Source organism: Streptomyces sp. NPDC050439 (assembly GCF_040655335.1).
In the GTDB taxonomy this organism is placed as follows: domain Bacteria; phylum Actinomycetota; class Actinomycetes; order Streptomycetales; family Streptomycetaceae; genus Streptomyces.
This window is the reverse complement of sequence record NZ_JBFAJT010000012.1, coordinates 1-112233: the sequence shown is the minus strand read 5'-3', so window position 1 is coordinate 112233 and position 112233 is coordinate 1. Positions and strand designations below refer to the sequence as shown.

Below are 112233 nucleotides of genomic sequence, written 5' to 3'. Positions count from 1 at the left end.
GACTCGCCGCCGCGCGCGGCCGGGCCGGTGTGCTGACCGGTGGGCGCCTCACCGTGGAGGACGCGTACGCGTACAGCAAGTACGCGCGCGTGGCGCTCGACACGAACGACATCGACTTCCGCGCGCGCGTGCACAGCAGCGAGGAAGCCGACTTCCTGGCCGCCCGCGTCGCGGGCCGTGGCCGGGACCTGGACGGCGCCGGCGTCACGTACGCGGAAGTGGAGAAGGCGCCCGCGGTCCTGCTCGTCGGCTTCGAGGCCGAGGAGGAGGCGCCCGGGGTCTTCCTGCGCCTTCGCAAGGCCTGGCGCAAGCACGGCCAGCGGACGTTCTCCCTCGCCACGCACCAGACCCGGGGTCTGGAGAAGGCGGGCGGCACGCTGTTGCCCGCCGCTCCCGGCACCGAGACGGAGTGGCTCGACGCTCTCTCCGGAGAGGCCGGACTTGAGGGCGACGGTGCCAGGGCGGCCGAGGCGCTGCGCGCTCCGGGTGCGGTGATCGTGGTCGGCGAGCGTCTCGCGGCCGTGCCGGGCGGGCTCACCGCCGCCGTACGGGCCGCTTCCGCGACCGGTGCGCGGCTGGTGTGGATTCCGCGCCGGGCGGGGGAACGCGGCGCCATCGAGGCCGGTGCGCTGCCCTCGCTGCTCCCCGGCGGGCGTCCGTCCACCGACCCGCGCGCGCGGGACGAGGTCGCGGCCGTATGGCGCGTGGCCGAACTCCCGCACCGCTACGGCCGCGACACCGGCCAGATCATCGAGGCGGCGGCGACCGGCGAACTGGGCGCGCTCCTGGTGTCGGGTGTGGAGGTCGCCGACCTTCCCGACCCGGCACGCGCGCGTGAAGCACTCTCCGAGGTCGGGTTCCTGGTCTCGCTCGAGCTGCGGCCCAGTGAGGTCACCGCGCACGCCGACGTCGTACTGCCCGTGGCCGCGGTCGCTGAGAAGCCCGGCACCTTCCTCAACTGGGAGGGCAGGGCGCGCATGTTCGAGGCCTCGCTCAAGCCCGACCAGATGACGCGCACGCTGGCCCCGACGGACGCGCGCGTGCTGCACATGCTGGCCGACGCCGGGGACGTACACCTGGGCCTTCCCGACCTGGCGTCCGCCCGTCGCGAGCTGGACCGGCTCGGCGGCTGGGACGGCACGCATGCCGCGGAGCCCCTGGAGACGGGTGCTCAGCCGCCGCGGCCCGCCTCCGGAGAGGCCGTTCTCGCGGGGCACCGGCTGCTGCTCGACCAGGGCCGCCTCCAGGAGGGCGACGAGGCGCTTGCCGGCACACGGCACGCGGCGGTCGCCCGGCTCTCCCCGGCCACTGCGGCCGAGGCGGGCGTCAAGGACGGCGACGTCCTGGCCGTCTCCGGACCGGCGGGGGCGACCGAACTGCCGCTCCTGGTGACCGAGATGCCCGACCGCGTGGTGTGGCTGCCGCTGAACTCGACCGGGGGAGGCGTCACTTCCGACACCGGTGCGCGCCCCGGCGACCTCGTCCGCATCGGCCCGGCGCTCCTGCCGGAGCCCTCTGAGGCCCCGGAGGTGACGTCGTGATGCACCACATGGTGCCGCTTGCGGCGGAAGACCTGTCCATGTTCGGCCGTGACCCGTGGTGGCTCGTCGCGATCAAAGCGGTGTTCTGCTTCGCGTTCCTGATGGTGACGGTGCTCTTCTCCATCGTGTGGGAGCGCAAGGTCGTCGCCTGGATGCAGCTGCGCATCGGGCCCAACCGGCACGGCCCCTGGGGCATGCTGCAGTCCCTCGCGGACGGCATCAAGCTGATGCTCAAGGAAGACCTGATCGTCAAGCGCGCGGACAAGGTGGTCTACATCCTCGCGCCGATCGTCGCGGCCATCCCGGCCTTCATGGCGATCGCGGTGATTCCCTTCGGTCCCGCGGGCAACGAGATCTCGATCTTCGGCCAGCGCACGACGATGCAGCTCACCGACCTGCCGATCGCGATGCTCTACATCCTCGCGGTCGCGTCGGTCGGCATCTACGGCATCGTGCTTGCGGGCTGGAGCTCCGGTTCCACGTATCCGCTCCTCGGCGGTCTGCGCTCCTGCGCGCAGATGATCTCGTACGAGATCGCGATGGGCGCCGCGTTCGCCTCGGTGTTCCTCTACTCCGGGTCGATGTCGACCTCGGCGATCGTTGAGGCGCAGGCGGACCGCTGGTACGTCCTGCTGCTGCCGGTGTCGTTCCTGATCTACATCGTGACGATGATCGGCGAGACCAACCGCGCCCCGTTCGACATGCCCGAGTCCGAGGGCGACCTCGTCGGTGGCTTCAACACCGAGTACTCGTCGATCAAGTTCGCGCTGTTCATGCTCGCCGAGTACGTCAACATGGTCACCGTCTCGGCGGTCTCGGTCACGCTCTTCCTGGGCGGCTGGCGGGCCCCGTACCCGATCAGCACCTTCTGGGAGGGCGCGAACCACGGCTGGTGGCCGATGCTCTGGTTCGTGATCAAGGTCCAGCTGCTGCTGTTCTTCTTCATCTGGCTGCGCGGCACGCTGCCACGCGTCCGTTACGACCAGCTGATGAAGCTCGGCTGGAAGGTCCTGATCCCGGTCTCGGTCGTCTGGCTGATGCTCGTGGCGACGGTCAGGGCAATGCGGAACGAGGAGTACGACTTCACCTCGATCGCGCTCTATGTGGGCGGCGGAGTCATCGCGCTCCTGTTGCTCTCCGTCGTCGTCGACATCTTCCGCGACAAGCGCGAGAAGGAAGCGGCGGCCGAGGAGGAGCCCGTCGCCTTCGACCCGATGGCCGGCGGATTCCCCGTCCCGCCGCTGCCCGGACAGAGCCTGCCGCCCGTACCGCGACGACGCCCGCGCCACGAGCGCGAGTTGATTGTCAGTGGTGGGCCGGATACTCAAAGTGACGGAACGCGAAGTGACGGAAAGGAGGCGTCCGATGGCTGAGTCGAAGAACGAGCCGAACCAGTCGCAGCACGAGTCGAACCAATCGAAGCAGGGGTTCCAGAACCCCGTCGCGGGCTTCGGCGTGACCTTCAAGGCCATGTTCAAGAAGCGGCTGACCGAGCAGTATCCGGAGCAGGAGAAGGTCACCGCTCCCCGCTTCCACGGCAGGCACCAGCTCAACCGCCATCCGGACGGCCTGGAGAAGTGCGTCGGCTGTGAGCTCTGCGCGTGGGCCTGCCCCGCGGACGCGATCTATGTGGAGGGCGCGGACAACACCGAGGAGGAGCGCTACTCCCCGGGCGAGCGGTACGGCCGCGTCTACCAGATCAACTACGCCCGCTGCATCCTGTGCGGTCTGTGCATCGAGGCGTGCCCCACGCGCGCGTTGACGATGACGAACGAGTTCGAGCTGGCCGACAGCAGCCGCGAGAAGCTCATCTTCACCAAGGAGCAGCTTCTCGCCGGCCTGGAGGAAGGCATGGTCGACTCACCGCACTCGATCTTCCCCGGCACCGACGAGCAGGACTACTACCGCGGTCTGGTGACCGAGGCCGCTCCGGGCACGGTGCCCCAAGTGGCCCTCTCCAAGGGGGAGACGCCCCAGGAGGCCGCTTCCACCTTCGGGGACTCCGAACCCGCGTCGGGGGAGGTGATCAACCGATGACGCAGCTCGCCGCCTACACCACATCCACCGGTGAGGCCGTCCAGTTCTGGGTGCTCGGCACGGTCGCCGTGATCGGCGCCCTGTGCACGATCCTCATGAAGAAGGCCGTGCACAGCGCGCTCTGCCTCGCCGGGACCATGATCATCCTCGCGGTCTTCTACCTCGCCAACGGGGCCTACTTCCTGGGCATCGTCCAGGTCGTCGTCTACACCGGCGCGATCATGATGCTCTTCCTCTTCGTGGTCATGCTCGTCGGTGTCACCGCCGCCGACTCCCTGAAGGAGACCATCAAGGGGCAGCGCTGGCTGGCCGGGCTCTGCGGCTTCGGCTTCGCCGTCCTGCTCTTCGCCGGCATCGGGAACGCCTCGGTGAACGAGTTCGCGGGCATGGGCAAGGCGAACGCGGGCGGCAACGTGGAGGGTCTCGCCGAGAGCATCTTCACGAAGTACGTCTTCGCCTTCGAGATCACGGGCGCACTGCTCATCACCGCCACCGTCGGCGCGATGGTGCTCACGCACCGCGAGCGCACGGAGCGCGCCAAGACGCAGCGCGAGATGTCCGAGGAGCGCGTGCGCTCGAACCACCTGCCGCCGCTGCCCGCCCCGGGTGTCTACGCCCGGCACAACGCCGTGGACGTCGCGGGTCTCCTCCCCGACGGCACCCCCTCCGAGCTCACGGTCAACAAGACGCTGCGTGAGCGCGGCCAGATCCGCGACGTGTCGGACGAGGCACTGGACGATCTGCGGGCCCTCGAACAGCGCTCCACGGAGCGTCTGGAGCGTTCGACCAAGAGCGAGGAGGCGTCGAAGTGAATCCGGTCAACTACCTGTATCTCGCGGCGCTGTTGTTCTCGATCGGCGCCACCGGCGTGCTGATCAGGCGGAACGCGATCGTGGTGTTCATGTGTATCGAGCTGATGCTCAACGCGTGCAACCTCGCCTTCGTGGCCTTCTCCCGGCTGCACGGCAATCTCGACGGCCAGATCATCGCCTTCTTCACGATGGTCGTCGCCGCGGCGGAAGTCGTGGTCGGCCTCGCGATCATCGTGTCGCTGTTCCGCTCCCGTCACTCGGCCTCGGTCGACGACGCCAGCCTGATGAAGCTGTAAGGGGTCGCTGAAAAGTGGAGAACCTGATCGCGCTGCTCGTAGCGGCGCCTCTGCTCGGAGCGGCCGTACTGCTGTGCGGCGGGCGGCGGTTGGACCGTGTCGGCCACTGGCTCGGCACGCTGCTCGCGGCCGCCTCCTTCGTCATCGGTGTGATGCTCTTCGCCGACATGCTGGGCAAGGGCGCGGAGGAGCGCTCCCTGTCGCAGCACGTGTTCAGCTGGATTCCCGTGGAGGGTTTCCAGGCGGACGTCGCCTTCCAGCTCGACCAGCTGTCGATGACGTTCGTCCTGCTGATCACCGGTGTGGGCACCCTGATCCACATCTACTCCATCGGGTACATGGAGCACGACGAGCGGCGCCGCCGCTTCTTCGGCTATCTGAACCTGTTCCTCGCGGCGATGCTCATCCTCGTCCTCGCCGACAACTACCTGCTCCTGTACGTCGGATGGGAGGGCGTCGGCCTCGCCTCGTACCTCCTGATCGGCTTCTGGCAGCACAAGCCCAGCGCGGCCACCGCCGCGAAGAAGGCCTTCCTGGTCAACAGGGTCGGCGACATGGGCCTCTCGATCGCCATCATGCTGATGTTCACCACCTTCGGGACGTTCGCCTTCGGGCCGGTTCTGGAGGCCACGGGTGAGACGTCGGAGGGCAAGCTGACGGCCATCGGCCTGATGCTGCTGCTCGCGGCGTGCGGCAAGTCGGCCCAGGTGCCGCTGCAGTCCTGGCTCGGCGACGCGATGGAGGGCCCGACCCCGGTCTCGGCCCTCATCCACGCGGCGACGATGGTCACCGCCGGCGTGTACTTGATCGTCCGCTCCGGCGCGATCTTCAACGGCGCTCCGGACGCGCAGCTCGTCGTCACCGTCGTGGGCGCGGTCACGCTCCTCTTCGGTGCGATCGTCGGTTGCGCGAAGGACGACATCAAGAAGGCCCTCGCCGGGTCGACGATGTCCCAGATCGGGTACATGATCCTGGCCGCGGGCCTCGGCCCCATCGGCTACGTCTTCGCGATCATGCACCTGGTGACGCACGGCTTCTTCAAGGCCGGGCTCTTCCTCGGAGCCGGTTCGGTCATGCACGGCATGAACGACGAGGTCGACATGAGGAAGTACGGCGGCCTGCGGAAGTACATGCCGGTCACCTTCGTCACCTTCGGCCTCGGCTATCTGGCGATCATCGGCTTCCCCGGTCTGTCCGGCTTCTTCTCCAAGGACAAGATCATCGAGGCGGCGTTCGCCAAGGGCGGCACAGAGGGCTGGATCCTCGGCTCGGTCGCGCTGCTCGGCGCCGCGATCACCGCGTTCTACATGACGCGCGTGATGATCATGACGTTCTTCGGTGAGAAGCGCTGGCAGCCGGACGCGGAAGGCAACGCACCGCACCCGCACGAGTCGCCCAGGTCCATGACGATCCCGATGATCGTGCTGGCCTTCGGTTCGGTCTTCGCGGGCGGGTTCTTCAGCATCGGCGACCGCTTCATGCACTGGCTGGAGCCGGTCACCCAGCACGACCACGGCCACTCGCCGCTGAGCGCCGCCACGGTCACGGGCGCCACCATGGTGGTCCTGCTCATCGGTGTGGCCCTCGCCTACGTCCAGTACGGCCGCCGTCCCGTCCCGGTCACCGCCCCGCGCGGTTCGGTGCTCACCCGGGCGGCCCGGCGCGACCTCCTCCAGGACGACTTCAACCACGTCGTCCTGGTCCGCGGCGGAGAGCACCTCACCCGCTCCCTGGTCTACGTCGACCACACCCTGGTCGACGGAGTCGTCAACGGCACGGCGGCCTCGGTCGGCGGGCTCTCCGGACGGCTGCGCAAGATGCAGAACGGCTATGCCCGCTCCTACGCGGTCTCGATGTTCGGCGGCGTTGCGGTACTCATCGCCGCGACCCTGCTGATGAGGGCGGTCTGATACCGATGTCCTTTCCCCTCCTGACAGCGACGGCGGCCCTGCCCGCGGTAGGCGCGATCGCCGTGGCGGCCGTACCGGCCGCCCGGCGTACCGCCGCCAAGTGGCTCGCGCTGCTCGTGTCGCTCGCCACGCTCGCGCTCGCCGTGACCGTGCTCGTGCGATTCGACCCCGACGGGGCCCGCTATCAACTGACCGAGTCGCGCGCTTGGATCGCGGAATTCGGAGTGCGGTACGAGCTCGGGGTGGACGGCATCGGTGTCGCTCTCCTCGCGCTCACGGCGCTTCTGATGCCCTTCATCATCCTGGCCGGCTGGCACGACGCGGATCCCCTCGAAACCAAGTCCTCGCGCTGGCGGCCGACCCAGGGCTTCTTCGCCCTGATCCTCGCCGTCGAGGCGATGGTGATCATCTCCTTCGTGGCCACCGACGTCTTCCTCTTCTACATCTTCTTCGAAGCCATGCTCATCCCGATGTACTTCCTCATCGGCGGCTTCGGGGACCGTGCCCACGCGGGCAGCGACGAGAAGGCGTCGGCGCAACGCTCGTACGCGGCCGTGAAGTTCCTCCTCTACAACCTCGCCGGTGGCCTCATCATGCTGGCCGCCGTGATCGGGCTCTACGCGGTGGCGGGGAACTTCTCGCTCCAGGAGATCACCGAGGCGCGGGCCAACGGCACCCTCGACATGGCGACCAGCACCGAGCGGTGGCTGTTCCTCGGCTTCTTCTTCGCCTTCGCGGTGAAGGCGCCGCTGTGGCCGCTGCACACCTGGCTGCCGAACGCGATGGGCGAGGCCACGGCCCCGGTCGCCGTACTGATCACGGCAGTGGTCGACAAGGTCGGCACGTTCGCGATGCTGCGCTTCTGCCTCGGGCTCTTCCCCGAGGCGAGCAAGTGGGCGACACCGGTCGTCCTCGTGCTCGCGCTGGTCAGCATCATCTACGGCGCGCTGCTCGCCGTCGGCCAGCGCGACATCAAGCGCCTGGTGGCGTACGCGTCGATCTCGCACTTCGGGTTCATCATTCTCGGCATCTTCGCGATGACCTCGCAGGGACAGTCCGGCGCGACGCTCTACATGGTCAACCACGGGATCTCGACCGCCGCCCTGATGCTGGTGGCCGGCTTCCTGATCTCGCGGCGCGGCTCACGGCTCATCGCGGACTACGGAGGAGTGCAGAAGGTCGCACCGGTACTCGCCGGAACCTTCCTGATCGGTGGTCTCGCGACGCTCTCGCTGCCGGGGCTCGCGCCCTTCGTGAGTGAATTCCTGGTCCTGGTCGGCGCGTTCGCGCGCTATCCGGTGGTCGGGATCATCGCCACCATCGGCATCGTGCTCGCCGCGCTCTACACCCTCGTCCTCTACCAGCGGACGATGACGGGCCCGGTGAAGCCGGAGGTCTCGGCCATGCCGGACCTGCGGGTGCGTGAACTCCTGGTCGTCACACCGCTGATCGCGCTCCTGATCGGCCTCGGCGTCTACCCGAAGCCGCTCACCGACCTGGTCAACCCGGCGGTCAAGCACACCATGTCCGACGTACAGCAGAAGGACCCGAAGCCCGACGTGGAGGCGGCCAAGTGAGCGCATCGGCTGTCCACAGCCTGTGGACAATGGCGTCGGCCGCGGCGCCCCAGGATCAGATCGACAAGATCGACACTCCCACGATCGAGTACGGGCAGCTGTCACCGACGTTGATCGTCATCGGCGCGGCCGTCCTCGGGATTCTCATCGAGGCCTTCGTGCCGCGGAAATCCCGGTACTACGCGCAGGTGTTCGTGGCGGTCGTCGCCCTCACCGCGGCCTTCGCCGCGGTCGTCGGGCTCGCGGCCACCGGGTACGGCACGACGAAGGCGCACATCGCGGCCATGGGCGCCATCGCGGTCGACGGACCGGCGCTCTTCCTGCAGGGCACGATCCTCCTCGCGGGACTCGTCGCGATCTTCACCTTCGCCGAGCGTCGGCTCGACCCGGTGGCGCACGGGAAGCGCGTGGACTCGTTCGCCGCGCAGGCCGGTTCCGTGCCGGGCAGCGAGGGCGAACAGGCCGCCACGAAGGCCGGGTTCACCACCACCGAGGTGTTCCCGCTCGCGCTGTTCGCGATCGGCGGGATGCTCGTCTTCCCGTCGGCGAACGACCTCCTGACGCTCTTCATCGCCCTTGAGGTCTTCTCGCTGCCGCTCTACCTGCTGTGCGCGCTCGCCCGCCGCAAGCGCCTGATGTCGCAGGAAGCCGCCGTCAAGTACTTCCTGCTCGGCTCGTTCTCCTCGGCGTTCCTGCTCTTCGGGATCGCCCTGCTCTACGGGTACGCGGGCTCGGTGTCGTACGGCACGATCGCCAAGGTCATCGACGGCAGCATCCAGGAGGTCAACCCCGCGCTCGCCGACACCATGGGCAACGACGCGCTGCTCCTGATCGGCGCCGCGATGATCGTCATGGGTCTGCTCTTCAAGGTCGGCGCGGTGCCGTTCCACATGTGGACCCCGGATGTGTACGAGGGCGCGCCCACCCCGGTCACCGGCTTCATGGCCGCCGCGACGAAGGTGGCCGCCTTCGGTGCGCTGCTCCGGCTCCTGTACGTGGTGCTGCCGGGCCTTCGCTGGGACTGGCGGCCCGTGATGTGGGGCGTCGTGATCCTCACGATGCTGGCCGGCGCGATCGTCGCGATCACCCAGACCGACATCAAGCGGCTGCTCGCGTACTCCTCGATCGCCCACGCGGGCTTCATCCTCGCCGGTGTCATCGCCATGACGCCGGACGGCATCTCGTCGGTCCTCTTCTACCTGGGGGCCTACTCCTTCGTGACGATCGGTGCGTTCGCGGTGGTCACGCTGGTGCGGGACGCGGGCGGCGAGGCCACGCACCTGTCGAAGTGGGCGGGGCTCGGCCGACGCTCGCCGCTGGTCGCCGCGGTCTTCGCGGTGTTCCTGCTTGCCTTCGCCGGCATTCCGCTGACCTCCGGGTTCTCCGGGAAGTTCGCGGTGTTCAAGGCGGCGGCCGAGGGTGGCGCGGGCGCGCTCGTCGTGGTCGGTGTGATCTCGTCCGCGATCGCGGCGTTCTTCTACATCCGCGTGATCGTGCTCATGTTCTTCAGCGAGCCGAAGGCGGACGGCCCGACGGTCGCCGTGCCCTCGCCGCTGACCATGACGGCGATCGGCGTGGGTGTCGCGGTGACGCTGGTCCTGGGCGTAGCCCCGCAGTACTTCCTGGAGCTGGCGAACCAGGCGGGGGTCTTCGTCCGGTAGCTCACCTGTTCCATCCGCCGCTGCCCGGCACCCCGTCCGACAGGGGTGCCGGGCAGCGGCCTGTGGATAACTTCCTGAGGTGTCGGTCCGGAGCCCTATCGTGGAGTCTGTGGTCGAAGCGCGACGTACGGGGGCAGGGCGATGGATGGGAACGATGGCATGGGTGAGGTGACCGTAGCGAGCGCGGTGACGGAGAACGGCGCGGTGGCGGAGAGTGACGCGCTGCGGACGCTGCACCGCGTCTTCGGGTACGACGCGTTCCGCGGCGAGCAGGAAGCGATCATCGACCACGTGGTCGCGGGCGGGGACTCCGTCGTGCTGATGCCCACCGGCGGCGGCAAGTCGCTCTGCTATCAGATCCCGGCCCTGGTGCGGCCCGGCACGGGCGTCGTCATCTCGCCCCTCATCGCGCTCATGCAGGACCAGGTGGACGCGCTGCGGGCACTCGGCGTGCGGGCCGGGTTCATCAACTCCACGCAGGACTTCGACGAGCGGCGCGTGATGGAGGCGGAGTTCCTCGCGGGGGAGCTCGACGTGCTGTATCTGGCGCCGGAGCGGCTGCGCCTGGAGGGGACGCTCGATCTGCTGTCCCGTGCCAAGATCTCCGTCTTCGCGATCGACGAGGCGCACTGCGTCGCGCAGTGGGGCCACGACTTCCGCCCGGACTATCTGGCGCTGTCCCTCCTCGGCGAGCGCTGGCCGGACGTGCCGCGGATCGCTCTTACGGCGACGGCGACGCACGCCACGCACCGGGAGATCACCGAGCGGCTCGGCATGCCGGACGCCAAGCACTTCGTGGCGAGCTTCGACCGGCCCAACATCCAGTACCGCATCGTGCCGAAGGCCGAGCCGAAGAAGCAGCTCCTGGCCTTCCTCAAGGAGGAGCACGCGGGCGACGCGGGCATCGTCTACTGCCTCTCGCGCAATTCGGTGGAGAAGACCGCCGAGTTCCTGTGCAAGAACGGCATCGAGGCCGTTCCGTACCACGCGGGTCTCGACGGCCGGATGCGCGCCGCCCACCAGTCCCGCTTCCTGCGCGAGGAGGGCCTGGTCGTCTGCGCCACGATCGCCTTCGGCATGGGCATCGACAAGCCGGACGTCCGCTTCGTCGCCCACCTCGACCTGCCGAAGTCGGTCGAGGGGTACTACCAGGAGACGGGCCGCGCGGGCCGCGACGGACTCCCCTCCACGGCCTGGATGGCGTACGGCCTGCAGGACGTCGTCCAGCAGCGGAAGATGATCCAGGGCAGCGAGGGCGACGAGGCGTTCCGCCGCCGGGCGGCCTCGCATCTGGACTCGATGCTGGCCCTGTGCGAGACGGCCCAGTGCCGCAGGGCCCAACTCCTCACGTACTTCGGCCAGGACGCGGACGCACCGTCCTGCGGCAACTGCGACACGTGCCTGACGCCCCCGGAGACCTGGGACGGCACGGTCCCGGCCCAGAAGGTCCTCTCCACGATCGTGCGGCTCCAGCGCGAGCGCGGCCAGAAGTTCGGCGCGGGCCAGATCATCGACATCCTGCTCGGCAAGAAGACCGCCAAGGTCATCCAGTTCGACCACGACCAGCTCTCGGTCTTCGGCATCGGCGAGGAGCTAGCGGAGGCCGAATGGCGGGGCGTGGTGCGGCAGTTGCTGGCCCAGGGACTGCTCGCGGTCGAGGGGGAGTACGGCACGCTGGTCCTGACCGAGGAGAGCGGTTCAGTCCTCGGCCGGGAGCGGGAGGTGCGGTTGCGCAAGGAGCCGAAGCGGCCGGCCGCGGCGAAGGCCGCGAAGGGGGAGCGCAAGGCGAAGTCCGCGGCGGCGGTCGCCGAGCTGCCTCAGGAAGCGGTGCCGGTGTTCGAGGCGCTGCGGGCGTGGCGCGGTGCGCAGGCCAAGGAGCTGGGCCTGCCCGCGTACGTGATCTTCCACGACGCCACCCTGCGCGAGATCGCCACGCTGCGTCCGTCGTCCCTGGCGGAACTCGGCGGCATCAGCGGCCTCGGCGAGAAGAAGCTGGCGACGTACGGGGAGGGGGTGCTGGAGGTCCTGGCGGAGCTGGACGGCACGGCCGCTCCGGGGGCTCCGCAGACTACAGAGCCCCCGGAGCCCCCGGAGGAGGACTGGCCGGAGCCCCCGGAGGACTTCTGAGCAGCCGAGCAGGGAGCGCCCCGCAGGGGCGCGGGGAACGGCGCGCCCAGCCACGACGGCGCAGCAGGTGACTTAACGGGCCGAGGCGACCCTGCCAGAAACTTCGCCGAGGCCCACCCGCGTGCCGTCAGGCCCCGGGGCCCACGCCGTCAGCGTGACCTCGTCGCCGTCCTCCAGGAACGTCCGCTTCCCGTCCGGGAGGACAAGAGCGTCGCGGCCGTTCCAGGTGATCTCGATGAGGGAGCCGTACTGCCCCTCGGAGGGACCGCTCACGGTGCCCGAGCCGTACAGGTCACCCGTGCGCAGGGACGCGCCGTTCGCCGTCATGTGGGCCAGCTGCTGGGCGGCCGTCCAGTAGACGGTGGAGAAGGGCGGCTCGGAGATGACGTGGCCGTTCAGGGCCACGGTGATGCGCAGGTCGTAGCCGCCGGGTTCGTCGGCGACGGACTCCGCCGAGTCGTCCAGGTAGGGCAGGAGTTCGTGCGTGCGCTCCGGAGGGGCGACCCGCGCCGCGTCCAGGGCCTCAAGGGGGGTGATCCACGCCGAGACCGAGGTGGCGAAGGACTTGCCGAGGAACGGCCCGAGCGGGACGTACTCCCATGCCTGGATGTCGCGCGCCGACCAGTCGTTGAGGAGGGTCAGCCCGAAGACGTGCTCCCGGAAGTCCGCGAGCGGCACCGGCGTGCCCAGCTCCGACGGCGTACCCACGACGAAGCCGACCTCGGCCTCGATGTCGAGGCGGACGGAGGGCCCGAAGACCGGGGCCGTCTCCGTGGGCGCCTTGCGCTGCCCCGAGGGGCGTACCACCTCGGTGCCGGAGACCACAACGGTGCCGGACCGGCCGTGGTAACCGATGGGGAGGTGCTTCCAGTTGGGGGTCAGCGGGGACGGTGCGTCCGGACGGAAGATCTGCCCCAGGTGTGACGCGTGGTGTTCCGAGGCGTAGAAATCCACGTAGTCGGCGACCTCGAAGGGGAGGTGCAGCGTGACCTCGGACAGGGGGTACATGAGGGGGCGCACGACTTCGCGGTGCGCCGGGATCGTGACCCAGGCCGTGATCGCGCGCCGCACGTCCGACCAGGCCGTGCGGCCCGCCGCGAGCAGCGGGTTGAGCGTGGGCCGGGCGAGCAGCGAGACATAGGGCGAGCCGAGCGCCGCGGCCGCCGCACCCGCGTCCAGGACGTGATCGCCGAGCCGTACGCCGACGCGGCGCTCACCGGCTCCGGACGCGCCCTCGGGGCCCGTGGCCAGGGAGAACACGCCGTACGGGAGATTGTGCGGCCCGAAGGGATCACCCTCCGCGAGAGCGAAGGGATCGCTTACGGAGCGGACGGAAGGGTCGCTCCCGGCCGGATCGAGCGGGGTGTGCTCGGACATGCGTACCTGCCTCGCTTTCCATATGGGTGTGCCACACGTTACGTGGGAACCCTCGGTTGGGGCAGTGTCTAAAGAGTTCGCAATGTCCGAATAAATCTTGCTGGAGTGGTCAGTTCCGGCTTAGCGTCCTTTGGGGGGACGCGGACGGGGTGGGTCCGGGTCATACGGAGGGACACGTGGGGGGACCCGTGGCCATGAGGAACGACAGCCTGCCCTTCGCGGTGGACCGTGAGGTGCCCGGCCTGATCGTGAAGTTCGGAAACTATCCGCTGCACCACGGCGGCGTGGGCGCGATCCGCAGCCTCGGACGGCTCGGCGTGCCCATGTACGCGATCACGGAGGACCGTTACACGCCGGCGGCGGCCTCCCGCCATCTGACCGGCGCGTTTCCCTGGCCGACCACCGGGGTGGAGGAGCCGCGGCGGCTCGTCGAGGGGATGCTGCGCATCGCGCGCCGGATCGGCAGACCCACGGTCCTGATCCCGACCGACGAGGAAGCGGCCGTCCTCATCGCCGAGCACCAGGAGCCGTTGGCCGCGGCGGGGTTCCTCTTCCCGCGCGTGGAGCCGCAGTTGCCCCGCCGGCTCGCCAGCAAGCAGGGCCTGCACGAGCTGTGCGTGGAGCACGGCATCGCCTCGCCCGCCGCGTCCTTCCCCGATAGTTACGGGGACGTGGCGGAGTTCGCCGCCGGGGCGACGTTCCCGGTGGTCGCCAAGAACCGCGAGGCGTTCACGCGCCGTTCCAGACCCGCGGTGAGCGGGACGACCCGCATCGAGACCCCGGAGCGGCTGCTCTGCCTCGCCCGTGGCTGGGGCGAGCGGCCCGGGGTGATCCTCCAGGAGTATCTGCCGCGGGAGCAGGCCGAGGACTGGATCGTGCACGCGTACTTCGACGCGGACTCGGCGCCGCGCGCGATGTTCACGGGCGTCAAGGTGCGCTCCTGGCCGCCGCACGCGGGGATGACGGCGAACGCGTACGTCGTCGACAATCCGGAACTCGCGGACCTCGCCGCTCGTTTCATCAAACAGATCGGCTTCACCGGCGTCATCGACCTCGACCTCCGCTTCGACCGGCGGGACGGTCAGTACAAGCTGCTCGACTTCAACCCCCGTATGGGTGCGCAATTCCGGCTCTTCGAGAGCGAGTCCGGGATCGATGTGGTTCGCGCCATGCATCTGCACCTGACGGGGCGCCCGGTTCCCAAAGGGGAACAGCGCGCCGGGCACCGGTATGTCGTGGAGAACATCGACCTGCCCGCGCTCCTCGCCTACCGCCGCAGCGGCTATACGACGCCGCACGCGCCCCCACACGCGAGTAGTACGGAGCTGGCGTGGCTGGCGGCGGACGACATGAAGCCGTTCTTCACGATGCTCGCGCGTTTCGTGCGGCCCGGGGCGAAGCATCTCTATCAACTGTGGCGGAGCAACCGCCGCGGCAGCAGTTCATCACCCACGAAGTAGGCACACGGCACACGCGGCAAGTGACGTCCTGGGGAGGGACTTCGTGATCCATCCGGTAGCAGTGATCGGGGCGGGGCCGTTCGGCCTGTCCACCGCGGCCCATCTGCGGGCCCGCGGGATTCCGGTGCGGGTCTTCGGTGACCCGATGGTGAGCTGGCGGGCGCACATGCCCGCGGGCATGCTCCTGAAATCGACCCCCGTCGCCTCGAACATCGACGCGCCGCAGCGCGGCCACAACCTCGTTGACTACTGCGACGCGGCGGGCATCCGGCGGCTGATCACGGACGAGGACATCGTCCCGATCGAGACCTTCGTCGCCTACGGGGAGTGGTTCAGGGAGAGACTCGTGCCCGACCTGGAGCAGGTGCGGGTGGTGTCGGTGGACCGCAAGGGCACGGCGGGGTTCGACCTGAAGCTGGACTCCGGCGAGCAGTTCACGGCCCGCGCGGTCGTGGTCGCGAGCGGGCTCTCGGGGCTCGCGCAACTGCCGCCGGCGCTCGCCGCCGCGGTGCCGGACGGCCCGTCTCCCACCGGGCCCGTGTCACACAGCTCGCAGCACAGCGATCTGTCGCGGTTCGCGGGGCGTGAGCTGCTCGTGGTCGGCGCGGGGCAGTCGGCCCTGGAGACGGCCGCGCTCGCCGCCGAGGCGGGCGCGAGCGTGAAGGTGGTGGCGCGCGGCAGGGGGTCGGTGGCCTTCGGGGCGCCTCCGTGGGAGCAGCCGAAGCTGCGCCCCCAGTCGCCGTTCGGCCGCGCCTGGTCGCTGTACGCGATCAGCTACTACCCCCACCCCTACCGCTACCTGCCCCCGCAGGCCCGCCACTACCTGGTCCGCCGCATTCTCGGACCGCTGGGCGCGTGGTGGCTGCGCGAGCGCTTCGAGGGCAAGGTCGAGAAGCGCGAGGTCCGCCGCGTCATGGCGGCGGACGTCCGGGACGGCAGCCCCGTCCTGCGGGTGGAGACCCTGGGCGGCCGTGTCCGCGAACTCTCCGCCGACCACGTCATCGCGGCGACGGGCTACCGCGTGGACATCGCCGCGATGGACTTCCTGGGCCCCGCACTCCGCGCCCGCCTCACCACAAGCCGAGGCACCCCGAAGTTGGGCGCGGGCTACGCCTCATCGGTCCCGGGCCTGTACTTCACCGGCCTCCCGGCAGCGGCGTCGTACGGCCCGGTGATGCGCTTCGTATGCGGAACGGAGTTCGCCTCACCTCGGCTGGTGGGGCACTTGGCACGGGCACACGGCTGAGCTGACCGGGGGAGAACGGGGGTGCCGGCTGGCGGCGGGCCCCCTACTCGGATCAGGTACTGGCCGTTTCGCCGGGGCCCGACCCGAACGACTCGACGAAGTCACGAAGAACGCGCGCCGAGAAGGGATCCGTCGCCGGATCGTCCGGCGTGATGAGACTGACGGCGAAGTACTCGCCCAGGAGCAGCCCGGCACCTTCGACGGCGGCCACGGCCTCGGGGTCCGCACCCTGGACCCCTGTCACCCGGGCGGCGCGCAGTGGTTGTGGACGGAGGCTGTAGAAGACCGAGAAGGGGCCTTCGCCGTCGCTGTTGAGGGCGTAGCCGTTCTCCTCCCAGAAGTCCTCCATCTCCTGGCCGGCCGAGAAGGTGACGATGCCCGAGTACTCGTCGTCGGCGTCGACTTCCGGGAGATCCCACGCGGCCAGGGATTCCGCGGAGACCGGCTCTCCGTACAGGAAAATGCCGGGCCAGTGCCGGTGCCTGCGCATGACGAACTGCTTCATCGCCGTGGGGAGGCTGGCGTCGACGACGAAGTCGCTCGAGTGGCCGGTGATTTCCATGTGTTCCTTGCCTTGCTGTGCGCTTCGGTGTCGATCAGGCCTTCCAGCCCGAGGTGGGCCCGTGGTACCTGATCGCGTCGCGGGGAATGCTGACGTCCTTGTTGGAGAACCAGACGTGGCTGCGGGTGCCGGGAAGACGGCCGGAGAAGAGCTTCTTCTCGACTTCGAACTCGATCATGTACTCGCTCTTCTCCCGGGTCAGGCCGAGGTAGGACTTGAATCCACCGGGCTTCTTCGCGACGTCGGCGGGGCTCATCGGCGAGACGTAGACCGCGGAGGCGTTCTTTCCCTTTGAACTCTTGGGGACCTTGAGAGTGATCCCCTCCTTGCTTCCGCCGCTCATGATCTTCTGGTAGCCACCCTTGTCCGTGTAGTGCCGGATAACGGCTTTGCAGGACGGGGCAAGACCCAGTGGGTCAATCCAAGTAAGCGGATTGATCACGTAGTTGTGGTGATGCGGCGCCGGATCGAGACCGAGTGGGTCAGGGCTGTGATAGCGCGCGGTGCTGGGGTCGTAATAACGGTGATGGTTGTAGTGGAGGCCGGTCTCGGCATCGTAATACTGACCGGGGAATCGGAGAGGACAGCCGACTTCCCCAGGCGCGTCCTGGAGAGGAAGTCCCCACAGCGAAGTCCTGGAGCGCCAGGCGACGGCGCCGTCCTCGTCGACGAGTTCGGTCGGGGTGCCGACGAGGTCGGTCACGATGGAGTAGAACCGCTCGTCCACCAGACCCTGATCGTCGGGCGTGCTTCCAGAGCGGCTTCGCTGTGCGATCGGACGGTCGCCGCCCGGCTGCCAGTCCCAGGTGGTGATGCGGCCGCTGTCGCCCTCACCGGGAATCGTGCGACTCTCCTCCGCCAGACGCGTGCCGTCCCAGACGAAGTCGGTGCGCTCGACCACCGATTCGCCGCTCGCGGAGAGCAGCTCCTTGGCCGTGCGCCTGCCGAGCGGGTCGTACCGGTAGCGCCAGCGCCGCCCGTCCGGGGTGGTGACCTCCCGCAGGCGGTCCTCCGCGTCCCAGTCGAAGAGCCAGGTGCGGGACCCTCCGGACAGCAGCGCACGGGTGTGGCGAACCACGCGGCCCTGCCCGTCGTGCTCGTAGCGCGCCCTGCCCGCGGTTCGCACCAGGGTGCCGGAGTAGGTGAGGGACCCTTGGACATCCGTCCCACGACCGTCTGTTGACGCCGAGTGGACGAGGTTTCCGAGCTTGTCGTAGGCGTACGTCTCGCTGCGGTCCGCGGAGGCCACTGCAGTGACCCTGCCGTTCACGTCGAGCTCGTACGCCGACGTGCCCGACGTGGCATCGGTGACGGACCGGAGCAGCCCGTCGGCCCGGTAGGAATAACTGCGATCGACGGCGGGGGCCGTCGCTCGGGGAGCGCGGACCGCCTGGGACGTCAGGCGGTGGCCGGCGCTCCACCCGTGGACGAGGGAGGCGCCGGACGGGAGCTCACGGACGGTCTCATTCCCGGCCGGGTCGTAGTCGAAGCGGACGCTGCGGCCGGAGCCGTGGAGTTCGACCGGCTGGTGCTCGGAGTCGTACTTCCACTCGCTCAGGACGCCGGCGGGAGTCCGGCGGCTCAGACGACGGCCCGCGGTGTCATAAGTGTTGGTCAGCACGCGGCCGTTGCAGCTTTCGGACAGCACACGGCCGTGAATGTCGTACGTGAAGGTCAGCTCGGCGTCCCGGTTGGCGGCCCGGACGATCGCTCCGCCCTGGTCGTACTCGAACCGGGTGAGGTTGCCGTCGGAGTCGCGCTGTTCGACGACCCTGTCGAGGAGGTCCCGGACGTATCCGATGCTCTGGCCTGCCCCGTTGGTCCGTTCCGCGATGTGACCGACGGCGTCGTGGCGATAGGAGATCGTTCGGCCGTTGAAGTCGGTCTCACGGACGATGTTGCCCACGCAGTCGTATGCGTAGGTCCAGGTCTGTCCTTCGGCGTTCGTCACGACCACCGGCCTGAGCTCGGTGTCGTAGGTGAACTCGACACGTGCTCCGTCCTGCGTCGTCCGGGCGCGGCTCCGGTCGAACGGAGCTGTCTCGAACCGCGTCACGGCGCCGTTCGCATCAGTGTGGGCCAGAATGTTGCCCTCGGGGTCGTACACCCAGCTCTCGGCCGTGCCGTCGGGGAATTCACGGTGAGCCGGGAGCCCTTCGGCGGTCCACGTGGCCTTGGTGACCGACGCGTCGGGTTCCTGGACCCGGCTGATGCGGCCGAACGCGTCGTGCTCGAATCGGGTTATGGCGCCGAGCGGGGTACACACGGCTGTGGCAAGGCCGGCCGGGGAGCTCTCGACCCGGCTCACCTCACCGAGATGATCGGTGACGGAGGCGACGGCGCCAGTGTCGTCATATGTGTACGTGGTGCCGGCGCCGACGGGGTCCGTGATCGAGACGATGTTCCCGCGGGAGTCGTGCGCGTACCGCCATCGGGCGCCGTCCTGCTCGGTCGCCGTGACCAGAGCCCCGGAACTGTCGTACTCGTACTGGGCGCCACTGCCGTCCGGGTGGACTACACCGGTGCTGTTGCCGCTCTCGTCGTAGGTGTACGTCGTGGTGCGACCGAGAGCGTCGGTCAGGGACTCGAGGTTGTCGTAGCGGTCCCAGGTGCGGGTGGTGGTGTGGCCCAAGGGGTCGGTCTCGGCGACGAGTTGATAGGCGTCGTTGAACTCGTAGGTCGTGGTGTGCCCGAGGGAGTTGGTCGCCAGAGACCTGCGGCCCTCGGCGTCGTACGTGTAGGTGTAGTCGAGGATGCCGTCGGTGCCGTTGGTGCGGACGCAGCGGTCTTCGGTGTCGTACACATAGCGGTACCACGTGCCGTTGCGGTCCTCCCAGCCCGTGATACGGCGCTTGCCGTCGTAACTGAGCTTCAGGGGCAGGCCGGACGAGTTGTAGATCTCCGTGAGATTGCCGGCGTCGTCGTAGCCGTAACGCAGAAGGACGGGGCGTTCGGGGTCGTTGAGCAGGGTGAGGGCGGTGATGCGGCCCTCGTCCGTGGTCATCCCGATGCGGTAGCCGCCGGTGTGCGTCAGCTCATGGGGCGCGCCGTCCGCGCCGTACTCCAGCCGGATCGCGTTCCCGTTGCGGTCGGTGATGGCCGCGAGGGGGAGTTCGGCAAGGGGGCGGCCGGGGAGGGCCCGGAATCGGAGAGTGAGGCCGGACTCGGGCAGTCGCACGGCCATGGTGTCTCCCTGGGCGTCCCACTCCAGCGGCCAGCGCGGCCCCTCGACCGGGAGCACGGGGGCGTCCGGGTCCGGCACGGGGTAGTGAAGGACCATGCCGTCGGCCGTCGTGAAACGGACTCCGCCTGCGTCGAGTATGAGGCGCTGATCCAGTGTCGAGCCCCAGCTGGGCCCGAACCAGCGCCCCGACCGCAGCCCGGTGCGGTGATGGCGTTCGAGCTCCAGGGGGAGGACTCCCGGGAGGTCCACATCGGTCTCGGACATCACCATGTCGCCGGTGGCCATGTCGATCGGATCGCCGCAGGTGAAGAGCTTCTTCATGGGGCGCGCCATCGCGCGCGCCCCCTTCCCCAGGCCCTTGACGCCGAGTGACAGGCCCTTCATCCCGGCCTTGAGGCCCTTCATGCCCTTGGCGAGGCCGCGCAGGCTGGTGAGGCCCTTCATGCCGGGGATGCAGTCCAGGGCGGCAAAGGCTACGTCGAGGAGGCCTGCTTCCCCGTTGGCGTATTTATGGAGGGTGTCGGCCAGGACGACCAGGGCGGCGATGAGGACGATGGCGCCCAGGATCGGGCCGCCGATGATCATCGCGATGACGCCGAGTACGGCGACGACGACCTTGCAGACGGCGACGATGGTGTCCCAGTTGTCGGTGACCCAGTCGCCGACCTCCTCCCACCACTTGCGGTTCTGGATGCCCGCGTCGGAGGCCTCTTCGAGCTTCTTCTTCGCTGTCCCGGCCGCGCTCTCGCGCATCTTGCGCGCGTCCTCGGCCATCTTCTTCGCCGCGTCCAGGCTGGACTGGGCGGCGGTTACGTCCGACTTGGCAGCCGTCTGGGCCTTTTCGGCTGAGTTGGCGTTGCGGGTGGCGGCCTTGACCTTGTCCGGGTCGGGTTTGGGGACGTCCTTGGACGCGCCGGAGTCCTTGTCGTCTTTGTACTTGTCGGCTTCCTTGCCTGCCCGATCCACCCAGGAGTCGGCTGAGGTCAAGCGGGACTGGGCTGCGCTCAGGCTGGTCTGGGCCTCGCGGCCCTTCGCCAGGGCCTTGTCCGCCAGGGCCTGGGAGCGTTCCAGTTCCGGCCAGTACGTGGACAGGGCGTCGCCCGCCATCTCGTAGCTCTTTTTGAGCTTCTTCAGCTTGCCCGGCGCCGACTCGAATTCCGAGGTGAACGATTCGGCGGTCTTGCCCGCCCAGGTGAGGATGGCGTCCTCGCCCGCCATTCCCTTGATGTCCCGCAGCACCTTCGAGACGTCGTCGGCGAAGTCGTGCAGGTTCTTCGCCAGGTTGCGAACCCGGTCCGGATCACCGGGCGTGGGGTCCTTGTCCAGGTCCAGGACATGCCAATCCGCCGGACGATTCCCCGCCATGCCGCAACCCCCGTCACGCGTTTGCCGGCCAACACTTGATGCGGGGTGCAAAGTTACTAGGTTTGCTGGTGTGGAGGAGGGGAGGGGGGAGGGGACCGTTTCGTATGGACCCGTCCCGGTGAATCCTGTGAGCCTGGCTTGAGCGCCGGTTGTGCGACCAGCGCACTTTTGGCGTCACAGCTCTTGTGACGTTGCTATCGGCGGCGCCCGGGATCCGTATTCTCTGGATCATGGCTGCACCCCTCGCATATTCACTCATCGCCACTGACCTGGACGGGACGCTGCTGCGCGGCGACGACACCGTCTCCGACCGGTCGTTGGCCGCGCTGTCGGCGATCACTGAGGCGGGGGCGCACCACCTGGTGGTGACCGGGCGGCCCGCGCCCCGGGTGAAGCCGCTGTTCGACGATCTGGGGGGCGGTGGCCTCGCCGTCTGCGGGCAGGGGGCCCAGTTGTACGACGCCGGGGCCGACCGCATGATCTGGTCCGTGACGCTCGACCGCGATCTTGCCGAGGCCGCGCTCGGGAAGATCGAGGCGGAGGTCGGGCAGGTCTACGCCGCCGTCGACCAGGACGGCGTGGACGGGCTCACCCTCATCGAGCCGGGGTATCTGATGCCGCACCCCACCTTGCCCGCCGTACGTGTCCACAAGCGGGACGCGCTCTGGGCCGAGCCCATCAGCAAGGTGCTCCTGCGCCATCCCGAGCTGACCGACGACGAGTTGGCCGCCGTCGCCCGCGATGCCGTCGGGCCCCTCGCCACCGTCACCATGTCAGGGCCCGGCACGGTCGAGCTGCAGCCGCGCGGGGTGACCAAGGCGACCGGCCTCGCCCTCGCCGCCGAGCGGCTCGGGATGACCGCCGAGGACACCATCGCCTTCGGGGACATGCCCAACGATGTGCCGATGTTCGTCTGGGCGGCCCGTGGCATCGCCATGGCCAACGCCCACGCCGACCTCAAGTCGGCTGCCGATGAAGTGACTTCGTCCAATGAGGATGACGGGGTGGCCGTCGTGCTCGAGCGGTTGCTCGACTCTCGGGAGTAGGGCTCTAGCCCGCCGTCCTCGGGATCCGCTTCTCCCACGTGCGGTGGAAGATCACCTCGTCCCCCTCCTTGCACACCACCTCGTTCGACGTGATGAAGTCCGCCGCGTCGCACGTGATCTCGGAGCGGGAGGTGATCGACACGTCCCAGGCCAGCTCGGGGCGGTGCAGCCGGATGAACCAGTCGGAGCGGGTGCGCGCGGAGAGCGGGTCGGACTCGTCGATCGTGTACGCCTCCACCGCGTCCTCGGTGAATTCGAGTCCGTCCGGGTAGACCCGCGTACCGCCGTAGCGCGGGTCCACCTCCAGGCGCCACTCGCCCTTCGCCACATCGCGTACGACCAGGCGCTCGGGGCGCGGCTCGTCGAGTGTCGCCGGGTACACCACCCCGAGGGGCTCCGACTGCTCCGGAGGTGAGAACACAATGGAGGGGTCCAAGTCGCCCTGCCGGACAGGGAGTTCCAGGGCGCTGCCCGCCGGGTCCAGGACGAAGCCCGCCGAGTCCGCCTGCGGCCAGATCCACGGCCAGTACGCGGACGACACCGCGAGCCTGATCTTGTGGCCGGGCGGGAACGTGTGGCCGATCGCGTTCAGTTCGAAGGTGACGTCTTCCGTCCCGCCCACCGGCCAGGGGTCCACCCGGTCCCGGCCGTTGCGGGACGACAGGTTCAGGACGCCTCGCGTGACCAGCGTCGACGAGCCGTCCGGCGCCACGTCGCACACCCGCGCGATCGCCTGCCCGGACGGGGTGTTCATCGTCAGGCGAAGCTTCACCTGGGGGCGGCCCAGGATGCGTACGGCCGAGGGGACCTCGAACTCGAAGCACGCCGACTTCGCGTCCTCGTCCCGCTGGTCCGGCGGCAGGTCCGCGTCGTTCCCGAAGGGGAAGTAGCGGCCCGCGTCCAGGCCCGTGTGCTGGGGGGAGTCGACGGTCATCGGGGCGCCCTGGAGGGCGTACGGGGTCGGGGTGACGTTCGGCGACGGCCAGGAGGGATCGCCGACCCAGCCGCCCGGCAGCTCGGCGTACACCGTCGCCGGCGGGTGCGAGTCGCTGATCCAGGAGCGCAGCTTCGGCTCCGCCATGACGCCCGTGTCGATGCCCTTGAGGTGGTGGTCCCACCAGCGCAGCGTCTCCTGGAGGAAGCCGATCGCCGGGCCGGGAGGGAGTCCTCGGTCCGGGTACTGGTGCGACCACGGGCCGATCAAGCCCCGTACATCACCCGGCAGATGCTCGACCAGACGCAGGACCGTGTCCCGGTAGGGGTCGTGGAAGCCGCCCACCGCGAGCACGGCGGCGCCGATCGCGGAGTAGTCCTCGCAGACGCTGCCGTGCTGCCAGTAGGCGTCCCGGGTCTGGTGGTCGAGCCAGGTGTGGATGAAGGGGTCCACGGCTTCGAGGCGGCTCAGCCACATCTCCCGCCAGCGGTCGCCGACGAACAGCGGGTCCGGGGGACGGGAGACGAAGGCGAGCATCGTCGCCGCCCACGCGTGCATGTCCACCGCGAGGACGGAACCACCCATGTAGTGCACGTCGTTGTCATAACGGTCGTCCGCGGAGCAGACCGTGACGACTGCCTTGAGCGGCTCGGGCGCGAGGGCCGCGATCTGGAGGGAGTTGAAGCCGCCCCAGGAGATGCCGAACATGCCGACCTTGCCGGAACACCAGGGCTGCTCGGCGAGCCAGTCGACGACCGCCACCCCGTCGGCCAGCTCGACCGGGGAGTACTCGTCGGTCGGCATGCCCTCCGAGTTGCCGTGCCCGCGCACGTCCACGCGCACGGAGGCGTAGCCATGGCCCGCGTACCAGGGGTGGCGCTGGAAGTCGCGCGGCGCCGTCCAGTCGCTCAGCCGGTAGGGGAGGTACTCCAGGAGCGCGGGGACGGGTTCGTCCGTCACCGGGCGCCAGATGCGCGCGTACAGCTTGGTCCCGTCCGGGAGGGGTACCTGGACGTCCTCGCGAGTGGTCTCGTACGGGAAGGAAGTGCGAATCTGCATGGGGGGAACCTCGGGGTCCTCAGTGGACGGGGTGCATGGTGCGGCGCAGCCATGGCGCGAGCAGGATGACGGCCACACCGGCGACCACCGCGATCGCGCCGTTCACGCCGAAGTACGCCGGGTTGGAGACCTCGCCGTACAACTTCACGACCTGCGCCTGGATGCCGTTGGCGAGGGCGAGCGAGAGGAACCAGAGGGCCATGGTCTGGCTGGCGAAGGCCTTGGGGGCGAGCTTCGTCGTGGCCGACATGCCGGAGGTCTCCACGAGGATGTCGCCGAGGCCGAGCAGCAGGTACGACCCGACGATCCACCAGACCGCCATCTTGTACGTGTCGTCGCCGTGCCCGGAGGTGGGGAGCACCATCAGCAGGAACGACAGGCCGCCCAGGATCACGCCGAACGCGATCTTGTTCGAGGCGTGCGGCTGGCGGTGACCCATCCGGGCCCAGACGGTGGCGACGACGGGGGCGAGCGCGACCTCGAAGGCGCCGAGCGCGGAGGCGTACCAGCTGGCGGGGAAGGTGAAGCCGAAGATCGAGGTCTCGGCGTTCGTCGACGCGAGCAGGATCATCGTCGAGTAGGCCTGGAAGAGGATGAAGTTGAAGACGACCGACGCGAGGAAGAGCACCACGTACGGCCTGAGGCGCCCGCGCTCCTCGGACGTCACCCGTGGGCTGCGGAACATGACCGCGAAGTAGACGATCGGCGCGATCACCGAGACGACGGTGAGCAGGTCGACGAAGCGGTCCATCGTCAGCCAGCCGACGGCGGCGAGCACCCCCGCGAGGGCGGCGAAGACGAGGACGCCCACGACGATCAGGACGACCGCGCGGCGCATCGCGTCCCTGGGGAGCGCGAATTCCGCCGACGCCTTGCGTCCGGCGAGGTGGCGGCGCCCGAGCACGTACTGGATCAGGCCGAACGTCATGCCGATCGCGGCCGCCGAGAACCCCCAGTGCCAGCCCTTGTGGTCGCCGAGCCAGCCGGTGATCAGGGGGCCCGCGAAGGCGCCGATGTTGATGCCCATGTAGTACAGCGCGAAGCCCGCGTCGCGCCGGTCGTCGTCGGTGCGGTAGAGCTTGCCGACCATCGAGGCGACGTTCGGCTTGAGCAGGCCGGTGCCCGCGCTGATCAGGCCGAGTCCGACCCACGTCATCGTCGCAGTCGGCACGGCCATCGAGTAGTGGCCGCAGGCGATGAGGATGCCGCCCCACAGGACCGCGCGGTACGAGCCGAGGATGCGGTCGGCGAGCCAGCCGCCGGCCACCGAGACGAGATAGACGAGTGTTCCGTACGCCGCCGACACCGAGGCGGCCGTTCCGGGATCCATGCCCATTCCGTCGTTCGCGACGGAGTCCGCGAAGTACAGGACGAGGATGGCCTGCATGCCGAGGAACGAGAAACGCTCCCAGACCTCGAGACCCGAGAGGGTGAGAAGTCCGCGCGGCTGCCCGAAGAAGGCGTGGTCGTCGCCGGGCGGCGGCTCCGTCGGCGGTTCCGCGGGCGGTTCGGTGTCGGGCTCAGTGCGGGACAAAGGTTCTGCTCCCGTTGGTTCTGGGGCGTATCAGCTGATCAAGAACATACCGGTGCTGATCACACGCCGCCTGGGCGGCATTGCACAGGCGGGTGCCCACTGTGATCGAAAGGCGACCGGATACGCTGACTTGTGTGATGGCAGCGACACATCGACAAACCGTGTCATCGACGCGATCATCACGCAAAGACCGACCGAGTGATGATCGACCGAGTGACCGACTTGTGATCGTCAGCAGACAGGAGAACCCCTCGTGACCGTCGTCGGGCCCTTCGGCCTCAGCGTGCGGGACCAGGCTCTCGAAGCCGATGTCCAGGCCGGATTGGCGGCCGTCGAGGAAGGTCTGCTCGACGCCACCAAAAGCGGGGTCCCCTTCATCACGGAGGCCGCGCAGCATCTGGTGCGCGCGGGCGGCAAGCGGTTCAGGCCGCTCCTCGTGATGCTCGCCTCGCAGTTCGGCGATCCGTACGCGCCGGGCGTCGTGCCCTCCGCCGTCGTCGTCGAGCTCACTCACCTCGCGACGCTCTACCACGACGACGTGATGGACGAGGCGGACGTGCGCCGCGGCGTCGAGAGCGCCAACCAGCGCTGGGGCAACTCCGTGGCCGTCCTCACGGGTGATTTCCTCTTCGCGCGCGCCTCGTACATCCTGGCCGACCTCGGCCCGGACGCCGTCCGCATCCAGGCGGAGGCGTTCGAACGCCTGGTCACCGGCCAGATCCTGGAGACGGCGGGGCCCACCGAGGGCCGCGACCCGGTCGACCACTACCTCGACGTGCTCGGCGGCAAGACCGGCTCGCTCGTCGCCGTGGCGTGCCGTTTCGGCGCCATGATGTCCGGTGCCGACGAGACCGTCGTGGACGTCCTGACCCAGTACGGGGAGCGGCTCGGCGTCGCCTTCCAGCTCGCCGACGACGTCCTGGACATCGCCTCCGACTCGCACGAGTCCGGCAAGACTCCCGGCACGGATCTGCGCGAGGGCATCCCCACCCTTCCGGTCCTGCGCCTGCGCGAGCGGGTGGAGAAGCTCGGGCTCCCCGAGGACATCGCCCTGGCGGAGCTCCTGGACTCGGACCTGACGGACGACGCGCGGCACGCCGAGGCGCTGGCCCGGCTGCGGGTCCACCCGGCCCTGGAGCAGGCGCGCAAGGACACCGTGCGGTATGCGGAGGAGGCGCGGGACACCCTCGCGCCGCTGCGGGACTGCGACGCGAAGGCGGCGCTCGTCGAGCTCTGCGATCTGGTGGTGCACCGGGCGGGCTGAGCCGCCGCCCGGCGCTGCGCGCGTGACCTAGGTCACATTCTTGGGCCGGTCCTGGATTGAGTCCAGGATCGGATCCAATCCGTACCTATGCCCGGAAGCCGACGCAGTGGGGCGTCGGCTCAGGTACGGGGAGATTTCTGACCATGGGTACTTTTGGTACTTCCGGCATGTTCGCTCGTCGCCGCCGGGCGCTGCTCGCCGCAGGTGTGGCCGTCGCCGCCGCGGGTGGCGTGGCGGTCGCGGCACCGTCCGCGGCGGCGCACGACGGCGGCCACGGCCACGCCGGCAGCGGCACCAGCACCAGTACCGGCAGCGGGGGAGCCGTCTTCGCGGCGAGCTTGAACGGCGCGAACGAGGTGCCGGTGCAGGGCGGCCCCGCGGTGGGCGACAAGGACGGCCGGGCGCTCGAATTCGTCCAGGTCAAGGGCGACAGGGTGTCCGTCAGCGTCAAGTGGCGTGGCACCGGCAAGCCGACCGCCCTGCACATCCACCAGGGCGCCAAGGGCACCAACGGCGGCGTCAAGATCGACTTCACCGGGCTGCTCGGCAAGAGCAAGGGCCATCGCGTGACGGGCACGGTCAAGGTCCACGACGCGGCGCTGCTGCAGCAGTTGAAGGCCGACCCGAACAGCTTCTACGCCAACCTGCACACCGCCGAGTTCCCCGGCGGCGCGGTCCGCGGACAGCTCCACAAGGTGACCACGGACGTCGACTTCCGTGACGTGGCCGCCAACTTCCAGGCCTCGGTGCTCAAGGGCAAGCAGATCTACGAGTGCAAGAAGGCCGAGGACGGCTCCGGCAAGTTCGCCTTCGCGCAGCGTGACGTGCGCGCGCGGCTCGGCGGCGGCATCGCGCACGACTTCGTCGCCCCCAACTCGGGCACCCCGCGATGGACCGCCCCCGACCGCAGCCAGGTCACCGCGAAGCTGATCTCCAGGACCCCGAACGGGGAGAAGAACATCCCCGAACTCGACCTGGCGGCCACCCAGACGGGCAAGCCGCACGGGCTCCTCGCCGGCACCGCGGAGATCCTGCGCCTGAACACGGTGGGCGGGGGCGCGCCCGCGGGTGACTGCGAGCAGGGGGCCATCGCGGAGGTCCCGTACAAGGCGGATTACGTCTTCGTGCAGCGCTGACCCCTGAGTGCGCGGCGGCGCTTCCCCTACTGGTCGGGGGAGGCGCCGCCTCTTTTTGTCATCCCACAGCAGTACGTGGAGTTGCTCCCGGGGTCTGACGCTTCTCGCTGGCCGATTTGGTCGTATGGAGACAAGCAAGGTCCGGCAAGAACAACCACTCCTGACCTGTTCGGGTGAGAATGGCGGCGAGGAGTGGACGCACGCACGTACTGGGAAGGCCGCCGCCGACCACGGAGGTAGGGCACACAATGGCACCGTACGAACCGGAGCAGAACACCAGCGAGAGCGGGGAGCTGCGCGCGGGCCGTCGCAAGGCGGCGCGTTACGTGGTCCCCGTCGCGGTGGCGGGGGTGGCGGCGGCGACCATCGGGCTCGTCCCGGCGCTCGCCACGTCGGGCGACCCCAAGCTGCCCGACGTCACCGCCCAGGAACTCATCGAGAAGATCGCCGCGTCGGACACGGAGCAGCTCTCGGGCACCGTGAAGATCAGCACCGACCTCGGCCTCCCGTCCTTCGGCGGCGACATGGCCGGCGGCTTCGCGCCGGGCGGCGGCTCGGGCGGCGGAGAGGGCGGGGACGGCGAGGGCTCGGCCGCGGACCCGCAGGCGAAGCTGATGGAACTGGCGACCGGCACGCACACGCTGCGCGTCGCCGCCGACGGCCCCGACAAGCAGAAGCTGTCGATACTGGACGACGCCGCCGAATACAGCCTGATCCACAACGGCGACGACGTGTGGGCGTACGACAGCAAGTCGAACGAGGCGTACCACTCCAAGTCGGCGGGCAAGGGGCACGCCGACGAGAAGGGCGCTCCCGAGGACCTCCCCAAGGACGTCCCCTCCACGCCCAAGGAGCTGGCCGAGGAAGCGCTGAAGGCGGCCGACGACACGACGTCGGTGAAGGTCGACGGCACCGCGCAGGTGGCCGGCCGCGACGCCTACCGCCTGGTCATCAAGCCCAAGCAGTCCGGCTCGACGATCGGCCAGATCACGGTCGCCGTGGACTCCGAGACGGGCACGCCGCTGAAGTTCACCCTCACCCCGTCCGGCGGTGGCAGCGCGGTCGTCGACGCGGGCTTCACCAAGGTCGACTTCGGCAAGCCGGCCGCCTCGACCTTCGACTTCACGCCGCCCAAGGGCGCGAAGGTCACCGAGGGCGACGACGCCGAGGCGGGGGCCGAGAAGCACGGCTTCAAGGACGGCGGCAAGGAGTTCAAGGGCGACCAGGGCATGGAGGGCCTGAACGGCCTGAACGTCATCGGCAAGGGCTGGAACTCCATCGCCGAGCTCGAACTGCCGGGCGGCCAGGGCCTCCCGACGGGCGCCTCGGGCGATGTCCCGCCGGACGCGCAGAACTTCCTCGACTCGCTCGGCGACAAGGTGTCGGGCGACTTCGGTTCGGGCACGGTCTTCAAGACGCGTCTGATCAACGCCCTCATCACCGAGGACGGCAAGGTCTACGCCGGCGCGGTCACCAAGGAAGCGCTGGTGAAGGCGGCGAACGCGGCGAAGTAGCGTGCTGCGGCAAGGCGATTGAGCGGCGGGTCCGAGGTGCCGGACAGGTGCCTCGGATCCGCCGTCACGACTTCGAGCGGGGGAGGGCAAGGTGCCGGGCAGCAGCGGCAGTGCGGCGGAGAGCGTCATCGAGACGTCCGGGCTGACCAAGCGCTACGGCAAGCAGCTGGCCGTGGACCGGCTGAGCCTCACTGTCCCCGCGGGCAGCGTCTTCGGGTTCCTCGGGCCGAACGGCTCGGGCAAGACGACCACCATCCGGATGCTCATGGGCCTCATCGAGCCGACTTCCGGCCGGGCCAGGGTCCTTGGCCGCCCGATGCCGCGCGAGACGCGCGCCGTGCTCCCGCACGTGGGCGCGCTCATCGAGGGCCCCGCGCTCTACGGCTTCCTCTCCGGCCGCGACAACCTCCTGCGGTACGACGCCGCCGACCCGACCGCCGATCCGCGCACCCGCCGTGCCCGCGCGGACTCCGCCCTGGACCGGGTGGGGCTGACGGCTGCCGCGGGCAAGAAGGCGAAGGCGTACTCCCTCGGGATGAAGCAGCGCCTCGGGCTCGCTGCCGCGCTGCTCCAGCCGCGCAGGCTCCTCGTGCTCGACGAGCCGACCAACGGCCTCGATCCGCAGGGCATGCGCGAGATCCGGGCGCTGGTGCGGGAGCTGGCGTCGGAGGGCACGACCGTGTTCCTCTCCTCGCACCTCCTGGACGAGGTCGAACAGGTCTGCACTCATGCCGCCGTGATGGCCCAGGGCCGTCTGATCACCCAGGGCCCGGTCGCCGAACTCGCCGCGGGCGCGCGCGGGCGCCTGGTCGTCACGACGCCGGACACGGGTGACGCGGCACGCGTCCTGAAGGAACTCGGCGTGACGGATCTCGTCGTGACGGAGGACCGCGTGACGGGCGAACCGCCGGGCGCGGAGAGCGGCACGGACCTCGCCGAGCTGAACGCGGCCCTGGTCGGTGCGGGCATACGAGTGCGGGGATTCGGCGTCGAACGGGCCTCGCTGGAGGACGCGTTCGTGGCGCTGACGGGGGAGGGCTTCGATGTCGCGGGCTGAGATCGACGGCGTACGGGGCGACGTGCGGGACGGCGTACAGGGCGACGCATCAGTGGTGATGGGCCCACCGAAGGTGCGGTGGATCTGGACCTTCGGGATCTTCCGCAGCGAGCTCGGCATCACCTTCCGCCGCTGGCGGACCCTCGCGCTGCTCGGCGTGCTCGCCGCCGTGCCGATCCTCGTGGGCGTCGCCGTCAAGATCGAGACCAACGACGGCTCGACGCTCGGCGGGGGCGGCGGAGAGGCGGGGGGCCCGGCGTTCATCGCGCAGGTCACCAACAACGGCCTGTTCCTGGTCTTCACCGCGCTCGCCGCGACCCTCCCGTTCTTCCTGCCCATGGCGGTCGGTGTCGTCGCGGGTGACTCCATCGCGGGCGAGTCCAGCGCGGGGACGCTGCGCTATCTGCTCGTCGCCCCCGCGGGACGCACGCGCCTGCTGCTCGCCAAGTACGCGACAGCGATGACGTTCTGCCTGGTCGCGACCCTCGTCGTGGCCCTCTCCGCGCTCGCCGTCGGGGCGCTGCTCTTCCCGGTCGGCGAGGTCACCACGATCTCCGGCACCCGGATCGGCTTCGGCGAAGGGCTGCTGCGTGCCCTGCTCATCGCCCTGGTGGTCGCCGCGTCGCTGATCGGGGTGGCGGCGCTCGGCCTCTTCGTGTCGACGCTGACCAGCAGCGGCATCGCGGCGATGGCGACGACCGTCGGTCTGCTCATCACCATTCAGATCCTCGACCAGATCCCCCAACTGCACGCCATCCAGCCGTACTTCTTCTCGCACTACTGGCTGTCCTTCGCGGACCTGATGCGCGAGCCCGTCTACTGGGACGAGCTGGTCAAGAACCTCGGCCTCCAGGGCCTGTACGCGGCCCTGTTCGGCTCGGCGGCGTGGGCGAGGTTCGGGGCGAAGGACATCACGGCGTAGGGGCGCCGGCAGTTCGAGACATCAGCTCTCGTACGGGTAGCGGGCGAGCGGCGGTTCCTGCGCGAAGAACGTCTTGGCGCGGGCGAGGGCCTCGGTGTCGTCGAGCACGTTGCCCGGCCTCGACCCGTTGCCGAGCAGGACGCCTCCGAAATGCAGCGGGAAGAAGGCGGCCACGTGATTCAGCGTGCCGATCAGCGGCTCCGCGACCTCCTCCTCGCTGTGGGCGAGCGCCGTCACGCCCCACAGGGTGCGGCCCTTCATGGTGGCCTTGAAGTCGACCTCCGGGACCTCGAGCCACGCGTCCCAATAGTCGAGGTAGCGCTTGGTGGTGGCCGAGAGGGAGTACCAGTACAGGGGCGAGACGATGACGATGTCCGTGGCGTCGAGGGTGGCGTCCAGGAGGAGCGCCTCGTTGTCGCCGGAGGGCCGGGGGCGGGCCCGCGGGCGTGTGCCGTCGTGGCGCAGGTCCTCGAAGTCGGGCAGCGGGTGGTCGGCGAGGTTGAGCCAGCGCTGCTCCACGTCGGGCGGGAGCTGTTCGGCGGCCTTGCGGGCCAGCGTCTCCGTGTTGCCGTCGGGGCGGGCGCTGCCGAGGACGAAGAGGAACTTGCGGGTCATGGTGGGCCCCCTGGTGTGTGGCGTGGCGGCGCACGGTCGCCGGGACCGTGCAATTACCTGCGCTTGCACTATATGCACGCGCAGGTAATTGCGTCCAGGGGTGCTCGGCCCGGCCTGGGAGGTCAGGGCCTGGGTGTGGGGCTAGGCCTGGGGCCGGGCCTGCGGCCTTGGCCCGGGGTCAGGCGGAGAGCCCCCACACCGCGTACGCCACCGCGTCGCTGTTGTGGTCGAGGGCGGTCCCGTCGATGTTCGACTCCGTGTCGCAGGCGGAGTGGTAGCACTTGTCGAACGGCTCACCGGCCGTGCCGCCCCAGTTCTCGGCCTGCTCGGCGGTCTTCTTGTAGTCGGCGCCGCTGAACAGTCCGCCGACCGGGACGCCCGCGTCCTTGAACGGCGCGTGGTCGGAGCGGCCGTCGCCCTCCTCGTCGGGTTCCGTGGCGAGGTCGAGGCCGCCGTAGAAGTCCTTGAAGGTCTTCTCGATGGTGGGATCGTCGTCGTAGACGAAGTAGCCCGGGTTCGGGGAGCCGATCATGTCGAAGTTCAGATAGCCCTTGATCTTCGAGCGCTCGCCCGCGGGCAGCTTGTCGACGTAGTGCGAGGAGCCGACGAGCCCCAGCTCCTCGGCGCCCCACCAGGCGAACCGCAGGTGCTTGGCCGGCTTGTACTGCTCGCGCGCCACGGTGAGCGCGGTCTCCAGGATCGCGGCCGAACCGGAGCCGTTGTCGTTGATGCCGGGGCCCGAGTCGACGCTGTCGAGGTGCGAGCCCGCCATGACGACCTGGTCGGCGTCCCCGCCGGGCCAGTCCGCGACCAGGTTGTAGCCGGTCTTGCCGTTGGAGGTGAACTCCTGGACCGAGGTGGTGAATCCGGCCTCGTCCAGCTTGCCCTTCACGTAGTCGATCGAGGCCTTGTAGCCCGCGCTGCCGTGGGCGCGGTTGCCGCCGTTGGACGAGGCGATGTTCTGGAGCTGCGAGAGATGGCCCTGGACGTTGGCCACGGATATGTCGGGGGCGGCCGCTGTGGGGGCGGGGGCCGCGGAGGACATCGCGTTGGTGGTGAGGAGTCCGGTGACGGCTATGACGGCGGCTGCCGCGGCGCGTCCGGGAACGGAGAGCTTCATGTGGGGGGCTCCGTGTTCTGTTGATTTGTCACGTGGGGGGGTGCTCGGTACTACGTGAGACGCGCCAATTCCGTTCGCCGATCACGGAATTGGCGTGCCTGATGGTGCGGGTGAGCTTGACCGTGCGTCAAGAGCGCATATCGGTCGCCGTGTTCCGCATGACGGTCGCCCCGGGGGTTCACGCTGAGCCCGGCGCCTCCGATTCGGCCCGAGCGTCGTAGGCCGACCGCGCTGCGGCGACCTCGCCCTGGTGCTGCTCCGTCCAGGTCACCAGGGACTGGATGGTGGCGTGCAAGGTGCCGCCCAAGGGCGTGAGTTCGTACTCGACGCGCGGCGGCACGACCGGGTAAACCGTGCGCTTGACCAGGCCGTCGCGCTCCAGCTGGCGCAGCGTCACCGTCAGCATGCGCTGGCTGATGCCGTCGATCTCCCGGCGCAACTCGGTGAAGCGGAGCTTGCGGTGCTCAAGGAGGGCGATGGTGAGCAGCGACCATTTGTCGGCGACGCGGTCCAGGATCTGCCGGACCTGGCAGTCCTCGCGGGCATCCCACTGAAAGGGATCGGCGTCGCCGTAATCCACACCGGCACCAACGCTCGTGCCTGCGCCCGAATTTGCTACTTCGTCTGCGCCTGCGCCCACGGTGCCCTCGCGGTTACTCGGTGACTTTGAAGTGCCTTCTTCCATGCCTGCCGATGGTGCCGCAGGCTTCCAGTGGTTACAAGAGGGAACCGACCCCCGTACGAGTAACCGCAGTTACTCGCCCCTTACGCCCCTTATAACCCTTCGCTCCTAAGGAGTCTCGCCATGGGTGCAAGAGCCTGGGCCCTGCTGCTCGTCCTCTGCGGGACGATCTTTCTGGAGGGCATCGATGTCGCCATGCTGGCGATCGCGATTCCGGCGATCCGAGCGGACCTCGGTCTCTCGACCGGCACCGCGGCGTGGGTCATGAGCGCCTACGTCCTCGGGTACGCGGGCTTCACTCTCCTCGGCGGCCGGGCGGCCGATCTGCTGGGCAGGCGGCGGATGTTCCTCCTCTGGCTCGGCGTCTTCCTGGCCTTCTCCGGGCTCGGCGCCCTCGCCACCGAAGGCTGGATGCTGATAGTCGCCCGCTTCATGACCGGACTCTCCGCGGCCTTCATGACGCCTGCCGCGATGTCGATCATCACCACCTCGTACGCGGAAGGCCCCGAGCGCAACAAGGCGCTGCTCGTCTTCGCCGGCACCTCCGCGGGCGGGTTCTCGCTCGGGCTGGTCGTCGGCGGACTGCTCACCGAGCTCGACTGGCGCTGGGTGTTCTTCGCGCCGGTGATCCTCGCCGCCGGGATTCTCGCGGCGGCGGTCCGCATCATCCCGGCGGAGCCGGCGCGCGTACGGCGCCCTCATGGGCTCAGCGGCTTCGACCTGCCGGGGGCGGCGGCTGCGGCGGGGGCGATGCTGCTGCTCGCGTACGGCGTTGTGCGGCTCGAACACGGCTTCTCGGGCTGGCCGTTGACGGCTGGTGCGGCGGCGGCCGGGGTGCTGCTCGGCATCGCGTTCGTGGGGATCGAGCGGCGGACCCGGGTACCGCTGGTGCGGCTCGGGATCTTCCGTACGGGAAGCGTGGTGCGGGCGGCGCTCGGGGCGCTGCTTTTCGTCGGGGCGTACATGGGCTTCCAGTTCGTCCTGACGCTGTACCTCCAGGAACTTCGCGGCTGGTCGTCCCTGCAGACCGCCCTCGCCCTGGTGGTCATGGGCATCGACGTGATCCTGGCGCCGACGCTGACTCCGGTGCTCGTCGCGCGGTACGGCCACGCCCGGGTGATCCTCGGCGGGTTCCTGCTGGCGTCCGTGGCGTACGTGCTGTTCCTGCCGGTCGGCATGGACTGGACGTACGCGGCGATGTTCCCGACCTTCCTCCTCGCGGGCACCGCCTTCGCGCTCGCCCTGGGCCCGCTGATGATCGCGGCGACGGACGGCGTGGCCGAGGGGGAGCAGGGCCTGGCGGGCGGAGTGCTCCAGACGGGCCTGCAGTTCGGCGCGGCGATCGGCATCTCGGGCGTGACGGCGGTACACGGCCTCGCCCTGTCCGGCACCGACCCGACCTCAGCCCTCTCGGCCTTCCGCACGGCCCTCGCGGTCCCGGTGACGATGGCGCTCCTGGGCGCGTTCATCGCGGCGTACGGCTTACGAGGCCGCAGGGCCGGCCCGGTGGCGAGCGGCGGGAGCCGACCCACCGCGGGGAGCGGGCGGGAGTCTGCTCGGGCGGTGGCTCGGGAGGGGCGGTAGGGGGCGTGGTGCTGTGGGCGGCGGGCGGTCATGAGGAAGCGGGGCCCGTACGGGCGGTGGTCAGGGGGGGCGTTGGGCGTGAGGGCATGGTGCTGTGGCCAGGCGGTGGCCGTGAGCGGGCGGGGGGCGTTCGGGTGGTGGCCGGGAGGGGCGGTAAGGGGTGGGGTGCGGTGCCGTGGGTCAGGCTGTGGCTGTGCGGGGGTGGGGCGCTTCGAGCGGTGGTCGCGCGGGAGGGGCGGTAGGGGGCGGGGCGCGGTGGCGTGGGTCAGCCTGTGGCCTGGAGTGGGCGGGGGGCGTTCGGGCGGTGGCCGGGAGGGGCGGTGGGGTGGGGTGCGGTGCCGTGGACCAAGCCGCCGCAGCCGGCGTACGCCGCTTTGTGGTCCTGTCGGGGCGGGGCGTCGAGGTGTTCGGCGACTCCTTCGAGCCGTCCATGGCGGAGGCCGAGCGCGTGGTGCGTGCGGCGGGCGTGGACTGGACGGTGATCCGCCCGAACAACTTCTCGCAGAACTTCGACGAGGACCTCTTCGGCGCGGCGCTGCGCGAAGGTGGCCGCCTCGCGCTGCCGGTGGGCGAGGCGCCGGAGCCGTTCATCGACGTGGAGGACATCGCGGAGGTGGTGGCGGCACTGCTCACCGAGGACGGGCACACAGGGCGTACGTACGAACTGTCGGGCCCCAGGGCGCTGACCTTCACGGAGGCGGTCGCCGAGCTGGCGGAGGCGTGGGAGCGGCCGCTGCGCTTCGAGCACATCACGGCGGACGCGTACGTGACGGAGCTGGCCGGTCAGGGAGTCCCCGAGGAAATCGCCCGCCCCCTCGCCGACGTACTCGCCTGGCTCCCCGAGGGCCACAACGCCAAGCCGACACCGGACGTACAGACCATCCTCGGCCGAGCTCCGCGCGATTTCACGACATACGCAAGGACGACGAGGGCGCCCCGTTAGGGGCAACGGCCAACGGCCAGGCTCAGACCGCGGACCCCTCCCGCCCGGCAGCGGGAGCAGCGGGAGCAACGGGACTCATCGGCTCAGTCTCCCGCCCCGCGACGGGAGCCGCAGGCGCAGGACCAGCGGCAGTTTCCCGCCGAGCCGCAGCAAGCCGCACCGCATTACGCCGCGCGGAGCGAACCGCGTCCCAGGTCAGCAACGTCAACGCCAGCCACACAAGCCCGAACCCGGCCCACCGCTCCGGCGGCATCGCCTCGTGGAAGTACAGGATGCCGAGCAGGAACTGGAAGACGGGCGCGAGGTACTGCAGCATCCCCAGCGTCGCCAGCGGCACCCGGATCGCCGCGGCCCCGAAGCAGACCAGGGGAATGGCGGTGACCAGGCCGGTCGCCGCGAGAAGCGCCGCGTGCCCGAAGCCCTCCGTGCCGAACGTCGCGTCACCCCGCGCCCCGAGCCACACGAGGAACCCGACCGCGGGCAGGAACTGGATCGCGGTCTCGGCGGTCAGCGACTCCAGACCGCTGAGCCCGACCTTCTTCTTCGCCAGGCCGTACGTGGCGAAGGAGAAGGCGAGGCAGAGCGAGATCCACGGCGGCTGCCCGTACCCGAAGGCGAGCACGAGGACCGCCGCGAGACCGACGGCGACGGCCGCCCACTGCACGGGCCGCAGCCGCTCGCCGAGGAGCAGGACGCCCATCGCGATGGTGACCAGGGGGTTGATGAAGTAGCCGAGGGAGGCCTCGACGACGTGGCCGGAGTTCACGGCCCAGATGTAGACGCCCCAGTTGACCGTGATGACCGCCGCGGCGATCGTCACGAGGCCCAGCTTGCGAGGCTGCCGGATGAGCTCGCCCGCCCACGCCCAGCGCCGCACGAGCAGCAGGGCGATGCCGACCACGACGAGCGACCACGCCATGCGGTGCGCGAGGATCTCGCCCGCCCCCGACGGCTTGAGCAGCGGCCAGAAGAGGGGCACGAGGCCCCACATCCCGTAGGCCGCGAAGCCGTTCAGCAGACCTATGCGCTGTTCGCTCTTCGACTGTTCGGCTGCGGCGGCGTCCACGGCCCCTCCTTGGTGCAAGGCAGCCCCACGCTGCCCTCAGAAGGTAGCGGCCCGGACACCCCCGTGTCATGCCCGTCTCATGAAAACGGTCATGACCTCCGTCTCGCCCGCCCCGGCCGGGCCCGGCACGCCCCCGCCACCTGCCCTCAACCCTTGAGAGCCGCCGAGATCGCGTCCGCGACAGGAGTCGTGGGCCGCCCGATGAGCCGGGCCAGATCACCGCTCGTACCGGCGAGCAGCCCCCGCTCGATCGCCGAGTCCACGTCCACGAGGATCGCGGCGAACTGCTCGGGAAGGCCCGCGCCGGTCAGGATCGCGAGGTTCTGCTCGGCGGGGACGTTCGCGTACGAGATGTCCTTGCCGCTCTGCCGGGCGACCTCGGCGGCGTACTCGGCCAGGCTCCACGCGACATCGCCGCTCAGCTCGTACGCCTTGCCCTCGTGGCCCTCGCCGGTCAGTACGGCGACGGCGGCGGCCGCGTAGTCGGCGCGCGAGGCGGAGGCGACCCTGCCCTCGCCCGCGGAGGCTACGACGGCGCCGTGCTCCAGGACGGGGGCCAGGTTGGCGGTGTAGTTCTCGTGGTACCAGCCGTTGCGCAGGAAGGTGTGCGGAAGCCCGGATCCGAGGATCAGCTGCTCGGTCTCCTTGTGCTCGGCCGCGAGGTCGAAGTCGGCGTCGGGTCCCCCGAGGACGCCGGTGTACGCGAGGAGTGCGACGCCCGCCGCACGGGCCGCGTCGATCACCGCCGCGTGCTGCGGCACCCGCTGCCCGACCTCGCTGCCGGAGATCAGCAGCACCCTGTCGCCCGCGGCGAAGACACCGGCGAGGGTCTCGGGCGCGCTGTAGTCCGCGATGCGCAGCTCCACGCCGCGCGCGGCGAGATCGGCGGCCTTCTCCTTGTCGCGGACGACGGCGGCTATCCGCCCGGCGGGCACCTGCGCTGCGAGCAGCCCGTCGATGACGAGACGGCCGAGGTGTCCGGTGGCTCCGGTGACGACGATGCTCATGTCTGGAATCTCCCTGTGGGCGTGGTTCTGTGCGGTTCTGACAGTGAGCCTACGTCGGGCGCTAACTATTGGAAAGTACCCACTTTGAAGTAAGGTACTGGCATGGCAGTAAGTAGCTGGAACCTCGGAGACGAGGGAATGTGCCCGCAGCGCCTCGTCCTGGAGCACGTCACGAGCCGCTGGGGAGTGCTGGTCCTGATCGCCCTGGACGAGCGCTCGTACCGCTTCAGCGAGCTGCGCCGGGCGCTCGGCCGGGTCAGCGAGAAGATGCTGACGCAGACGCTGCAGACCCTGGAGCGCGACGGCCTCGTGCACCGCGACGCCAAGCCGGTCATCCCGCCGCGCGTCGACTACTCCCTCACCGACCTGGGGCGCGAGGTCGGCACGCAGGTCCGGGCGCTCGCCGAGTGGACCGAGCGGCGCCTGGCGGACGTACAGGAAGCACGCGAGGCGTACGACGAAGCCCGGTCCTGAAGGATCAGGACCGGGCTTCGGGGTGATCGTGCCCGGCTAGCCGACGACGGTCCACGTGTCGCCGCCCGCGAGCAGCGCGGCCAGGTCGCCCTTGCCGTTCTGTTCGATGGCGGTGTCGAGCTGGTCGGACATCAGGGTGTCGTAGACCGGGCGCTCGACGTTGCGGAGGACGCCGATGGGGGTGTGGTGGAGGGTGTCGGGGTCGGCGAGGCGGGAGAGCGCGAAGGCCAGCGTCGGCGAGGTCGAGTGCGCGTCATGGACCAGGATCTGAGACTCGGTCTCGGACGTGACCGGGACAACTTTGAGATCGCCGGTCGCCGGGTCGCGTACGACTCCCTTGGAGCCGAGGCCGTTCTCCAGCGGAGCCCCGAAGCGGATGGGCTGCCCGTGTTCCAGGCGGATCACCGCCTCTTCGGCCTGCTGCTTGTCCTTGAGGACCTCGAAGGCGCCGTCGTTGAAGATGTTGCAGTTCTGGTAGATCTCCACCAGCGCGGTGCCGGGGTGTTCGGCGGCCTCGCGCAGTACGGAGGTGAGGTGCTTGCGGTCGGAGTCCACGGTCCTCGCCACGAAGCTCGCCTCCGCGCCGATGGCGAGGGAGACGGGGTTGAAGGGCGCGTCCAGCGAACCCATCGGCGTCGACTTGGTGATCTTGCCGACCTCGGAGGTCGGGGAGTACTGGCCTTTGGTGAGGCCGTAGATCCGGTTGTTGAACAGCAGGATCTTCAGGTTGACGTTGCGGCGCAGGGCGTGGATGAGGTGGTTGCCGCCGATGGACAGCGCGTCGCCGTCCCCGGTGACCACCCAGACGCTCAAGTCCCGCCGCGAGGAGGCGAGTCCGGTGGCGATGGCCGGGGCGCGGCCGTGGATGGAGTGCATCCCGTAGGTGTTCATGTAGTACGGGAAGCGGCTTGAGCAGCCGATGCCCGACACGAAGACGATGTTCTCCTTGGCCAGGCCGAGCTCGGGCATGAAGCCCTGCACGGCCGCCAGGACGGCGTAGTCACCGCAGCCGGGGCACCAGCGCACCTCCTGATCGGACTTGAAGTCCTTCATGGATTGCTTGGCCTCGGCCTTGGGCACCAGGGAAAGCGCTTCGATCGTGCTCCCGGTGCCTTCGGTCTTCGTGTCAGCCATTGATGGCCTCCTTGAGAGCCGTGGCGAGCTGCTCGGCCTTGAACGGCATTCCATTGACCTGGTTGTACGAGACCGCGTCCACGAGGTACTTGGCGCGGAGGAGCGTGGCGAGCTGCCCGAGGTTCATCTCGGGAATCACCACCTTGTCGTAACGCTTCAGGACCTCGCCCAGATTCCGCGGGAAGGGGTTGAGATGGCGCAGATGGGCCTGCGCCACGCTCTCGCCGACCGCCCGCAGCCGGCGTACCGCCGCGGTGATGGGCCCGTAGGTCGAACCCCAGCCGAGGACGAGCAACTTGGCGTCGCCGCTCGCGTCGTCGACCTCGATGTCGGGCACCTGGATGCCGTCGATCTTGGCCTGGCGGGTGCGGACCATGAAGTCGTGGTTGGCCGGGTCGTAGGAGATGTTGCCGGTGCCGTCCTGCTTCTCGATGCCGCCGATGCGGTGTTCGAGACCGGGCGTGCCGGGGATCGCCCAGGGGCGGGCCAGGGACTGCGGGTCGCGCTTGTACGGCCAGAAGACCTCGGTGCCGTCGTCCTCGGTGTGATTGGGTCCCGAGGCGAACTGCACGCGCAGGTCCGGGAGTTCATCGGTGTCCGGGATGCGCCACGGCTCGGACCCGTTGGCCAGGTAGCCGTCGCTCAGCAAGAACACGGGGGTGCGGTAGGTGACCGCGATGCGGGCCGCTTCAAGGGCCGCGTCGAAGCAGTCCGCCGGTGTCTTGGGCGCCACGATCGGCACCGGTGCCTCGCCGTTGCGCCCGAACATGGCCTGCAGCAGGTCGGCCTGCTCGGTCTTGGTCGGCAGGCCGGTCGAGGGGCCACCGCGCTGGATGTCCACGATCAGCAGCGGCAGTTCAAGCGACACCGCCAGGCCGATCGTCTCCGACTTCAGCGCCACACCGGGCCCCGAGGTCGTCGTCACCGCGAGCGAGCCGCCGAACGCCGCCCCCAGCGCCGCCCCGATGCCCGCGATCTCGTCCTCGGCCTGGAACGTGCGCACACCGAAGTTCTTGTGCTTGCTCAGCTCGTGCAGGATGTCCGAGGCCGGAGTGATCGGGTACGAGCCCAGGTAGAGCGGCAGATCCGCCTGCCGGCCCGCCGCGATCAGCCCGTACGAGAGGGCCAGGTTCCCCGAGATGTTGCGGTAGGTGCCGGTCGGGAAGGCCTGGGCGGCGGGAGCGACCTCGTACGAGACCGCGAAGTCCTCGGTCGTCTCGCCGAAGTTCCAACCGGCGTGGAAGGCCGCGATGTTGGCCTCGGCGATGTCCGGCTTCTTGGCGAACTTCGTCCGCAGGAACTTCTCCGTGCCCTCGGTCGGCCGGTGGTACATCCACGACAGCAGACCCAGCGCGAACATGTTCTTGCTGCGGCCCGCGTCCTTGCGCGAGAGGTCGAACTCCTTGAGTGCCTCGACCGTCAGCGTCGTCAGCGGCACCGGGTGGACGCTGTAGCCGTCCAGCGAGCCGTCTTCCAGCGGCGAGACCTCGTAGCCGACCTTCTGCATCGCCCGTTTGGAGAACTCGTCCGTGTTGACGATGATCTCCGCGCCGCGCGGCACATCGGCGATGTTCGCCTTCAGCGCGGCCGGGTTCATCGCGACCAGGACGTTCGGCGCGTCGCCCGGCGTGAGGATGTCGTGGTCGGCGAAATGCAGCTGAAAGGAGGAGACACCCGGCAGTGTCCCGGCAGGAGCACGGATCTCGGCGGGAAAGTTCGGCAGTGTCGAGAGGTCGTTCCCGAAGGACGCCGTCTCCGAAGTGAACCGGTCGCCGGTGAGCTGCATGCCGTCACCCGAGTCACCCGCGAAGCGGATGATCACCCGGTCCAGACGGCGTACATCCTTCTCACCAGCATGCTTGCGCTGCTCTCCGACGACTGCCCCATCGGCCTGCTCGGCTGGGCTACTGACCTGGCTGGTCACTGAACTGGACCTCCCTCGGGCGGCTGAGCGGGAAGGGCTGGGCGACCGGCCTTCCCAAGGCCCACCCTACGTCTGTAAGGGTCGCCTTCCTGGGGTTGATCGCATGACGGACGCACTTTTGAGACGCTGCAATGCCCTGGTTCGTCATGTTTTGCCTCGCCCTCCGGCCCGACATGGAAGACGCCCCCCACTCATCCTTTGGTTCTAGGACTGTTCTCCGTGCTCGTGTCTCCGTGGTCGTGCGGTTGCCGCGGTTGCCGTTGTTTCCAAATAACTGACAGGGTGTCAGATTGCTAGGAGTTGAGGTAGGTGAGAACCGCGAGGACTCGCCGGTGATCCCCGTCGCTCTGGGAGAGCCCCAGCTTCAGGAAGATGTTGCTGACGTGCTTCTCGACCGCGCCGTCACTCACCACCAACTGCCGTGCCACCGCCGAGTTCGTCCTGCCCTCGGCCATCAGACCGAGTACCTCGCGTTCGCGAGGTGTAAGCCCCGCAAGGACGTCCTGCTTGCGGCTGCGGCCGAGCAGCTGCGCCACGACCTCCGGGTCGAGCGCGGTGCCGCCCTCCGCGACACGCACCACGGCGTCCACGAACTCGCGCACCTCGGCGACGCGGTCCTTGAGCAGATAGCCGACGCCACGGCTGGACCCGGCGAGCAGCTCGGTGGCGTACTGCTCCTCGACGTACTGGGAGAGGACGAGCACCCCGAGCCCCGGGAACTGGTGGCGCAGGTGCACCGCGGCCCGTACCCCCTCGTCGGTGTGCGTCGGCGGCATCCGCACGTCGGCGACGACCACGTCGGGCAGGGCGCCCGCGGCGGAGAGGTCGTTGATCGTCTTGATCAGCGCGTCCGCGTCGCCGACCCCCGCTACGACATCGTGCCCGCGGTCGGTCAGCAACCGGGTCAGGCCCTCCCTGAGCAGCACCGAATCCTCGGCGATGACGACCCGCACTTTGTCCTCCACGTTCACGGCCCCCCCGGCATATGTGGTTCTGGTGATTCCCCCGGCACCTCAGTATCGCGCGTACGAACGCCGGCGAAGGGCGTAACGGCGTTCGTGGGCAACCGCTTGCTCGTGTTCGTTCGCCGCGGGCGCGGCAGCGGGCACGGCAGCACCCACCCGGCCTCCCCGCGCTGCGGGTCGACCGGGTGGGTGAGCGCGGAGGGTGATCCGCGGCAAGGGCCCTAGGGCCCTTCTGACGGCCCTAGGCCCGCCAGGGCAATTCGGCCGTCACCGTAGTGGGCCCGCCCACCGGCGAATCCACCACCAGGATTCCGTCGACCGCGTCGAGCCGCTCGGCGAGCCCGGCGAGACCGGAACCGCCGGTCACGTCCGCGCCCCCGGCCCCGTCGTCGGAGACCTGCAGCATCAGCCGGTTCTCGACCTGCCACACGTCGACCGAGCCGTGGGACGCCCGCGCGTGCTTGCTGATGTTCTGCAGGAGCTCGGAGACCGTGAAGTACGCGATGCCCTCGATCGCGGCGGCGGGCCGCGCGGGCAGATCCACCTCGACCTGCACCGGAACCGTGCACCGGGCGGCGAGCGCGGAGAGCGCCGCGTCCAGGCCGCGGTCGGTCAGGACCGCCGGGTGGATGCCGCGGGCCAGGTCGCGCAGCTCCTGGAGGGCCACCTTCACCTCGCCGTGCGCCTCGCCCACCATGCGCGCCGCGGCCTCCGGGTCCTCGGTCAGCTTCTCCTTGGCCAGGCCGAGGTCCATGGCGAGCGCCACGAGGCGGGCCTGCGCCCCGTCGTGCAGGTCGCGCTCGATGCGGCGCAGGTCGGCGGCGGCCGTGTCGACGACGACCCCGCGGTCCGACTCCAGCTCGACGACGCGCGTGGCCAGACTCGATGGGCCGAGCAGACCGGCCACCATCACGCGGTCGACCGTGGTCAGGGCCCGGATGATCCAGGGCGTGGCGAGCGTGATCAGCAGGCCGGTGAGGGCGGTGACGCCGATCTCGAAGGGGTTGTCCAGGTAGACGCGGTGGCCGTCGTCGCCGTACAGCTGGATGCCGTCCTGGCCGCCGTAGAGCGGGAAGAGCCACTGCCACAGCGGGTACGTGAGCATCGCCCAGCCGTACGTCCAGAAGACCACCGAGACGGTGAAGGAGAAGACGGCCCACGGCATGTGGAGGATGGAGTAGAGGACGTGCCGCCAGGAGACGCCGCTCTTGAGCACGGCGCCCATCCACGCCAGGGGCCCGCCGCCGTTCTTGGGCCGCAGCGGCTCGGGATCGGCCACCTCCACGTCCAACAGCGCCCGCGCCCGCACCCGTTCGAGCGAGCCGATGCCGCGGCAGGCGGCGAGCCCGGCGGCGAGCACCGGGATGCCGATGAACGTGATCAGCAGTCCGGCGCCTACCGACAGCATCGTGACCGCGAACGTGAACGTGACGATGCTGATCGGCAGGCTCAGGAGCACATAGCCGAACTCCTTCCAGGCGCGCGCCTCGATCGGCGCCCGCAGCCCGGCCGGGAGACGGCGCCGCCGATCGTCGAGGTCGGATCCCCGGAACTCCGAACGGTCCATGCGTCCGTACTCCTGTCCGTACTCCGTGGCCATCGGTCTCGTCCGTTTCTGCTCGGTCGTGCGCTGCTCGGTCGTGCGCGGCCTCTTGGGTCACGCGCCGGTTCGGCGTCGTATCTCAAGAGTGCTGGCCGCGGCAGATCCGGACCATGTGGTGCGTAGGTGTCTTCGACCGGGGGTTTTCCCTACCCCCGGGCCGGCTGGGCGGGCTGGGCCGTCGGGTCCCGGTCCTGGTCCCGGTCGCGCCACGGCAGCTCCGCCGTGATCGTCGTGGGGCCGCCCTCCGGGGACTCGATCACGAACAGGCCGTCGACCGCGCCGAGCCGGTCCGCGAGCCCCGCCATGCCCGAGCCCCCGTCCAGATTCGCGCCGCCCCTGCCGTCGTCCCACACCTGGATGAGCAGCCGCTGGTCGGTGCGCCACACGTCCACGGACGCCGTACGGGCCCCGCTGTGCTTGCTCACGTTCTGCAGGAGCTCGGAGACCGTGAAGTACGCGATGCCCTCGATCGCGGCGGCCGGGCGCGCCGGCAGATCGGCGGTCACCTTCACCGGGACCGTGCACCGCGAGGCCACCGAGGACAGCGCCGCGTCCAGGCCGCGGTCGGTCAGGACCGCCGGGTGGATGCCGCGGGCCAGGTCGCGCAGTTCCTGGAGGGCGAGCTTCACCTCGCCGTGCGCCTCGTCGACCATCGCCGCCACGGTGTCGTCGGCCTGGCCCTCCAGAAGCTTCTCCTTGGCCAGGCCGAGCCCCATGGCGAGCGCCACCAGGCGGGCCTGCGCCCCGTCGTGCAGGTCGCGCTCGATGCGGCGCAGGTCGGCGGCGGCCGTGTCGACGACGACCCCGCGGTCCGACTCCAACTCCACGATGCGCCGCTCCAGTTCGTCGGAGGGCGAGAGCAGCCCGCGCGCCATCGCGCGGTCGGCGTTCGTCAGGCCGCGCACGATGTAGGGGAGCACCGGCCAGAGCACGAAGAGCCCGGTCAGGGTGACGGCGAAGGTCACCACGCCCCAGGGCAGCCGCATGAACGAGTACAGCATCGTGCGCCAGCCGACCGGGTCCTTCAGGCTCGACCACAGCCAGCTGAAGAAGCCGTGCCCCCGCTGCTTGGGCATCGGACTCGGCTCGTCGATCCACAGCCCGAGCAGTTTGCGCGCCCGCGCCCGCTCCGCCCTGCCGATCATCCGGGCGCCGAGCAGCGCGCCCGCGAGCAGCGGCAGGCCGATGACCGTCACGGCGAGACCGCCGCCGGCGGCGAGCGTCACGACCACGTAGACGAAACCGGCCACGCCGACCGGCAGGTTGGCCAGGAGGTGGGCGATCTCCTTCCAGGTCCGCGCGTCGTACGCCGCGAAGCGGGCGGGCGGAGGCGGCGGGGACGGCGGGTGCGGCGGGAACGCCGAAGACGTGGGCGGGTACGCCGGAGACGTGGTCGAGGACATGGCGCGTGCGGTCATATGCGCCAGAGTGCACGGCTCGGCGCCGGGATGCCATGAGGAGGGCCGCCAGGACTCCCGGGGGATAACCCCACCCGATGCGTGACGCTCTGCTTACCTCACCTTTAGCAGGCCCTAGACTCCCGTGCGTACAGATCGTCGAACAGTGCTGAGTGTCAGAGGCGGTCAGGGAGTGAGGGGCTGACGTGCACGTGACGAACGTCGCGGCGAGCTACTACCAGTCGTACTCCGTCGTCGGACTGCTCGCCGTCGTCGGCGTGCTGTTCGTCGCCGTCGCCTTCGGCGCGGGACGGCTGCTCAGGCCCGTCGTACCGACACCCGAGAAGCTCCTGACGTACGAGTGCGGCGTCGACCCGGTCGGCGAGGGCTGGGCCCACACCCAGGTCCGCTACTACGTCTACGCGTTCCTCTACGTCATCTTCGCCGTCGACTCGATCTTCCTCTTTCCATGGGCGACGGTCTTCGCCGCGCCCGGCTACGGTGCGACGACGCTGGTGGAGATGTTCGTCTTCCTCGGCTTCCTGACCGTGGGCCTGCTGTACGCATACAAGAAGGGCGTCCTCACATGGACGTGACCCCGGAGCGTCCTCGCGCGGACGTGACCCCGGAGCCCGTGCTCCTGCCCGAGCCGACCGTGCTGTCCACGCCCGAGTCGTCCACGTCCGAGCCGCAGAAGCTCGGCGTGCTCTCGCGGCTGGCCCCCGAGCCGATGAAGGTGGTCCTCAACTGGGGCCGCCGGTACTCGTTGTGGGTCTTCAACTTCGGCCTCGCCTGTTGCGCCATCGAGTTCATCGCCGCGTCCATGGCCCGGCACGACTTCATCCGGCTCGGTGTGATCCCGTTCGCGCCCGGTCCGCGCCAGGCCGACCTGATGGTCGTCTCCGGCACGGTCACGGACAAGATGGCCCCGGCCGTGAAGCGCCTGTACGAGCAGATGCCCGAGCCGAAGTACGTCATCTCCTTCGGCGCCTGCTCCAACTGCGGCGGCCCGTACTGGGATTCGTACGCGGTGACCAAGGGCGTCGACCAGATCATCCCGGTGGATGTCTACGTGCCCGGCTGCCCGCCCCGGCCCGAGGCGCTGCTCCAGGGCATCCTCAAGCTCCAGGAGAAGATCGCGGCGGAGTCGCTGGGGGAGCGGTACGGCAATGGCGGCAAGGGGAACCGGCCTTCGGCGGCGGCTTTGCAGAGCGGACTCGTGAAGGCGCCGGTGGCGGGCACCGGTTCTGGTTCTGGGGAGGGGAAGGCATGACGGGCTGGCTGCCGAGCCCCGTCGAGGAGCTCTTCGGCGCCGAGGCGACGGCGGAGGAGTCGTACGACCTTCTAACGGTCGACGTCCCGCCGAGCTCCTGGATCGCGGCGCTCGAAACCGCGCGCACGACGCTGACCTGCACCTACTTCGACTGGCTGAGCGCCGTCGACGAACCCGGCACGGGCTTTTACGTCTCGGCCCACGTCGTCGCCCTCTCTCCCGTACGTCGCCTCCTCATCCGTACGACCGTTCCGCACGAGGCCCCTGTCCTGCCGACGGCGGTCGACGTCTACGCGGGCGCGGCATGGCACGAGCGCGAGACGCACGAGATGTTCGGCGTCGCTTTTGAGGGCCACCCGCACCTGGTCCCGCTGCTCCTCCCGGACACCTTCGAAGGCCACCCCCTGCGCAAGGACTTCGTCCTGGCGGCCCGGGTCGCCAAGGCGTGGCCCGGCGCGAAGGAGCCGGGGGAGTCGGAGCACGGCGGGCCCAAGCGCCGCCAGATGCTGCCTCCCGGCGTGCCCGACCCGAACGAATGGGGCCCCCTCAAGGGCCAGCTCCCGGCAGCCCCGGCCCGCCCGGCCCGCGGCGCGGCCCGAGCGGCGGGCGACCGACCCGTACGCCGGGCACGCACGGCGGGGGAGGGCTCGGCCAGCCAGGCAACGGCAACGGCAACGGGCGCACAGCCGGAGACAGCGGCACCGGCACCGGCACCGCGGCGTTCGCGGAGCGTCAGCCAGGGGTCGGCTTCGCAGCGACCGGAGGGGACGGGACCCGCTGGGGCTGCTCCGACACCGGAGGCTGCTCCGACACCCGAGGCTGCTCCGCTCCCTGAGGCGAAGCCTGACGTTGCTCCGGCACCGGAGGCGAAGCCCGAAGCTGCTCCGGCGCCGAAGGCGAAGCCCGAGTCGCGCGCGGCCGGTTCCGATGCTCCCTGGCACCAGGCCCGCCCGGCGTTCGAGGCGAGCGAGGAGTCGGCACCGGCCACGGAGGCCGAAACCGACACCACCGCTACCAGTACCGGCACTGGTACTAGTACTGACACCGACCCCGAGGCCCCGAAGCCCGAGCCCACCGAGCCCGAGCCCGCCAAGCAAGACCCCGCCAACCCCGACGATGAAGCCGATCGCCCAGGAGGCTCGGAGTGACCGACGCGCTCGACGTCGCCCTGCGTCTCCTCATCGTCTTCGCCGTCTTCCTCGTACTGCCCCTGGTCATCGGCCAGACCGAGCACAAGGTGATGGCCCACATGCAGGGCCGCCTCGGCCCCATGTACGCGGGCGGCTTCCACGGCTGGGCCCAGCTCGTCGCCGACGGAGTCAAGTTCGCGCAGAAGGAAGACGTCGTACCGGCCGAGGCCGACCGCCGCATCTTCCAGCTCGCCCCCGCCATCGCCCTGCTGCCGTACCTCCTCGTCCTGATCGCCATCCCCATCGGCCCGAGCGAAGGCGCCGTCGGCCAACTCGTCGACGCGGGCATCTTCTTCGTGCTCGCGGTCATGGGCGTCGGCGTACTCGGCTCGCTCATGGCGGGCTGGGCGAGCGCCAACAAGTTCTCCCTCCTCGGCGGCCTGCGCACCGCCGCCCAGCTCCTGGCGTACGAACTCCCGATGCTGCTCGCCGCGGCCTCGGTCGCGATGGCAGCCGGCACGGTGTCACTGCCCGGCATCCTGAACGCCTTCGAGTGGTGGTGGCTGCCCTGGCAGATCGTCGGCGCCCTCGTCTTCTTCGTCGCGGGCCTCGCCGAACTCCAGCGCCCGCCCTTCGACATGCCGGTCGCCGACTCGGAGATCATCTTCGGCGCGTACACCGAGTACACGGGCCTGCGCTTCGCCCTCTTCCTCCTCGCCGAGTACGCCGGAATCGTCGTCCTCTGCGGCCTCACCACCGTCCTCTTCCTCGGTGGCTGGCACGGCCCGTGGGGCGCCGACGGCCTCGGCTGGGTCTGGACCCTCCTGAAGACGGGACTGCTCGCCTTCGTCGTGATCTGGCTGCGCGTCAGCTACCCCCGTCTCCGCGAGGACCAGCTCCAGAAGCTCTCCTGGACCCTCCTCGTCCCGCTCGCCCTCGCGCAGATCGCGCTCACCGGAATCGTGAAGGTGGCGATCAACTAAATGGCTCCGATCCCTGGCAGCGGCCTCGCCAAGGGCCTCGCCGTCACCCTCCGCACGATGACGAAGAAGACCGTCACCGAGCAGTACCCGGAGCATCAGCCCGAACTCCCGCCCCGCACCCGGGGTGTCATCGGGCTCTTCGAGGAGAACTGCACGGTCTGCATGCTCTGCGCCCGCGAGTGCCCGGACTGGTGCATCTACATCGACTCGCACAAGGAGACGGTCCCGCCGGCCGTCGAGGGCGGCCGCGAGCGCAGCCGCAATGTCCTCGACCGCTTCGCCATCGACTTCTCCCTCTGCATGTACTGCGGCATCTGCATCGAGGTCTGCCCCTTCGACGCACTCTTCTGGTCCCCGGAGTTCGAGTACGCCGAGACCGACATCCACGAACTCACCCACGAACGCGACAAGCTCCGCGACTGGATGTGGACCGTCCCGGCCCCGCCGGCCCTGGACCCCGCGGCCGAGGAACCCAAGGAGATCGCCACCGCCCGCAAGGCAGCGGAGAAGCTGGCGGCCGCACAGGAAGCCGAAGCTGCCGGCCCGGAGGCATCCCAGTGAACCTCGCCGCCAACGCCCCCCAAGGCTTCCTCTCCCCGACGGGAGTGGAGATCGCGTTCCTCCTCGTCGGCCTCGTCACCCTCGGCTCGGCGATCGTCACCGTCACCACCAAGCAGCTGGTGCACGCCGCCCTGTGGCTCGTGGCGACGCTGGGCGGCCTGGCCGTCGAGTACCTCCTGCTCACCGCCGAGTTCATCGCCTGGGTACAGGTACTGATCTATGTCGGCTCCGTCGTCGTCCTCCTCTTGTTCGGTCTGATGCTCACGCGGGCCCCCATCGGCCGCTCCCCGGACGCCGATTCGGGCAACCGCCCGGTCGCGCTCGCGGTGGCCGTCCTCGCGGCGGCCGCTCTGGTCTGGGTCGTCGTCGACGCCTTCCGGACGACCTGGATCGACCTCGACCGCGCCGCCGACGAGGCCCAGGGCTCCACCGCGGTGACCGGGAAGTTCCTCTTCCAGCACTGGGTGCTGCCTTTCGAGGCCCTCTCGGTCCTGCTCCTGGCCGCCCTGGTCGGCGCGATCGTCCTCTCCCGCAGGAACGCCCGCATGACCCGCCTGAACGGCGACACCGGCACCACCGGCGACAAGGAGCAGCGCTGATGCACCTCGCCTATCCCGCCGTCCTGGCCGCCCTCCTCTTCTGCGTGGGCCTGTACGGAGTACTCGCCCGGCGCAACGCGATCCTGGTCCTGATGTCCGTCGAGCTCATGCTCAACGCCGTCAACCTCAACCTGGTCGCCTTCGACGTCTGGCTCCGCGATGCCCTCCACTCCGGCCAGGCCCTGACCCTCTTCACCATCGCCATCGCCGCCGCGGAGATCGGCATCGGCCTCGCGATCGTCCTGGCCGTCTACCGCAACCGCGGCTCCTCCGCCGTCGACGACCTCCGCGACACCGCCGAGGGCCCCGACGACGACCCCGGGGACGCCGGGGACGCCGAGGGCGCCGTCGGTGAAGAGCCCGCCCCGGCCAAGACCTCGCAGAAGTCGCAGAAGGCTGAGGCCACCGCGTGACCACGACCACCCTCGCCGTACTCGTCCCCCTCCTGCCGTTCCTCGGCGCCCTCGCCGGTCTGCTGCTCGGCCGCACCGTCCCGGGTCTCGTACGTCCCCTCGCGGTGCTGCCCACCCTGGCGGCGCTGGTCATCGCCGTCATGGTCGCCGCCCGCCATGGCGGCGGCAACGACATCGACTCCGCCACCGAGCTCACCCCGACCGGCTCGGTCCCCATCGAACTCGCCCTGCACATCGACGGCTTCGCCGCCCTGGTCGCCGTCCTGGTCGGCGTCGTCGCCTCCTGCGTGCAGATCTATTCGACGGGCTACCTGCGCGACGACCCGCGCTACCCCTCGTACGCCGCTCTCGTCTCCCTCTTCACCTCCGCGATGCTGCTCGTCGTCTACTCCGGCGACCTGATGGTGCTCCTGGTCGGCTGGGAGATCATGGGCATCTGCTCGTACTTCCTCGTCGGCCACTACTGGGAGACGCCCGAAGCCCGCGCGGCCTCCCTCAAGGCCTTCCTGGTCACCAAGCTCGGCGACGTCCCCTTCCTGATCGGCCTGTTCGCGCTCGCCGTCGACGCCGGGTCGTTCCGCATCACGACCGTCCTCGCGACGGTCGCGGGCGGCGGCCTCGACCACCCGACGCTGATCGCCCTGCTGCTCCTCGCCGGCGTGGCGGGCAAGTCCGCGCAGTTCCCGCTGCACACCTGGCTGCCCGACGCCATGGCCGGCCCCACGCCCGTCTCCGCGCTCATCCACGCCGCGACGATGGTCGCCGCCGGTGTCTACTTCGTCGCCCGGCTCCTCCCGGTCTTCGCCGCCTCGTCGGCAGCGCTGGTCGTCCTCGCCGTCATGGCCGCCGTCACGATGGCGGGTTCGGCTCTCGCCGCGCTCGCCCAGGACGACATCAAGCGCGTCCTCGCGTACTCGACGATCGGCCAGCTCGGCTATCTGACCGGCGCCCTCGCCGTCGGCGACCGCGGTGCCGCCGTCTTCCATCTCCTCTCGCACGGCGCCTTCAAGGCGCTCCTCTTCCTCGGCGCCGGCGTGATCATCCACGCCGCCGGCACCAACTCCCTCGCCGCCATGTCCCGTATGAAGGGCCTGCGCGACCGGGTCCCCGACGCCTTCTGGACGATGACCGTGGCGCTCCTCGCGCTCGCCGCGATCCCGCCCTTCAGCGGCTTCTTCTCCAAGGAAGCCGTCCTGGGCGCCGCCGAGCACGCGGCCACCGGACACTCCGAGACCGCGCCCACCGCGGCGGGCTGGATCGTCCTGATCGCCGGTCTGCTCACCGCCCTCCTCACCGCCGCCTACGCGACGCGCCTGTGGCTGCTCGCCTTCAACGGCAAGGGCCCCGAAGCCCCGAGCCACGGCCGTCAGCCCTTCACCATGACCGCCGTTCTCTGGGTGCTCGCCGTCCCCTCACTCGCCTTCGGCCTGACCGTCGGCGTCCTGCCGGACTGGTTCGACGGGCACTCGCTCACCCCGACCCTCACCACCTCCGTCCTCGGCACGGGACTCGCCCTCGTGGGCGGGCTCGTCACATACGGGGCGTGGCGTCACACCACGGCGCTCGCCCCCCGCCACCCGATGGGCGCGGTCGCCGCCGACGCGGGAGCCGACGGAGGCCTGGTCGAAGCCGAGGCCATCGCCTCGCACGCCCCCGTCTACGGAGACGTGGCCGCCGCTCATGACCCGGCCGACCCCGGACGCCTCCTGCTCGGCCCGCTGCACCGGCACGCCGCAGTCGGCTTCCACCTCGACGCCGTCTACGCCGCGCTGTTCGTGCGCCCCGTCCAGGCCGCCGCGCGCCTCGTCCGGTTCCTCGACCGCGAGGTCGTCGACACGTACGTACGCGGCGCGGGCACCGCACCCCGCTGGCTCGGCGCGGCCGTCCGCCGCGCGCAGACCGGCAACGTGCAGACCTACCTGAGCGCGCTGCTCGCAGGCACCGTCGTCCTGGCTGTCGCCGCCGTCCTCGTCGCCACCGCCGGAGCGTGAGCAGCCGTGATCGATATCAGTGAATCCGTGATGCAGCTTCTGCTCGCGTTGATCGTGGTCGGCCCGCTCATCGGCGCCGTGGCCGCCCTGCTCCCGGCCCCGCCCGGACTGAAGGGGAAGTCAACCGACCAGGCCGTGCTGCGCCACGGCGTGTTCGTCACCGGCGCGATCCTCGTCGCGGCGATCGTCCTGGCGCTCGGCTTCGACCATGACCAGCCGTCAAAGATGCAGGCCACGACAGATATCAGCTGGATCCCCGCACTCGACGTGCGCATCCATCTCGGCGTCGACGGCATCTCGCTCCCCCTCCTGGTCCTGACCGCGCTCCTGACCTTCCTCTGCGCGCTGTACTCCTACTTCAAAATGCCGGTGGGCCCGTCTCCCAAGGCATTTGTCGCGCTGATCCTCGTGCTCGAGTCCGGCACCCTCGCGACCTTCGCCGTCCTCGATCTGCTGCTGTTCTTCCTGGCGTTCGAGATGGTCCTCATCCCGATGTACTTCCTCATCGCACGCTGGGGCGGCGCCCAACGCACGCAGGCCGCCTGGAAGTTCATCCTCTACACGCTTCTCGGCTCCGTCGTGATGCTGCTCGGTCTCCTCCTCATCGGCCTCAAGTCCGGCACATTCGACATGGTGGCACTCGCCACTGACAACGGCCGGGGTCTGACCACATCCGTGCAGGTCATCGCCGTTCTGGCGATCGGGATCGGGCTCGCGGTCAAGACGCCGATGTGGCCGCTGCACAGCTGGCTGCCGGACGCGCACACCGCCGCGCCCACCGTCGGCTCGGTCCTGCTGGCCGGCGTGCTGCTGAAGATGGGCACGTACGGCTTCGTCCGGATCTTGCTGCCGATCACGCCCGACGGCATGCACACCTTCGCGCCGTACCTCGCGGCCTTCGCGGTCGTCGGGATCATCTACGGTTCGCTCGCCTGCCTCGCCCTCGCCAAACAGGGCGCGAAGGGCGACCTCAAGCGCCTCATCGCGTACTCGTCCGTGGGCCACATGGGCTTCGTGCTCCTCGGCATCTCGACGATGAGCCCGACCGGCGTGAACGGCGCGCTGTTCGCCAACATCGCGCACGGCCTCATCACCGGCCTGCTGTTCTTCCTCGTCGGCGCGCTGAAGGACCGCACCGGCACCAGCGACCTCGACACCCTCGCGCAGGAGTCGGGCGCCGCGCTCTACGGCAAGGCGCCGCGCCTCGGCGGTCTCCTGGCCTTCGGCGCCGTCGCCTCGCTCGGCCTTCCGGGCCTCGCCGGGTTCTGGGGCGAGATGCTCGCCCTGTTCGGCGCGTTCAAGCCCGCCGAAGGACTCAGCCGCCCGGCCTTCCTCACCTTCATGGCGATCGCCGCCGTCGGCACCCTGCTCACCGCCGCGTACATGCTCATCGTCGTACGGCGTGTCTGCATGGGCCCGATGTCTCAGGGTTCTCAGGACGCAGGCAAGCCCGAAACCCCGGCGCTCGCCGACGTCCAGGGCTATGAGTTCGCCGCCTGGACCCCGCTCGTCGCCCTCACCGTCCTCGCCGGACTCTGGCCCGCCGCTCTGCTCGGCCTCACCGACCCGGCCGTGCAGCAGCTCCTCTCAGGAGGCAAGTCGTGACCGTGGCCGCCGAAAGCGCCGCCGGCGTCGTCCAGTCCGTCGACTGGCTCGCGATCGCACCGCCCACCATCGCGGCGGTCGTCGGTCTTCTGGTGCTTGTCGCCGACCTCTTCGTGGGCGACAAGAAGAAGGCGCTGCTCGGCTGGGTCTCCGTGGCGGGCCTCGCCGTGGCCGGTCTCTCCCTGCTGCCGATCCTGAACGACGACCGTTCGACGTTCTGCCTGACCGGTGGCGCGGAGGCCTGCAGCTACACCGCCGACCGCTTCACGCTCGTCATCCAACTGCTCGTCATCGGCGGCGCCTTGTTGGCGGCGCTGCTCTCGATCAGCACCCTCAAGGACGCGAACGGCACGGAGAAGGAACTCCCCGAAGGGGAGTTCTGGTTCCTGCTGCTCTCCTCCGCCGCGGGCGCCGCACTGCTGCCCGCCTCGCGCGACCTCGCCACGCTCATCGTCGCCCTGGAGGTCGCCTCCCTGCCCGCCTTCGCGCTCGTGGGCCTCAGGCACGGCGACAAGCGGTCCTCCGAAGCGGCCCTGAAGTTCTTCCTCTCCTCCGTCACCGCGACCGCCGTGACGCTGATGGGCGTCAGCTTCGTGTACGCCGCGACCGGCACCATGCACCTCACGGAGATCGCCGAGGAGCTCCAGCACGTCGACGGACAGCTGGACACGCTCGCCCAGACCGGAGTCGCCCTCACCCTCGTCGGCTTCGCCTTCAAGGTGGCCGCCGTGCCGTTCCACTTCTGGGTGCCCGACACCTACGTGGGCGCGCCCTTGCCCGTCGCCGCCTATCTCTCCGTCGTCGGCAAGGCGGTCGGCTTCACCGGCCTGATCCTCGTCACCGTCGTCGCCTTCCCCTCGTACGCCGACGTGTGGGGTCCGGCGCTGGCCGTGCTGGCCGCCCTCACCATGACCGCGGGCAACGTGGCGGCGCTGCGCCAGCAGGCCACGCGCGCGTACAGCGCGGTACGTCTGCTCGCCTGGTCCTCGGTCGGCCAGGCGGGATACCTCCTGGTGCCGATCGCCGCCGCCGGATACGCCGACAACCCAGCCGAGGCCGAGAAGGCCGTCGGCTCCACGGTCGCGTACGCCTTGATGTACGCGGCCGTGAACCTCGGGGCGTTCGCCGTCGCCGCGCTCGTCGGCCGCACGCAGCGCCTGAACCGCGTCAGCGACTACCGCGGCCTGTACGCGAGAAGCCCCCTCGCGGCCCTGGTGCTCGGCTTCTTCCTGCTCTGCCTGGCGGGCCTGCCGCCGGGCATCATCGGCCTCTTCGCGAAGGTCACCGTCTTCTCGGCAGCGGTCGACGCGGGCCTGGGCTGGCTCGCCGTGGTGATGGCCGTGAACGTCGTGATCGCCCTCTTCTACTACCTCCAGTGGACCGCGCTGCTGTTCCGCGCCCCCGAGGGCGAGCCGGCCAAGCACCGCGTCCCGGCCCCCCTGACGGCGGCCATCGCCGTCACCGCGGTCCTCGGCATCGCGCTCTCCGGAGCACCGCAACTCGTCCTGCGGTTCTCCGACACCGGCCTCTTCTGACAGGCCCCATCTCCGTAGGGCCGCTCGGGCCGCCCGGGTATCACCCGAGCGGCCCACACCGCTGCTGCGCCGCTCCTGCGCGCACAAGGGAACTAGTGCTCCCCGCCTGGCGTTGACCAGTACGGGAGGGTCCACTGAAGAGTGGAAGCACCAGTAGACAGAGGGTTCCCCCACGCACCACAGGAGGGCGTACCGTGCACCGCCGGCACAACGGGCTGAAGACCGCCGTACTCCTCGGGGGACTGTCCGCTCTCATCCTCGTCATCGGCAGTTTCTTCGGGCGTACGGGCTTGATCGTCGCGCTTTTCGTGGCGCTCGGCACCAATGCGTACGCGTACTGGAACAGCGACAAGCTCGCCCTGCGCGCCATGCGCGCGCGCCCGGTGAGCGAGTTCGAGGCACCACAGCTCTACCGCATGGTCCGCGAGCTCTCGACGCAGGCCCGCCAGCCCATGCCCCGCCTCTACATCTCACCCACCGAGGCGCCCAACGCGTTCGCGACGGGCCGCAATCCGCGCAACGCGGCGGTGTGCTGCACCGACGGCATCCTGCGCCTCCTGGACGAGCGCGAGCTGCGGGGCGTGATCGGCCACGAGCTCAGCCACGTCTACAACCGCGACATCCTGATCTCGTCGGTCGCCGGCGCGCTCGCCTCGGTGATCATGTTCCTCGTCAACTTCGCCTGGCTGATCCCGATCGGCAGGTCGAACGACAACGAAGGCCCCGGCATCTTCGGCATGCTCCTGATCATGCTCCTCGGCCCGCTCGCCGCTTCCATCATCCAGCTCGCGATCAGCCGCTCCAGGGAGTACGAGGCCGACGCGTCCGGCGCACAGCTCACCGGGGACCCCCTGGCCCTGGCGAGCGCCCTGCGCAAGCTCGACGCGGGGACCAAGCAGCTTCCGCTGCCGCCCGAGCCACGCCTGGAGACGGCAAGTCACATGATGATTGCGAACCCTTTCCGTCCGGGGCAGGGCATGTCCAAGATGTTCTCCACGCATCCGCCGATGGCGGAGCGCATTGCCCGGCTCGAGCAGATGGCAGGTCGCCAACAGTGAAGACAATCCTGAACGTCATTTGGCTCGTCCTGTGCGGCTTCTGGATGTTCCTCGGCTATCTCCTGGCCGGGGTGCTCCTGTGCATCACGGTCATCGGGATCCCCTTCGGGGTCGCCAGCTTCCGCATTGGCCGCTATGCCCTGTGGCCCTTCGGATACACCACAGTTGAGCGCCGCGACGCGGGCGCGCCGTCCTGCGTCGTGAACGTCCTGTGGCTGATCCTCGCGGGCTGGTGGCTCGCGCTCGGCCACATCGTGACCGGTTTCCTCCTGTGCGTCACGATCATCGGCATCCCGCTGGGCGTCGCCAACTTCAAGCTGATCCCGGTGTCGTTGATGCCGCTCGGCCGCGAAATCGTGCGCACGGACCAGCCGTTCGCCGCGCGCTGACGCACCCCTCCGGGCCGTGCCGCACCGCGGCACGGCCTCGTGTGTCATACACCGCATCAGCCTGACCACCGCAACCGCGCCCCGCTCCCGTGACGTCCTTCAGGACAACAGCACGAAGAGGGGCAGGTACACCGCATGGGCATCATCAGCTGGATCGTTCTGGGGCTGATCGCCGGTGTCGTCGCCAAAATCCTGCTGCCCGGCCGGGACCCGGGTGGCTTCATCGGCACGACCGTCATCGGCATCGCGGGCGCCTTCATAGGCGGCTGGATCTCCGCCCGCTATCTCGACCGCCCGATAGCCACCGACGTCTACGACGGCGCCACCTGGGCGGCGGCGATCGGCGGCTCGCTGGTCCTGCTCGTCGCCTACCGCATCCTCTTCGGCCACTCGCGCCGCTGAGCCATTCGCGCCCCCTGAGGCGTCGATCCCCCGATCTGCGGCCAGCAGCAAGGGCGGGCACCCCAAGAGGGTGCCCGCCCTTCGGCGTCGTACGACGAGCGGCCGGCAGTAGCAGCCAGCAGTACTTACTGGCGCACTCACCGACAATCAGCGGTAGTTGGCGAACTGCACCGCGAAGTCGAAGTCCTGCCCCTTGAGCAGCGCCTGTACGGCCTGCAGGTCGTCACGGCTCTTCGAGCTGACCCGCAGCTCGTCGCCCTGGACCTGTGCCTTGACGCCCTTGGGGCCCTCATCGCGGATGATCTTGGCGACCTTCTTCGCGTTCTCCTGGGAGATGCCCTCTTCGATCGAGGCGAAGATCTTGTATTCCTTGCCCGACAGCTGCGGCTCGCCCGCGTCCAGCGACTTCAGCGAGATGCCGCGCTTGATTAGCTTGGACTGGAAGATGTCGAGGATCGCCTTGACCCGCTCCTCGCCGTTCGCCTCCATCAGGATCTTCTCGCCGGACCAGGCGATGGAGGCGCCCGTGCCCTTGAAGTCGTAGCGCTGCGAGATCTCCTTGGCGGCCTGGTTGAGGGCGTTGTCGACCTCCTGCCGCTCGACCTTCGAGACGATGTCGAAACTGGAGTCGGCCATGTCCTGTGGCTCCTTGTATCGGGGTCTGCGTACTCGGCTGGTGCACGGCCTAAGGTCCCTGGCCGCATCCGCAAAGCCTAGCCACCGCCCCCACGCCGGGGGCCGATCAATCGGGTGGCGAAGCACCCCTGTCCATCAGGTATCGTTTACGTCGTTGCCACAGAGCGCCGCCCAAAAGCGGATGTCTCCAAACAACAACCCAGGCGGTGTGCCCGAGCGGCCAAAGGGAGCAGACTGTAAATCTGCCGGCTCAGCCTTCCCAGGTTCGAATCCTGGCGCCGCCACACGAAGGAGACCCTCTCCGGTCTTGCGGAAACGCAAGTCGGAGGGGGTCTTTTCGTACGCTGAGGGCATGTCGTCGATGCCAGCCATGCCGTCCTCAGCGCGCCGCAGGAACTGCCCGGAGTGCCGCCGTGAAATCGCGGTCGTCGGAGGACGGTTCGCCCGGCATGATCCGCCGGGCTCGGGGCCTCGCGGCAGCGGTGACCTCGTCTCGTGTCCCGGTTCGCGCAGGCAGGCCATGCTGGGCGCCGCACAGCCCGCTCTGGACGGTTACGCGGTCCCGGACTTCCCCGGGCAGCTCCCGCTGTTCTGAGGCGCTCCCACGGGCCTCCAGGGCGTCCGACGCGGGGCGCGCGGGGCGGGGGAGCTCAGCGCTGCCGTACGTCCATCCGGCTCACCAGGCCGTCGTCCCGGAACGTGTAGACGTGCTCGACCGTCGTCGGCGCCCAGTGGTCGCCCGTCTCGTCCCGCAGCCCCGGCCGCACGGTGGCCACGACCCGCCGCCCGTCGTCGTCGAGCCGTAGCCGCTCCAGGTGCACCAGGGGGTGCATCACCGCGAACTGCCGCGCCCAGTAGGCGCGGACCGCCGCGATGCCCCGGGCGCGGGTGTTGTCCAGGAGGTTCGGCCAGTTCACGTCGGGCGCCAAGGAGCGTGGGATGAACGCATCGCGCTCTTCGGTACTGAAGACGGCGTACATCTGCCGCAAGAGGGCTTCCTGCGCGGCGGGCACATCGGAAGCAGGCATGGCGTTCCTCACGTAGGCAGTGTCTCCAGCCAAGCACCGCCCCACGCGCGGGACATCCCTCAGAGGGCCGACATCTCGGCGTCAGGGGACAAGCACCGTCGTACGGGCGTCAGTTGCCCGCAACGGACTTGACCGCCACGGACACCGGCGTCGAACCGCTCACCAGCTCCAGCGTCAGGCCCGCCGTCGCCGACGAGTCGACCAGCTCGGCGAGGACCGCGGCCACGTCGTCACGCGGGATCGGCCCGCGCCCGGTCGACGCCTCCAGACGCACGAGACCGGTGCCCGCGTCGTCCGTCAGCATGCCGGGGCGCAGGATCGTCCAGTCCAGGGCCTTGCGGTCGCGTACGGAGGCGTCGGCCTCGCCCTTGGCGCGCAGATAGGCGTCGAAGATCTCGTCGCCCTGGTGCGCGGGGTCCGCGCCCATCGACGACACGACGACATAGCGCCGTACGCCCGCGCGCTCGGCGGCGTCGGCGAAGAGCACGGCGGCGTCGCGGTCCACCGTGTTCTTGCGGTCGGCGCCGCTGCCCGGACCCGCACCCGCGGCGAAGACGGCCGCGTCGGCGCCTTCCAGAAGCCCGGCCACCTCGTCGACGGACGCCGATTCCAGGTCGCACAGCGCCGCTTCGGCACCCGCGTCCCGCAGATCGGCCTCCTGCCCGCTTCTGCGGATGATCCCGACGACCTCGTCACCCCGCGCGGCGAGCAACCGCTCGAGCCGCAGCGCGATCTGACCATGACCTCCAGCGATGACAATGCGCATGTCTCCGACCGTACGACAGCTCCCGCGTGATCGCCCCGCGCACGCGGGAGCACGGCAGTACGCGTCGCCCGCCCTCAGGAGGGTTCCGCGCCCTTCGCCCGGCCCGGACCGCTCCCCTTCGAGCGGCCCTGCCGGGGCAGGTCGAGCGCCACCGCGGCCGCCGAGTCGCAGTACTCCCGCACCGCGCTCGTCCGTGCCACCACGCGCCCCCGGTGCACCACGATGCGGCTGTACGCGAGCGAGAGCGCCCCCGCGAGATGGTCGCCCCGCACCGCGAGCAGCTCCGCGGGGAACCCCGCCTCCACCCGGACCTGAGGGAGCCCCATCGAGGCCCGTGCCGCGGAGCTGACCGCGCCGTACGCGTCCTCGGGGCGCAGCCCGCACCGCGAGGCCAGCAGATAGGCGGCCTCCAGCGGATCCCCGCGCCCCACGGGGTTCGACACGTCCCGCATGGCCCCGCTGCCCGCCGCGACCCGCACCCCGGCCGCCCGAAGCAGCCGCACCGGCGCCACCGCTCCCCGCCGCTCCACGCTGCCGCACCCGCCCTGCGGCAGGCACACCACCGTCACACCGGCCGCCGCCAGTTGCTCCGCGGTCCGCCCGGCCACGTCCGACGGCAGCCGGCCGAGCCCGCCGCACGGGCCGATCGTCACCCCGGGCCGCAGCCCGCCCGCCATCGCGGCGAGCCGCCCGAGCCGCGCCGGATCGCTGCCGTCCGTGTGCAGGTCGACGGGACAGCCGTGCTCGGCGGCGACCTCGAGGACCGCTTCCACATAGCCGGTCGGATCGGGGTCCAGATCGGGGCAACCGCCCACTACGGAGGCGCCCATCTTCACCGCGTCCCGCAGCATCGCGAGCCCGTCGGCGCCGGCCACCCCGGTCAGCCGGCGCGGCACGGCCACGGCCGTCAGGTCGACCAGGCCGCGCAGCGAACGCCTGGCCTGGAGCACCGCCTCCATCGACGTGAGCCCCGGTACGTCGCCGATCCGCACGTGCGAGCGCAGCGCCGTCGCGCCGTGCCCGAGCTGCAGGAGGGCGGCCTCGGTGGTCCGGCGCTGGACGTCGGCGACCTCGTACGAGACCGGACCCTCCGCGTCCGCGGACAGGGCCGTGTCGCTGTGCGCGTGCGGTTCGGCCGCGGCCGGCAGCAGGAGATACCCGCCGAGGTCCACGCGTGTGCCGTGCGCGGTCAGGCTGCCCGCCGTGCCGACCGCCTCGATGCGCCCGGAGCCGAGCCGCACGTCCACGGTCCTGCCGTCGGTCAGCCGGGCGCCGCAGAGGAGCAGCGCGGAGGCGTCGGCGTCGTCACCTGAGGAGCCGGAAGAGCCGGAGGGCCCGGAGGAGTGGGGCTGCGGCTGGCTGTCGGGCATCGCGCTCCTGAGGCTCGGGGGCGGCTGCGGGGCGTGGCGTCATCCGGGACGGAGGCGTCCCGGACGAAAACGTCCAAGATCACGCAGAGTGGGTCGAGCCTAGGGCGACGACCGGCCCTCTTCGAGGAGGAGCGAAATAGTCGTACCGGCGTGGTGTGAGCCTCCGAAGAGGCCCGGTGGAGGACGTCGGACCGGTGCGGTGGAGGACGTCGGACCGGTGAGGCGGGAGAGGCCGAACCGGTGTGGCGCGAGGCGCCGAAGTGACGTGGTGAGGCGGCCGGGACGACTGCCGAGATGCCCCCGGACAGCCCCGGCGAAACGGATTTGGGCGATCGGCGACCGACCGTGTAATGTCTTCATCGCTCGCCCCAATAGCTCAGTCGGTAGAGCGTCTCCATGGTAAGGAGAAGGTCTGCGGTTCGATTCCGCATTGGGGCTCTGATGTCGCGTGATCCTCGCCCTCGGGCGGGGGGATCCGGCATCTGCAGCGGTGTAGCTCAGTCGGTAGAGCAAGCGGCTCATAATCGCTGTGTCACCGGTTCAAGTCCGGTCACCGCTACTGATTTGGTAGCCGATTGTGGGGTCGGACCTTCGATCGGCTACTATTTTTTTGCGTTCATCCGTCCATCCGTCCGTCAAGGAGCACTCACGTGGCTGCCACAGACGTCCGCCCGAAGATCACGCTGGCCTGCGTGGAGTGCAAGGAGCGGAACTACATCACCAAGAAGAACCGGCGTAACGACCCGGACCGTCTTGAGATGAAGAAGCACTGCCCGCGCTGCAACGCGCACACTGCGCACCGCGAAACGCGCTAGACACAGGCTCGTACACGAGGCCGTCCCCGATTTCTGGGGGCGGCCTCGCGTCGTTTACCCATACCTGTTACCCATACCTGCAGGAGGTACCGAGTCCATGGCGCTCGACCAGTCCTTCGTGGGGCGGTCCTACCCGCCCACCGATCCCTATGAGGTCGGCCGGGAGAAGATCCGTGAGTTCGCCGAGGCGGTGGGCGACGCCAACCCCGCGTACACCGACGCGGAGGCCGCCAAGGCGTTCGGACACCCTGATGTGATCGCCCCCCCGACCTTCGTGTTCGCCATCTCGTTCAAGGCCGCGGGCAAGGTCATCGAGGACCCTCAGCTGGGGCTCGACTACAGCCGCGTCGTGCACGGGGACCAGAAGTTCGCGTACACCCGCCCGGTGCGCGCGGGGGACCGGCTGACGGTCACCTCGACCATCGAGGCCATCAAGTCGCTGGCGGGCAACGACATCCTGGACATCCGCGGCGAGGTCCACGACGAGGCCGGCGAGCACGTCGTGACCGCCTGGACCAAGCTCGTCGCGCGTGCGGCGGAGCCCGCGGCAGAGGGAGCGTGACGCGATGACCGCCAAGATTTCGTACGACAGCGTCGAGGTCGGCACCGAGTTGCCGCCCCAGAGCTTCCCTGTGACGCGTGCCACGCTCGTCCGTTACGCGGGCGCTTCCGGTGACTTCAACCCGATCCACTGGAACGAGAAGTTCGCGGTCGAGGTCGGCCTTCCGGACGTCATCGCGCACGGCATGTTCACCATGGCCGAGGCGATCCGCGTCGTGACCGACTGGGTGAGTGACCCGGCCGCCGTCGTCGAGTACGGCGTGCGTTTCACCAAGCCCGTCGTCGTCCCGAACGACGACAAGGGTGCGCTGATCGAGGTCAGCGCGAAGGTCGCCGTGAAGCTCGACGACAACCGGGTCCGGGTGGACCTGACGGCGAAGAGCGCGGACCAGAAGGTCCTCGGCATGTCCCGCGCCGTGGTGCAGCTCGCCTGACGTTCGCAGGTCGCACGTGTCATAGGTCTTACAGGTAAGGGGCGTCCGCTGTGGCGGACGCCCCTTACTCGTGGACGCCCCCTACTTCGATTTCGTGGCTCTTCGTCGCGACCGCTTGACCTAGGTAGTGATTGGCCACTAACTTCATCGCATGGTCAGGATGAGTGCGGAGGAGCGGCGCGAGAGCGTCATCCGGGCGGCGATGATCGAATTCGCCCGCGGTGGGTACAACGGCACGTCCACCGAGGTGATCGCCAAGCGAGTGGGCGTCTCGCAGCCGTATCTGTTCCGGCTCTTCCCGGGGAAGCAGGCCATCTTCCTCGCCGCGTCCGGGCGTTGCTGCCAGGAGGTCACCGAGGTCTTCAGGAAGGCGGCCGAGGGGCTCGAGGCGGAGGAGGCCCTCCACGCCATGGGTGTGGCCTACCAGGCGCTCATCGCCGATGACCCGGACAAGCTCCTCATGCAGATGCAGATGTACGTCGCCGTGGCCTCCGCGGAGGCGTCCGGCGACCGGGAGTTCGGCGCGGCGCTGCGGGCCTCCTGGATGGAGATGTACGACACGGTCCGCCTCGCGCTGGGTGCGGACGTGGATGAGGCGACGCAGTTCCTGGCGTACGGGATGCTGATCAACGTTCTGGTGTCGATGGGGTTCGGTCCCGATCACCGGGTGTGGACCGGGTTCTACGAGTCGGCACAGCCCAAGCAGTGAGTCGCGCGCTCCGGCGCGCGTCAGGGGGGTGCGTACTTTTGCGCCCACAAAAGTTAGTCATCAATAACTAACCACAGGGGAAAGCAATGTCACAGCAGCAGGAGCAACAGCAGAGGCAGCAGAAGAAGCCGGCACGGCGCGGGGAAGCGGCCTGGGCCCTCGCCATCACCAGCGTCGCCGGTTTCATGGCGGCCCTCGACAACCTCGTCGTCACCACCGCCCTGCCCGCCATCCGCGAGGACTTCGGGGGAGCGCTGCACGACCTCGAATGGACGGTGAGCGCCTACACCCTCACCTTCGCCGTGCTGCTGATGTTCGGTGCGGCACTGGGCGACCGCTTCGGACGCCGCAAGCTCTTCATCGTGGGGCTCGCGATCTTCACCGGAGCCTCGGGAGCCGCGGCCCTCGCACCCGGCATCGAGGCACTGATCGCCGCCCGCGCGGTCCAGGGCGTCGGCGCCGCGATCATGATGCCGCTGACGCTGACCCTGCTGACGGCGGCCGTACCGGTGGCCAAGCGCGGGATGGTGTACGGGATCTGGGGCGCGGTGAACGGCCTCGCGGTCGCCAGTGGTCCGCTCGTCGGAGGCAGCCTCACCGAGCACGTGTCCTGGCAGTGGATCTTCTGGCTGAACGTTCCGCTCGGTCTCGCGCTGCTGCCGCTGGCCCGCCTGCGGCTCTCCGAGTCGTACGGCACCGGAGCACCGCTCGACGTCACCGGGACACTGCTGGCCAGCGGTGGCCTCTTCGGCATCGTGTACGCCCTCATCCGCGGCAACATCGACGGCTGGACGAGTGCGACCGTCCTCGTCGGTCTGATCGGCGGCGGCGCGCTCCTGGCCCTCTTCGTGCGGCACGGCATCCGCGCCGAGAACCCGATGCTGCCGATGCGGCTCTTCCGGAGCCGTGCGTTCTCCGCGATCAACGCGGCGAGCCTGCTGATGTTCGTAGGGATGTTCGGTTCGATCTTCCTGCTCAGCCAGTTTCTGCAGATCGTCGTCGGCTACTCGCCCACCGAGGCCGGCCTGCGCATGCTGCCCTGGACCGGTATGCCGATGATCGTCGCGCCCATCGCGGGCTACCTCTCGGACCGGATCGGCGGCCGGATCGTCGTGACGGCGGGCCTCGCGCTCCAGGCCGTCGGCCTCGCCTGGTTCGCGGCTGTCGTCGAGCCCGATGTGTCGTACGCCGCCCAGCTGCCCGCCCTGATCATCAGCGGGATCGGCATGGCGATGTACTTCGCCCCCGCCGCGAGCCTGGTCATGTCCAGCGTCCGCCCCTCCGAGCAGGGCATCGCGTCCGGCGCCAACAACGCCCTGCGTGAGGTCGGCGGCGCCCTCGGCATCGCGATCCTCGCCGCGGTCTTCTCCGCTCAGGGCGGCTACGGGCCCGCCCAGTTCTTCGTGGACGGCCTCGTCCCCGCGCTCTGGATCGGCGCCGCCCTGGTCGCGGTGGGCGCGGTGGCGGCGGCGCTGCTGCCGGGGCGGACCGCGGCCGAGAAGCACGCCGACGCCGCTCCCGCGGTGACCGAGGAGCGCACTACGGCAGGTGTCTGAACCGGCCTCACCCCGCACCGCCTCCACGGTCCGTGGCCCCGCCCGAGCGGCGGGGCCACGGACCGTACTCTTGAGCACGTGCAGGAACTCCACGATGCTCCCCTCGCCCCGCTGACCACCTTCCGGCTCGGCGGTCCCGCGGCCCGTCTGATCACCGCGACGACCGACGCCGAGGTGATCGCCGCCGTCCGCGAAGCCGATGACTCCGGAACCCCGCTGCTGCTCATCGGCGGCGGCTCGAACCTGGTCATCGGGGACAAGGGCTTCGACGGCACCGCTCTGCGCATCGCCACGAAGGGCTTCGAGCTCGACGGCACGCGGCTGGAGCTGGCGGCCGGCGAGGTGTGGACCGACGCGGTGGCCCGCGTCGTGGAGGCCGGTCTCGCGGGCATCGAGTGCCTCGCGGGCATCCCGGGCTCCGCGGGCGCGACGCCGATCCAGAACGTGGGGGCGTACGGCCAGGAGGTCTCGGCGACCATCACCGAAGTGGTCGCGTACGACAGGAGCACCCACGAGACGGTCACCGTCGCGAACGCCGAGTGCGACTTCTCGTACCGACACAGCCGTTTCAAGGCCGAGCCCGACCGCTTCGTCGTGCTGCGTGTCCGCTTCGCCCTTGAGGACGCCCAGGGGATGAGCGCCCCCCTGAAGTACCCCGAGACGGCCCGCACGCTCGGCGTCCAGGCCGGCGACCGGGTGCCCGCGGCCGTCGCCCGTGAGACCGTCCTGAAGCTGCGCGCGGGCAAGGGCATGGTGCTGGACCCCGAGGACCACGACAGCTGGTCGGCCGGGTCCTTCTTCACCAACCCGATCCTCACCGAGGAGGAGTTCACCGCCTTCCACGCGCGCGTTGTGGACCGGCTCGGCCCGGACGTGGCGCCGCCCGCCTTCCCGACGGACGACGGCCGCGTGAAGACCTCCGCCGCCTGGCTCATCGACAAGGCGGGCTTCACCAAGGGCTACGGGGAGGGCCCGGCGCGCATCTCCACCAAGCACACCCTCGCCCTGACCAACCGCGGTGGCGCGACCACGGAGGACCTGCTGGCCCTCGCCCGCGAGGTCGTCGCCGGCGTACGGGACGCCTTCGGGGTCACGCTGGTCAACGAGCCGGTGACGGTGGGCGTCAGCCTCTGAGCCCCGGCGGGCGCGGTCCCTAATAGGCCACGCCCACGCCCTGCTTCACCGTCGTCAGGTCGTCGACCGCCGCCAGCATCGCGTGCGCCACGTCGGCCCTGCCGATGAACCGTCCGCTGGTGGGCGTGCCCCCGACGACCCGGCGGTAGACGCCCGTGGCCGGCTTGTCCTGAAGCCTCGGCGGCCGCACGGACGTCCAGTCCGTCGCGCTGGCCGCCAGCGCCGCCTCCATGGCCCGCAGATCGTCGTACACCGGCTTAAGGATCTTGCTGACCAGGACGCCCGCTATCCGGTCGAGCACGGTCTGGCGCTCGGGAGGGGGCCCCACCGGCGACGCGCTCACCACCACCAGCCTGCGCACTTCCTCGGCCTCCATCGCGTGCAGCACCGAACGCGTGAGCGGCGCCGCGATCCCCGCGTCCGCCCTGCCGTGCGGCCCGAGCCCCGAGAGGACCGCGTCCCGTCCGGCCACCGCCGCCCGCAGGGCCTCCGTATCGGTCAGGTCGGCCCGGAACACCTCAAGGCCCTCGCCCTTCGCCGTGAGCCGCGCGGGGTCACGCACGACTGCCGTGACCTCGTGGCCCGCCGCCAGCGCCTGCCGGACGATTTCCCCGCCGACACCTCCGGTCGCACCGAACACCGTGAGCCTCATCGGACACCCTCCCCAGGTGGGTAAGTATTCACTCACCCCTAGGGTGAGTATCCGCTCACCTCTTCGTCAAGGTTGGTTGGACGGCACATGCAGCAGAAGCCCACCCGGGCCCGCATCCTCGACGCGGCGCACGACCTCATGCTCACCATCGGCCTCGCCCGTGCCACCACCAAGGAGATCGCCAAGGCGGCGGGCTGCTCCGAAGCAGCCCTCTACAAGCACTTCGCGAGCAAGGAGGAGCTGTTCGTGGGCGTCCTCCAGGAGAGGCTGCCCCGGCTCGGCCCCCTCCTGCGCCGCCTCGCGGAGGACCCGGGGGAGCGCCCCGTGGAGGAGAACCTCGCCGAGATCGCCCGCCTGGCCAGCCACTTCTACGCCCAGAGCTTCCCGATCGCCGCGTCCCTGTACGCCGAGACCAGGCTCAAGCGCCGCCACGAAGACTCCATGCAGGAGATGGGCACGGGCCCGCACGTGCCCATCGAGGCCCTCGACGCCTACCTCCGCACCGAACGCGACGCAGGCCGGATCGCCCCCGGCGCCGACACCTTCGCGGCCGCCTCGCTCCTCCTGGGGGCCTGCGCCCAGCGCGCCTTCGCCTACGACTCCACGGTCGGCAAGCAACCCCCGCAGCCCGTCGAGGAGTTCGCCGCCGCCCTCGCCCGCACGCTCCTCGCGGGCATCAGCCGCTGAGCCACTCCTCGATGCCCGAGAGCAGCTTTTCCCGTACGTCTACGGGGGCCGCCGAGCCGCGCACCGACTGCCGGGCGAGCTCGGCAAGCTCGCTGTCGTCGAAGGCGTGGTGCTTGCGCGCGATCTCGTACTGCGCGGCCAGCCGTGACCCGAAGAGCAGCGGGTCGTCGGCCCCCAGTGCCATCGGCACCCCGGCGTCGTACAAGGTGCGCAGCGGTACGTCCTCGGGCTTCTCGTAGACGCCCAGGGCCACGTTCGACGCCGGGCACACCTCGCACGTCACACCCCGGTCGGCGAGCCGCTTCAGGAGCCGCGGGTCCTCCGCCGCCCGCACCCCGTGCCCGATCCGCCCCGCGTGCAGGTCGTCCAGGCAGTCCCGCACCGACGACGGACCGCTCAGCTCACCGCCGTGCGGGGCGGCGAGCAGGCCGCCGTCCCGCGCGATCGCGAAGGCCCGGTCGAAGTCCCGCGCGAAGCCCCGGCGTTCGTCGTTGGAGAGCCCGAAGCCGACGATGCCGCGGTCGGCGTACCGCACCGCGAGGCGGGCCAGCGTGCGGGCGTCCAGAGGGTGCTTCATGCGGTTCGCGGCGACGAGCACGCGCATTCCGAGGCCGGTGTCCCGCGAGGCGCTCTCGACGGCGTCCAGGATGATTTCCAGGGCCGGGATGAGCCCACCGAGCCGCGGCGCGTACGACGTCGGGTCGACCTGGATCTCCAGCCACCCCGACCCGTCCCGGATGTCCTCCTCGGCGGCCTCCCGCACCAGGCGCCGGATGTCGTCGGGCTCCCGCAGGCAGGACCGCGCCATGTCGTAGAGCCGCTGGAAGCGGAACCACCCGCGTTCATCGGTCGCCCGCAGCTGCGGAGGCTCACCGCCGGTCAGCGCCGGGGGCAGCCGCACGCCGTACTTGTCGGCGAGCTCCAGCAGGGTCGTGGGCCGCATCGACCCGGTGAAGTGCAGATGCAGATGGGCCTTGGGCAGCTCTCTTACGTCACGTACACGCTCCATTCCAGGATCTTGCCGTACGCACGTGGCGTCCCGGAAGCCACTTTCCCCCTTCGTGGCCTTCCCCGAACGAAGAAGCGGGCCGCCTCCCGGAGCGGGAGACGGCCCACGTACCAAAACTGGAAGGGCCTAGTCGCGGGCCTCGGCAAGCAGCTTCTGGATGCGCGAGACGCCCTCGACGAGGTCCTCGTCACCCAAGGCGTACGAAAGGCGCAGGTATCCCGGCGTCCCGAAGGCCTCGCCCGGGACGACCGCGACCTCGGCCTCCTCCAGGATCAGCGCGGCGAGCTCCACGGAGTCCTGCGGGCGCTTGCCACGGATCTCCTTGCCGATGAGGCCCTTCACCGAGGGGTACGCGTAGAAGGCGCCCTCCGGCTCGGGGCAGAACACGCCCTCGATGTCGTTCAGCATCCGCACCATCGTCCTGCGGCGCCGGTCGAAGGCCTCGCGCATCTTCTCGACGGCGGTCAGCTCGCCGGAGACGGCCGCGATGGCCGCCACCTGCGCGACGTTGGAGACGTTCGACGTGGCGTGCGACTGCAGGTTCGTCGCGGCCTTCACGACGTCCTTCGGGCCGACGATCCACCCCACGCGCCAGCCGGTCATCGCGTACGTCTTGGCGACGCCGTTGACCACGATGCACTTGTCGCGCAGCTCGGGCAGGATCGCCGGGAGCGAGGTGAACCTCGCGTCTCCGTAGACGAGGTGTTCGTAGATCTCGTCGGTCATCACCCACAGGCCGTGCTCGACGGCCCAGCGGCCGATCGCCTCGGCGTCGGCCTCGCTGTAGACGGCGCCCGTGGGGTTGGACGGCGACACGAAGAGGACGACCTTCGTGCGCTCCGTGCGCGCCGCCTCCAGCTGCTCCACCGAGACGCGGTAGCCCGTGGTCTCGTCGGCGACGACATCGACCGGCACACCGCCCGCGAGACGGATCGACTCCGGGTACGTCGTCCAGTAGGGAGCCGGCACGATGACCTCGTCACCCGGGTCGAGGATCGCGGCGAACGCCTGGTAGATGGCCTGCTTGCCGCCGTTCGTCACCAGTACCTGCGAGGCGTCGACCTCGTACCCGGAATCGCGCAGCGTCTTCGCGGCGATCGCGGCCTTGAGCTCGGGGAGGCCGCCGGCCGGGGTGTAGCGGTGGTACTTCGGGTTCTTGCAGGCCTCGACGGCGGCTTCGACGATGTAGTCGGGCGTCGGGAAGTCGGGCTCACCCGCGCCGAACCCGATCACCGGCCGCCCGGCGGCCTTGAGGGCCTTCGCCTTGGCGTCGACAGCGAGGGTCGCGGACTCGGAGATCGCGCCGATACGGGCGGAGACCCGGCGCTCGGTGGGAGAAGTGGAAGCGCTCATCGCCCCATCGTTCCAGACCGGAAAGACCCTGGGCACGCGGCTTTGCGAGACCGCCGGATCCGTTTCTGTTCGACGGGGCGCCGCAGAGCACGTACACTCACTGCTCGTTGGCCCTCACCGGCCGCACCTTCTCCTCGCACTCTGTGCACCCGGGCGGATGCGGTAGGTTGGGGGAAATCAAAGGGTCGTAGCTCAATTGGTAGAGCACTGGTCTCCAAAACCAGCGGTTGGGGGTTCAAGTCCCTCCGGCCCTGCTACACACTCCTTTCGCCAGGATGTGTGCGCACATGTACGTACTGCATTGCACCGCCGTGCGGCTCATACCGGGCGCGGCACGGCCACGACCCGGAATCAGGTGAGGACGAGTGACGGACGCCGTGGGCTCCATCGACATGCCTGATGCCCAGGACGAGGCGCCGGACTCCAAGAAGAAGGCCCGCAAGGGCGGCAAGCGCGGCAAGAAGGGCCCCTTCGGCCGTCTCGCGCTCTTCTACCGCCAGATCGTCGCGGAACTCCGCAAGGTCGTCTGGCCGACTCGCAGTCAGCTCACGACGTACACCACCGTGGTGATTGTCTTCGTCGTCATCATGATCGGCCTTGTGACCGTGATTGACTATGGGTTCAACCAGGCCGTCAAGTACGTCTTCGGCTGAGCCGATGGCTGAGCCGAGAGCGAAGGGCGCCGTACCCGGCGCCCGTTTCGCGCGTTCCACCCCTCTGTATCCAGGAAGAAGCAGCCACCGTGTCTGACCCGAACCTGAACGACGCCATCGAGTCGGCGGAGTCCGTGGAGGACCAGCTCGACATCGTCGAGGCGGCGGACTCCGAGGACCCGGACCAGGCCGAGGCTGCCGACGCCGCCGCGGGCGCACCCGCCGAAGAGTCGGCGCTGCACGTCGAGACCGACACCGAGTCCGACGACGACGTCGAGGCCGGCGAGGAAGCCGCCGCCGAGTCCGACGAGGACGTCGAGGGCGCCGAGGGCGCCGAGGCTGAGTCCGCGGATGACGCGGAGGCTGCTGAGGCCGAAGAAGAGGCCGAGCCGGTCGACCCGATCGTGGCCCTGCGCGACGAGCTCCGCACCCTGCCCGGCGAGTGGTACGTCATCCACACCTACGCCGGTTACGAGAACCGCGTGAAGACCAACCTCGAGCAGCGTGCCGTCTCGCTGAACGTCGAGGACTTCATCTTCCAGGCCGAGGTGCCGCAGGAAGAGGTCGCGCAGATCAAGAACGGCGAGCGCAAGACCATCCGGCAGAACAAGCTTCCCGGATACGTCCTGGTGCGCATGGACCTGACGAACGAGTCCTGGGGCGTCGTCCGCAACACCCCCGGCGTCACCGGCTTCGTGGGCAACGCCTACGACCCGTACCCCCTGACCCTGGACGAGATCGTCAAGATGCTCGCTCCGGAGGCCGAGGAGAAGGCCGCCCGCGAGGCCGCCGAGGCCGAGGGCAAGCCGGCTCCGTCCCGCAAGGTCGAGGTCCAGGTCCTCGACTTCGAGGTCGGCGACTCGGTCACCGTCACCGACGGCCCGTTCGCGACGCTGCAGGCGACGATCAACGAGATCAACGCCGACTCCAAGAAGGTCAAGGGTCTCGTCGAGATCTTCGGCCGCGAGACCCCGGTCGAGCTCAGCTTCGACCAGATCCAGAAGAACTAGCCCTCGCGGCTCCTCTGGAACATACGCCTCCGACCAGGTCAGACGGGCTGCCAAAGCCTGTCTGACCTGCTCGGTTTTTGGCCGCAGGACGATACCCGTTATCGTGGTGCGGTATGCCTCCATCCGGATGACTGGATGGTGGCTGGAAACTCTCACTAGGACCCGGAGAGAGCAATGCCTCCCAAGAAGAAGAAGGTCACGGGGCTTATCAAGCTCCAGATCCAGGCCGGCGCAGCCAACCCGGCCCCGCCGGTCGGCCCCGCGCTGGGCCAGCACGGCGTCAACATCATGGAGTTCTGCAAGGCCTACAACGCCGCGACCGAGTCGCAGCGTGGCTGGGTGATCCCGGTGGAGATCACGGTCTACGAAGACCGCTCCTTCACCTTCATCACCAAGACTCCGCCGGCCGCCAAGATGATCCTCAAGGCCGCGGGTGTCGAGAAGGGCTCCGGCGAGCCGCACAAGACCAAGGTCGCCAAGATCACCGAGGCGCAGGTCCGCGAGATCGCCACCACCAAGATGGAAGACCTCAACGCCAACGACCTGGACGCCGCGTCGAAGATCATCGCCGGCACCGCCCGTTCCATGGGCATCACGGTCGAGGGCTAAGAGCTTTCCCCGTCTGACCTTTCTCAGTGGTAGGGCCAAGCGCTGGTCCGCACCACGACTCCACACCTGAAACCACCAGGAGCAGAAGTGAAGCGCAGCAAGACTCTCCGCGCTGCGGACGCCAAGATCGACCGGGACAAGCTCTACGCCCCGCTCGAGGCCGTCCGTCTCGCCAAGGAGACCTCCGCGACCAAGTTCGACGGCACCGTCGAGGTCGCCTTCCGCCTGGGTGTCGACCCGCGCAAGGCCGACCAGATGGTCCGTGGCACCGTGAACCTCCCGCACGGCACCGGCAAGACCGCCCGGGTCCTGGTCTTCGCGACCGGTGACCGTGCTGCGGCCGCGGAAGCCGCTGGGGCCGACATCGTCGGCGCCGACGAGCTCATCGACGAGGTCGCGAAGGGCCGCCTGGACTTCGACGCCGTCGTCGCCACCCCGGACCTCATGGGCAAGGTCGGCCGCCTCGGCCGCGTGCTCGGTCCGCGTGGTCTGATGCCGAACCCGAAGACCGGCACCGTCACCCCCGACGTCGTGAAGGCTGTCAACGACATCAAGGGCGGCAAGATCGAGTTCCGCGTCGACAAGCACTCGAACCTGCACTTCATCATCGGCAAGGTCTCCTTCGACGAGACCAAGCTGGTGGAGAACTACGCCGCGGCGCTGGAGGAGATCCTCCGTCTGAAGCCGTCGGCCGCCAAGGGCCGCTACATCAAGAAGGCCGCGCTGGCCACCACGATGGGCCCCGGCATTCCGCTGGACAGCAACCGCACCCGCAACCTCCTCGTCGAGGAGGACCCGGCCGCCGTCTGATTCTGACGGCAGTCGCGTCGCGTACGCGTTCTGTGTGACGGGCCCCGCAACCTTTCGAGGTGCGGGGCCCGTCCTCGTATGCGTGCATGTCCGTCAGAGCTGTCGGTGGACTGCGCTAGCGTGCAGGATTCACACGAGTACAAGGGGTGGGATGTCATGAACAGCACGACCATGCGACGCGCGGGCCTGTCGATCGCGGTGGCCGCCGCGCTGACCGGGGTCGCGGCCTGTGGCTCCTCCGGCGGCGGTGACGGTGACGCGAAGGACAAGAAGAACGGTTCCGTCGCCCTCAGCCCCATAGCTGCCCTGCGCTCCATCGAGGACAAGACCGACGACGCCGACTCGGCCAAGATCGAGGGCAAGACGGTCATGGGCACCCAGATGTCGATGAACATGGACGGCGCCATGGCGTGGTCGGACGGCATCACCGGCAATGTCACCGCGACCCTCACCGGCGGCACCCAGGCCGACCAGATGAAGCAGATGGGCCAGTCGAAGATCGACTACCGCTATCTGAAGACGGGCTTCTACGCGAACATGGGCGACCAGTTCGCCTCGCAGGCCGGCGGCGGCAAGCACTGGATCGAGTACGACTACGAGACGCTGGCCGAGTTGGGCGGCGCTGCCGGTGACGCCTTCAAGGACCAGATGCAGAACACCACCCCGAACCAGTCGGTCAAGATGCTGCTGGCCTCGGGTGACGTGAAGCGTGTGGGCGAGGAGACGGTGCGCGGCACGAAGACGACGCACTACTCCGGCGAGGTCGACGTCGCCGATCTGACGGGCAAGAACGCCGACCTGGACGCGTCCCAACTGGCCGAGCTGAAGAAGCAGTTCAGCCAGGCGGGGATGAGCACCGAGACGATCGACATCTGGGTCAACGACGACGATCTGCTGGTCAAGAAGACCGAGAAGGCCGACATGAAGACCGGTTCCTTCAATCAGACGGTCTACTACAGCGACTACGGCACCCCGGTCTCCGTGGAGAAGCCCGCGGCCTCGGACACCATGAGCTTCAAGGACCTCATGAACCAGCAGCCGCAGGCCTGATCTCGCCCTTCGGGTAGTCTCACCACACAGAATTGTGTCGATCATGTGTTCCTAGGGGTGGGGTCATGACTGTGAAGAGAATGGCGGGCGCCGTGCTCGCCACCACGCTGCTTTGTACGGGTGCGGTGGCTTGCGGCGGCTCCGACAAGGACGGCAAGGCGAGCGGGGCGGGCTCGGGGGAGACCCAGTCCCGGTCGCAGGTGACCGAGGTCATCACGGCGGCGTACGAGAAGACCTCGAAGGCCAAGTCGGCCAAGGTCGAGATGACGATGTCGGCGCCGAAGTCGATGGCCGGCGCGTCCGGGGACATGAAGATGTCCGGCGTGATGGGCTGGGACCCGACCGTCATGGACATGACGATGTCGGGCTCGGCGCTCACGGAAGGCGACCCGGAGGCTCCGAAGGAGATCCGGATGCGCTGGCTCGACAACGTGATGTACATGGACATGGGGGCTGTCGCCGCCAAGGACATGGACGGCAAGCGGTGGATGAAGATGGACCTCAACACCATCGCCGAGCAGGCCGGTGACGAGAAGCTCGCGAAGCAGATGACCGGCGGCCTGGACAGCATGAACCAGGACCCGGCGCAGCAGCTCGCGATGCTCCTGGACTCGCCGAACCTGAAGCACGCCGGCCCGGCCAAGGTCGACGGCGTGCAGACCCAGCGTTACAAGGGCCGTCTCTCCGTCAAGGAGATGATGGAGTCGAACAAGGGCCTGAGCGACCTGCTCAGCAAGAGCGAGCGCGACGAGCTCTTCAAGGGCATCGAGAAGTCGGGCATCAAGGGTTACGACACCGAGGTCTGGGTCAATGAGGACGACTATCCCGTTCGCATGGACATCGACATCAAGAGCCCCGAGGGCACGATGAAGACCTCGCAGAAGTTCTCGGACTACGGGGCCACCGCCAAGGTGTCCGCTCCGCCGGCCGGCGAGACCTTCGACCTGATGGAGATGTTCAAGGAGCTCGAGAAGAGCGGTGCGGACATGGGCTCGGACAGCGGACTCTGAGCCGATTTGCTTGACGCGAACCCGTTCGCGTACTCTTCCACAGAAGCCAAAGACCGCTGGTCGTTGCCGTGTGCTCGCAAGAGTGTGCGGTGGCCGAAGGATCCGCTGAAACTGCGGACGACCCGCGTAGGTGACTGTGGAAGTGAGTGCTCCCGGACGGTGTTCCGTCAGGTCGAGCTCATGCCCCGGCGCCTGCGCCGGGGCGTTTTGTTTTGTCAGCCCCTTCTGAGCGGTCCTCATCACCCGGAAGGAGGCCGACGCTCTATGCCGACGCCCGACAAGGCTGCCGCGGTAGCCGAGCTCACGGACAAGTTCCGCAGCTCGAACGCCGCCGTGCTGACCGAGTACCGGGGTCTCACCGTGGCCCAGCTCAAGCAGCTGCGCCGTTCGCTCGGTGAGAACTCCGAGTACGCCGTGGTGAAGAACACGCTGACCAAGATCGCGGCCAACCAGGCCGGGATCAACCAGCTGGACGACCTGTTCGCGGGTCCGACCGCTGTTGCCTTCGTCACCGGTGACCCGGTGGAGTCGGCGAAGGGTCTTCGTGACTTCGCCAAGGACAACCCCAACCTCGTCATCAAGGGCGGTGTCCTTGACGGCAAGGCGCTGTCCGCCGACGAGATCAAGAAGCTCGCGGACCTCGAGTCCCGCGAGGTTCTGCTCGCCAAGCTGGCCGGTGCCATGAAGGGCAAGCAGACGCAGACTGCGCAGCTCTTCCAGGCTCTGCCGTCGAAGTTCGTCCGCACCGCGGAAGCGCTTCGCGCCAAGAAGGCCGAGCAGGGCGGTGCCGAGTAATTCGGCTCGCGCATTGATCGCCGCCCGCTAGGGCGACGGTCGCAGCGGGCCAAACGTACGCCCGCCTTCATATACACCCGGCACCAGCCGAATTAGTGGAAGGATCGCCCATCATGGCGAAGCTCAGCCAGGAAGACCTGCTTGCCCAGTTCGAGGAGCTCACCCTCATCGAGCTCTCCGAGTTCGTGAAGGCCTTCGAGGAGAAGTTCGACGTCACCGCCGCCGCGGCCGTCGCCGCTGCCCCGGCCGGCCCGGCCGCCGCCGCCGAGGTTGCCGAGGAGCAGGACGAGTTCGACGTCATCCTCACCGGCGCCGGCGAGAAGAAGATCCAGGTCATCAAGGTCGTGCGTGAGCTCACCTCGCTGGGTCTCAAGGAGGCCAAGGACCTCGTCGACGGCACCCCGAAGCCGGTCCTCGAGAAGGTCGCCAAGGAGGCCGCCGAGAAGGCTGCCGAGTCCCTCAAGGCCGCCGGCGCCTCCGTCGAGGTCAAGTAACACCTCGCGAGTCGTCTGCCGCGCGCCTGCGGGCGCGTAGGCGGCAGGACTTTTTGGCGCTGCTTCCGGCAGCGCACGTCAAGGGCGATCACCCATCTGGGTGGTCGCCCTTCGGCGTTCTCCGGCGCACCCCACGGCTGCCTTGCGAAGCCCGCCCCGACGAGTATGGTGATCTTCGTCGTGCCCCGGAACGGCCGTGACGGTGACGAGCTGAGAGCCAAGTCGGGGCAGGGGGGCCTTGACGAACTGCACGCAGCGCGCAATTCTCAGGACGCGTCGTCACATCGATCCGCATCCGAGGCATGGATCGACGGCGAAGAGGGCAGTATCGATGTGCATCGAGGGCGTGGCTTGCAGCAGGGGTTGAGAACAACGAGGGTCTTCAAAAACCCGCACTGGACATCAGTGGGCCTAGTGGCTACACTGACCCTTTGCGCTGCCTGTTAGCTGCCTCCTGCCCGTCACCAGGGGCATGCCCATGCTTGAGCACAGTGGACTGGACTTTCCCTGACCTGGGTTGTTCCGTCCCTGCGTCCAACCTGGGACCGGTACGCGCGTAGTGAGTCCGAGCCCTCGGAAGGACCCCCTCTTGGCCGCCTCGCGCACTGCCTCGACCGCGAATACGAACAACGGCGCAAGCACCGCCCCGCTGCGCATTTCCTTTGCAAAGATCAGGGAGCCCCTCGAGGTTCCGAACCTTCTTGCGCTGCAGACCGAGAGCTTTGACTGGCTGCTCGGGAACGAAGCGTGGAAGGGTCGAGTCGAGGCGGCTCTCGACAGTGGACAGGACGTCCCCACCAAGTCCGGTCTGGAGGAGATCTTCGAGGAGATCTCTCCCATCGAGGACTTCTCCGGGTCGATGTCCCTGACGTTCCGCGACCACCGTTTTGAGCCTCCGAAGAACTCGATCGACGAGTGCAAGGAGCGCGACTTCACGTTCGCCGCCCCGCTCTTCGTCACCGCCGAGTTCACCAACAACGAGACCGGCGAGATCAAGTCCCAGACGGTCTTCATGGGCGATTTCCCGCTCATGACGAACAAGGGCACCTTCGTCATCAACGGCACCGAGCGTGTCGTCGTGTCGCAGCTGGTCCGTTCGCCGGGTGTCTACTTCGATTCCTCGATCGACAAGACGTCCGACAAGGACATCTTCTCCGCCAAGATCATCCCGTCCCGGGGTGCCTGGCTGGAGATGGAGATCGACAAGCGCGACATGGTCGGTGTACGCATCGACCGCAAGCGCAAGCAGTCGGTCACCGTTCTGCTCAAGGCTCTCGGTTGGACGACCGAGCAGATCCTCGAGGAGTTCGGCGAGTACGAGTCCATGCGCGCCACCCTGGAGAAGGACCACACCCAGGGCCAGGACGACGCGCTGCTCGACATCTACCGCAAGCTCCGTCCGGGCGAGCCGCCGACCCGTGAGGCCGCTCAGACCCTGCTTGAGAACCTCTACTTCAACCCCAAGCGCTACGACCTCGCGAAGGTCGGCCGCTACAAGGTGAACAAGAAGCTGGGTGCGGACGCTCCGCTCGACGCGGGCATCCTCACGGTCGAGGACATCATCGCCTCGATCAAGTACCTGGTGAAGCTGCACGCCGGTGAGACCGAGACCGTTGGCGACAGCGGTACGTCGATCGTCGTCGAGACCGACGACATCGACCACTTCGGCAACCGTCGTCTGCGCAACGTCGGCGAGCTCATCCAGAACCAGGTCCGCACGGGTCTGGCTCGTATGGAGCGCGTCGTGCGTGAGCGCATGACGACCCAGGACGTCGAGGCGATCACGCCGCAGACCCTGATCAACATTCGCCCGGTCGTGGCGTCGATCAAGGAATTCTTCGGCACCTCGCAGCTGTCGCAGTTCATGGACCAGAACAACCCGCTGTCGGGTCTCACCCACAAGCGCCGTCTGTCGGCGCTTGGCCCGGGTGGTCTCTCCCGTGAGCGGGCCGGCTTCGAGGTCCGTGACGTTCACCCGTCCCACTACGGCCGCATGTGCCCGATCGAGACGCCTGAAGGCCCCAACATCGGTCTGATCGGTTCGCTCGCCTCGTACGGCCGCGTCAACGCGTTCGGCTTCGTCGAGACGCCGTACCGCAAGGTCGTCGAGGGCGTCGTCACCGACGACGTCGACTACCTGACGGCCGACGAAGAGGACCGCTTCGTCATCGCCCAGGCCAACGCCGTGCTCGGTGAGGACATGCGCTTCACCGAGGCGCGCGTCCTCGTCCGCCGTCGTGGCGGCGAGATCGACTACATCCCCGGCGACGACGTCGACTACATGGACGTCTCGCCGCGCCAGATGGTGTCGGTCGCGACCGCGATGATCCCGTTCCTCGAGCACGACGACGCCAACCGTGCCCTCATGGGCGCGAACATGATGCGTCAGGCCGTGCCGCTGATCACCGCCGAGGCTCCCCTCGTCGGCACCGGCATGGAGTACCGCTGCGCGGTCGACGCCGGTGACGTGATCAAGGCCGAGAAGGCCGGTGTGGTCCAGGAAGTCTCCGCGGACTACGTCACGGTCACGAACGACGACGGCACGTACACCACGTACCGCATCGCCAAGTTCTCGCGCTCGAACCAGGGCACCTCGGTCAACCAGAAGGTTGTCGTCGACGAGGGCGCCCGGGTCATCGAGGGTCAGGTCCTCGCCGACGGTCCCGCGACCGAAGAGGGCGAAATGGCCCTCGGCAAGAACCTGCTCGTGGCGTTCATGCCCTGGGAAGGTCACAACTACGAGGACGCGATCATCCTGTCGCAGCGCCTCGTGCAGGACGACGTCCTCTCCTCGATCCACATCGAGGAGCACGAGGTCGACGCCCGTGACACCAAGCTGGGCCCGGAGGAGATCACCCGGGACATCCCGAACGTCTCCGAAGAGGTCCTCGCCGACCTCGACGAGCGCGGCATCATCCGTATCGGTGCCGAGGTCGTCGCCGGCGACATCCTCGTCGGCAAGGTCACGCCCAAGGGCGAGACCGAGCTGACCCCCGAGGAGCGCCTGCTCCGCGCGATCTTCGGTGAGAAGGCGCGCGAGGTGCGCGACACCTCGCTGAAGGTGCCGCACGGTGAGATCGGCAAGGTCATCGGCGTACGCGTCTTCGACCGTGAAGAGGGCGACGAGCTGCCGCCGGGCGTGAACCAGCTGGTTCGTGTCTACGTGGCGCAGAAGCGCAAGATCACGGACGGTGACAAGCTCGCCGGTCGTCACGGCAACAAGGGCGTCATCTCCAAGATCCTTCCGATCGAGGACATGCCCTTCCTTGAGGACGGCACGCCGGTCGACATCATCCTCAACCCGCTGGGTGTCCCGTCCCGAATGAACCCGGGTCAGGTCCTGGAGATCCACCTCGGCTGGCTCGCCAGCCAGGGCTGGGACGTCTCCGGTCTCAGCGAGGAGTGGGCGCAGAGCCTGCAGCGCATCGGCGCCGACCAGGTCGCCCCGCGGACGAACGTCGCGACCCCGGTCTTCGACGGCGCCCGCGAGGACGAGCTGACCGGCCTCCTCGAGCACACCGTCCCGAACCGCGACGGCGACCGCATGGTCCTGCCGTCCGGCAAGGCGCGGCTGTTCGACGGTCGCTCCGGCGAGCCGTTCCCGGACCCGATCTCGATCGGGTACATGTACATCCTCAAGCTGCACCACCTGGTCGACGACAAGCTCCACGCCCGTTCGACCGGTCCGTACTCCATGATCACCCAGCAGCCGCTGGGTGGTAAGGCTCAGTTCGGTGGTCAGCGCTTCGGTGAGATGGAGGTGTGGGCGCTCGAGGCTTATGGCGCCGCATACGCCCTCCAGGAGCTGCTGACGATCAAGTCCGACGACGTGACCGGCCGCGTGAAGGTCTACGAGGCCATCGTCAAGGGCGAGAACATCCCCGAGCCCGGCATTCCCGAGTCCTTCAAGGTGCTCATCAAGGAAATGCAGTCGCTCTGCCTCAACGTGGAGGTGCTGTCCTCGGACGGCATGTCCATCGAGATGCGCGACACCGACGAGGACGTCTTCCGCGCGGCGGAGGAGCTCGGTATCGACCTGTCCCGGCGCGAGCCGAGCAGCGTCGAAGAGGTCTGACGGGTTGGCCGGCCGGACCTCGTGTCCGGCCGGCTCTCCCCGGACCCGTTCAGACCATGATTGAGACTCGACCCCGAAAGAGGGATTGACGACAAAGTGCTCGACGTCAACTTCTTCGACGAGCTGCGGATCGGCCTTGCCACCGCGGACGACATCCGACAGTGGTCCCACGGCGAGGTCAAGAAGCCGGAGACCATCAACTACCGCACGCTCAAGCCCGAAAAGGACGGACTCTTCTGCGAGAAGATCTTCGGTCCGACCCGGGACTGGGAGTGCTACTGCGGTAAGTACAAGCGTGTCCGCTTCAAGGGCATCATCTGCGAGCGCTGCGGCGTCGAGGTCACTCGCGCCAAGGTGCGTCGTGAGCGGATGGGCCACATTGAGCTGGCCGCCCCTGTCACGCACATCTGGTACTTCAAGGGCGTTCCGTCGCGCCTCGGCTACCTGCTTGATCTCGCCCCGAAGGACCTCGAGAAGGTCATCTACTTCGCGGCGTACATGATCACGTTCGTGGACGAGGAGCGCCGTACGCGTGACCTGCCCTCCCTGGAGGCGCACGTCTCCGTGGAGCGTCAGCAGGTCGAGAACCGTCGCGACTCCGACCTGGAGGCCCGCGCCAAGAAGCTCGAGACCGACCTGGCCGAGCTTGAGGCCGAGGGCGCCAAGGCCGACGTACGCCGCAAGGTGCGCGAAGGTGCCGAGCGTGAGATGAAGCAGCTGCGTGACCGTGCGCAGCGCGAGATCGACCGTCTCGACGAGGTCTGGAACCGCTTCAAGAACCTCAAGGTCCAGGACCTGGAGGGTGACGAGCTGCTCTACCGCGAGCTGCGTGACCGCTTCGGCACGTACTTCGACGGTTCGATGGGTGCCGCTGCACTGCAGAAGCGCCTTGAGTCGTTCGACCTGGATGAGGAAGCCGAGCGGCTTCGCGAGATCATCCGTACCGGCAAGGGCCAGAAGAAGACCCGTGCGCTCAAGCGCCTCAAGGTCGTCTCCGCGTTCCTGCAGACCAGCAACAGCCCCAAGGGCATGGTGCTCGACTGCGTGCCGGTCATCCCGCCGGACCTGCGTCCGATGGTGCAGCTGGACGGTGGCCGCTTCGCGACCTCCGACCTGAACGACCTGTACCGCCGCGTGATCAACCGCAACAACCGCCTGAAGCGCCTTCTCGACCTCGGTGCGCCCGAGATCATCGTGAACAACGAGAAGCGCATGCTCCAGGAGGCCGTGGACGCCCTCTTCGACAACGGTCGTCGTGGTCGCCCGGTCACCGGTCCCGGCAACCGCCCGCTGAAGTCCCTGAGCGACATGCTCAAGGGCAAGCAGGGTCGTTTCCGTCAGAACCTTCTCGGCAAGCGTGTGGACTACTCCGCGCGTTCCGTGATCGTCGTCGGCCCGCAGCTGAAGCTGCACCAGTGTGGTCTGCCGAAGGCCATGGCGCTGGAGCTCTTCAAGCCGTTCGTGATGAAGCGCCTGGTTGACCTCAACCACGCGCAGAACATCAAGTCGGCCAAGCGCATGGTCGAGCGCGGCCGCACGGTCGTGTACGACGTCCTGGAAGAGGTCATCGCTGAGCACCCGGTTCTCCTGAACCGTGCGCCCACGCTGCACCGCCTCGGCATCCAGGCCTTCGAGCCGCAGCTGGTCGAAGGCAAGGCCATTCAGATCCACCCGCTCGTCTGCACCGCGTTCAACGCGGACTTCGACGGTGACCAGATGGCCGTGCACCTGCCGCTCTCCGCGGAGGCGCAGGCCGAGGCCCGCATCCTGATGCTGTCCTCGAACAACATCCTGAAGCCGGCTGACGGCCGTCCCGTCACCATGCCGACCCAGGACATGGTTCTCGGTCTCTTCTTCCTCACGACGGACGAGGAAGAGCGCAAGGTCATCGGTGAGGGCCGTTCGTTCGGTTCCTCCGCCGAGGCGACCATGGCGTTCGACGCCAAGGAGCTCTCGCTCCAGGCGAAGGTCGACATCCGCTTCCCGGTGGGCACCATCCCGCCGCGCGGCTGGACCCCGCCGGCCGTCGAAGAGGGCGAGCAGGAGTACCAGCAGGGCGACAGCTTCCGGCTGCGTACGACCCTGGGCCGCGCGCTCTTCAACGAGCTGCTGCCCGAGGACTACCCGTTCGTCGACTACTCGGTGGGCAAGAAGCAGCTCTCCGAGATCGTCAACGACCTGGCCGAGCGCTACCCCAAGGTCATCGTGGCGGCGACGCTCGACAACCTGAAGGCGGCGGGCTTCTTCTGGGCGACCCGTTCCGGTGTCACCGTGGCCATCTCCGACGTCGTGGTCCCCGAGGCCAAGAAGGCGATCGTCGCGGGCTACGAGGCGCAGGACGAGAAGGTCCAGAAGCAGTACGAGCGCGGTCTGATCACCAAGGACGAGCGCACGCAGGAGCTCATCGCGATCTGGACCAAGGCGACCAACGAGGTTGCCGAGGCGATGAACGCGAACTTCCCCAAGACGAACCCCATCTTCATGATGGTTGACTCGGGTGCCCGAGGAAACATGATGCAGATGCGTCAGATCGCCGGTATGCGTGGTCTGGTGTCGAACGCGAAGAACGAGACGATCCCGCGCCCGATCAAGGCATCGTTCCGTGAGGGCCTCTCGGTCCTCGAGTACTTCATCTCCACGCACGGTGCCCGTAAGGGTCTGGCGGACACGGCTCTCCGTACCGCTGACTCCGGTTACCTCACCCGTCGTCTGGTCGACGTCTCTCAGGACGTCATCATTCGCGAGGAGGACTGTGGCACCGAGCGCGGTCTGAAGCTCAAGATCGCGGTCAAGGGCGAGGACGGTGTGCTCCGCAAGACGGAGAACGTCGAGACCTCGGTGTACGCCCGCATGCTGGCCGAGGACGTCGTCATCGACGGCAAGGTCATCGCGCCGGCCAACGTCGACCTCGGTGACGTCCTGATCGACGCCCTGGTCGCCAACGGCGTCGAGGAGGTCAAGACCCGTTCGGTCCTGACCTGTGAGTCCGCGGTCGGCACCTGTGCCTTCTGCTACGGCCGTTCGCTCGCCACCGGCAAGCTGGTCGACATCGGTGAGGCGGTCGGCATCATCGCCGCCCAGTCCATCGGTGAGCCCGGCACGCAGCTGACGATGCGTACCTTCCACACCGGTGGTGTGGCCGGTGACGACATCACCCAGGGTCTGCCCCGTGTCGTCGAGCTCTTCGAGGCTCGTACGCCCAAGGGTGTCGCCCCGATCTCGGAGGCGGCCGGCCGCATCCGTATCGAGGAGACCGAGAAGACCAAGAAGATTGTCGTCACGCCGGACGACGGCAGCGACGAGACTCCCTTCCCGATCTCGAAGCGCGCCAAGGTCCTCGTGCGTGAGGGTGACCACGTCGAGGTGGGCCAGAAGCTCACCTTCGGTGCCACCAACCCGCACGACGTGCTGCGGATCCTCGGTCAGCGCGCGGTCCAGGTCCACCTGGTCGGCGAAGTCCAGAAGGTCTACAACAGCCAGGGCGTGTCGATCCACGACAAGCACATCGAGATCATCATCCGGCAGATGCTGCGCCGCGTGACGATCATCGAGTCCGGCGACGCGGAGCTGCTGCCGGGCGAGCTCGTCGAGCGCTCGAAGTTCGAGACCGAGAACCGTCGTGTCGTGACGGAGGGTGGCCACCCGGCCTCCGGCCGTCCGCAGCTGATGGGTATCACCAAGGCCTCGCTGGCAACGGAGTCGTGGCTGTCCGCGGCCTCCTTCCAGGAGACGACCAGGGTCCTGACGGACGCGGCGATCAACGCCAAGTCCGACTCCCTGATCGGCCTCAAGGAGAACGTCATCATCGGTAAGCTCATCCCGGCCGGTACGGGTCTCTCCCGCTACCGCAACATCCGGGTGGAGCCGACCGAAGAGGCCAAGGCCGCGATGTACTCGGCAGTCGGCTACGACGACATCGACTACTCGCCCTTCGGGACGGGCTCGGGTCAGGCTGTACCGCTGGAGGACTACGACTACGGGCCTTACAACCAGTAGGCGTGACGAGCCAGTTGGCTTGAGTTGAACTGATGGGCGGTCATCCCTTTGGGGGTGGCCGCCCCTCGGTGTTTCAGCGCCCGGCGTGCAGTCCTTCCTGGAGGTGGTGCAGCCGGGTGTGCAGATCGGGGTGCGAGGAGAGCAGCCGGCCTATCAGACCGGGTGTCCCGCGCGGTGCGCCCAGGGCCGCCGCTTTGGCGCGCTCGGTGTCCTGGCCCGCCTGTTCCTTGCGCAGCACCGTCATGAGCTGGGGCGCGAAGCCGAGGGCAGCCGCGTGCTGATCGGCCCGGAGCTCGGAGCGCCGGGCGACCGCTGCGACCAGGTAGGGCGTGACGAGGGGCAGGAGCACCAGGCCGTACGTGGTGATCGCGACGGCAAGTACTGCGGCTCCGGTCAGAGCGACCACAACGGCCCGCGCTCCAAAGGAGAGGCGGTCGACGAAGGAAGCGAGCCGGAGCAGGCCGCGCCAGGTCAACCGTCCCGGCAGCGCGTACCAGTAGCTGAGCAGCGACGCCCATGCGTGGCCTCTGGTGTGGTGACCGAGTTCATGCGCGAGTACGCCGCCGAGCTGGGCGGACGGCAGGGTGTTCAGCGAGTGGCTCGTGACGCCGACGATGTGTCCGGCGGCTGCCATGGCGTTGACGCCGTCGCTGTCCTCCACCCACAGCTGATAGGCGTCACCGTCCACTCCGGCACGTGCCGTCACCTCACGCCAGACCGGCTCGAACCGCCGGCGCTCTTGGGGGGTCGGATGCCGGAGGCCGAAGAGGTGGCGGGCCAGGACGCGTTCGCTGGGGCGGTGGAAGACGAAGGCCCCGCTCAGGGTCCAGGCGCCGAACAAGGTCCACCAGGGGAGGCCGAGGAGGGCGTCGACGACGTACGACACGAGGAAGACGACGGACGCGCTCATCGCCACATGGGGGAGGTGCAGCAGCAGGCTGCCGAGGGTGAGGGCGTCGGCGCGGCGCTGGCGGGCCGTGAGGTGCACGCGTCCTTCGCGGGGAACGAGGTCGTCCGGGTCGGGCTGGTCGTGGGGTATCTCGGGTTCGGGAGGCGGGGACATGGTTCTCCTTCCGGGGAGCGATTCAGGTGATGAGCAGCGATCCGGGAAGCAGCAGTGCGGCGCAGCCGAAGGCGATGAGACCCGCCCGTATCCACAGGTGTTTGCGCGACACGATGCGGCTGGTCACGGCGAGGGTGGTGAGCAGACCGCGGTCGGGATGCCGCCCGGTCTCGGTCAGAGCGGTGCCGAGCTGGCCGGCCCGTGCGGCCCGCTGTACGTCACCGAAGTAGGTGAGCGGTTGACCTGACCTCCAGTGGCTTCTGCGGTATCGGGGAACCACGGCGAGAAGCAGGGAGAACAGCGCGACGGCGAGGAAGGCCACCCCCGTCCACCAGAGGGCGGTAGCGGGGGCCGACAGCAGGGACGGGCTCCAGCCCCGGCCCGCCAGGAGGCCGCCGAGCAGCCCGGCCGACATGCTGAGCGTTCCGGCCAGCACGGTGGCCTTGGCGTCGGCGCGGCTGATCTCGGTCCGGAGGTCGTCGAGCAGCTCTGCGCCGGCCCGGGACCCGGGGCCGCCGGTGAGGGTCATTCGGGGCGCCCCGGCTTCTCGGCTTCTGGTTGGGGCGGCAACTCCGGGTAGGGATACTCGGGTTCGTCTCGTGGTGGGTCCGTCGGCTTCAAGATCTCGGTCATGCGCTCGGCGATGAGCCGGTGGGGCTCTTCCAGCTGGTAGTCCTCCAGGCCTTTGCTCTCCAGGACTTGGTCGATCAGATGCAGTTGGGTCTTCACTAGCTCCGCCTGGTCGGCACGGAGGTGCTCCAGGACCAGCGAGGTGTCCTCGCGGTGTTCGGCAAGGTGCAGGGACAGGGCGCCGATGCCGCCCTTGGCCAGCTGGCTCTCGTAGAACTTGATCTTCTCGGTCATGAGTTGCCGGTCCTGCTGGTCGCGGAGCACCGCCACCTCGTGCTCGGGTGCGGCCGCCTCCTTCTCGTGCAGGGCCGTCCGCAGCCGGTCCTGATGGGCACGTTCGGAGGCGTCACGCCGCAGCCGTATGGAGCAGGAGACCCACAGACCCTCGCGTTCGCCGATTCCGGCACCCCTTTCCACCGCCCGCTGTACGGCCTGCTCCGCCGCGGCACTTTCGCCGATGTCGTGGCTGCGGCTCGCGCCGCGCATCAGACGCAGGAGCTCACGGGTGAGGAGAGCGGGGACGTCGCGCTCCTGGCTGGTCACAAAGCGCACCGGGTCGCCTACGCGCCAGGTGACGTCCGCGACGGCCTCGAACTCGAAGCTGTCCACCGTGCTGGGGAGGGGGACACGCACCGAGAAGGAGTGCGGGTCCGTGTTCACCTCGTACAGCGCGACGTACCGCCTGAGGGAGGTGGGGCGAGCAGGCGGGGGAAAGGTCTCGTAACCGCCTTTGCGTGTCACGAGGACCAAGGTGTTGTCGATGCGGCCGGTGTAGCGACCGCCGCCCAGTCGGAGGCGCGGCAGCTGCCACACGGTGATCACGGGGTCGGTGCGCCGCGAGTGGGTCGTGGAGTGCTCGGGCCGCTGTTGCAGCCAGTCGGGCTGATCGGGCTGGTCGGGCTGTACGTGGGTGTCTTCCATGTTCCGTCTCCTCGGCGAGGGGTCAGGCGGCGGACAGCGCCGAAAGCAGCCGTGTGCTCGCATCCGGTATGCGGCCGTCGGCGCCGCGTGCCGTGCGCAACAGGTGACCGATGCGCTGGCGGTCGGCGGGTGAGGTGGCGAGCGCGGGCAGCAAGACGGCGAGCGCCGCTTCGGACGCTGGGTCCCGGTCGGCGATGCGCACCCAGTCGCGCAGCACGCTCAGGGCCCCTGAGGTGTGGGCGCGGTCGTTGAGCGCGGCGTGCCAGAAGGTGAGCAGGTGCTCCTCGTCCCCCGGGGTGTCCTCGGCTGCCGCGCGGGCGTACCAGCCGAGGACCAGGGGGCGGTCGCTGTCCTCCTCCAGTTGCTCGCAGGCGTGGAGGAAGGCGAGCAGAGCGTGATCGCGGACCGAGTGATCGTCGCGAATGTGTTCGGCGAGGCGAGCGAGGACCGGCCCTTCCACCGCGAGGAGCAGCAGCTCCAAGGCGTCCGTGAGCTGCAACGCCTCTTCCTGCTCGCCCGCCTCTTCCTCCTCGTCCCACTGCTGCTGACCGGCGACGTCCAGCAAGGATTGGAGGGCTTCCTCGTGGAGCACAGGGCCCAGCAGCCCGTAAGCGCGAATGGCCGTCCAGCGTCGGCTCTCGTTGTCGCCGGTGCACCAGCCATGCAGGATCTGGGGGACGGTGGGCACTTTCAGGAGTACGGCCAAGGTGAGGGCGTTCGCCGCGTTCAGCCAGGCGCCGTGGCTGTTCGCGTCGGCCCAGGGTTCGATGAGCAAGGCCAGCGAGGACGGCAGATCCGCCGCTGCCAGCAGCGCAGCCGCCGCGGCGGCACGGGTACGCACGAGGGGGCGGCCGTCACCGGCGAGCTGATTGATCCATGCGACCAGGGCGGGGCGGGCCGAGGGGTGGAGATTCCACACCTCGTGGAGCAGGAGCCGCGCGATGTCCCGGTCCCGGAATCCGGCGACGAACTGCTCGACCGCGCCCCACTCGGTGACCTCCTTGCCCATGTGGCCCTCGGCCCGGGCCAGTTGGAGACGGTCAGCCCGTGTGCTGCCGAAGACGGGGACACGGGGTGGCTCGTCGGGGTCCTCGATCCTCTGCAGCAGTGCGAAGAGCCGGTCGCCGAGCTCGGCCGTCACCGCGTACGAGGATCCGTCGAAGACGGCGAGCGAGATGAGGAACGCCTTGTCGAGCAGCGGGGGTTTCTCGCCGGTCAGCCACTGGGTGACCTGGGCGGCGACATCGGCCTGTCCGTGGGCGACCAGTTCCTGTTCGCTGGTCTCCCCGCGGTGCAGGGCGACGAGCCGCTGCGCGAACCGGGCGATCTCATCCGGTCGGTGCTCCCGGTCGAGGAACTCCCGCACCGGCGCCAGTTGGAACAGGTCCGCCCACGCCACTGCTCCCACGGACCGGGTGACATGGGAGCACAGCATGTCTTGTACCGGCGGGGGCTCCCAGCGCACGGATGGTACGTCGCCGAGCGCCGCCGATGGCTCGATCGTGATCACCAGATGGCCGCCGGCGCGCTCCAACTGCTCACGCATGCTCCGCAGATGCAGCTCTCGCAGGGGACGGCTTCTGCTGGTCGCCAGATTGCACAGGACGTATCCGGCGGCGCCGTCCAGATGGTCGCGTAATGCCGCGGGGGAGGTGCCCGGTTCGAGGTCGCGCATCCGCTCGACGCCCAGCTGGAGCAGCAGCATCATCGCTGCGGAGCGACGGCCCGTCGCGTGGCCCCCGGACAGGACCACGACGCGTTCGGCACGCAGCCGGGCAAGCGCTTCGTCGAAGCTGGGACAGCGCTGGAACACGGCCGCGAGCGCCTCGATCTCGGCCCGGGGGATGGGCCCGGACGTCGGACCGCCGAGAGTGTCGGAGGGGGCGCCGAACTGGTAGATCACGTTGCCCTGCACGTGGCCGCCGCTGACTCCGTACTGGTCCCGCTTGACCAGGCTGGAGACGAAAGAAGGGGCGTGTTCGATCAGGTCCCGGCGAGCGGCCCAGGCCTTCTGGCGCTGTTCCTGTGCGTCGGGCGTCTCGTCCTGCTTCTGGTCGCCGCCCTCGGCGGTCGCCTCGGCCGCGGCCGTGCCTTCTGCCTCGTCCTGGCTCATCGGCCGTCCCCTCCGCCGAAGCGGTAGTGGACGTCGCCCTGGACGTGGGTGTTGCCGCCGTACTGGTCGCGTCCGACGTGAGTGGTGTTGTGCTGCGCTCCCGGCGTGGCCTCTTGCGGCGCTGTGTCCTTGTACGCGGGGGAGGGCGCGGCGCTGTCGGCCGCATCGTGCACCCAAGCGATGGTCGGCCCCTCTTTCGCCTCCACTGTGATCCGCCGGAACTGCTCCGGACGTACACCCAGGGGCCCGTGTCGTACCACCCCCTGGAACACGCCGTCGGACACGCACAGCACGCTGTCCTCCTGGCGTTGCCGCAGCGCTTCGCGCAGGGGGGTCGCGTCCAGCAGCCGGCAGGCGTGATTGAGATCCGAGCCGACCCAGCCGTTGAGTTCGTCCACGGCGACGTGGCCCGTGGAGAGGACGATGCGCAGACGCATCTGGGCGCTCTTCGAGGCCACGCGGTTCTTGTTGCGCAGCAGTGCGGGGGTCTCGGCCAGCAGGCTTTTCAGCAGCACGGATACCGGGACGTTGGCGTCGATGAGTTCCATGACGGAGTCGCCGCGGTCCGCACGCAGCCGGGCGGTCTCGTCGATTCCCGCGGCCGTGAGGGTCTGGTCGGCGACGTCGTACAACAGACGTCGCAAGAAGGCCTGCTCCACGTCATCGCGCTTGCCGAACTGCTCGATGTCGAAGAGCAGGATGGTGCGGTTCACAGTGGCGGTCATGTCTGCCTTTCGCCGAATCGGTCCGTTGACCAGCACGATGGCGGGCCCGGGCGAGGCGGCAGAGGGCGGATGACGCGGACGAAGTATGACCACGTGCACAGAGTGACGTTGGGTCACCAAAGATTTACAGGCTGCTCGCACTTCTGCTGGTCCCGGCTATGCGGCGCAGGATGTCGGGGCGCACGACGACGATGCGACGGCGTCTCGTGACGACGACCTGCCGGTCGCGCAATTCCCTCAGTAGCCGGGCGACCGCCTCGCGCGATGATCCGACCGAGCCCGCGAACTCCTGCTGGCTGAGCGGGACGGTGAGCTCGATGCCCTCCTCGGTCCGCGTGCCATGGGTGCGTACGAGGTCGAGCAGGAGGACCGCGAGCCGTTCGCGCACCGAGAGCGCAGCCCATTCCAGTCGGCGGCGGTCGGTCGAGCGCTGTCGGTCGGTGGCCAGGCCGAGAAGCTTGAGCGCCACCTGAGGGCTGTCGGCAAGGAATCTGGTGAAGCGGCCCTGGTCGATGGCGGCCGCCTCCGCCTGTTCGAGAGCCGTCACGGTGGCCGAACGGCCGCGGCCGCTGAGCGCGGCACCCTCACCGATGATGTCGCCGGGACCTCGCAGGGCGAGGAGCGCCTCGTATCCGTTGGCCGCGGTGGCCGTGACCTTGGTCCAGCCCTGCAGGAGCAGCAGTACGTGGGTGGACGGTTCGTCCTGGCGCATGATGACGCTGCGGGCGGGATAATTGAGTGGCCGGCCGATGGCAAGCAGAGCGGTGCGGTCGTCCCTCTCCAGCCGCGCCAGAAAGGGCACCCGGTCGTCCAGGCCGCCGTCGTCCCACGCGTGCGCTTGCCCCCCGGCCATCCCGCTGCCCCCGTGTTCACGTGCGCCGATGCCTTCGATCTCGCAACCAGTCAACGTACTCGAGGCGGTCGTGGGGCGAACGGGCGACAATCAGCCCCGGTGGCCGAGTCCGATCAGACCGGAGCCGAAAAGCCCGGCGTGTCGCCCCCCACCGCATTTGTTTTGACCAGACTCGATGAGGTAGGTACGCTCAGACCTTGTGCCTGGGGTGTGCCTGGGCTCGCGCGCGTGTCTTCAGCCGCATTGCGAGTCCGAGAACGGCCACCGTAAATCTGCGCCCCTCCTCGCCTTGCGGCGGGAGTCTGCAGGATTCGACACACCCGACCGCGTGGGTCGGTGACGTTCCAGGTTAGCTTTACCATTCGGCACACAGAAACCGGAGAAGTAGTGCCTACGATCCAGCAGCTGGTCCGGAAGGGCCGGCAGGACAAGGTCGAGAAGAACAAGACGCCCGCACTCGAGGGTTCGCCCCAGCGCCGTGGCGTCTGCACGCGTGTGTTCACGACCACCCCGAAGAAGCCGAACTCGGCCCTGCGTAAGGTCGCGCGTGTGCGTCTGACCAGCGGGATCGAAGTCACCGCTTACATTCCGGGTGAGGGACACAACCTGCAGGAGCACTCCATCGTGCTCGTGCGTGGTGGCCGTGTGAAGGACCTGCCTGGTGTTCGTTACAAGATCATCCGCGGCTCCCTTGACACCCAGGGTGTCAAGAACCGCAAGCAGGCCCGCAGCCGCTACGGCGCCAAGAAGGAGAAGTAAGAATGCCTCGTAAGGGCCCCGCCCCGAAGCGCCCGGTCATCATCGACCCGGTCTACGGTTCTCCTCTGGTGACCTCCCTCATCAACAAGGTGCTGCTGAACGGCAAGCGCTCCACCGCCGAGCGCATCGTGTACGGCGCCATGGAGGGCCTGCGCGAGAAGACCGGCAACGACCCGGTCATCACGCTCAAGCGCGCGCTCGAGAACATCAAGCCGACCCTCGAGGTCAAGTCCCGCCGCGTCGGCGGTGCGACCTACCAGGTCCCGATCGAGGTCAAGCCCGGTCGTGCCAACACGCTGGCCCTGCGCTGGCTGGTCGGTTACTCCCGCGCCCGTCGCGAGAAGACGATGACCGAGCGTCTCCTCAACGAGCTCCTCGACGCCTCCAACGGCCTTGGTGCCGCTGTGAAGAAGCGTGAGGACACCCACAAGATGGCCGAGTCCAACAAGGCCTTCGCGCACTACCGCTGGTAGTCGCTACCCACATCGAGACCGAGAGAAGACTGAGCCGATATGGCTACCACTTCACTTGACCTGGCCAAGGTGCGCAACATCGGCATCATGGCCCACATCGACGCGGGCAAGACGACGACCACCGAGCGGATCCTGTTCTACACCGGTGTGTCGTACAAGATCGGTGAGGTCCACGACGGCGCCGCCACGATGGACTGGATGGAGCAGGAGCAGGAGCGTGGCATCACGATCACCTCTGCTGCCACCACCTGTCACTGGCCGATGAACGACGTCGACCACACCATCAACATCATCGACACCCCGGGCCACGTCGACTTCACCGTCGAGGTAGAGCGTTCGCTCCGTGTGCTCGACGGTGCCGTGACGGTGTTCGACGGCGTCGCCGGTGTTGAGCCCCAGTCCGAGACCGTGTGGCGTCAGGCGGACCGCTACGGCGTCCCGCGCATCTGCTTCGTCAACAAGCTCGACCGTACGGGTGCCGAGTTCCACCGCTGCGTCGACATGATCGTCGACCGCCTCGGTGCGACCCCGATCGTCATGCAGCTGCCCATCGGCGCAGAGGCTGACTTCAAGGGTGTCGTCGACCTCGTCACGATGAAGGCCTTCGTCTGGTCCGCAGAGACCAAGATGGGCGAGGCGTACGACATCGTCGACATCCCCTCGACGCACACCGAGGCCGCTGATGAGTGGCGCGGGAAGCTCCTCGAGGCTGTCGCCGAGAACGACGAGCAGATGATGGAGCTGTACCTCGAGGGCCAGGAGCCCACCGAGGACCAGCTGTACGACGCGATCCGTCGCATCACCATCGCCTCCGGCAAGGGCGGCGACACCACCGTCACCCCCGTGTTCTGCGGCACCGCGTTCAAGAACAAGGGCGTCCAGCCCCTGCTCGACGCGGTCGTGCGTTACCTGCCTTCGCCCCTGGACGTCGAGGCCATCGAGGGCCACGACGTCAAGGACCCCGAGGTCGTCGTCAAGCGCAAGCCTTCGGACGAGGAGCCGCTTTCGGCTCTCGCGTTCAAGATCGCGAGCGACCCGCACCTCGGCAAGCTCACCTTCGTCCGGATCTACTCCGGTCGCCTGCAGGCCGGCACCGCGGTGCTGAACTCGGTCAAGGGCAAGAAGGAGCGCATCGGCAAGATCTACCGGATGCACGCGAACAAGCGTGAGGAGATCGAGTCGGTGGGCGCCGGCGACATCGTCGCCGTCATGGGCCTGAAGCAGACCACCACCGGTGAGACGCTGTGTGACGACAAGAAGCCGGTCATCCTGGAGTCCATGGACTTCCCGGCGCCGGTCATTCAGGTCGCCATCGAGCCCAAGTCCAAGGGTGACCAGGAGAAGCTGGGTGTAGCCATCCAGCGTCTCTCGGAGGAGGACCCCTCCTTCCAGGTCCACTCGGACGAGGAGACCGGCCAGACCATCATCGGTGGTATGGGCGAGCTTCACCTCGAGGTGCTCGTCGACCGCATGAAGCGCGAATTCCGCGTCGAGGCGAACGTCGGCAAGCCCCAGGTCGCGTACCGCGAGACGATCCGTCGGGCCGTCGAGCGCGTGGACTACACCCACAAGAAGCAGACCGGTGGTACCGGTCAGTTCGCCAAGGTGCAGATCGCGATCGAGCCCATCGAGGGCGGCGAGGCGTCGTACGAGTTCGTCAACAAGGTCACCGGTGGCCGTATCCCGCGGGAGTACATCCCGTCGGTCGACGCCGGTGCGCAGGAGGCCATGCAGTTCGGCATCCTGGCGGGCTACGAGATGACTGGTGTTCGCATCACGCTTCTCGACGGCGCCTACCACGAGGTCGACTCCTCCGAGCTCGCCTTCAAGATCGCCGGTTCGCAGGCGTTCAAGGAGGCCGCGCGTCAGGCCAAGCCCGTGCTGCTCGAGCCGATGATGGCCGTCGAGGTCACCACGCCCGAGGACTACATGGGTGATGTCATCGGTGACATCAACTCCCGTCGTGGCCAGATCCAGGCCATGGAGGAGCGCAGCGGCGCTCGCGTCGTGAAGGGCCTCGTGCCCCTCTCGGAGATGTTCGGCTACGTCGGAGACCTCCGCAGCAAGACGTCGGGTCGCGCAAGCTACTCAATGCAGTTCGACTCCTACGCCGAGGTTCCGCGGAACGTCGCCGAGGAGATCATCGCGAAGGCCAAGGGCGAGTAACTCACCCGAGTTGACGCTTTAGGCTTGACACCATCCGCCGGGGTTCGACCCCATAAGGCAAGAACCCCGGCGGCTGGCTTCCCAGCAAAGATCACCTGGCGCCGATGAAGCAAGGCGTACAGAACCACTCCGCAGGAGGATTCAGTGGCGAAGGCAAAGTTCGAGCGGACTAAGCCGCACGTCAACATCGGCACCATCGGTCACATTGACCACGGTAAGACGACCCTCACGGCCGCCATTACCAAGGTGCTGCACGACGCGTACCCGAACCTGAACGAGGCTTCGGCCTTCGACCAGATCGACAAGGCTCCCGAAGAGCGCCAGCGCGGTATCACGATCTCGATCGCGCACGTCGAGTACCAGACGGAGACGCGTCACTACGCGCACGTCGACTGCCCCGGGCACGCGGACTACATCAAGAACATGATCACGGGTGCCGCGCAGATGGACGGCGCGATCCTCGTGGTTGCCGCCACCGACGGCCCGATGCCGCAGACCAAGGAGCACGTGCTCCTGGCCCGCCAGGTCGGCGTTCCCTACATCGTCGTCGCCCTGAACAAGGCCGACATGGTGGACGACGAGGAGATCCTGGAGCTCGTCGAGCTCGAGGTCCGTGAGCTCCTCTCCGAGTACGAGTTCCCGGGCGACGACCTGCCGGTCGTCAAGGTCTCGGCGCTCAAGGCGCTCGAGGGCGACAAGGAGTGGGGTGAGTCCGTCCTCAACCTGATGAAGGCTGTCGACGAGTCCATCCCGGAGCCCGAGCGTGACGTCGACAAGCCGTTCCTGATGCCGATCGAGGACGTCTTCACGATCACCGGTCGTGGCACCGTCGTCACCGGTCGTATCGAGCGTGGCATCCTCAAGGTCAACGAGACCGTCGACATCATCGGCATCAAGACCGAGAAGACCACCACCACGGTCACCGGCATCGAGATGTTCCGCAAGCTGCTCGACGAGGGCCAGGCCGGTGAGAACGTCGGTCTGCTCCTCCGTGGCATCAAGCGCGAGGACGTCGAGCGCGGCCAGGTCATCATCAAGCCCGGTTCGGTCACGCCGCACACCGAGTTCGAGGCCCAGGCCTACATCCTGTCGAAGGACGAGGGTGGCCGTCACACCCCCTTCTTCAACAACTACCGCCCGCAGTTCTACTTCCGCACCACGGACGTGACCGGCGTCGTGACCCTCCCCGAGGGCACCGAGATGGTCATGCCGGGCGACAACACTGAGATGACCGTTGAGCTCATCCAGCCCGTCGCGATGGAAGAGGGCCTGAAGTTCGCCATCCGTGAGGGTGGCCGGACCGTCGGCGCCGGCCAGGTCACCAAGATCAACAAGTAAGCATCTCGCTTGCGCGTTGATCGGGGAGACCCGGTTGCTCTGAACTGAGCGCATCGCAGCAACAGGAGGGCCCGTACGACTTCGGTCGTGCGGGCCCTCTTGCGTTGCTGCGCGGTGTGACGGTCAGGCCGCTCCGGGTGGGCCGTGTCGCGGGCCGTGAGGAGCAGGTGAGGGCCGTCGTGGCGCAGCCCGTGGCACCCGGAACGCGGGGGAGGGGGTCCCGGTGCCAGGCCGGTGTGGGGTGGCTCACGCTTTCGGTCCGGTGAGAGTGGCTCCGAGGGGCCCCGGGTTTGACCTACGTCACCTACGGGGTACGCTGCCCAGCTTCGATTGGCCAGGCCGATGCCCCGTATGGCAGACTGTCGGGGTTGCTCGGTTGAGTGCCGATGCTGCGCGCCTCCCGCCGGGAGGACCGGAAGCGAGTCCCACAGTACTCGTCGCCCCATCTGCCGTAAGGCAGCGCTGGAGCGGACGTACGGGAATCTTCTGGGAAGCGTGGGCGCGGGATTCAGCCAGGCGCCCGGTGGGTGTCTTCCCCCGGCCAGCGGTCTTTGGGCCGCGATCCCACAGCAGTGGATTTCCTTCGGGAGATTTCGTTAGTGAGATTGCGACACGCCCGACCGCGTGGGTCGGTCAGAAGATGGAACGGAACACCGGGTACCAGAGCTTTTCGAGAGACAGGACTACCAAGTAGCCATGGCGGGACAGAAGATCCGCATCCGGCTCAAGGCCTACGACCACGAGGTCATCGACTCTTCGGCGAAGAAGATCGTCGAGACGGTGACTCGCACTGGTGCGTCGGTCGCAGGCCCGGTGCCGCTGCCCACTGAGAAGAACGTGTACTGCGTCATCAAGTCGCCGCACAAGTACAAGGACTCGCGCGAGCACTTCGAGATGCGCACGCACAAGCGCCTGATCGACATCCTCGACCCGACGCCCAAGACCGTTGACTCGTTGATGCGCCTGGACCTTCCGGCCGGCGTCGACATCGAGATCAAGCTCTGAGAGGCGCGGACAGATGACTAAGCAGATCAAGGGCGTCCTGGGCGAGAAGCTCGGCATGACCCAGGTCTGGGACGAGAACAACCGTGTCGTCCCGGTCACCGTCGTCAAGGCCGGGCCCTGCGTCGTTACCCAGGTCCGTACGAATGACTCCGACGGCTACGAGTCGGTCCAGATCGCCTTCGGCGAGATCGACCCTCGCAAGGTGAACAAGCCCCTCAAGGGTCACTTCGCCAAGGCCGACGTGACCCCCCGCCGCCACCTGGTGGAGATCCGCACCCCCGGTGCCAGCGAGTACACGCTGGGCCAGGAGGTGACTGCCGAGGTGTTCGAGTCCGGCGTCAAGGTTGACGTCACGGGCAAGAGCAAGGGCAAGGGCTTCGCCGGTGTCATGAAGCGTCACAACTTCAAGGGACTCGGCGCCGGTCACGGCACCCAGCGCAAGCACCGCTCTCCCGGTTCCATCGGTGGCTGTGCCACCCCGGGCCGTGTGTTCAAGGGCCTCCGCATGGCGGGCCGTATGGGCAACGAGCGGGTCACCACCCAGAACCTGACCGTTCACGCCGTTGACGCGGAGAAGGGCCTGCTCCTCATCAAGGGCGCAGTTCCCGGTCCGAACGGCGGCCTCGTCCTGGTCCGTACCGCGGCCAAGGGGGCTTGAGGAACCGATGAGCACCATTGACATCCTTTCGCCGGCAGGCGACAAGGCCGGGACCGTCGAGCTCCCCTCGGAGATCTTCGACGTCGAGAAGATCAGCATTCCGCTGATCCACCAGGTCGTTGTCGCCCAGCTGGCCGCTGCCCGACAGGGCACGCACAAGACCAAGCGCCGCGGTGAAGTCCGCGGTGGTGGCAAGAAGCCGTACCGCCAGAAGGGCACCGGCCGCGCGCGCCAGGGTTCGACCCGTGCGCCGCAGTTCGCCGGCGGTGGCGTCGTCCACGGCCCGCAGCCGCGTGACTACTCGCAGCGGACCCCGAAGAAGATGAAGGCCGCGGCCCTGCGCCACGCCCTCACCGACCGGGCCCGCAACGCTCGTATCCACGTTGTCACCAACGTGGTCGAGGGCGACATCTCCACGAAGGCCGCGAAGACGCTGCTCGGCAAGGTCAGCGAGCGCAAGAACGTGCTCCTGGTCATCGACCGCGCGGACGAGACTTCGCTGCTCTCCGCCCGCAACCTGCCCCAGGTGCACATCCTGGAGCCGGGCCAGCTGAACACGTACGACGTGCTCGTCTCGGACGACGTGGTCTTCACCAAGGCTGCTTTCGAGTCCTTCGTGTCTGGCCCCCAGGCCGCTGAGACCGAAGGGAGCGAAGCCTGATGGCTACGCGTCACCCGAGCATCGCCCCCAAGGCGGCCAAGGCCGCCAAGGCCGCGCGCATCGCCAAGGCGAAGCGCCACGCCACCGAGGGCAAGAACACTGTTGAGACGCCGCTGAGCAAGAGCTTCACGGACCCCCGTGACGTCCTCGTCAAGCCGGTCGTCTCCGAGAAGAGCTACGCGCTTCTCGACGAGGGCAAGTACACCTTCGTCGTCGCGCCCGGCGCCAACAAGACCCAGATCAAGCAGGCCGTCGAGGCGGTCTTCTCGGTCAAGGTCACTGGGGTCAACACGATCAACCGCCAGGGCAAGCGCAAGCGCACCCGCACGGGGTTCGGTAAGCGCGCTGACACCAAGCGCGCGATCGTGACCCTTGCTGAGGGCGACCGTATCGACATCTTCGGCCAGGCCTCCTAACGGAGCGCCCTGGTCCGAATATCGGACGAGGACTGAGAAATGGGAATCCGCAAGTACAAGCCGACTACGCCGGGCCGTCGTGGCTCCAGCGTCGCCGACTTCGTCGAGGTAACGCGGTCCACGCCGGAGAAGTCGCTGGTCCGCCCGCTGCACAGCAAGGGCGGCCGTAACAACGCCGGTCGTGTGACCGTTCGCCACCAGGGTGGCGGACACAAGCGCGCCTACCGAGTGATCGACTTCCGTCGTCACGACAAGGACGGCGTGCCGGCGAAGGTCGCGCACATCGAGTACGACCCGAACCGCACCGCGCGCATCGCGCTCCTGCACTACGCGGACGGCGAGAAGCGCTACATCCTGGCCCCCCGCAACCTGTCGCAGGGTGACCGGGTCGAGAACGGACCGGGCGCGGACATCAAGCCGGGCAACAACCTGGCGCTCCGCAACATCCCGGTCGGTACGACCATCCACGCCATCGAGCTGCGGCCCGGCGGCGGCGCGAAGTTCGCCCGCTCCGCGGGTGCCTCCGTGCAGCTGCTGGCGAAGGAGGGCTCCATGGCCCACCTTCGTATGCCGTCCGGTGAGATCCGTCTGGTCGACGTCCGCTGCCGCGCCACGATCGGCGAGGTCGGCAACGCCGAGCAGTCGAACATCAACTGGGGCAAGGCCGGCCGTAAGCGCTGGCTGGGCGTTCGCCCGACCGTTCGCGGTGTGGCGATGAACCCGGTCGACCACCCGCACGGTGGTGGTGAAGGCAAGACTTCCGGTGGTCGCCACCCGGTCTCGCCGTGGGGTCAGAAGGAGGGTCGTACTCGTTCGCCGAAGAAGGCGAGCAACAAGTACATCGTCCGCCGCCGCAAGACGAACAAGAAGCGCTAGGAGCGGGTTTAGATGCCGCGCAGTCTCAAGAAGGGACCCTTCGTCGACGGACACCTCATCAAGAAGGTGGATGTCCAGAACGAAGCAGGTTCCAAGAACGTCATCAAGACCTGGTCCCGTCGCTCGATGATCGTCCCGGCCATGCTGGGCCACACGATCGCGGTGCACAACGGCAAGACCCACATCCCGGTGTTCGTCACCGAGGCGATGGTCGGCCACAAGCTCGGCGAGTTCTCGCCGACTCGCACCTTCCGCGGCCACGTCAAGGACGACCGGAAGTCGAAGCGCCGCTAGCGCGGGGTGGAACGACTATGACTTACACCGAAGGGACAACCATGGAAGCCAGGGCCCAGGCGCGGTACATCCGCGTCACGCCCATGAAGGCCCGCCGAGTGGTGGACCTCATCCGTGGCATGGATGCCACGGAGGCTCAGGCGGTCCTGCGTTTCGCCCCGCAGGCCGCGAGCGTGCCGGTTGGCAAGGTGCTTGACAGCGCCATCGCCAACGCTGCACACAACTACGACCACAGTGACGCCTCTTCGCTGGTCATCAGCGAGGCGTACGTGGATGAGGGCCCGACCCTGAAGCGGTTCCGTCCGCGTGCCCAGGGCCGTGCCTACCGGATCCGTAAGCGGACCAGCCACATCACCGTGGTCGTCAGCAGCAAGGAAGGAACCCGGTAATGGGCCAGAAGGTAAACCCGCACGGGTTCCGGCTCGGCATTACCACCGACTTCAAGTCGCGTTGGTACGCCGACAAGCTGTACAAGGACTACGTCAAGGAAGACGTCGCCATCCGTCGGATGATGACGTCCGGCATGGAGCGCGCCGGCATCTCGAAGGTTGAGATCGAGCGCACCCGTGACCGCGTGCGGGTGGACATCCACACCGCGCGTCCCGGCATCGTCATCGGCCGCCGTGGCGCCGAGGCCGACCGCATCCGCGGTGACCTCGAGAAGCTCACGGGCAAGCAGGTTCAGCTGAACATCCTCGAGGTCAAGAACCCCGAGGTCGACGCTCAGCTGGTCGCGCAGGCCGTTGCAGAGCAGCTGTCCTCCCGCGTCTCCTTCCGTCGCGCCATGCGCAAGAGCATGCAGTCGACGATGAAGGCCGGCGCCAAGGGCATCAAGATCCAGTGTGGCGGCCGTCTCGGCGGCGCCGAGATGTCTCGCTCGGAGTTCTACCGCGAGGGCCGCGTGCCCCTGCACACCCTCCGTGCGAACGTCGACTACGGCTTCTTCGAGGCCAAGACGACCTTCGGCCGTATCGGCGTGAAGGTCTGGATCTACAAGGGCGACGTCAAGAACATCGCCGAGGTCCGCGCCGAGAACGCCGCGGCCCGTGCGGGTAACCGCCCGGCCCGTGGTGGCGGCAACGACCGCCCGGCCCGTGGTGGCCGTGGTGGCGAGCGTGGCGGCCGCGGCCGCAAGCCGCAGCAGCAGTCCGCGCCGGCTGCCGAGGCCCCCAAGGCCGACGCTCCCGCCGCAGCTGCCGCTCCGGCTGAGAGCACCGGAACGGAGGCCTGACCGACATGCTGATCCCTCGTAGGGTCAAGCACCGCAAGCAGCACCACCCCAAGCGCAGCGGTATGTCAAAGGGTGGTACGCAGGTTGCGTTCGGCGAGTACGGCATTCAGGCCCTCACTCCGGCGTACGTGACCAACCGCCAGATCGAGGCGGCTCGTATCGCGATGACCCGCCACATCAAGCGTGGCGGCAAGGTCTGGATCAACATCTACCCGGACCGCCCGCTGACGAAGAAGCCCGCCGAGACCCGCATGGGTTCCGGTAAGGGTTCCCCCGAGTGGTGGGTCGCGAACGTCAAGCCCGGACGGGTGATGTTCGAGCTGTCCTACCCGAATGAGAAGACTGCGCGTGAGGCGCTTACCCGCGCTGCTCACAAGCTTCCGATGAAGTGCCGGATTGTTCGGCGCGAGGCAGGTGAGTCGTGATGTCGGCCGGTACCAAGGCGTCCGAGCTGCGCGAACTGGGCAACGAGGAGCTTCTCAACAAGCTCCGCGAGGCCAAGGAAGAGCTGTTCAACCTCCGCTTCCAGGCGGCGACCGGTCAGCTCGAGAACCACGGTCGGCTGAAGGCCGTCCGTAAGGACATCGCGCGGATCTACACCCTGATGCGTGAGCGCGAGCTGGGCATCGAGACGGTGGAGAGCGCCTGATGAGCGAGAGCAACGTGACTGAGACCAAGAGCGACCGCGGTTTCCGCAAGACCCGTGAGGGTCTGGTCGTCAGCGACAAGATGGACAAGACCGTCGTCGTCGCTGTCGAGGACCGTGTGAAGCACGCCCTGTACGGCAAGGTCATCCGCCGTACGAACAAGCTCAAGGCGCACGACGAGCAGAACGCTGCCGGCGTCGGCGACCGCGTCCTCCTGATGGAGACGCGTCCGCTGTCGGCGACCAAGCGCTGGCGCATCGTCGAGATCCTCGAGAAGGCCAAGTAATTTCCGAGGGGATTTCCCCTCGGATCAGTTCCGCCAGGCTCGGTGGGGGCCGGCTCCCGTAAGGGATTCGCCCCCGCCGGGAACCGGCAGACAAACAGGAGATAGACGTGATCCAGCAGGAGTCGCGACTTCGGATCGCCGACAACACGGGTGCGAAGGAAATTCTCACCATCCGTGTTCTCGGTGGCTCGGGTCGCCGCTACGCGGGTATCGGTGACGTCATCGTCGCCACCGTCAAGGACGCGATCCCCGGTGGCAACGTGAAGAAGGGTGACGTCGTCAAGGCGGTCATCGTTCGCACCGTCAAGGAGCGCCGCCGTCCCGACGGCTCGTACATCCGCTTCGACGAGAACGCCGCCGTCATTCTGAAGAACGACGGCGACCCTCGCGGCACCCGTATCTTCGGCCCGGTGGGCCGTGAGCTGCGCGAGAAGAAGTTCATGAAGATCATCTCGCTCGCGCCGGAGGTGCTGTAAGCATGAAGATCAAGAAGGGCGACCTGGTTCAGGTCATCACCGGTAAGGACAAGGGCAAGCAGGGCAAGGTCATTGCCGCTTACCCGCGCGACGAGCGCGTCCTGGTCGAGGGTGTCAACCGGGTCAAGAAGCACACGAAGGCCGGCCCGACCGCCAGCGGTTCGCAGGCCGGCGGCATCGTGACCACCGAAGCCCCTGTCCACGTCTCCAACGTCCAGCTGGTCGTGGAGAAGGACGGCAACAAGGTTGTCACGCGTGTCGGTTTCCGCTTCGACGATGACGGCAACAAGATCCGCGTTGCCAAGCGGACGGGTGAGGACATCTGATGACGACCACCACCAGCCCGCGTCTGAAGACGAAGTACCGCGAGGAGATCGCGGCGAAGCTGCAGGAAGAGTTCTCGTACGAGAACGTCATGCAGACGCCCGGCCTCGTCAAGATCGTGGTCAACATGGGTGTCGGCGACGCCGCCCGTGACTCGAAGCTCATGGACGGTGCCGTCCGTGACCTGACCACCATCACGGGTCAGAAGCCGGCCATCACGAAGGCCCGGAAGTCCATCGCGCAGTTCAAGCTGCGCGAGGGTCAGCCGATCGGCTGCCACGTCACGCTCCGTGGCGACCGCATGTGGGAGTTCCTGGACCGCACCCTGTCGCTCGCGCTTCCGCGCATCCGCGACTTCCGTGGTCTGTCCCCCAAGCAGTTCGACGGCCGTGGCAACTACACCTTCGGTCTCACGGAGCAGGTCATGTTCCACGAGATCGACCAGGACAAGATCGACCGCGTCCGGGGTATGGACATCACCGTGGTCACCACGGCGACCAACGACGCTGAGGGCCGTGCCCTTCTCCGTCACCTCGGCTTCCCCTTCAAGGAGGCGTAAGCGAGATGGCGAAGAAGGCACTTATTGCCAAGGCTGCTCGTAAGCCCAAGTTCGGTGTGCGCGGCTACACCCGCTGCCAGCGCTGCGGCCGTCCGCACTCCGTGTACCGCAAGTTCGGCCTGTGCCGCGTCTGCCTTCGTGAGATGGCTCACCGTGGCGAGCTGCCGGGCGTGACCAAGAGCTCCTGGTAATTCCCCCTGTCCTAAGGGACTTGGGAATTAACAGAGGCTCTCGGTAAGTATCTGGTCGGTAGGTGGCCCACCTCTCCATGGCTTAGGCTAGGAGGGTTGGGCGCCTGCCGCCCTGACCGACTTACTACGCCGTAGGTCCCCGCGCCGCACCCGTCCCGCCTCTGAGTGGGGAGAGGGATGGCGCAGATAGGAAACCACGGCGAGATAGGCCGAAGGCCAATTCATGACCATGACTGATCCGATCGCGGACATGCTGACTCGTCTGCGTAACGCGAACTCGGCGTACCACGACTCCGTGGCGATGCCGCACAGCAAGATCAAGTCTCACATCGCGGAGATCCTCCAGCAGGAGGGCTTCATCACGGGCTGGAAGGTCGAGGACGCCGAGGTTGGCAAGAACCTCGTTCTCGAGCTGAAGTTCGGCCCGAACCGTGAGCGCTCCATTGCGGGCATCAAGCGGATCTCCAAGCCCGGTCTCCGGGTTTACGCGAAGTCCACCAACCTGCCGAAGGTGCTCGGCGGCCTGGGCGTGGCGATCATCTCCACGTCGCACGGTCTGCTCACCGGCCAGCAGGCAGGCAAGAAGGGCGTAGGTGGGGAAGTCCTCGCCTACGTCTGGTAGTCGGGAACGGAGGAATAGCTAATGTCGCGTATTGGCAAGCTCCCCATCACGGTTCCCGCCGGCGTGGACGTCACCATCGACGGCCGGACGGTCTCGGTTAAGGGTCCCAAGGGCTCCCTTTCCCACACCGTCGTCGCGCCGATCGACATCGCTAAGGGTGAGGACGGCGTCCTGAACGTCACCCGCCCGAACGACGAGCGTCAGAACAAGGCCCTGCACGGCCTGTCCCGCACGCTGGTGGCGAACATGATCACCGGCGTGACCGCGGGTTACGTGAAGAAGCTCGAGATCAGCGGTGTCGGTTACCGCGTCCTCGCGAAGGGCTCCAACCTGGAGTTCTCGCTGGGTTACAGCCACCCGATCCTGGTCGAGGCCCCCGAGGGCATCACCTTCAAGGTGGAGTCCGCGACCAAGCTTTCGGTCGAGGGCATCGACAAGCAGAAGGTCGGCGAGGTTGCGGCCAACATCCGCAAGCTGCGCAAGCCCGACCCGTACAAGGCCAAGGGCGTCAAGTACGAGGGCGAAGTCATCCGGCGCAAGGTCGGAAAGGCAGGTAAGTAAGCCATGGCATACGGTGTGAAGATCGCCAAGGGCGACGCTTACAAGCGTGCCGCCAAGGCCCGCCGCCACATCCGCATCCGCAAGCACGTGTCGGGTACGGCGGAGCGTCCGCGCCTCGTCGTGACTCGCTCGAACCGCAACATCGTTGCTCAGGTCATCGACGACCTCAAGGGTCACACCCTTGCGTCGGCGTCGACCCTGGACGCGACGATCCGCGGTGGCGAGGCCGACAAGTCCGCGCAGGCCAAGCAGGTCGGCGCGCTCGTCGCCGAGCGTGCCAAGGCTGCGGGTGTCGAGGCCGTCGTGTTCGACCGCGGTGGCAACAAGTACGCCGGGCGCATTGCCGCTCTGGCGGACGCCGCCCGCGAAGCCGGGCTGAAGTTCTAAGCCCCGGTTCCGGAGCTAGCGGACGTAACAGAGAGAGGTAATTCCAATGGCTGGACCCCAGCGCCGCGGAAGCGGTGCCGGTGGCGGCGAGCGGCGGGACCGGAAGGGTCGCGACGGTGGCGCTGCCGCCGAAAAGACCGCATACGTTGAGCGCGTTGTCGCGATCAACCGTGTCGCCAAGGTTGTCAAGGGTGGTCGCCGCTTCAGCTTCACCGCGCTGGTCGTGGTGGGCGACGGTGACGGCACCGTAGGTGTCGGATACGGCAAGGCCAAGGAAGTTCCCGCGGCCATCGCCAAGGGCGTTGAAGAGGCCAAGAAGAACTTCTTCAAGGTTCCGCGTATCCAGGGCACCATCCCGCACCCGATCACGGGCGAGAAGGCCGCGGGCGTCGTCCTGCTCAAGCCTGCTTCCCCCGGTACCGGTGTTATCGCCGGTGGCCCGGTGCGTGCTGTGCTCGAGTGCGCCGGCGTTCACGACATCCTGTCGAAGTCGCTCGGCTCGTCGAACGCGATCAACATCGTGCACGCGACCGTGGCGGCCCTGAAGGGCCTGCAGCGTCCCGAGGAGATCGCGGCTCGCCGTGGTCTGCCCCTCGAGGACGTGGCCCCCGCGGCTCTGCTTCGTGCACGTGCGGGAGCGGGTGCGTAATGGCCCGTCTCAAGATCACGCAGACGAAGTCGTACATCGGCAGCAAGCAGAACCACCGCGACACGCTGCGTTCGCTCGGGCTCAAGCGCCTGAACGACGTGGTCGTCAAGGAAGACCGCCCCGAGTTCCGCGGAATGGCTAACACCGTCCGCCACCTCGTGACGGTTGAGGAGGTCGACTGACATGGCGGAGCAGAACCCGCTGAAGGTCCACAACCTCCGGCCCGCCCCGGGCGCCAAGACCGCCAAGACCCGTGTGGGTCGTGGTGAGGCGTCCAAGGGTAAGACCGCTGGTCGTGGTACCAAGGGCACCAAGGCCCGTTACCAGGTTCCGGAGCGCTTCGAGGGTGGCCAGATGCCCCTCCACATGCGTCTCCCGAAGCTCAAGGGCTTCAAGAACCCGTTCAAGACCGAGTTCCAGGTCGTGAACCTCGACAAGCTGAGCGCGCTGTTCCCCGAGGGTGGCGAGGTCACCGTCGAGGCCCTCGTGGCCAAGGGTGCGGTTCGCAAGAACAGCCTCGTCAAGGTCCTCGGCCAGGGTGAGGTCACCGTGGCGCTGCAGGTGACGGTTGACGCCGTCTCCGGCTCCGCCAAGGAGAAGATCACCGCCGCCGGCGGTACCGTCACCGAGCTCGTCTGAATTCTTCAGGCCACTCGATGACTTGAGCGATTCCCAGCCGGGGATGCCCCACAAAAGGGGCATCCCCGGTTGGTCGTTCCAAGGGGGGCACGGTCGCCGGTAAGGTGGCGTGCACTGTCTAAGCTCCGTGCGGTCTGCCCGTGCGGTTTTTCTGACTGATACGTATTCGTCGATCCTCAGACCACTACCTCTGACGCACGCGCGCGGGGGTCGCAGGAGGCACCGTGCTCACCGCGTTCGCCCGGGCGTTCAAGACGCCCGACCTGCGCAAGAAGCTGCTCTTCACTCTCGGCATCATCGTGATCTACCGGCTCGGAACGCACATTCCGATCCCGGGCGTCAGCTATAAGAACGTCCAGGTATGTATGGACCAGGCCAACTCCAACCAGGGGTTGTTCGGTCTGGTCAACATGATGAGTGGCGGGGCGCTGCTGCAGATCACGATCTTCGCGCTCGGCATCATGCCGTACATCACGGCGAGCATCATCCTGCAGTTGCTGACCGTGGTGATCCCGCGGCTCGAGGCCCTGAAGAAGGAGGGCCAGGCCGGCACGGCGAAGATCACGCAGTACACGCGTTATCTCACCGTCGCGCTCGCGATCCTCCAGGGCACCGGCCTCGTGGCGACCGCACGCACGGGCTCGCTGTTCTCCGGCTGCCCCGTCGCCACCGAGATCGTGCCGGATCAGTCGATCTTCGTGACCGTCACCATGGTGATCACGATGACGGCGGGCACGGCCTGCGTCATGTGGCTCGGTGAGCTCATCACCGACCGCGGCATCGGCAACGGCATGTCGATCCTGATGTTCATCTCGATCGCCGCGACCTTCCCGAGCGCCCTGTGGGCCATCAAGAAGCAGGGCTCCCTGGCGGGCGGCTGGATCGAGTTCGGCACCGTCATCGCGGTGGGCCTCGTCATGGTCGGTCTTGTCGTCTTCGTGGAGCAGGCTCAGCGCCGCATTCCGGTTCAGTACGCGAAGCGCATGATCGGTCGCCGGTCTTACGGCGGCACCTCGACGTACATTCCGCTGAAGGTCAATCAGGCGGGCATCATCCCTGTGATCTTCGCCTCTTCGCTGCTCTATATCCCCGCTCTCGTCGCCCAGTTCGCGGGTGGCAACTCCGGGTGGAAGCAGTGGATCGAGGCGAACCTGACCAAGGGCGACCACCCGATTTACATCACGACCTACTTCTTGTTGATCGTGTTCTTCGCCTTCTTCTACGTGGCCATCTCGTTCAACCCCGAGGAAGTCGCGGACAACATGAAGAAGTATGGTGGCTTCATCCCGGGCATCCGGGCTGGCCGTCCGACCGCTGAGTACCTGAGTTACGTACTCAACCGGATCACGTGGCCGGGCTCGCTGTATCTGGGTCTGATCGCTCTCGTACCGACGATGGCGTTGGTGGGCTTCGGCGCGAACCAGAACTTCCCGTTCGGCGGGACAAGCATCCTGATCATCGTGGGTGTGGGTCTGGAGACCGTGAAGCAGATCGAGAGCCAGCTCCAGCAGCGCAATTACGAAGGGTTCCTCCGCTGATGCGAATCGTCCTCGTCGGGCCGCCCGGTGCGGGCAAGGGAACGCAGGCCGCGTTCCTCGCCAAGAACCTGTCGATCCCGCACATCTCCACGGGCGACCTCTTCCGCGCCAACATCAGCAAGGGCACGGAGCTGGGCAAGCAGGCGAAGGCGTTCATGGACGCCGGCAACCTCGTGCCCGATGAGGTCACCATCGGGATGGCGCACGACCGCATGACGCAGGCGGACGCCGCGAACGGCTTCCTGCTCGACGGCTTCCCGCGGAACGTGTCGCAGGCCGAGGCCCTGGACGAGTCGCTCAAGGCGGACGGCCAGAAGCTCGACGCGGTGCTCGACCTCGAGGTCCCCGAGGACGAGGTGGTCAAGCGCATCGCCGGCCGCCGTATCTGCCGGAACGATTCCAGCCACGTTTTCCACGTGACGTACAGCAAGCCGAAGACCGAGGGCGTCTGCGACGTCTGCGGGGGCGAGCTCTACCAGCGCGGTGACGACCAGGAAGAGACCGTGCGCAAGCGTCTCGACGTGTACCACCGCGAGACCGAGCCGATCATCGACCACTACAAGGCCCAGGGCCTGGTGGTCACGATCTCCGCGCTCGGCAAGGTGGACGAGGTCACCAAGCGCGCGATGGACGCCCTCAAGGGCGACAAGTAGCCAGTACGCTGTCTCGGCCGCGGTGCCCCTCGGGGGACCGCGGCCGTAGTGTTGTGTACGTAGTCGGTTCGTGTACGTGGCCGGTTGTTGGACGGATGACGGAGAGCGGAAGCCCCATGGTGCAGATCAAGACCCCCGAGCAGATCGCGAAGATGCGTGAGGCGGGCCTTGTGGTCGCCGCCATCCACGCCGCGACACGTGAGGCGGCGGTGCCGGGTGCCACCACGAAGGACCTGGACGACGTCGCCCGCAAGGTGATCGCCGAACACGGCGCCAAGTCCAACTTCCTCGGGTACGGCGGCTTCCCCGCGACGATCTGCACCTCGGTCAACGAGGTCGTCGTGCACGGCATCCCGGACGACAAGACCGTCCTGAAGGACGGCGACATCATCTCCATCGACGCGGGCGCGATCATCGAGGGCTGGCACGGCGACGCCGCCTACACCGCGTTCGTGGGCACCGGTCACTCACCGGAGCTGATCGAGCTCTCCCGGGTGACCGAGGAGTCGATGTGGGCCGGTCTGGCCGCCATGAAGCAGGGCAACCGGCTCGTCGACATCTCCCGCGCGGTCGAGACGTACATCCGCCGTCAGCCGAAGCCCGGCGGCGGCAAGTACGGCATCGTCGAGGACTACGGCGGCCACGGCATCGGCACCGAGATGCACATGGACCCGCACGTCCTGAACTACGTCGAGCGCCGCCGCGGCAAGGGCCCCAAGCTGGTCCCCGGCCTCTGCCTGGCCATCGAGCCCATGGTCTCCCTCGGCACCCCCCGCACGGAGGTCCTGGAGGACGACTGGACCGTGATCACGACGGACGGTACGTGGTCCTCGCACTGGGAGCACACGATCGCCCTCACGGAGGAGGGCCCGCTCGTCCTGACGTCCCCCGACTGCGGCAGGGCGAAGCTGGCGGAGTACGGGGTCACTGTCGCGCCCGATCCGCTGGGTTGAGCCGTCACCGCTGGGCTGAGGCCTCTGCCGGGGCCCGCCTCTCGACGGACGGAGTCCGGCGCAGCCGCTCGAAGCTTGTGAGGCGCCCTGGCGCCGATCCCGCGAGAGGGGCGTCGGGAGATGGTCGACTGGACCGTCATCACGACGGACGGCACGTGGTCCTCGCACTGGGAGCACACGATCGCCCTCACGGAAGAGGGCCCGCTCGTCCTGACCTCCCCCGACTGCGGCAGGGCGAAGCTGGCTGAGTACGGGGTCACGGTCGCGCCGGACCCGCTGGGCTGAGCCGTCACCGCTGGACGGAGTCCGGCGCAGCCGCTCGAAGCTTGTGAGGCGCCCTGGCGCCGATCCCGCCGGACCCGCTGGGCTCAGCGGTGTGCTGTGCCACCCTTCCCCGAGCTCTCGGCTTCGCTCGGACAGGGGAGGCGCCCGCAGCGTGAGCGGCCTGAGTCTGCTTAAGGATCATCTCGATGGGGCATTCTTCCTCGATTCGTGTTTCCGGGGTGCCTGACGTAGACTGACTCGTCGGCTCTCGTGCATCCGTGTGCCTGCATGCGGCGTACGAAGTCGATCAAGGTAGTCGATTCGAAGGGCAAAGCGTGGCCAAGAAGCAAGGTGCCATCGAGATCGAAGGCACTGTCGTCGAGTCTCTCCCGAACGCCATGTTCAAGGTAGAGCTCCAGAACGGCCACCAGGTCCTGGCACACATCAGCGGCAAGATGCGCATGCACTACATCCGCATCCTCCCTGACGACCGGGTCGTGGTGGAGCTGTCTCCGTACGACCTGACGCGTGGCCGGATCGTCTACCGGTACAAGTAGATCTTGCCCGCACCTCATTCACGTGGGGTGATGGCACTGACCCGGAGAACCTCACCCAATGAAGGTCAAGCCGAGCGTCAAGAAGATCTGCGACAAGTGCAGGGTGATCCGCCGTCACGGCCGGGTCATGATCATCTGCGACAACCCGCGCCACAAGCAGCGCCAGGGCTGACGCACGACTGCAGTTCGCAGATTTTCGCGCGACGCACGTAAAGCACATATGCAGGACCCGTCCCTCTTCAGTGATGGAGGGCGACACCCCCGGTCGGAGGCCGGGGACTCAGGATGTACCACCTCTTTTTAGTGAGGGGTCGGCACCTGGGAACGGTTCTGCTGAAGACCTCCGAAAATCAACAGGAGCCTTGAATGGCACGCCTTGAAGGTGTTGACCTCCCGCGCGAAAAGCGCGTCGAGGTTGCCCTCACGTACGTGTTCGGCATTGGCCGCACGCTGTCCCAGCAGACGCTGGACGCCACCGGTGTGGACCGCAACACCCGTGTTCGTGATCTGTCCGAAGAGGACCTGATCAAGATCCGCGAGTACGTGGACGCCAACATCCAGACGGAGGGTGACCTCCGCCGCGAGATCCAGGCCGACATCCGCCGCAAGGTCGAGATCGGTTGCTACCAGGGTCTTCGTCACCGTCGTGGCCTGCCCGTCCGCGGTCAGCGCACCAGCACGAACGCTCGTACCCGCAAGGGCCCGCGTCGCGCCATCGCCGGTAAGAAGAAGCCGGGCAAGAAGTAGTCCTCGCTCAGCGGTCTATCGACAGCTGTCGCTGCAGGACCGACCACCTCCCGTAGGAGTAATAGATGCCCCCCAAGGGTCGTCAGGGCGCTGCCAAGAAGGTGCGCCGCAAGGAAAAGAAGAACGTCGCTCACGGGCACGCCCACATCAAGAGCACGTTCAACAACACCATCGTCTCGATCACGGACCCCACGGGCAACGTGATCAGCTGGGCCTCCGCCGGCCACGTCGGCTTCAAGGGCTCGCGCAAGTCGACTCCGTTCGCCGCGCAGATGGCCGCCGAGTCGGCCGCGCGTCGCGCCCAGGAGCACGGCATGCGCAAGGTTGACGTCTTCGTCAAGGGTCCGGGTTCCGGTCGCGAGACCGCCATCCGTTCGCTGCAGGCGACCGGCCTCGAGGTCGGCTCGATCCAGGACGTCACGCCGACGCCGCACAACGGCTGCCGTCCCCCCAAGCGTCGCCGCGTCTGACGCACGTCGCTTGACCCAGGGATTTTCGGGCGGTGCGGCTCCTCGGAGCCGTACCGCCCGTACCCTTGTAACAACATCAGGGCATCAAATAGTGGGTGCCCCTGAGCTGAAGGAAACACTTCATGCTGATCGCTCAGCGTCCCTCGTTGACCGAAGAGGTCGTCGACGAATTCCGCTCCCGGTTCGTGATCGAGCCGCTGGAGCCGGGCTTCGGTTACACCCTCGGCAACTCGCTGCGTCGG

Annotated in this window: 111 protein-coding genes, 4 tRNA genes and 2 pseudogenes (1 of these 117 only partly in view); 89 read left to right on the top strand and 28 right to left on the bottom strand. The window is 68.4% G+C overall.

What is annotated here, in order from left to right:
• The 9 genes from AB0I66_RS38715 to recQ form a co-directional block, all read left to right on the top strand.
• Positions 1 to 1541, top strand: the 3' portion of a protein-coding gene (locus tag AB0I66_RS38715; protein WP_363212755.1) for an NADH-quinone oxidoreductase subunit G. It extends 973 nt beyond the left edge of the window; only the last 1541 of its 2514 coding nucleotides appear in the window; its start codon lies beyond the left edge, outside the window; its stop codon occupies positions 1539 to 1541.
• Positions 1542 to 1549: 8 nt separating this feature from the next.
• A complete protein-coding gene (gene nuoH, locus AB0I66_RS38710; RefSeq protein WP_363212883.1) occupies positions 1550 to 2914 on the top strand; it encodes an NADH-quinone oxidoreductase subunit NuoH in 1365 nt (454 codons plus the stop codon).
• On the top strand, positions 2907 to 3578 hold the full coding sequence (gene nuoI / locus AB0I66_RS38705; protein ID WP_363212754.1) for an NADH-quinone oxidoreductase subunit NuoI: 672 nt from the start codon (positions 2907 to 2909) through the stop codon (positions 3576 to 3578). The genes nuoH and nuoI overlap by 8 nt, the downstream gene beginning before the upstream one ends.
• Positions 3575 to 4390, top strand: a complete 816-nt coding sequence (locus AB0I66_RS38700; protein ID WP_363212753.1) for an NADH-quinone oxidoreductase subunit J — start codon at positions 3575 to 3577, stop codon at positions 4388 to 4390. The genes nuoI and AB0I66_RS38700 overlap by 4 nt, the downstream gene beginning before the upstream one ends.
• Positions 4387 to 4686: an NADH-quinone oxidoreductase subunit NuoK gene (gene nuoK, locus AB0I66_RS38695; protein WP_249588397.1), complete on the top strand. Its 300-nt coding sequence runs from the start codon at positions 4387 to 4389 to the stop codon at positions 4684 to 4686. Before AB0I66_RS38700 ends, nuoK (AB0I66_RS38695) begins: the two co-directional genes overlap by 4 nt.
• 14 nt (positions 4687 to 4700) lie before the next feature.
• The gene (gene nuoL / locus AB0I66_RS38690) at positions 4701 to 6596 is read left to right on the top strand and encodes an NADH-quinone oxidoreductase subunit L (RefSeq protein ID WP_363212752.1); all 1896 of its coding nucleotides are present in this window, start codon (positions 4701 to 4703) and stop codon (positions 6594 to 6596) included.
• Between the two features lie 5 nt (positions 6597 to 6601).
• A complete protein-coding gene (locus tag AB0I66_RS38685) occupies positions 6602 to 8173 on the top strand; it encodes an NADH-quinone oxidoreductase subunit M (RefSeq protein WP_363212751.1) in 1572 nt (523 codons plus the stop codon).
• A complete protein-coding gene (gene nuoN, locus AB0I66_RS38680; RefSeq protein ID WP_363212750.1) occupies positions 8170 to 9834 on the top strand; it encodes an NADH-quinone oxidoreductase subunit NuoN in 1665 nt (554 codons plus the stop codon). Before AB0I66_RS38685 ends, nuoN begins: the two co-directional genes overlap by 4 nt.
• Before the next feature lie 159 nt (positions 9835 to 9993).
• Positions 9994 to 11961: a DNA helicase RecQ gene (gene recQ, locus AB0I66_RS38675; protein ID WP_363212749.1), complete on the top strand. Its 1968-nt coding sequence runs from the start codon at positions 9994 to 9996 to the stop codon at positions 11959 to 11961.
• Between the two features lie 72 nt (positions 11962 to 12033).
• On the opposite strand, the gene fahA is transcribed toward recQ, so the two are convergent.
• Positions 12034 to 13338, bottom strand: coding sequence for a fumarylacetoacetase (gene fahA / locus AB0I66_RS38670; RefSeq protein ID WP_363212748.1), 1305 nt, complete (start codon positions 13336 to 13338; stop codon positions 12034 to 12036).
• A 194-nt stretch (positions 13339 to 13532) separates the two neighbouring features.
• Here fahA and AB0I66_RS38665 point away from each other — a divergent pair, with 194 nt between their 5' ends.
• Entirely contained in the window at positions 13533 to 14798 is a 1266-nt protein-coding gene (locus AB0I66_RS38665; RefSeq protein WP_363212747.1) for an ATP-grasp domain-containing protein, read from the top strand.
• Positions 14799 to 14841: 43 nt separating this feature from the next.
• On the top strand, positions 14842 to 16044 hold the full coding sequence (locus AB0I66_RS38660; protein WP_363212746.1) for an FAD-dependent oxidoreductase: 1203 nt from the start codon (positions 14842 to 14844) through the stop codon (positions 16042 to 16044).
• A 52-nt stretch (positions 16045 to 16096) separates the two neighbouring features.
• Here AB0I66_RS38660 and AB0I66_RS38655 read toward each other — a convergent pair whose 3' ends face one another.
• Together AB0I66_RS38655 and AB0I66_RS38650 are read right to left on the bottom strand one after the other, a co-directional pair.
• Positions 16097 to 16606, bottom strand: a complete 510-nt coding sequence (locus AB0I66_RS38655; RefSeq protein ID WP_363212745.1) for a hypothetical protein — start codon at positions 16604 to 16606, stop codon at positions 16097 to 16099.
• A gap of 34 nt (positions 16607 to 16640) precedes the next feature.
• On the bottom strand, positions 16641 to 21155 hold the full coding sequence (locus AB0I66_RS38650; RefSeq protein ID WP_363212744.1) for a DUF6531 domain-containing protein: 4515 nt from the start codon (positions 21153 to 21155) through the stop codon (positions 16641 to 16643).
• 230 nt (positions 21156 to 21385) lie between these two features.
• Between AB0I66_RS38650 and AB0I66_RS38645 the strand changes: the two genes are divergently transcribed.
• Positions 21386 to 22201: an HAD family hydrolase gene (locus AB0I66_RS38645; RefSeq protein ID WP_363212743.1), complete on the top strand. Its 816-nt coding sequence runs from the start codon at positions 21386 to 21388 to the stop codon at positions 22199 to 22201.
• A 4-nt stretch (positions 22202 to 22205) separates the two neighbouring features.
• On the opposite strand, the gene AB0I66_RS38640 is transcribed toward AB0I66_RS38645, so the two are convergent.
• Positions 22206 to 24194 (bottom strand): CocE/NonD family hydrolase, encoded by a 1989-nt coding sequence (locus tag AB0I66_RS38640; protein WP_363212742.1) that lies wholly within the window; start codon positions 24192 to 24194, stop codon positions 22206 to 22208.
• A 19-nt stretch (positions 24195 to 24213) separates the two neighbouring features.
• Positions 24214 to 25728, bottom strand: a complete 1515-nt coding sequence (locus tag AB0I66_RS38635; RefSeq protein WP_363212741.1) for a peptide MFS transporter — start codon at positions 25726 to 25728, stop codon at positions 24214 to 24216.
• A gap of 253 nt (positions 25729 to 25981) precedes the next feature.
• On the opposite strand from AB0I66_RS38635, the gene AB0I66_RS38630 reads away from it, so the two are divergent.
• The 5 genes from AB0I66_RS38630 (at position 25982) to AB0I66_RS38610 (ending at position 31621) form a co-directional block, all read left to right on the top strand.
• Entirely contained in the window at positions 25982 to 26992 is a 1011-nt protein-coding gene (locus AB0I66_RS38630; protein WP_363212740.1) for a polyprenyl synthetase family protein, read from the top strand.
• A 167-nt stretch (positions 26993 to 27159) separates the two neighbouring features.
• Positions 27160 to 28128 carry a CHRD domain-containing protein gene (locus tag AB0I66_RS38625; protein WP_363212739.1) on the top strand — a complete coding sequence of 323 codons (969 nt, stop codon included), beginning with the start codon at positions 27160 to 27162 and terminating at the stop codon, positions 28126 to 28128.
• A 248-nt stretch (positions 28129 to 28376) separates the two neighbouring features.
• Entirely contained in the window at positions 28377 to 29642 is a 1266-nt protein-coding gene (locus AB0I66_RS38620) for a DUF2092 domain-containing protein (protein ID WP_363212738.1), read from the top strand.
• A 91-nt stretch (positions 29643 to 29733) separates the two neighbouring features.
• Complete coding sequence (locus AB0I66_RS38615) at positions 29734 to 30699, top strand: ABC transporter ATP-binding protein (RefSeq protein WP_363212737.1); 966 nt, start codon at positions 29734 to 29736, stop codon at positions 30697 to 30699.
• A 58-nt stretch (positions 30700 to 30757) separates the two neighbouring features.
• Positions 30758 to 31621 (top strand): ABC transporter permease, encoded by an 864-nt coding sequence (locus tag AB0I66_RS38610; RefSeq protein ID WP_363212882.1) that lies wholly within the window; start codon positions 30758 to 30760, stop codon positions 31619 to 31621.
• Between the two features lie 21 nt (positions 31622 to 31642).
• Here AB0I66_RS38610 and AB0I66_RS38605 read toward each other — a convergent pair whose 3' ends face one another.
• The 3 genes from AB0I66_RS38605 to AB0I66_RS38595 all read right to left on the bottom strand — a co-directional run bounded on the left by AB0I66_RS38605 (position 31643) and on the right by AB0I66_RS38595 (position 34041).
• Positions 31643 to 32236, bottom strand: a complete 594-nt coding sequence (locus tag AB0I66_RS38605; protein ID WP_363212736.1) for an NAD(P)H-dependent oxidoreductase — start codon at positions 32234 to 32236, stop codon at positions 31643 to 31645.
• A gap of 178 nt (positions 32237 to 32414) precedes the next feature.
• Positions 32415 to 33356 carry a M28 family metallopeptidase gene (locus tag AB0I66_RS38600; protein ID WP_363212735.1) on the bottom strand — a complete coding sequence of 314 codons (942 nt, stop codon included), beginning with the start codon at positions 33354 to 33356 and terminating at the stop codon, positions 32415 to 32417.
• A 178-nt stretch (positions 33357 to 33534) separates the two neighbouring features.
• Positions 33535 to 34041: a helix-turn-helix domain-containing protein gene (locus AB0I66_RS38595; protein WP_363212734.1), complete on the bottom strand. Its 507-nt coding sequence runs from the start codon at positions 34039 to 34041 to the stop codon at positions 33535 to 33537.
• A 120-nt stretch (positions 34042 to 34161) separates the two neighbouring features.
• Between AB0I66_RS38595 and AB0I66_RS38590 the strand changes: the two genes are divergently transcribed.
• Together AB0I66_RS38590 and AB0I66_RS38585 are read left to right on the top strand one after the other, a co-directional pair.
• A complete protein-coding gene (locus tag AB0I66_RS38590; protein WP_363212733.1) occupies positions 34162 to 35622 on the top strand; it encodes an MFS transporter in 1461 nt (486 codons plus the stop codon).
• A gap of 340 nt (positions 35623 to 35962) precedes the next feature.
• Positions 35963 to 36565: an NAD(P)H-binding protein gene (locus AB0I66_RS38585; RefSeq protein ID WP_363212732.1), complete on the top strand. Its 603-nt coding sequence runs from the start codon at positions 35963 to 35965 to the stop codon at positions 36563 to 36565.
• Between the two features lie 22 nt (positions 36566 to 36587).
• On the opposite strand, the gene rarD is transcribed toward AB0I66_RS38585, so the two are convergent.
• Entirely contained in the window at positions 36588 to 37631 is a 1044-nt protein-coding gene (rarD, locus tag AB0I66_RS38580; RefSeq protein ID WP_363212731.1) for an EamA family transporter RarD, read from the bottom strand.
• A gap of 146 nt (positions 37632 to 37777) precedes the next feature.
• Positions 37778 to 38638 carry an SDR family oxidoreductase gene (locus AB0I66_RS38575; protein ID WP_363212730.1) on the bottom strand — a complete coding sequence of 287 codons (861 nt, stop codon included), beginning with the start codon at positions 38636 to 38638 and terminating at the stop codon, positions 37778 to 37780.
• A 102-nt stretch (positions 38639 to 38740) separates the two neighbouring features.
• Here AB0I66_RS38575 and AB0I66_RS38570 point away from each other — a divergent pair, with 102 nt between their 5' ends.
• A complete protein-coding gene (locus AB0I66_RS38570; RefSeq protein WP_363212729.1) occupies positions 38741 to 39112 on the top strand; it encodes a helix-turn-helix domain-containing protein in 372 nt (123 codons plus the stop codon).
• Between the two features lie 36 nt (positions 39113 to 39148).
• On the opposite strand, the gene AB0I66_RS38565 is transcribed toward AB0I66_RS38570, so the two are convergent.
• From AB0I66_RS38565 to AB0I66_RS38545, 5 genes are all read right to left on the bottom strand, one after another.
• On the bottom strand, positions 39149 to 40246 hold the full coding sequence (locus AB0I66_RS38565) for a 2-oxoacid:ferredoxin oxidoreductase subunit beta (RefSeq protein ID WP_363212728.1): 1098 nt from the start codon (positions 40244 to 40246) through the stop codon (positions 39149 to 39151).
• Positions 40239 to 42170 (bottom strand): 2-oxoacid:acceptor oxidoreductase subunit alpha, encoded by a 1932-nt coding sequence (locus AB0I66_RS38560; protein WP_363212727.1) that lies wholly within the window; start codon positions 42168 to 42170, stop codon positions 40239 to 40241. Before AB0I66_RS38560 ends, AB0I66_RS38565 begins: the two co-directional genes overlap by 8 nt.
• Before the next feature lie 293 nt (positions 42171 to 42463).
• Positions 42464 to 43123, bottom strand: coding sequence for a response regulator transcription factor (locus AB0I66_RS38555; RefSeq protein ID WP_363212881.1), 660 nt, complete (start codon positions 43121 to 43123; stop codon positions 42464 to 42466).
• Between the two features lie 253 nt (positions 43124 to 43376).
• The gene (locus AB0I66_RS38550; protein WP_363212726.1) at positions 43377 to 44735 is read right to left on the bottom strand and encodes a sensor domain-containing protein; all 1359 of its coding nucleotides are present in this window, start codon (positions 44733 to 44735) and stop codon (positions 43377 to 43379) included.
• Between the two features lie 149 nt (positions 44736 to 44884).
• Positions 44885 to 46141 carry a sensor domain-containing protein gene (locus AB0I66_RS38545; RefSeq protein ID WP_363212880.1) on the bottom strand — a complete coding sequence of 419 codons (1257 nt, stop codon included), beginning with the start codon at positions 46139 to 46141 and terminating at the stop codon, positions 44885 to 44887.
• Between the two features lie 200 nt (positions 46142 to 46341).
• On the opposite strand from AB0I66_RS38545, the gene AB0I66_RS38540 reads away from it, so the two are divergent.
• The 13 genes from AB0I66_RS38540 (at position 46342) to AB0I66_RS38480 (ending at position 58074) form a co-directional block, all read left to right on the top strand.
• Positions 46342 to 46731, top strand: a complete 390-nt coding sequence (locus AB0I66_RS38540; protein WP_160506614.1) for an NADH-quinone oxidoreductase subunit A — start codon at positions 46342 to 46344, stop codon at positions 46729 to 46731.
• Entirely contained in the window at positions 46722 to 47408 is a 687-nt protein-coding gene (locus AB0I66_RS38535; protein ID WP_363212725.1) for an NADH-quinone oxidoreductase subunit B family protein, read from the top strand. Before AB0I66_RS38540 ends, AB0I66_RS38535 begins: the two co-directional genes overlap by 10 nt.
• Positions 47405 to 48556, top strand: a complete 1152-nt coding sequence (locus AB0I66_RS38530) for an NADH-quinone oxidoreductase subunit C (protein WP_363212724.1) — start codon at positions 47405 to 47407, stop codon at positions 48554 to 48556. The genes AB0I66_RS38535 and AB0I66_RS38530 overlap by 4 nt, the downstream gene beginning before the upstream one ends.
• Positions 48553 to 49521, top strand: a complete 969-nt coding sequence (locus tag AB0I66_RS38525; protein WP_363212723.1) for a complex I subunit 1 family protein — start codon at positions 48553 to 48555, stop codon at positions 49519 to 49521. The genes AB0I66_RS38530 and AB0I66_RS38525 overlap by 4 nt, the downstream gene beginning before the upstream one ends.
• A complete protein-coding gene (locus tag AB0I66_RS38520; protein ID WP_363212722.1) occupies positions 49522 to 50082 on the top strand; it encodes an NADH-quinone oxidoreductase subunit I in 561 nt (186 codons plus the stop codon). It abuts the gene before it with no gap.
• Positions 50079 to 50681, top strand: a complete 603-nt coding sequence (locus AB0I66_RS38515; RefSeq protein WP_363212721.1) for an NADH-quinone oxidoreductase subunit J — start codon at positions 50079 to 50081, stop codon at positions 50679 to 50681. Before AB0I66_RS38520 ends, AB0I66_RS38515 begins: the two co-directional genes overlap by 4 nt.
• On the top strand, positions 50681 to 51094 hold the full coding sequence (gene nuoK, locus AB0I66_RS38510; RefSeq protein ID WP_363212720.1) for an NADH-quinone oxidoreductase subunit NuoK: 414 nt from the start codon (positions 50681 to 50683) through the stop codon (positions 51092 to 51094). The genes AB0I66_RS38515 and nuoK (AB0I66_RS38510) overlap by 1 nt, the downstream gene beginning before the upstream one ends.
• Positions 51091 to 53085 carry an NADH-quinone oxidoreductase subunit L gene (locus AB0I66_RS38505; RefSeq protein ID WP_363212719.1) on the top strand — a complete coding sequence of 665 codons (1995 nt, stop codon included), beginning with the start codon at positions 51091 to 51093 and terminating at the stop codon, positions 53083 to 53085. Before nuoK (AB0I66_RS38510) ends, AB0I66_RS38505 begins: the two co-directional genes overlap by 4 nt.
• Positions 53086 to 53091: 6 nt before the next feature.
• The gene (locus AB0I66_RS38500) at positions 53092 to 54690 is read left to right on the top strand and encodes an NADH-quinone oxidoreductase subunit M (protein ID WP_363212718.1); all 1599 of its coding nucleotides are present in this window, start codon (positions 53092 to 53094) and stop codon (positions 54688 to 54690) included.
• Positions 54687 to 56225, top strand: coding sequence for an NADH-quinone oxidoreductase subunit N (locus AB0I66_RS38495; RefSeq protein ID WP_363212717.1), 1539 nt, complete (start codon positions 54687 to 54689; stop codon positions 56223 to 56225). The genes AB0I66_RS38500 and AB0I66_RS38495 overlap by 4 nt, the downstream gene beginning before the upstream one ends.
• Before the next feature lie 194 nt (positions 56226 to 56419).
• Entirely contained in the window at positions 56420 to 57283 is an 864-nt protein-coding gene (htpX, locus tag AB0I66_RS38490; protein ID WP_363212716.1) for a zinc metalloprotease HtpX, read from the top strand.
• Positions 57280 to 57672: a YccF domain-containing protein gene (locus AB0I66_RS38485; RefSeq protein ID WP_363212715.1), complete on the top strand. Its 393-nt coding sequence runs from the start codon at positions 57280 to 57282 to the stop codon at positions 57670 to 57672. Before htpX ends, AB0I66_RS38485 begins: the two co-directional genes overlap by 4 nt.
• A 135-nt stretch (positions 57673 to 57807) precedes the next feature.
• The gene (locus AB0I66_RS38480) at positions 57808 to 58074 is read left to right on the top strand and encodes a GlsB/YeaQ/YmgE family stress response membrane protein (protein WP_363212714.1); all 267 of its coding nucleotides are present in this window, start codon (positions 57808 to 57810) and stop codon (positions 58072 to 58074) included.
• 147 nt (positions 58075 to 58221) lie between these two features.
• On the opposite strand, the gene AB0I66_RS38475 is transcribed toward AB0I66_RS38480, so the two are convergent.
• On the bottom strand, positions 58222 to 58710 hold the full coding sequence (locus tag AB0I66_RS38475) for a YajQ family cyclic di-GMP-binding protein (protein ID WP_249588357.1): 489 nt from the start codon (positions 58708 to 58710) through the stop codon (positions 58222 to 58224).
• A gap of 202 nt (positions 58711 to 58912) precedes the next feature.
• Between AB0I66_RS38475 and AB0I66_RS38470 the strand changes: the two genes are divergently transcribed.
• Both AB0I66_RS38470 and AB0I66_RS38465 read left to right on the top strand, forming a co-directional pair.
• Positions 58913 to 58994, top strand: a tRNA-Tyr gene (locus AB0I66_RS38470).
• Between the two features lie 68 nt (positions 58995 to 59062).
• Positions 59063 to 59305, top strand: a complete 243-nt coding sequence (locus AB0I66_RS38465) for a hypothetical protein (RefSeq protein WP_363212713.1) — start codon at positions 59063 to 59065, stop codon at positions 59303 to 59305.
• A gap of 55 nt (positions 59306 to 59360) precedes the next feature.
• Here AB0I66_RS38465 and AB0I66_RS38460 read toward each other — a convergent pair whose 3' ends face one another.
• From AB0I66_RS38460 to AB0I66_RS38450, 3 genes are all read right to left on the bottom strand, one after another.
• Positions 59361 to 59738 (bottom strand): nuclear transport factor 2 family protein, encoded by a 378-nt coding sequence (locus tag AB0I66_RS38460; protein ID WP_363212712.1) that lies wholly within the window; start codon positions 59736 to 59738, stop codon positions 59361 to 59363.
• 109 nt (positions 59739 to 59847) lie between these two features.
• Positions 59848 to 60504, bottom strand: a complete 657-nt coding sequence (locus AB0I66_RS38455; protein WP_363212711.1) for an SDR family oxidoreductase — start codon at positions 60502 to 60504, stop codon at positions 59848 to 59850.
• 74 nt (positions 60505 to 60578) lie between these two features.
• Positions 60579 to 61874 carry an amidohydrolase family protein gene (locus AB0I66_RS38450; RefSeq protein ID WP_363212710.1) on the bottom strand — a complete coding sequence of 432 codons (1296 nt, stop codon included), beginning with the start codon at positions 61872 to 61874 and terminating at the stop codon, positions 60579 to 60581.
• A gap of 365 nt (positions 61875 to 62239) precedes the next feature.
• Between AB0I66_RS38450 and AB0I66_RS38445 the strand changes: the two genes are divergently transcribed.
• From AB0I66_RS38445 to AB0I66_RS38410, 8 genes are all read left to right on the top strand, one after another.
• Positions 62240 to 62312: transfer RNA gene (locus tag AB0I66_RS38445), tRNA-Thr, on the top strand.
• 48 nt (positions 62313 to 62360) lie between these two features.
• Positions 62361 to 62433: transfer RNA gene (locus tag AB0I66_RS38440), tRNA-Met, on the top strand.
• Between the two features lie 91 nt (positions 62434 to 62524).
• On the top strand, positions 62525 to 62689 hold the full coding sequence (rpmG, locus tag AB0I66_RS38435) for a 50S ribosomal protein L33 (protein ID WP_004571794.1): 165 nt from the start codon (positions 62525 to 62527) through the stop codon (positions 62687 to 62689).
• A gap of 97 nt (positions 62690 to 62786) precedes the next feature.
• Positions 62787 to 63251 carry a MaoC family dehydratase N-terminal domain-containing protein gene (locus AB0I66_RS38430; protein ID WP_363212709.1) on the top strand — a complete coding sequence of 155 codons (465 nt, stop codon included), beginning with the start codon at positions 62787 to 62789 and terminating at the stop codon, positions 63249 to 63251.
• A gap of 4 nt (positions 63252 to 63255) precedes the next feature.
• Entirely contained in the window at positions 63256 to 63684 is a 429-nt protein-coding gene (locus AB0I66_RS38425; protein WP_363212708.1) for a MaoC family dehydratase, read from the top strand.
• 151 nt (positions 63685 to 63835) lie between these two features.
• On the top strand, positions 63836 to 64393 hold the full coding sequence (locus AB0I66_RS38420) for a TetR/AcrR family transcriptional regulator (protein ID WP_363212707.1): 558 nt from the start codon (positions 63836 to 63838) through the stop codon (positions 64391 to 64393).
• A gap of 86 nt (positions 64394 to 64479) precedes the next feature.
• Positions 64480 to 65949, top strand: a complete 1470-nt coding sequence (locus AB0I66_RS38415) for a DHA2 family efflux MFS transporter permease subunit (RefSeq protein WP_363212706.1) — start codon at positions 64480 to 64482, stop codon at positions 65947 to 65949.
• Between the two features lie 78 nt (positions 65950 to 66027).
• Positions 66028 to 67083, top strand: coding sequence for a UDP-N-acetylmuramate dehydrogenase (locus AB0I66_RS38410; RefSeq protein ID WP_363212705.1), 1056 nt, complete (start codon positions 66028 to 66030; stop codon positions 67081 to 67083).
• A gap of 19 nt (positions 67084 to 67102) precedes the next feature.
• On the opposite strand, the gene AB0I66_RS38405 is transcribed toward AB0I66_RS38410, so the two are convergent.
• Positions 67103 to 67735 carry an NAD(P)H-binding protein gene (locus tag AB0I66_RS38405; protein WP_363212704.1) on the bottom strand — a complete coding sequence of 211 codons (633 nt, stop codon included), beginning with the start codon at positions 67733 to 67735 and terminating at the stop codon, positions 67103 to 67105.
• 87 nt (positions 67736 to 67822) lie between these two features.
• Here AB0I66_RS38405 and AB0I66_RS38400 point away from each other — a divergent pair, with 87 nt between their 5' ends.
• Entirely contained in the window at positions 67823 to 68422 is a 600-nt protein-coding gene (locus AB0I66_RS38400) for a TetR/AcrR family transcriptional regulator (RefSeq protein WP_363212702.1), read from the top strand.
• Here AB0I66_RS38400 and AB0I66_RS38395 read toward each other — a convergent pair.
• Both AB0I66_RS38395 and AB0I66_RS38390 read right to left on the bottom strand, forming a co-directional pair.
• The gene (locus AB0I66_RS38395) at positions 68412 to 69431 is read right to left on the bottom strand and encodes an adenosine deaminase (protein ID WP_363212701.1); all 1020 of its coding nucleotides are present in this window, start codon (positions 69429 to 69431) and stop codon (positions 68412 to 68414) included. The genes AB0I66_RS38400 and AB0I66_RS38395 overlap by 11 nt on opposite strands.
• A 126-nt stretch (positions 69432 to 69557) precedes the next feature.
• Positions 69558 to 70784 (bottom strand): pyridoxal phosphate-dependent aminotransferase, encoded by a 1227-nt coding sequence (locus AB0I66_RS38390; protein ID WP_363212700.1) that lies wholly within the window; start codon positions 70782 to 70784, stop codon positions 69558 to 69560.
• 181 nt (positions 70785 to 70965) lie between these two features.
• Here AB0I66_RS38390 and AB0I66_RS38385 point away from each other — a divergent pair.
• From AB0I66_RS38385 to AB0I66_RS38335, 11 genes are all read left to right on the top strand, one after another.
• A tRNA-Trp gene (locus tag AB0I66_RS38385) sits at positions 70966 to 71038 on the top strand.
• A 111-nt stretch (positions 71039 to 71149) separates the two neighbouring features.
• Entirely contained in the window at positions 71150 to 71437 is a 288-nt protein-coding gene (gene secE / locus AB0I66_RS38380; protein WP_160506639.1) for a preprotein translocase subunit SecE, read from the top strand.
• 89 nt (positions 71438 to 71526) lie between these two features.
• Complete coding sequence (gene nusG, locus AB0I66_RS38375; protein WP_363212699.1) at positions 71527 to 72447, top strand: transcription termination/antitermination protein NusG; 921 nt, start codon at positions 71527 to 71529, stop codon at positions 72445 to 72447.
• A 174-nt stretch (positions 72448 to 72621) separates the two neighbouring features.
• Positions 72622 to 73056 carry a 50S ribosomal protein L11 gene (rplK, locus tag AB0I66_RS38370; protein WP_355803871.1) on the top strand — a complete coding sequence of 145 codons (435 nt, stop codon included), beginning with the start codon at positions 72622 to 72624 and terminating at the stop codon, positions 73054 to 73056.
• Positions 73057 to 73143: 87 nt separating this feature from the next.
• Complete coding sequence (gene rplA / locus AB0I66_RS38365; protein WP_363212698.1) at positions 73144 to 73866, top strand: 50S ribosomal protein L1; 723 nt, start codon at positions 73144 to 73146, stop codon at positions 73864 to 73866.
• A gap of 156 nt (positions 73867 to 74022) precedes the next feature.
• Complete coding sequence (locus tag AB0I66_RS38360) at positions 74023 to 74916, top strand: hypothetical protein (RefSeq protein ID WP_363212697.1); 894 nt, start codon at positions 74023 to 74025, stop codon at positions 74914 to 74916.
• A 65-nt stretch (positions 74917 to 74981) separates the two neighbouring features.
• Entirely contained in the window at positions 74982 to 75926 is a 945-nt protein-coding gene (locus AB0I66_RS38355; protein ID WP_363212696.1) for a hypothetical protein, read from the top strand.
• Positions 75927 to 76190: 264 nt separating this feature from the next.
• Positions 76191 to 76721 carry a 50S ribosomal protein L10 gene (gene rplJ, locus AB0I66_RS38350; RefSeq protein WP_363212695.1) on the top strand — a complete coding sequence of 177 codons (531 nt, stop codon included), beginning with the start codon at positions 76191 to 76193 and terminating at the stop codon, positions 76719 to 76721.
• 113 nt (positions 76722 to 76834) lie between these two features.
• Entirely contained in the window at positions 76835 to 77215 is a 381-nt protein-coding gene (rplL, locus tag AB0I66_RS38345) for a 50S ribosomal protein L7/L12 (RefSeq protein ID WP_160506646.1), read from the top strand.
• Positions 77216 to 77804: 589 nt separating this feature from the next.
• A complete protein-coding gene (gene rpoB / locus AB0I66_RS38340; protein ID WP_363212694.1) occupies positions 77805 to 81290 on the top strand; it encodes a DNA-directed RNA polymerase subunit beta in 3486 nt (1161 codons plus the stop codon).
• A 96-nt stretch (positions 81291 to 81386) separates the two neighbouring features.
• Positions 81387 to 85286 carry a DNA-directed RNA polymerase subunit beta' gene (locus AB0I66_RS38335; RefSeq protein WP_361837202.1) on the top strand — a complete coding sequence of 1300 codons (3900 nt, stop codon included), beginning with the start codon at positions 81387 to 81389 and terminating at the stop codon, positions 85284 to 85286.
• Positions 85287 to 85359: 73 nt separating this feature from the next.
• Here the strand turns inward: AB0I66_RS38335 and AB0I66_RS38330 are convergent, their stop codons facing one another.
• From AB0I66_RS38330 to AB0I66_RS38305, 6 genes are all read right to left on the bottom strand, one after another.
• Positions 85360 to 86349 (bottom strand): M48 family metalloprotease, encoded by a 990-nt coding sequence (locus AB0I66_RS38330; protein WP_363212693.1) that lies wholly within the window; start codon positions 86347 to 86349, stop codon positions 85360 to 85362.
• Between the two features lie 22 nt (positions 86350 to 86371).
• Positions 86372 to 86878 (bottom strand): Pycsar system effector family protein, encoded by a 507-nt coding sequence (locus tag AB0I66_RS38325; RefSeq protein ID WP_363212692.1) that lies wholly within the window; start codon positions 86876 to 86878, stop codon positions 86372 to 86374.
• Positions 86875 to 87900, bottom strand: a complete 1026-nt coding sequence (locus tag AB0I66_RS38320; RefSeq protein WP_363212691.1) for a hypothetical protein — start codon at positions 87898 to 87900, stop codon at positions 86875 to 86877. Before AB0I66_RS38320 ends, AB0I66_RS38325 begins: the two co-directional genes overlap by 4 nt.
• Before the next feature lie 22 nt (positions 87901 to 87922).
• Positions 87923 to 90013, bottom strand: coding sequence for a hypothetical protein (locus AB0I66_RS38315; protein WP_363212690.1), 2091 nt, complete (start codon positions 90011 to 90013; stop codon positions 87923 to 87925).
• Positions 90010 to 90738, bottom strand: coding sequence for a hypothetical protein (locus tag AB0I66_RS38310; RefSeq protein WP_363212689.1), 729 nt, complete (start codon positions 90736 to 90738; stop codon positions 90010 to 90012). The genes AB0I66_RS38315 and AB0I66_RS38310 overlap by 4 nt, the downstream gene beginning before the upstream one ends.
• 124 nt (positions 90739 to 90862) lie before the next feature.
• On the bottom strand, positions 90863 to 91591 hold the full coding sequence (locus AB0I66_RS38305; protein WP_363212688.1) for a Crp/Fnr family transcriptional regulator: 729 nt from the start codon (positions 91589 to 91591) through the stop codon (positions 90863 to 90865).
• A 387-nt stretch (positions 91592 to 91978) separates the two neighbouring features.
• Between AB0I66_RS38305 and rpsL the strand changes: the two genes are divergently transcribed.
• The 34 genes and pseudogenes from rpsL to AB0I66_RS38135 all read left to right on the top strand — a co-directional run.
• On the top strand, positions 91979 to 92350 hold the full coding sequence (gene rpsL / locus AB0I66_RS38300; RefSeq protein ID WP_003948652.1) for a 30S ribosomal protein S12: 372 nt from the start codon (positions 91979 to 91981) through the stop codon (positions 92348 to 92350).
• 2 nt (positions 92351 to 92352) lie between these two features.
• Positions 92353 to 92823 (top strand): 30S ribosomal protein S7, encoded by a 471-nt coding sequence (gene rpsG / locus AB0I66_RS38295; RefSeq protein WP_003974303.1) that lies wholly within the window; start codon positions 92353 to 92355, stop codon positions 92821 to 92823.
• Positions 92824 to 92862: 39 nt separating this feature from the next.
• Positions 92863 to 94989: an elongation factor G gene (fusA, locus tag AB0I66_RS38290; RefSeq protein ID WP_363212687.1), complete on the top strand. Its 2127-nt coding sequence runs from the start codon at positions 92863 to 92865 to the stop codon at positions 94987 to 94989.
• Positions 94990 to 95133: 144 nt separating this feature from the next.
• Positions 95134 to 96327 (top strand): elongation factor Tu, encoded by a 1194-nt coding sequence (tuf, locus tag AB0I66_RS38285; RefSeq protein ID WP_363212686.1) that lies wholly within the window; start codon positions 95134 to 95136, stop codon positions 96325 to 96327.
• A 696-nt stretch (positions 96328 to 97023) separates the two neighbouring features.
• A complete protein-coding gene (rpsJ, locus tag AB0I66_RS38280; protein WP_003948644.1) occupies positions 97024 to 97332 on the top strand; it encodes a 30S ribosomal protein S10 in 309 nt (102 codons plus the stop codon).
• Positions 97333 to 97345: 13 nt separating this feature from the next.
• Positions 97346 to 97990 carry a 50S ribosomal protein L3 gene (gene rplC, locus AB0I66_RS38275; RefSeq protein WP_363212685.1) on the top strand — a complete coding sequence of 215 codons (645 nt, stop codon included), beginning with the start codon at positions 97346 to 97348 and terminating at the stop codon, positions 97988 to 97990.
• Positions 97991 to 97997: 7 nt separating this feature from the next.
• Positions 97998 to 98651 carry a 50S ribosomal protein L4 gene (rplD, locus tag AB0I66_RS38270; protein WP_363212684.1) on the top strand — a complete coding sequence of 218 codons (654 nt, stop codon included), beginning with the start codon at positions 97998 to 98000 and terminating at the stop codon, positions 98649 to 98651.
• Positions 98651 to 99067, top strand: coding sequence for a 50S ribosomal protein L23 (gene rplW, locus AB0I66_RS38265; protein WP_363212683.1), 417 nt, complete (start codon positions 98651 to 98653; stop codon positions 99065 to 99067). Before rplD ends, rplW begins: the two co-directional genes overlap by 1 nt.
• A 39-nt stretch (positions 99068 to 99106) precedes the next feature.
• Positions 99107 to 99943, top strand: a complete 837-nt coding sequence (gene rplB, locus AB0I66_RS38260) for a 50S ribosomal protein L2 (protein ID WP_160506661.1) — start codon at positions 99107 to 99109, stop codon at positions 99941 to 99943.
• A 12-nt stretch (positions 99944 to 99955) separates the two neighbouring features.
• Positions 99956 to 100237 (top strand): 30S ribosomal protein S19, encoded by a 282-nt coding sequence (gene rpsS / locus AB0I66_RS38255; protein WP_160506662.1) that lies wholly within the window; start codon positions 99956 to 99958, stop codon positions 100235 to 100237.
• Positions 100238 to 100278: 41 nt separating this feature from the next.
• Complete coding sequence (gene rplV, locus AB0I66_RS38250) at positions 100279 to 100626, top strand: 50S ribosomal protein L22 (protein ID WP_016645177.1); 348 nt, start codon at positions 100279 to 100281, stop codon at positions 100624 to 100626.
• The gene (gene rpsC, locus AB0I66_RS38245) at positions 100626 to 101468 is read left to right on the top strand and encodes a 30S ribosomal protein S3 (protein WP_160506663.1); all 843 of its coding nucleotides are present in this window, start codon (positions 100626 to 100628) and stop codon (positions 101466 to 101468) included. The genes rplV and rpsC overlap by 1 nt, the downstream gene beginning before the upstream one ends.
• Positions 101469 to 101473: 5 nt before the next feature.
• A complete protein-coding gene (gene rplP / locus AB0I66_RS38240; protein WP_135332557.1) occupies positions 101474 to 101893 on the top strand; it encodes a 50S ribosomal protein L16 in 420 nt (139 codons plus the stop codon).
• Positions 101893 to 102117 carry a 50S ribosomal protein L29 gene (rpmC, locus tag AB0I66_RS38235; protein WP_010036720.1) on the top strand — a complete coding sequence of 75 codons (225 nt, stop codon included), beginning with the start codon at positions 101893 to 101895 and terminating at the stop codon, positions 102115 to 102117. The genes rplP and rpmC overlap by 1 nt, the downstream gene beginning before the upstream one ends.
• Positions 102117 to 102401: a 30S ribosomal protein S17 gene (rpsQ, locus tag AB0I66_RS38230; RefSeq protein ID WP_361837218.1), complete on the top strand. Its 285-nt coding sequence runs from the start codon at positions 102117 to 102119 to the stop codon at positions 102399 to 102401. The genes rpmC and rpsQ overlap by 1 nt, the downstream gene beginning before the upstream one ends.
• A 107-nt stretch (positions 102402 to 102508) precedes the next feature.
• Positions 102509 to 102877 (top strand): 50S ribosomal protein L14, encoded by a 369-nt coding sequence (gene rplN / locus AB0I66_RS38225; RefSeq protein ID WP_073768975.1) that lies wholly within the window; start codon positions 102509 to 102511, stop codon positions 102875 to 102877.
• 2 nt (positions 102878 to 102879) lie between these two features.
• Positions 102880 to 103203, top strand: coding sequence for a 50S ribosomal protein L24 (gene rplX / locus AB0I66_RS38220; RefSeq protein WP_160506664.1), 324 nt, complete (start codon positions 102880 to 102882; stop codon positions 103201 to 103203).
• Positions 103203 to 103760, top strand: a complete 558-nt coding sequence (rplE, locus tag AB0I66_RS38215) for a 50S ribosomal protein L5 (RefSeq protein ID WP_160506665.1) — start codon at positions 103203 to 103205, stop codon at positions 103758 to 103760. Before rplX ends, rplE begins: the two co-directional genes overlap by 1 nt.
• A gap of 5 nt (positions 103761 to 103765) precedes the next feature.
• A complete protein-coding gene (locus tag AB0I66_RS38210) occupies positions 103766 to 103951 on the top strand; it encodes a type Z 30S ribosomal protein S14 (RefSeq protein ID WP_003948630.1) in 186 nt (61 codons plus the stop codon).
• 223 nt (positions 103952 to 104174) lie between these two features.
• Positions 104175 to 104573 (top strand): 30S ribosomal protein S8, encoded by a 399-nt coding sequence (rpsH, locus tag AB0I66_RS38205; protein ID WP_030359017.1) that lies wholly within the window; start codon positions 104175 to 104177, stop codon positions 104571 to 104573.
• A gap of 21 nt (positions 104574 to 104594) precedes the next feature.
• Positions 104595 to 105134: a 50S ribosomal protein L6 gene (gene rplF, locus AB0I66_RS38200; RefSeq protein ID WP_363212682.1), complete on the top strand. Its 540-nt coding sequence runs from the start codon at positions 104595 to 104597 to the stop codon at positions 105132 to 105134.
• Between the two features lie 3 nt (positions 105135 to 105137).
• Positions 105138 to 105521, top strand: a complete 384-nt coding sequence (gene rplR, locus AB0I66_RS38195) for a 50S ribosomal protein L18 (RefSeq protein WP_363212681.1) — start codon at positions 105138 to 105140, stop codon at positions 105519 to 105521.
• A 46-nt stretch (positions 105522 to 105567) separates the two neighbouring features.
• Positions 105568 to 106170 (top strand): 30S ribosomal protein S5, encoded by a 603-nt coding sequence (rpsE, locus tag AB0I66_RS38190; protein ID WP_160506669.1) that lies wholly within the window; start codon positions 105568 to 105570, stop codon positions 106168 to 106170.
• A complete protein-coding gene (gene rpmD / locus AB0I66_RS38185) occupies positions 106170 to 106352 on the top strand; it encodes a 50S ribosomal protein L30 (RefSeq protein ID WP_041985698.1) in 183 nt (60 codons plus the stop codon). Before rpsE ends, rpmD begins: the two co-directional genes overlap by 1 nt.
• A gap of 1 nt (position 106353) precedes the next feature.
• Positions 106354 to 106809: a 50S ribosomal protein L15 gene (gene rplO / locus AB0I66_RS38180; protein ID WP_098244248.1), complete on the top strand. Its 456-nt coding sequence runs from the start codon at positions 106354 to 106356 to the stop codon at positions 106807 to 106809.
• 224 nt (positions 106810 to 107033) lie between these two features.
• Entirely contained in the window at positions 107034 to 108347 is a 1314-nt protein-coding gene (gene secY, locus AB0I66_RS38175; protein ID WP_363212680.1) for a preprotein translocase subunit SecY, read from the top strand.
• A complete protein-coding gene (locus tag AB0I66_RS38170) occupies positions 108347 to 109000 on the top strand; it encodes an adenylate kinase (RefSeq protein WP_363212679.1) in 654 nt (217 codons plus the stop codon). The genes secY and AB0I66_RS38170 overlap by 1 nt, the downstream gene beginning before the upstream one ends.
• A 116-nt stretch (positions 109001 to 109116) precedes the next feature.
• Positions 109117 to 109953, top strand: a complete 837-nt coding sequence (gene map / locus AB0I66_RS38165) for a type I methionyl aminopeptidase (protein ID WP_363212677.1) — start codon at positions 109117 to 109119, stop codon at positions 109951 to 109953.
• 117 nt (positions 109954 to 110070) lie between these two features.
• Positions 110071 to 110238 (top strand): annotated as a pseudogene (locus tag AB0I66_RS38160) (type I methionyl aminopeptidase); the annotation flags it as partial.
• 314 nt (positions 110239 to 110552) lie between these two features.
• Complete coding sequence (gene infA / locus AB0I66_RS38155; RefSeq protein ID WP_003948620.1) at positions 110553 to 110774, top strand: translation initiation factor IF-1; 222 nt, start codon at positions 110553 to 110555, stop codon at positions 110772 to 110774.
• Between the two features lie 58 nt (positions 110775 to 110832).
• Positions 110833 to 110946 (top strand): 50S ribosomal protein L36, encoded by a 114-nt coding sequence (gene rpmJ / locus AB0I66_RS38150; protein ID WP_003948619.1) that lies wholly within the window; start codon positions 110833 to 110835, stop codon positions 110944 to 110946.
• 194 nt (positions 110947 to 111140) lie between these two features.
• On the top strand, positions 111141 to 111521 hold the full coding sequence (gene rpsM, locus AB0I66_RS38145; protein WP_135332566.1) for a 30S ribosomal protein S13: 381 nt from the start codon (positions 111141 to 111143) through the stop codon (positions 111519 to 111521).
• Between the two features lie 65 nt (positions 111522 to 111586).
• Entirely contained in the window at positions 111587 to 111991 is a 405-nt protein-coding gene (rpsK, locus tag AB0I66_RS38140; RefSeq protein WP_003948617.1) for a 30S ribosomal protein S11, read from the top strand.
• 122 nt (positions 111992 to 112113) lie between these two features.
• Positions 112114 to 112233 (top strand): annotated as a pseudogene (locus AB0I66_RS38135) (DNA-directed RNA polymerase subunit alpha); the annotation flags it as partial.

Excerpts from the sequence above, each read along its gene's own strand:
- rplR (WP_363212681.1), top strand. The coding sequence starts at position 105,138 with ATGGCATACGGTGTGAAGATCGCCAAGGGCGACGCTTACAAGCGTGCC.
- AB0I66_RS38475 (WP_249588357.1), bottom strand. The coding sequence starts at position 58,710 with ATGGCCGACTCCAGTTTCGACATCGTCTCGAAGGTCGAGCGGCAGGAG.
- AB0I66_RS38665 (WP_363212747.1), top strand. The coding sequence starts at position 13,533 with ATGAGGAACGACAGCCTGCCCTTCGCGGTGGACCGTGAGGTGCCCGGC.
- AB0I66_RS38650 (WP_363212744.1), bottom strand. The coding sequence starts at position 21,155 with ATGGCGGGGAATCGTCCGGCGGATTGGCATGTCCTGGACCTGGACAAG.
- rpsH (WP_030359017.1), top strand. The coding sequence starts at position 104,175 with ATGACCATGACTGATCCGATCGCGGACATGCTGACTCGTCTGCGTAAC.
- AB0I66_RS38575 (WP_363212730.1), bottom strand. The coding sequence starts at position 38,638 with ATGAGCATCGTCGTCACCGGAGCCACCGGACACCTCGGCCGTCTCGTC.
- rplJ (WP_363212695.1), top strand. The coding sequence starts at position 76,191 with ATGCCGACGCCCGACAAGGCTGCCGCGGTAGCCGAGCTCACGGACAAG.
- rpsQ (WP_361837218.1), top strand. The coding sequence starts at position 102,117 with ATGAGCGAGAGCAACGTGACTGAGACCAAGAGCGACCGCGGTTTCCGC.
- AB0I66_RS38530 (WP_363212724.1), top strand. The coding sequence starts at position 47,405 with ATGACGGGCTGGCTGCCGAGCCCCGTCGAGGAGCTCTTCGGCGCCGAG.
- AB0I66_RS38645 (WP_363212743.1), top strand. The coding sequence starts at position 21,386 with ATGGCTGCACCCCTCGCATATTCACTCATCGCCACTGACCTGGACGGG.
- rplE (WP_160506665.1), top strand. The coding sequence starts at position 103,203 with ATGACGACCACCACCAGCCCGCGTCTGAAGACGAAGTACCGCGAGGAG.
- rpsG (WP_003974303.1), top strand. The coding sequence starts at position 92,353 with ATGCCTCGTAAGGGCCCCGCCCCGAAGCGCCCGGTCATCATCGACCCG.
- AB0I66_RS38480 (WP_363212714.1), top strand. The coding sequence starts at position 57,808 with ATGGGCATCATCAGCTGGATCGTTCTGGGGCTGATCGCCGGTGTCGTC.
- AB0I66_RS38465 (WP_363212713.1), top strand. The coding sequence starts at position 59,063 with ATGTCGTCGATGCCAGCCATGCCGTCCTCAGCGCGCCGCAGGAACTGC.
- AB0I66_RS38620 (WP_363212738.1), top strand. The coding sequence starts at position 28,377 with ATGGCACCGTACGAACCGGAGCAGAACACCAGCGAGAGCGGGGAGCTG.
- rplV (WP_016645177.1), top strand. The coding sequence starts at position 100,279 with ATGGAAGCCAGGGCCCAGGCGCGGTACATCCGCGTCACGCCCATGAAG.
- rplO (WP_098244248.1), top strand. The coding sequence starts at position 106,354 with ATGGCGGAGCAGAACCCGCTGAAGGTCCACAACCTCCGGCCCGCCCCG.
- AB0I66_RS38170 (WP_363212679.1), top strand. The coding sequence starts at position 108,347 with ATGCGAATCGTCCTCGTCGGGCCGCCCGGTGCGGGCAAGGGAACGCAG.
- AB0I66_RS38460 (WP_363212712.1), bottom strand. The coding sequence starts at position 59,738 with ATGCCTGCTTCCGATGTGCCCGCCGCGCAGGAAGCCCTCTTGCGGCAG.
- fahA (WP_363212748.1), bottom strand. The coding sequence starts at position 13,338 with ATGTCCGAGCACACCCCGCTCGATCCGGCCGGGAGCGACCCTTCCGTC.
- rplX (WP_160506664.1), top strand. The coding sequence starts at position 102,880 with ATGAAGATCAAGAAGGGCGACCTGGTTCAGGTCATCACCGGTAAGGAC.
- AB0I66_RS38520 (WP_363212722.1), top strand. The coding sequence starts at position 49,522 with ATGGCTCCGATCCCTGGCAGCGGCCTCGCCAAGGGCCTCGCCGTCACC.
- AB0I66_RS38595 (WP_363212734.1), bottom strand. The coding sequence starts at position 34,041 with ATGGAAGAAGGCACTTCAAAGTCACCGAGTAACCGCGAGGGCACCGTG.
- AB0I66_RS38310 (WP_363212689.1), bottom strand. The coding sequence starts at position 90,738 with ATGACCGCCACTGTGAACCGCACCATCCTGCTCTTCGACATCGAGCAG.
- rplW (WP_363212683.1), top strand. The coding sequence starts at position 98,651 with ATGGCTACGCGTCACCCGAGCATCGCCCCCAAGGCGGCCAAGGCCGCC.
- nuoH (WP_363212883.1), top strand. The coding sequence starts at position 1,550 with ATGGTGCCGCTTGCGGCGGAAGACCTGTCCATGTTCGGCCGTGACCCG.
- nuoK (WP_363212720.1), top strand. The coding sequence starts at position 50,681 with ATGCACCTCGCCTATCCCGCCGTCCTGGCCGCCCTCCTCTTCTGCGTG.
- AB0I66_RS38605 (WP_363212736.1), bottom strand. The coding sequence starts at position 32,236 with ATGACCCGCAAGTTCCTCTTCGTCCTCGGCAGCGCCCGCCCCGACGGC.
- AB0I66_RS38320 (WP_363212691.1), bottom strand. The coding sequence starts at position 87,900 with ATGGAAGACACCCACGTACAGCCCGACCAGCCCGATCAGCCCGACTGG.
- AB0I66_RS38405 (WP_363212704.1), bottom strand. The coding sequence starts at position 67,735 with ATGAGGCTCACGGTGTTCGGTGCGACCGGAGGTGTCGGCGGGGAAATC.
- rpsC (WP_160506663.1), top strand. The coding sequence starts at position 100,626 with ATGGGCCAGAAGGTAAACCCGCACGGGTTCCGGCTCGGCATTACCACC.
- nuoI (WP_363212754.1), top strand. The coding sequence starts at position 2,907 with ATGGCTGAGTCGAAGAACGAGCCGAACCAGTCGCAGCACGAGTCGAAC.
- AB0I66_RS38570 (WP_363212729.1), top strand. The coding sequence starts at position 38,741 with ATGGCAGTAAGTAGCTGGAACCTCGGAGACGAGGGAATGTGCCCGCAG.
- AB0I66_RS38550 (WP_363212726.1), bottom strand. The coding sequence starts at position 44,735 with ATGGCCACGGAGTACGGACAGGAGTACGGACGCATGGACCGTTCGGAG.
- AB0I66_RS38430 (WP_363212709.1), top strand. The coding sequence starts at position 62,787 with ATGGCGCTCGACCAGTCCTTCGTGGGGCGGTCCTACCCGCCCACCGAT.
- AB0I66_RS38305 (WP_363212688.1), bottom strand. The coding sequence starts at position 91,591 with ATGGCCGGGGGGCAAGCGCACGCGTGGGACGACGGCGGCCTGGACGAC.
- AB0I66_RS38390 (WP_363212700.1), bottom strand. The coding sequence starts at position 70,784 with ATGAGCGCTTCCACTTCTCCCACCGAGCGCCGGGTCTCCGCCCGTATC.
- AB0I66_RS38360 (WP_363212697.1), top strand. The coding sequence starts at position 74,023 with ATGAACAGCACGACCATGCGACGCGCGGGCCTGTCGATCGCGGTGGCC.
- AB0I66_RS38600 (WP_363212735.1), bottom strand. The coding sequence starts at position 33,356 with ATGAAGCTCTCCGTTCCCGGACGCGCCGCGGCAGCCGCCGTCATAGCC.
- AB0I66_RS38420 (WP_363212707.1), top strand. The coding sequence starts at position 63,836 with ATGGTCAGGATGAGTGCGGAGGAGCGGCGCGAGAGCGTCATCCGGGCG.
- rpsE (WP_160506669.1), top strand. The coding sequence starts at position 105,568 with ATGGCTGGACCCCAGCGCCGCGGAAGCGGTGCCGGTGGCGGCGAGCGG.
- AB0I66_RS38625 (WP_363212739.1), top strand. The coding sequence starts at position 27,160 with ATGTTCGCTCGTCGCCGCCGGGCGCTGCTCGCCGCAGGTGTGGCCGTC.
- AB0I66_RS38655 (WP_363212745.1), bottom strand. The coding sequence starts at position 16,606 with ATGGAAATCACCGGCCACTCGAGCGACTTCGTCGTCGACGCCAGCCTC.
- AB0I66_RS38640 (WP_363212742.1), bottom strand. The coding sequence starts at position 24,194 with ATGCAGATTCGCACTTCCTTCCCGTACGAGACCACTCGCGAGGACGTC.
- rpmC (WP_010036720.1), top strand. The coding sequence starts at position 101,893 with ATGTCGGCCGGTACCAAGGCGTCCGAGCTGCGCGAACTGGGCAACGAG.
- AB0I66_RS38210 (WP_003948630.1), top strand. The coding sequence starts at position 103,766 with ATGGCGAAGAAGGCACTTATTGCCAAGGCTGCTCGTAAGCCCAAGTTC.
- rpsS (WP_160506662.1), top strand. The coding sequence starts at position 99,956 with ATGCCGCGCAGTCTCAAGAAGGGACCCTTCGTCGACGGACACCTCATC.
- rplB (WP_160506661.1), top strand. The coding sequence starts at position 99,107 with ATGGGAATCCGCAAGTACAAGCCGACTACGCCGGGCCGTCGTGGCTCC.
- AB0I66_RS38355 (WP_363212696.1), top strand. The coding sequence starts at position 74,982 with ATGACTGTGAAGAGAATGGCGGGCGCCGTGCTCGCCACCACGCTGCTT.
- AB0I66_RS38590 (WP_363212733.1), top strand. The coding sequence starts at position 34,162 with ATGGGTGCAAGAGCCTGGGCCCTGCTGCTCGTCCTCTGCGGGACGATC.
- AB0I66_RS38315 (WP_363212690.1), bottom strand. The coding sequence starts at position 90,013 with ATGAGCCAGGACGAGGCAGAAGGCACGGCCGCGGCCGAGGCGACCGCC.
- AB0I66_RS38535 (WP_363212725.1), top strand. The coding sequence starts at position 46,722 with ATGGACGTGACCCCGGAGCGTCCTCGCGCGGACGTGACCCCGGAGCCC.
- AB0I66_RS38545 (WP_363212880.1), bottom strand. The coding sequence starts at position 46,141 with ATGTCCTCGACCACGTCTCCGGCGTACCCGCCCACGTCTTCGGCGTTC.
- rplP (WP_135332557.1), top strand. The coding sequence starts at position 101,474 with ATGCTGATCCCTCGTAGGGTCAAGCACCGCAAGCAGCACCACCCCAAG.
- AB0I66_RS38685 (WP_363212751.1), top strand. The coding sequence starts at position 6,602 with ATGTCCTTTCCCCTCCTGACAGCGACGGCGGCCCTGCCCGCGGTAGGC.
- rpsK (WP_003948617.1), top strand. The coding sequence starts at position 111,587 with ATGCCCCCCAAGGGTCGTCAGGGCGCTGCCAAGAAGGTGCGCCGCAAG.
- AB0I66_RS38400 (WP_363212702.1), top strand. The coding sequence starts at position 67,823 with ATGCAGCAGAAGCCCACCCGGGCCCGCATCCTCGACGCGGCGCACGAC.
- AB0I66_RS38610 (WP_363212882.1), top strand. The coding sequence starts at position 30,758 with ATGGGCCCACCGAAGGTGCGGTGGATCTGGACCTTCGGGATCTTCCGC.
- rpsJ (WP_003948644.1), top strand. The coding sequence starts at position 97,024 with ATGGCGGGACAGAAGATCCGCATCCGGCTCAAGGCCTACGACCACGAG.
- rplC (WP_363212685.1), top strand. The coding sequence starts at position 97,346 with ATGACTAAGCAGATCAAGGGCGTCCTGGGCGAGAAGCTCGGCATGACC.
- rplF (WP_363212682.1), top strand. The coding sequence starts at position 104,595 with ATGTCGCGTATTGGCAAGCTCCCCATCACGGTTCCCGCCGGCGTGGAC.
- rpsM (WP_135332566.1), top strand. The coding sequence starts at position 111,141 with ATGGCACGCCTTGAAGGTGTTGACCTCCCGCGCGAAAAGCGCGTCGAG.
- recQ (WP_363212749.1), top strand. The coding sequence starts at position 9,994 with ATGGGTGAGGTGACCGTAGCGAGCGCGGTGACGGAGAACGGCGCGGTG.
- AB0I66_RS38415 (WP_363212706.1), top strand. The coding sequence starts at position 64,480 with ATGTCACAGCAGCAGGAGCAACAGCAGAGGCAGCAGAAGAAGCCGGCA.
- map (WP_363212677.1), top strand. The coding sequence starts at position 109,117 with ATGGTGCAGATCAAGACCCCCGAGCAGATCGCGAAGATGCGTGAGGCG.
- fusA (WP_363212687.1), top strand. The coding sequence starts at position 92,863 with ATGGCTACCACTTCACTTGACCTGGCCAAGGTGCGCAACATCGGCATC.
- AB0I66_RS38450 (WP_363212710.1), bottom strand. The coding sequence starts at position 61,874 with ATGCCCGACAGCCAGCCGCAGCCCCACTCCTCCGGGCCCTCCGGCTCT.
- rpmJ (WP_003948619.1), top strand. The coding sequence starts at position 110,833 with ATGAAGGTCAAGCCGAGCGTCAAGAAGATCTGCGACAAGTGCAGGGTG.
- AB0I66_RS38425 (WP_363212708.1), top strand. The coding sequence starts at position 63,256 with ATGACCGCCAAGATTTCGTACGACAGCGTCGAGGTCGGCACCGAGTTG.
- rpmD (WP_041985698.1), top strand. The coding sequence starts at position 106,170 with ATGGCCCGTCTCAAGATCACGCAGACGAAGTCGTACATCGGCAGCAAG.
- AB0I66_RS38325 (WP_363212692.1), bottom strand. The coding sequence starts at position 86,878 with ATGACCCTCACCGGCGGCCCCGGGTCCCGGGCCGGCGCAGAGCTGCTC.
- AB0I66_RS38455 (WP_363212711.1), bottom strand. The coding sequence starts at position 60,504 with ATGCGCATTGTCATCGCTGGAGGTCATGGTCAGATCGCGCTGCGGCTC.
- rplK (WP_355803871.1), top strand. The coding sequence starts at position 72,622 with ATGCCTCCCAAGAAGAAGAAGGTCACGGGGCTTATCAAGCTCCAGATC.
- AB0I66_RS38395 (WP_363212701.1), bottom strand. The coding sequence starts at position 69,431 with ATGGAGCGTGTACGTGACGTAAGAGAGCTGCCCAAGGCCCATCTGCAT.
- AB0I66_RS38565 (WP_363212728.1), bottom strand. The coding sequence starts at position 40,246 with ATGGCTGACACGAAGACCGAAGGCACCGGGAGCACGATCGAAGCGCTT.
- AB0I66_RS38700 (WP_363212753.1), top strand. The coding sequence starts at position 3,575 with ATGACGCAGCTCGCCGCCTACACCACATCCACCGGTGAGGCCGTCCAG.
- AB0I66_RS38330 (WP_363212693.1), bottom strand. The coding sequence starts at position 86,349 with ATGTCCCCGCCTCCCGAACCCGAGATACCCCACGACCAGCCCGACCCG.
- rplD (WP_363212684.1), top strand. The coding sequence starts at position 97,998 with ATGAGCACCATTGACATCCTTTCGCCGGCAGGCGACAAGGCCGGGACC.
- rplL (WP_160506646.1), top strand. The coding sequence starts at position 76,835 with ATGGCGAAGCTCAGCCAGGAAGACCTGCTTGCCCAGTTCGAGGAGCTC.